The organism is Thalassospira xiamenensis M-5 = DSM 17429 (assembly GCF_000300235.2).
In the GTDB taxonomy this organism is placed as follows: Bacteria; Pseudomonadota; Alphaproteobacteria; order Rhodospirillales; family Thalassospiraceae; genus Thalassospira; species Thalassospira xiamenensis.
Window position 1 is genome coordinate 970341 of record NZ_CP004388.1, and the last position, 113127, is coordinate 1083467.

At 56.4% G+C, this 113127-nt stretch carries 112 protein-coding genes and 3 pseudogenes (2 of these 115 running past the window's edge); 66 read left to right on the forward strand and 49 right to left on the reverse strand.

Annotation, left to right across the window (positions count from 1 at the left end; translation table 11 throughout):
* Together TH3_RS22260 and TH3_RS04455 are read left to right on the forward strand one after the other, a co-directional pair.
* Positions 1-1078, forward strand: partial view of a WecB/TagA/CpsF family glycosyltransferase gene (locus TH3_RS22260; RefSeq protein ID WP_007090485.1) — the 3' portion only. It extends 350 nt beyond the left edge of the window; 1078 of the gene's 1428 nt are visible here — the last part of the coding sequence; its start codon lies off the left edge, out of view; the stop codon is at positions 1076-1078.
* A 38-nt stretch (positions 1079-1116) separates the two neighbouring features.
* On the forward strand, positions 1117-3123 hold the full coding sequence (locus TH3_RS04455; RefSeq protein ID WP_167710549.1) for a GumC family protein: 2007 nt from the start codon (positions 1117-1119) through the stop codon (positions 3121-3123).
* Positions 3124-3411: 288 nt separating this feature from the next.
* Here TH3_RS04455 and TH3_RS04460 read toward each other — a convergent pair whose 3' ends face one another.
* Positions 3412-4776, reverse strand: a complete 1365-nt coding sequence (locus tag TH3_RS04460) for an O-antigen ligase family protein (protein ID WP_007090483.1) — start codon at positions 4774-4776, stop codon at positions 3412-3414.
* 80 nt (positions 4777-4856) lie between these two features.
* On the opposite strand from TH3_RS04460, the gene TH3_RS04465 reads away from it, so the two are divergent.
* The 7 genes and pseudogenes from TH3_RS04465 to TH3_RS04490 all read left to right on the forward strand — a co-directional run bounded on the left by TH3_RS04465 (position 4857) and on the right by TH3_RS04490 (position 11015).
* The gene (locus TH3_RS04465) at positions 4857-5921 is read left to right on the forward strand and encodes an O-antigen ligase family protein (protein WP_007090482.1); all 1065 of its coding nucleotides are present in this window, start codon (positions 4857-4859) and stop codon (positions 5919-5921) included.
* Positions 5908-7239 (forward strand): prenyltransferase/squalene oxidase repeat-containing protein, encoded by a 1332-nt coding sequence (locus tag TH3_RS04470; protein WP_007090481.1) that lies wholly within the window; start codon positions 5908-5910, stop codon positions 7237-7239. The genes TH3_RS04465 and TH3_RS04470 overlap by 14 nt, the downstream gene beginning before the upstream one ends.
* 70 nt (positions 7240-7309) lie before the next feature.
* A pseudogene (locus TH3_RS23535) lies at positions 7310-7414 on the forward strand (type II toxin-antitoxin system Phd/YefM family antitoxin); the annotation flags it as partial.
* 6 nt (positions 7415-7420) lie between these two features.
* A complete protein-coding gene (locus TH3_RS23540; protein WP_420823193.1) occupies positions 7421-7549 on the forward strand; it encodes an antitoxin of toxin-antitoxin stability system in 129 nt (42 codons plus the stop codon).
* Positions 7549-7935, forward strand: a complete 387-nt coding sequence (locus TH3_RS04480) for a type II toxin-antitoxin system VapC family toxin (RefSeq protein WP_007090479.1) — start codon at positions 7549-7551, stop codon at positions 7933-7935. Before TH3_RS23540 ends, TH3_RS04480 begins: the two co-directional genes overlap by 1 nt.
* 67 nt (positions 7936-8002) lie before the next feature.
* A complete protein-coding gene (gene hrpB / locus TH3_RS04485; protein ID WP_007090478.1) occupies positions 8003-10516 on the forward strand; it encodes an ATP-dependent helicase HrpB in 2514 nt (837 codons plus the stop codon).
* A gap of 88 nt (positions 10517-10604) precedes the next feature.
* The gene (locus TH3_RS04490) at positions 10605-11015 is read left to right on the forward strand and encodes a VOC family protein (protein ID WP_007090477.1); all 411 of its coding nucleotides are present in this window, start codon (positions 10605-10607) and stop codon (positions 11013-11015) included.
* Here the strand turns inward: TH3_RS04490 and greB are convergent.
* The 5 genes from greB to TH3_RS04515 form a co-directional block, all read right to left on the reverse strand.
* A complete protein-coding gene (gene greB, locus TH3_RS04495; protein ID WP_082242444.1) occupies positions 11000-11482 on the reverse strand; it encodes a transcription elongation factor GreB in 483 nt (160 codons plus the stop codon). The two genes, TH3_RS04490 and greB, sit on opposite strands and share 16 nt — an antisense overlap.
* Positions 11483-11584: 102 nt before the next feature.
* Positions 11585-12814, reverse strand: a complete 1230-nt coding sequence (locus TH3_RS04500) for an MFS transporter (protein WP_007090475.1) — start codon at positions 12812-12814, stop codon at positions 11585-11587.
* Positions 12815-12890: 76 nt separating this feature from the next.
* Positions 12891-13847 (reverse strand): LysR family transcriptional regulator, encoded by a 957-nt coding sequence (locus TH3_RS04505; protein ID WP_007090474.1) that lies wholly within the window; start codon positions 13845-13847, stop codon positions 12891-12893.
* A 77-nt stretch (positions 13848-13924) separates the two neighbouring features.
* A complete protein-coding gene (locus tag TH3_RS04510) occupies positions 13925-15112 on the reverse strand; it encodes a DUF3095 domain-containing protein (protein ID WP_007090473.1) in 1188 nt (395 codons plus the stop codon).
* 33 nt (positions 15113-15145) lie between these two features.
* Positions 15146-15361, reverse strand: coding sequence for a SlyX family protein (locus TH3_RS04515; RefSeq protein ID WP_007090472.1), 216 nt, complete (start codon positions 15359-15361; stop codon positions 15146-15148).
* Positions 15362-15471: 110 nt separating this feature from the next.
* Here TH3_RS04515 and TH3_RS04520 point away from each other — a divergent pair, with 110 nt between their 5' ends.
* Complete coding sequence (locus tag TH3_RS04520; RefSeq protein ID WP_007090471.1) at positions 15472-16008, forward strand: SAM-dependent methyltransferase; 537 nt, start codon at positions 15472-15474, stop codon at positions 16006-16008.
* A gap of 57 nt (positions 16009-16065) precedes the next feature.
* Here the strand turns inward: TH3_RS04520 and TH3_RS23405 are convergent, their stop codons facing one another.
* From TH3_RS23405 to TH3_RS04530, 3 genes and pseudogenes are all read right to left on the reverse strand, one after another.
* A complete protein-coding gene (locus TH3_RS23405) occupies positions 16066-16479 on the reverse strand; it encodes an NAD(P)-dependent oxidoreductase (protein ID WP_255356857.1) in 414 nt (137 codons plus the stop codon).
* Positions 16462-16971 (reverse strand): annotated as a pseudogene (locus TH3_RS23410) (NAD(P)-dependent oxidoreductase); the annotation flags it as partial. The pseudogene TH3_RS23410 and the gene TH3_RS23405, both read right to left, overlap by 18 nt.
* 252 nt (positions 16972-17223) lie before the next feature.
* Entirely contained in the window at positions 17224-17637 is a 414-nt protein-coding gene (locus TH3_RS04530; protein ID WP_007090469.1) for a tellurite resistance TerB family protein, read from the reverse strand.
* A 367-nt stretch (positions 17638-18004) separates the two neighbouring features.
* On the opposite strand from TH3_RS04530, the gene TH3_RS04535 reads away from it, so the two are divergent.
* Positions 18005-21142 carry a sensor domain-containing protein gene (locus tag TH3_RS04535; protein ID WP_233421839.1) on the forward strand — a complete coding sequence of 1046 codons (3138 nt, stop codon included), beginning with the start codon at positions 18005-18007 and terminating at the stop codon, positions 21140-21142.
* 47 nt (positions 21143-21189) lie between these two features.
* Here TH3_RS04535 and TH3_RS04540 read toward each other — a convergent pair whose 3' ends face one another.
* The 3 genes from TH3_RS04540 to TH3_RS04550 all read right to left on the reverse strand — a co-directional run bounded on the left by TH3_RS04540 (position 21190) and on the right by TH3_RS04550 (position 23927).
* Complete coding sequence (locus tag TH3_RS04540) at positions 21190-21834, reverse strand: Crp/Fnr family transcriptional regulator (protein WP_007090467.1); 645 nt, start codon at positions 21832-21834, stop codon at positions 21190-21192.
* Positions 21835-21941: 107 nt separating this feature from the next.
* A complete protein-coding gene (locus TH3_RS04545; protein ID WP_007090466.1) occupies positions 21942-23327 on the reverse strand; it encodes a PepSY-associated TM helix domain-containing protein in 1386 nt (461 codons plus the stop codon).
* A 153-nt stretch (positions 23328-23480) separates the two neighbouring features.
* Positions 23481-23927 (reverse strand): DUF2946 family protein, encoded by a 447-nt coding sequence (locus TH3_RS04550; protein WP_139192148.1) that lies wholly within the window; start codon positions 23925-23927, stop codon positions 23481-23483.
* 331 nt (positions 23928-24258) lie between these two features.
* Between TH3_RS04550 and TH3_RS04560 the strand changes: the two genes are divergently transcribed.
* Positions 24259-26187, forward strand: coding sequence for a heavy metal translocating P-type ATPase (locus TH3_RS04560; RefSeq protein ID WP_007090463.1), 1929 nt, complete (start codon positions 24259-24261; stop codon positions 26185-26187).
* 98 nt (positions 26188-26285) lie between these two features.
* Positions 26286-26855 carry an HdeD family acid-resistance protein gene (locus TH3_RS04565; protein WP_007090462.1) on the forward strand — a complete coding sequence of 190 codons (570 nt, stop codon included), beginning with the start codon at positions 26286-26288 and terminating at the stop codon, positions 26853-26855.
* Here the strand turns inward: TH3_RS04565 and TH3_RS04570 are convergent.
* From TH3_RS04570 to TH3_RS04580, 3 genes are all read right to left on the reverse strand, one after another.
* Positions 26852-28135, reverse strand: coding sequence for a glycosyltransferase (locus TH3_RS04570; protein WP_007090461.1), 1284 nt, complete (start codon positions 28133-28135; stop codon positions 26852-26854). The two genes, TH3_RS04565 and TH3_RS04570, sit on opposite strands and share 4 nt — an antisense overlap.
* Positions 28136-28214: 79 nt before the next feature.
* The gene (locus tag TH3_RS04575) at positions 28215-31001 is read right to left on the reverse strand and encodes an ATP-dependent DNA helicase (protein ID WP_007090460.1); all 2787 of its coding nucleotides are present in this window, start codon (positions 30999-31001) and stop codon (positions 28215-28217) included.
* A gap of 47 nt (positions 31002-31048) precedes the next feature.
* Complete coding sequence (locus tag TH3_RS04580; protein ID WP_076519620.1) at positions 31049-31825, reverse strand: PH domain-containing protein; 777 nt, start codon at positions 31823-31825, stop codon at positions 31049-31051.
* A gap of 153 nt (positions 31826-31978) precedes the next feature.
* Here TH3_RS04580 and TH3_RS04585 point away from each other — a divergent pair, with 153 nt between their 5' ends.
* Complete coding sequence (locus TH3_RS04585; protein ID WP_007090458.1) at positions 31979-32815, forward strand: AraC family transcriptional regulator; 837 nt, start codon at positions 31979-31981, stop codon at positions 32813-32815.
* Between the two features lie 5 nt (positions 32816-32820).
* On the opposite strand, the gene TH3_RS04590 is transcribed toward TH3_RS04585, so the two are convergent.
* The 6 genes from TH3_RS04590 to TH3_RS04615 form a co-directional block, all read right to left on the reverse strand.
* Positions 32821-33423, reverse strand: coding sequence for a LysE family translocator (locus TH3_RS04590; protein WP_007090457.1), 603 nt, complete (start codon positions 33421-33423; stop codon positions 32821-32823).
* A gap of 172 nt (positions 33424-33595) precedes the next feature.
* Positions 33596-33964, reverse strand: coding sequence for a hypothetical protein (locus TH3_RS04595; protein WP_007090456.1), 369 nt, complete (start codon positions 33962-33964; stop codon positions 33596-33598).
* Positions 33965-34143: 179 nt separating this feature from the next.
* Positions 34144-34584 carry a YqaA family protein gene (locus tag TH3_RS04600; RefSeq protein WP_007090455.1) on the reverse strand — a complete coding sequence of 147 codons (441 nt, stop codon included), beginning with the start codon at positions 34582-34584 and terminating at the stop codon, positions 34144-34146.
* Positions 34585-34648: 64 nt separating this feature from the next.
* The gene (locus TH3_RS04605; RefSeq protein ID WP_040060546.1) at positions 34649-34945 is read right to left on the reverse strand and encodes a putative quinol monooxygenase; all 297 of its coding nucleotides are present in this window, start codon (positions 34943-34945) and stop codon (positions 34649-34651) included.
* Positions 34946-35126: 181 nt separating this feature from the next.
* A complete protein-coding gene (locus TH3_RS04610) occupies positions 35127-35552 on the reverse strand; it encodes an organic hydroperoxide resistance protein (protein ID WP_007090453.1) in 426 nt (141 codons plus the stop codon).
* 149 nt (positions 35553-35701) lie between these two features.
* Positions 35702-36733, reverse strand: coding sequence for an alpha/beta hydrolase (locus TH3_RS04615; protein ID WP_007090452.1), 1032 nt, complete (start codon positions 36731-36733; stop codon positions 35702-35704).
* Positions 36734-36990: 257 nt separating this feature from the next.
* Between TH3_RS04615 and TH3_RS04620 the strand changes: the two genes are divergently transcribed.
* Positions 36991-37446: a MarR family winged helix-turn-helix transcriptional regulator gene (locus TH3_RS04620; protein WP_007090451.1), complete on the forward strand. Its 456-nt coding sequence runs from the start codon at positions 36991-36993 to the stop codon at positions 37444-37446.
* Between the two features lie 27 nt (positions 37447-37473).
* On the opposite strand, the gene TH3_RS04625 is transcribed toward TH3_RS04620, so the two are convergent.
* From TH3_RS04625 to TH3_RS04650, 6 genes are all read right to left on the reverse strand, one after another.
* The gene (locus tag TH3_RS04625) at positions 37474-37941 is read right to left on the reverse strand and encodes a DUF1801 domain-containing protein (RefSeq protein WP_007090450.1); all 468 of its coding nucleotides are present in this window, start codon (positions 37939-37941) and stop codon (positions 37474-37476) included.
* A 309-nt stretch (positions 37942-38250) separates the two neighbouring features.
* Positions 38251-38634: an MAPEG family protein gene (locus TH3_RS04630; RefSeq protein WP_007090449.1), complete on the reverse strand. Its 384-nt coding sequence runs from the start codon at positions 38632-38634 to the stop codon at positions 38251-38253.
* Positions 38635-38763: 129 nt separating this feature from the next.
* Complete coding sequence (locus TH3_RS22265) at positions 38764-40578, reverse strand: methyl-accepting chemotaxis protein (protein WP_007090448.1); 1815 nt, start codon at positions 40576-40578, stop codon at positions 38764-38766.
* Between the two features lie 188 nt (positions 40579-40766).
* A complete protein-coding gene (locus TH3_RS04640) occupies positions 40767-42842 on the reverse strand; it encodes a methyl-accepting chemotaxis protein (protein WP_007090447.1) in 2076 nt (691 codons plus the stop codon).
* Between the two features lie 167 nt (positions 42843-43009).
* Positions 43010-45463, reverse strand: coding sequence for a two-component system response regulator (locus tag TH3_RS04645; RefSeq protein WP_007090446.1), 2454 nt, complete (start codon positions 45461-45463; stop codon positions 43010-43012).
* The gene (locus TH3_RS04650; protein WP_233421840.1) at positions 45463-46554 is read right to left on the reverse strand and encodes a sensor histidine kinase; all 1092 of its coding nucleotides are present in this window, start codon (positions 46552-46554) and stop codon (positions 45463-45465) included. Before TH3_RS04650 ends, TH3_RS04645 begins: the two co-directional genes overlap by 1 nt.
* 441 nt (positions 46555-46995) lie before the next feature.
* On the opposite strand from TH3_RS04650, the gene TH3_RS04655 reads away from it, so the two are divergent.
* The 3 genes from TH3_RS04655 (at position 46996) to TH3_RS04665 (ending at position 50444) form a co-directional block, all read left to right on the forward strand.
* Positions 46996-48588, forward strand: a complete 1593-nt coding sequence (locus TH3_RS04655; protein ID WP_040059583.1) for a lysine--tRNA ligase — start codon at positions 46996-46998, stop codon at positions 48586-48588.
* A 148-nt stretch (positions 48589-48736) separates the two neighbouring features.
* Positions 48737-49705, forward strand: a complete 969-nt coding sequence (locus TH3_RS04660; RefSeq protein WP_233421841.1) for a proline dehydrogenase family protein — start codon at positions 48737-48739, stop codon at positions 49703-49705.
* Positions 49706-49856: 151 nt separating this feature from the next.
* Entirely contained in the window at positions 49857-50444 is a 588-nt protein-coding gene (locus TH3_RS04665) for a DUF4136 domain-containing protein (protein WP_007090442.1), read from the forward strand.
* Positions 50445-50524: 80 nt separating this feature from the next.
* On the opposite strand, the gene TH3_RS04670 is transcribed toward TH3_RS04665, so the two are convergent.
* Entirely contained in the window at positions 50525-51400 is an 876-nt protein-coding gene (locus TH3_RS04670; RefSeq protein ID WP_007090441.1) for a branched-chain amino acid aminotransferase, read from the reverse strand.
* A gap of 285 nt (positions 51401-51685) precedes the next feature.
* Here TH3_RS04670 and TH3_RS04675 point away from each other — a divergent pair, with 285 nt between their 5' ends.
* From TH3_RS04675 to TH3_RS04695, 5 genes are all read left to right on the forward strand, one after another.
* Positions 51686-52750, forward strand: coding sequence for a LacI family DNA-binding transcriptional regulator (locus TH3_RS04675; protein ID WP_007090440.1), 1065 nt, complete (start codon positions 51686-51688; stop codon positions 52748-52750).
* A gap of 342 nt (positions 52751-53092) precedes the next feature.
* Positions 53093-54130 (forward strand): ABC transporter substrate-binding protein, encoded by a 1038-nt coding sequence (locus tag TH3_RS04680; protein WP_007090439.1) that lies wholly within the window; start codon positions 53093-53095, stop codon positions 54128-54130.
* 98 nt (positions 54131-54228) lie between these two features.
* Positions 54229-56445, forward strand: coding sequence for an ABC transporter permease (locus TH3_RS04685; RefSeq protein ID WP_007090438.1), 2217 nt, complete (start codon positions 54229-54231; stop codon positions 56443-56445).
* Positions 56442-57542 (forward strand): ABC transporter ATP-binding protein, encoded by a 1101-nt coding sequence (locus TH3_RS04690; protein WP_007090437.1) that lies wholly within the window; start codon positions 56442-56444, stop codon positions 57540-57542. Before TH3_RS04685 ends, TH3_RS04690 begins: the two co-directional genes overlap by 4 nt.
* A gap of 36 nt (positions 57543-57578) precedes the next feature.
* A complete protein-coding gene (locus TH3_RS04695; protein WP_007090436.1) occupies positions 57579-58397 on the forward strand; it encodes an inositol monophosphatase family protein in 819 nt (272 codons plus the stop codon).
* Positions 58398-58444: 47 nt separating this feature from the next.
* On the opposite strand, the gene TH3_RS04700 is transcribed toward TH3_RS04695, so the two are convergent.
* The 5 genes from TH3_RS04700 to TH3_RS22790 form a co-directional block, all read right to left on the reverse strand.
* Positions 58445-61657, reverse strand: coding sequence for an ATP-binding protein (locus tag TH3_RS04700; protein WP_139328253.1), 3213 nt, complete (start codon positions 61655-61657; stop codon positions 58445-58447).
* Positions 61658-61810: 153 nt separating this feature from the next.
* Positions 61811-62431, reverse strand: coding sequence for a LexA family transcriptional regulator (locus TH3_RS04705; RefSeq protein ID WP_007090434.1), 621 nt, complete (start codon positions 62429-62431; stop codon positions 61811-61813).
* A gap of 168 nt (positions 62432-62599) precedes the next feature.
* Positions 62600-62794, reverse strand: coding sequence for a YegP family protein (locus TH3_RS04710; RefSeq protein ID WP_007090433.1), 195 nt, complete (start codon positions 62792-62794; stop codon positions 62600-62602).
* A 135-nt stretch (positions 62795-62929) separates the two neighbouring features.
* Entirely contained in the window at positions 62930-63217 is a 288-nt protein-coding gene (locus TH3_RS04715; RefSeq protein ID WP_007090432.1) for a hypothetical protein, read from the reverse strand.
* Positions 63218-63245: 28 nt separating this feature from the next.
* A complete protein-coding gene (locus TH3_RS22790; protein WP_139328254.1) occupies positions 63246-63452 on the reverse strand; it encodes a hypothetical protein in 207 nt (68 codons plus the stop codon).
* Between the two features lie 114 nt (positions 63453-63566).
* Between TH3_RS22790 and TH3_RS04720 the strand changes: the two genes are divergently transcribed.
* Together TH3_RS04720 and TH3_RS22270 are read left to right on the forward strand one after the other, a co-directional pair.
* Positions 63567-64007 (forward strand): hypothetical protein, encoded by a 441-nt coding sequence (locus TH3_RS04720; protein WP_007090431.1) that lies wholly within the window; start codon positions 63567-63569, stop codon positions 64005-64007.
* Positions 63995-64507 (forward strand): hypothetical protein, encoded by a 513-nt coding sequence (locus TH3_RS22270; RefSeq protein WP_007090430.1) that lies wholly within the window; start codon positions 63995-63997, stop codon positions 64505-64507. The genes TH3_RS04720 and TH3_RS22270 overlap by 13 nt, the downstream gene beginning before the upstream one ends.
* A gap of 44 nt (positions 64508-64551) precedes the next feature.
* On the opposite strand, the gene TH3_RS04730 is transcribed toward TH3_RS22270, so the two are convergent.
* The 3 genes and pseudogenes from TH3_RS04730 to TH3_RS04740 all read right to left on the reverse strand — a co-directional run bounded on the left by TH3_RS04730 (position 64552) and on the right by TH3_RS04740 (position 66297).
* Entirely contained in the window at positions 64552-64902 is a 351-nt protein-coding gene (locus tag TH3_RS04730; RefSeq protein ID WP_007090429.1) for a type II toxin-antitoxin system HicB family antitoxin, read from the reverse strand.
* Positions 64899-65216: a type II toxin-antitoxin system HicA family toxin gene (locus TH3_RS23510; protein ID WP_082242446.1), complete on the reverse strand. Its 318-nt coding sequence runs from the start codon at positions 65214-65216 to the stop codon at positions 64899-64901. The genes TH3_RS04730 and TH3_RS23510 overlap by 4 nt, the downstream gene beginning before the upstream one ends.
* Positions 65164-66297, reverse strand: a pseudogene (locus TH3_RS04740) (IS3 family transposase). The gene TH3_RS23510 and the pseudogene TH3_RS04740 overlap by 53 nt, the downstream one beginning before the upstream one ends.
* A 483-nt stretch (positions 66298-66780) precedes the next feature.
* On the opposite strand from TH3_RS04740, the gene TH3_RS04755 reads away from it, so the two are divergent.
* From TH3_RS04755 to TH3_RS04770, 4 genes are all read left to right on the forward strand, one after another.
* Positions 66781-67023, forward strand: coding sequence for a hypothetical protein (locus TH3_RS04755; protein WP_007092512.1), 243 nt, complete (start codon positions 66781-66783; stop codon positions 67021-67023).
* A gap of 3 nt (positions 67024-67026) precedes the next feature.
* Positions 67027-68868, forward strand: a complete 1842-nt coding sequence (locus TH3_RS04760; protein WP_007092513.1) for a portal protein — start codon at positions 67027-67029, stop codon at positions 68866-68868.
* Complete coding sequence (locus tag TH3_RS04765; RefSeq protein ID WP_007092514.1) at positions 68865-69128, forward strand: Bbp19 family protein; 264 nt, start codon at positions 68865-68867, stop codon at positions 69126-69128. Before TH3_RS04760 ends, TH3_RS04765 begins: the two co-directional genes overlap by 4 nt.
* 357 nt (positions 69129-69485) lie before the next feature.
* The gene (locus TH3_RS04770) at positions 69486-70196 is read left to right on the forward strand and encodes a capsid assembly protein (RefSeq protein ID WP_007092515.1); all 711 of its coding nucleotides are present in this window, start codon (positions 69486-69488) and stop codon (positions 70194-70196) included.
* Here TH3_RS04770 and TH3_RS04775 read toward each other — a convergent pair.
* Positions 70193-70993, reverse strand: coding sequence for a hypothetical protein (locus TH3_RS04775; protein ID WP_007092516.1), 801 nt, complete (start codon positions 70991-70993; stop codon positions 70193-70195). The genes TH3_RS04770 and TH3_RS04775 overlap by 4 nt on opposite strands.
* A 230-nt stretch (positions 70994-71223) precedes the next feature.
* Here TH3_RS04775 and TH3_RS04780 point away from each other — a divergent pair, with 230 nt between their 5' ends.
* The 4 genes from TH3_RS04780 to TH3_RS04795 all read left to right on the forward strand — a co-directional run bounded on the left by TH3_RS04780 (position 71224) and on the right by TH3_RS04795 (position 74199).
* Complete coding sequence (locus tag TH3_RS04780; RefSeq protein ID WP_007092517.1) at positions 71224-72039, forward strand: phage capsid protein; 816 nt, start codon at positions 71224-71226, stop codon at positions 72037-72039.
* Positions 72040-72083: 44 nt separating this feature from the next.
* The gene (locus TH3_RS04785) at positions 72084-72359 is read left to right on the forward strand and encodes a hypothetical protein (protein WP_007092518.1); all 276 of its coding nucleotides are present in this window, start codon (positions 72084-72086) and stop codon (positions 72357-72359) included.
* 72 nt (positions 72360-72431) lie between these two features.
* Positions 72432-73292 carry a 2Fe-2S iron-sulfur cluster-binding protein gene (locus TH3_RS23025; protein ID WP_007092519.1) on the forward strand — a complete coding sequence of 287 codons (861 nt, stop codon included), beginning with the start codon at positions 72432-72434 and terminating at the stop codon, positions 73290-73292.
* Between the two features lie 175 nt (positions 73293-73467).
* Positions 73468-74199 carry a hypothetical protein gene (locus tag TH3_RS04795; protein ID WP_007092520.1) on the forward strand — a complete coding sequence of 244 codons (732 nt, stop codon included), beginning with the start codon at positions 73468-73470 and terminating at the stop codon, positions 74197-74199.
* 140 nt (positions 74200-74339) lie between these two features.
* Here TH3_RS04795 and TH3_RS04800 read toward each other — a convergent pair.
* Positions 74340-75706, reverse strand: a protein-coding gene (locus tag TH3_RS04800; protein ID WP_040059618.1) for an IS1182 family transposase whose coding sequence is annotated in 2 segments (ribosomal slippage) — positions 74340-74689 and positions 74689-75706 — 1368 coding nt in all. Because the reading frame shifts where the segments join, the coding sequence is not laid out codon by codon here.
* Positions 75707-75815: 109 nt separating this feature from the next.
* On the opposite strand from TH3_RS04800, the gene TH3_RS04805 reads away from it, so the two are divergent.
* Positions 75816-76427: a phage tail protein gene (locus tag TH3_RS04805; protein ID WP_007092288.1), complete on the forward strand. Its 612-nt coding sequence runs from the start codon at positions 75816-75818 to the stop codon at positions 76425-76427.
* 191 nt (positions 76428-76618) lie between these two features.
* On the opposite strand, the gene TH3_RS22275 is transcribed toward TH3_RS04805, so the two are convergent.
* Positions 76619-78184 carry a tetratricopeptide repeat protein gene (locus tag TH3_RS22275; protein WP_007092289.1) on the reverse strand — a complete coding sequence of 522 codons (1566 nt, stop codon included), beginning with the start codon at positions 78182-78184 and terminating at the stop codon, positions 76619-76621.
* A gap of 139 nt (positions 78185-78323) precedes the next feature.
* Between TH3_RS22275 and TH3_RS04815 the strand changes: the two genes are divergently transcribed.
* From TH3_RS04815 to TH3_RS04865, 11 genes are all read left to right on the forward strand, one after another.
* Entirely contained in the window at positions 78324-78896 is a 573-nt protein-coding gene (locus tag TH3_RS04815; protein WP_139328320.1) for a hypothetical protein, read from the forward strand.
* Positions 78880-79374 (forward strand): ImmA/IrrE family metallo-endopeptidase, encoded by a 495-nt coding sequence (locus tag TH3_RS04820; RefSeq protein ID WP_040059598.1) that lies wholly within the window; start codon positions 78880-78882, stop codon positions 79372-79374. Before TH3_RS04815 ends, TH3_RS04820 begins: the two co-directional genes overlap by 17 nt.
* Positions 79375-79448: 74 nt before the next feature.
* Positions 79449-80018, forward strand: coding sequence for a phage connector family protein (locus TH3_RS04825; protein WP_007092292.1), 570 nt, complete (start codon positions 79449-79451; stop codon positions 80016-80018).
* Between the two features lie 30 nt (positions 80019-80048).
* Positions 80049-81980 carry a phage tail protein gene (locus TH3_RS04830; protein ID WP_007092293.1) on the forward strand — a complete coding sequence of 644 codons (1932 nt, stop codon included), beginning with the start codon at positions 80049-80051 and terminating at the stop codon, positions 81978-81980.
* Positions 81980-82423, forward strand: a complete 444-nt coding sequence (locus tag TH3_RS04835) for a hypothetical protein (protein ID WP_007092294.1) — start codon at positions 81980-81982, stop codon at positions 82421-82423. Before TH3_RS04830 ends, TH3_RS04835 begins: the two co-directional genes overlap by 1 nt.
* A gap of 428 nt (positions 82424-82851) precedes the next feature.
* Positions 82852-84255 (forward strand): hypothetical protein, encoded by a 1404-nt coding sequence (locus tag TH3_RS04840; RefSeq protein ID WP_007092295.1) that lies wholly within the window; start codon positions 82852-82854, stop codon positions 84253-84255.
* Positions 84256-84646: 391 nt separating this feature from the next.
* Entirely contained in the window at positions 84647-85759 is a 1113-nt protein-coding gene (locus TH3_RS04845) for a phage head spike fiber domain-containing protein (RefSeq protein WP_007092296.1), read from the forward strand.
* 44 nt (positions 85760-85803) lie between these two features.
* Positions 85804-86106 (forward strand): hypothetical protein, encoded by a 303-nt coding sequence (locus TH3_RS04850; protein ID WP_007092297.1) that lies wholly within the window; start codon positions 85804-85806, stop codon positions 86104-86106.
* A gap of 68 nt (positions 86107-86174) precedes the next feature.
* Positions 86175-87140, forward strand: a complete 966-nt coding sequence (locus TH3_RS04855; protein WP_007092298.1) for a DUF2971 domain-containing protein — start codon at positions 86175-86177, stop codon at positions 87138-87140.
* A gap of 271 nt (positions 87141-87411) precedes the next feature.
* Entirely contained in the window at positions 87412-87825 is a 414-nt protein-coding gene (locus TH3_RS04860; protein ID WP_007092299.1) for an MbcA/ParS/Xre antitoxin family protein, read from the forward strand.
* Positions 87822-88508 carry an RES family NAD+ phosphorylase gene (locus tag TH3_RS04865; RefSeq protein ID WP_233421843.1) on the forward strand — a complete coding sequence of 229 codons (687 nt, stop codon included), beginning with the start codon at positions 87822-87824 and terminating at the stop codon, positions 88506-88508. Before TH3_RS04860 ends, TH3_RS04865 begins: the two co-directional genes overlap by 4 nt.
* Before the next feature lie 183 nt (positions 88509-88691).
* Here the strand turns inward: TH3_RS04865 and TH3_RS04870 are convergent, their stop codons facing one another.
* The gene (locus TH3_RS04870) at positions 88692-89672 is read right to left on the reverse strand and encodes an alpha/beta hydrolase family protein (protein WP_007092301.1); all 981 of its coding nucleotides are present in this window, start codon (positions 89670-89672) and stop codon (positions 88692-88694) included.
* A 185-nt stretch (positions 89673-89857) separates the two neighbouring features.
* Between TH3_RS04870 and TH3_RS04875 the strand changes: the two genes are divergently transcribed.
* Positions 89858-90478: a TetR/AcrR family transcriptional regulator gene (locus TH3_RS04875; RefSeq protein WP_007092302.1), complete on the forward strand. Its 621-nt coding sequence runs from the start codon at positions 89858-89860 to the stop codon at positions 90476-90478.
* Between the two features lie 295 nt (positions 90479-90773).
* Here TH3_RS04875 and TH3_RS04880 read toward each other — a convergent pair whose 3' ends face one another.
* On the reverse strand, positions 90774-91211 hold the full coding sequence (locus TH3_RS04880) for a GIY-YIG nuclease family protein (RefSeq protein WP_007092303.1): 438 nt from the start codon (positions 91209-91211) through the stop codon (positions 90774-90776).
* Positions 91212-91405: 194 nt separating this feature from the next.
* Between TH3_RS04880 and terL the strand changes: the two genes are divergently transcribed.
* The 7 genes from terL (at position 91406) to TH3_RS04915 (ending at position 96631) form a co-directional block, all read left to right on the forward strand.
* On the forward strand, positions 91406-92977 hold the full coding sequence (terL, locus tag TH3_RS04885; RefSeq protein WP_007092304.1) for a phage terminase large subunit: 1572 nt from the start codon (positions 91406-91408) through the stop codon (positions 92975-92977).
* 276 nt (positions 92978-93253) lie between these two features.
* Entirely contained in the window at positions 93254-93565 is a 312-nt protein-coding gene (locus tag TH3_RS04890; RefSeq protein WP_007092305.1) for a hypothetical protein, read from the forward strand.
* Between the two features lie 321 nt (positions 93566-93886).
* On the forward strand, positions 93887-94180 hold the full coding sequence (locus TH3_RS04895; RefSeq protein WP_040060572.1) for a hypothetical protein: 294 nt from the start codon (positions 93887-93889) through the stop codon (positions 94178-94180).
* Between the two features lie 32 nt (positions 94181-94212).
* Positions 94213-94668 (forward strand): cell wall hydrolase, encoded by a 456-nt coding sequence (locus tag TH3_RS04900; RefSeq protein ID WP_007092307.1) that lies wholly within the window; start codon positions 94213-94215, stop codon positions 94666-94668.
* A 20-nt stretch (positions 94669-94688) separates the two neighbouring features.
* Entirely contained in the window at positions 94689-95189 is a 501-nt protein-coding gene (locus tag TH3_RS04905) for a 3TM-type holin (protein ID WP_007092308.1), read from the forward strand.
* A 138-nt stretch (positions 95190-95327) separates the two neighbouring features.
* Positions 95328-95786, forward strand: a complete 459-nt coding sequence (locus TH3_RS04910; RefSeq protein ID WP_040060574.1) for an NUDIX hydrolase — start codon at positions 95328-95330, stop codon at positions 95784-95786.
* Between the two features lie 590 nt (positions 95787-96376).
* Positions 96377-96631 carry a hypothetical protein gene (locus TH3_RS04915; RefSeq protein WP_139328321.1) on the forward strand — a complete coding sequence of 85 codons (255 nt, stop codon included), beginning with the start codon at positions 96377-96379 and terminating at the stop codon, positions 96629-96631.
* Here TH3_RS04915 and TH3_RS04920 read toward each other — a convergent pair.
* Both TH3_RS04920 and TH3_RS04925 read right to left on the reverse strand, forming a co-directional pair.
* A complete protein-coding gene (locus TH3_RS04920; protein ID WP_007092310.1) occupies positions 96628-96996 on the reverse strand; it encodes a type II toxin-antitoxin system RelE/ParE family toxin in 369 nt (122 codons plus the stop codon). The two genes, TH3_RS04915 and TH3_RS04920, sit on opposite strands and share 4 nt — an antisense overlap.
* Entirely contained in the window at positions 96993-97271 is a 279-nt protein-coding gene (locus tag TH3_RS04925) for a type II toxin-antitoxin system Phd/YefM family antitoxin (RefSeq protein WP_007092311.1), read from the reverse strand. The genes TH3_RS04920 and TH3_RS04925 overlap by 4 nt, the downstream gene beginning before the upstream one ends.
* A gap of 171 nt (positions 97272-97442) precedes the next feature.
* On the opposite strand from TH3_RS04925, the gene TH3_RS04930 reads away from it, so the two are divergent.
* On the forward strand, positions 97443-98042 hold the full coding sequence (locus TH3_RS04930) for an exopolysaccharide biosynthesis protein (protein WP_007092312.1): 600 nt from the start codon (positions 97443-97445) through the stop codon (positions 98040-98042).
* 14 nt (positions 98043-98056) lie between these two features.
* Here the strand turns inward: TH3_RS04930 and TH3_RS04935 are convergent, their stop codons facing one another.
* Entirely contained in the window at positions 98057-98371 is a 315-nt protein-coding gene (locus tag TH3_RS04935) for a hypothetical protein (protein ID WP_007092313.1), read from the reverse strand.
* 217 nt (positions 98372-98588) lie between these two features.
* Between TH3_RS04935 and TH3_RS04940 the strand changes: the two genes are divergently transcribed.
* Positions 98589-98969, forward strand: a complete 381-nt coding sequence (locus TH3_RS04940) for a DUF952 domain-containing protein (protein ID WP_076519716.1) — start codon at positions 98589-98591, stop codon at positions 98967-98969.
* Here the strand turns inward: TH3_RS04940 and TH3_RS04945 are convergent, their stop codons facing one another.
* Together TH3_RS04945 and TH3_RS04950 are read right to left on the reverse strand one after the other, a co-directional pair.
* Positions 98970-99206, reverse strand: coding sequence for a DUF1413 domain-containing protein (locus TH3_RS04945; protein ID WP_202965959.1), 237 nt, complete (start codon positions 99204-99206; stop codon positions 98970-98972). It abuts the gene before it with no gap.
* 110 nt (positions 99207-99316) lie between these two features.
* Positions 99317-100429: an NADH:flavin oxidoreductase gene (locus tag TH3_RS04950; protein ID WP_007092316.1), complete on the reverse strand. Its 1113-nt coding sequence runs from the start codon at positions 100427-100429 to the stop codon at positions 99317-99319.
* 156 nt (positions 100430-100585) lie between these two features.
* Here TH3_RS04950 and TH3_RS04955 point away from each other — a divergent pair, with 156 nt between their 5' ends.
* The 6 genes from TH3_RS04955 to TH3_RS04980 all read left to right on the forward strand — a co-directional run bounded on the left by TH3_RS04955 (position 100586) and on the right by TH3_RS04980 (position 104615).
* A complete protein-coding gene (locus TH3_RS04955; protein WP_007092317.1) occupies positions 100586-100969 on the forward strand; it encodes a winged helix-turn-helix transcriptional regulator in 384 nt (127 codons plus the stop codon).
* Between the two features lie 265 nt (positions 100970-101234).
* The gene (locus TH3_RS04960; RefSeq protein ID WP_007092318.1) at positions 101235-102485 is read left to right on the forward strand and encodes a quinone-dependent dihydroorotate dehydrogenase; all 1251 of its coding nucleotides are present in this window, start codon (positions 101235-101237) and stop codon (positions 102483-102485) included.
* A gap of 149 nt (positions 102486-102634) precedes the next feature.
* The gene (locus TH3_RS04965; protein ID WP_007092319.1) at positions 102635-103519 is read left to right on the forward strand and encodes a TIGR01459 family HAD-type hydrolase; all 885 of its coding nucleotides are present in this window, start codon (positions 102635-102637) and stop codon (positions 103517-103519) included.
* A 100-nt stretch (positions 103520-103619) separates the two neighbouring features.
* Positions 103620-104072, forward strand: a complete 453-nt coding sequence (locus TH3_RS04970; protein ID WP_007092320.1) for a Panacea domain-containing protein — start codon at positions 103620-103622, stop codon at positions 104070-104072.
* Positions 104062-104421, forward strand: coding sequence for a hypothetical protein (locus tag TH3_RS04975; RefSeq protein WP_139328322.1), 360 nt, complete (start codon positions 104062-104064; stop codon positions 104419-104421). The genes TH3_RS04970 and TH3_RS04975 overlap by 11 nt, the downstream gene beginning before the upstream one ends.
* A complete protein-coding gene (locus tag TH3_RS04980) occupies positions 104418-104615 on the forward strand; it encodes a hypothetical protein (RefSeq protein WP_233421844.1) in 198 nt (65 codons plus the stop codon). The genes TH3_RS04975 and TH3_RS04980 overlap by 4 nt, the downstream gene beginning before the upstream one ends.
* 84 nt (positions 104616-104699) lie before the next feature.
* Here the strand turns inward: TH3_RS04980 and TH3_RS04985 are convergent, their stop codons facing one another.
* On the reverse strand, positions 104700-105572 hold the full coding sequence (locus TH3_RS04985) for a DMT family transporter (RefSeq protein ID WP_007092452.1): 873 nt from the start codon (positions 105570-105572) through the stop codon (positions 104700-104702).
* Positions 105573-105796: 224 nt separating this feature from the next.
* Here TH3_RS04985 and TH3_RS04990 point away from each other — a divergent pair, with 224 nt between their 5' ends.
* Genes TH3_RS04990 through TH3_RS05005 form a run of 4 tightly spaced genes read left to right on the forward strand, consistent with a single transcriptional unit; the run spans position 105797 to position 110590 of the window.
* The gene (locus tag TH3_RS04990) at positions 105797-107362 is read left to right on the forward strand and encodes an ABC transporter substrate-binding protein (RefSeq protein WP_215905854.1); all 1566 of its coding nucleotides are present in this window, start codon (positions 105797-105799) and stop codon (positions 107360-107362) included.
* Entirely contained in the window at positions 107359-108297 is a 939-nt protein-coding gene (locus tag TH3_RS04995; protein ID WP_007092454.1) for an ABC transporter permease, read from the forward strand. Before TH3_RS04990 ends, TH3_RS04995 begins: the two co-directional genes overlap by 4 nt.
* A complete protein-coding gene (locus tag TH3_RS05000; RefSeq protein ID WP_007092455.1) occupies positions 108294-109139 on the forward strand; it encodes an ABC transporter permease in 846 nt (281 codons plus the stop codon). Before TH3_RS04995 ends, TH3_RS05000 begins: the two co-directional genes overlap by 4 nt.
* A complete protein-coding gene (locus TH3_RS05005) occupies positions 109139-110590 on the forward strand; it encodes an ABC transporter ATP-binding protein (protein WP_007092456.1) in 1452 nt (483 codons plus the stop codon). The genes TH3_RS05000 and TH3_RS05005 overlap by 1 nt, the downstream gene beginning before the upstream one ends.
* A 115-nt stretch (positions 110591-110705) precedes the next feature.
* Here the strand turns inward: TH3_RS05005 and TH3_RS05010 are convergent, their stop codons facing one another.
* On the reverse strand, positions 110706-111560 hold the full coding sequence (locus TH3_RS05010; RefSeq protein ID WP_007092457.1) for a D-amino-acid transaminase: 855 nt from the start codon (positions 111558-111560) through the stop codon (positions 110706-110708).
* A 342-nt stretch (positions 111561-111902) separates the two neighbouring features.
* On the opposite strand from TH3_RS05010, the gene TH3_RS05015 reads away from it, so the two are divergent.
* A complete protein-coding gene (locus TH3_RS05015; protein ID WP_007092458.1) occupies positions 111903-112844 on the forward strand; it encodes an arylamine N-acetyltransferase family protein in 942 nt (313 codons plus the stop codon).
* A gap of 63 nt (positions 112845-112907) precedes the next feature.
* Here the strand turns inward: TH3_RS05015 and TH3_RS05020 are convergent, their stop codons facing one another.
* Positions 112908-113127, reverse strand: partial view of a substrate-binding periplasmic protein gene (locus TH3_RS05020; protein ID WP_007092459.1) — the 3' portion only. Its footprint extends 584 nt past the window's final position; 220 of the gene's 804 nt are visible here — the last part of the coding sequence; its start codon lies off the right edge, out of view; the stop codon is at positions 112908-112910.

Sequence of the window (113127 nt, forward strand, 5' to 3'; positions counted from 1 at the left end):
TCGCGTGCAAGCACGCCTTCGCCGCGATTTTCCCAAACTGATCATTGCCGGGGTCCATCACGGTTACGACCCCGATGATGCCAAACTGGCCGAAAAGGTTCGGGCCAGCGGTGCGGACGTGGTGTTTGTTGCCCTTCCCAGTCCGCGCAAGGATGCGTTTGTGGTGAATTACGGGCCGAAAACCGGATGCCGTTTTATCATGGGGGTTGGGGGGGCTTTTGATGTGCTGGCCGGTGATATCAGGCGGGCACCAGCGATGATGCAGCGATGCGGGCTGGAATTTGCATGGCGCATTGCCATGGCGCCGCGCACGATGGGGCCACGATATGGTCGCGGGCTTTGGCGGTTTGCCGGGGCTGTCATTCCGGCAATCTTGCGGGCATGGGCTGGACGATTTTACCACGCGGCAGGTTGGGTCGTGATTGTCGGATTTGCGATCTGGCTTGTGTTGACACCCGCCGATGCAAGCGGACAGGTAGTTTTACCCCCACCTGAAATCGAAGCGGCCGAGGCAAATGCAAGCCAGATCATGCAATTCCTGACCGATCAGCTATCCGAAAACGACACTGTGGAAATTGACGATACGGTCGATGCCCTGATTGCAAGATTGTTGGGGCGGGATGTGGTGACAAGCGAAGGCAATCTGAGGCCAGAGGATTTCAGGATGGTCTTGCTGGTTCTGGATCGGGTTCTGGCATTGACGCAGATGCTCATGCCCGGCGGAACAGGCAGTTTTCTGATGGAATTGATCGTTATTAAGGCGGTGCTTCGGGTGGTGGCAATGTATCCCGAACCCATGATGCGTGACGCGATGGCAGCAGGAACGATGCCTGAAATCTCAAGGCGGTTTTTTGATGCGGGATATCGCGCGCAAGCCGTTGCGTCAGAGACAACCGACAATACCAGTCCCGGATCAATATCAAAGCCACCCCAGCCCTTTTTGCCAATTCGTTTCAGCACGTATTACAGGCAATGGGACCCGGCGGCGACGCAAAGCTGGAACACGAGCCTCACGGAAGAAAGGGCAGATACCGATCAGTCGTACTGGATTGAACAGCCATCGGTCAGCCCGCGATGAGGCATTCGGATCAACTGCAAACCGACAAGGATACAGACTTGACGTTGATCGATCTGTTCGCGGTGCTGTGGCAGCGCCGCGGGATTGTGATGCTTGTTTTTGTTGCGGTGTTGATGGTGGCCGCGGCTCTTATTCCCCGACTGATGCCAACCTATCGTTCGGTGGCCGAAATTGCCTTTGTGATCGATCGCGAAGATGCCCCGGTAGACGGGGGCGGGGTTGCGCAGCATCTGGAAACCGCAATGGCGGAGCTTCGCGGGAATGAAGTATTGGCAACCGCACTTTCGGTCCTGCGCGGCGAGGGCGTTCAGATCGTGCCCGCGATTGACGGAAGTGAGGGAAATGAAGCAGGCGATAACCGCGTACTTGGTGCCCTGCGATCACGGATCGAGGTGGTGCGCATTGGCAATGCGTCCGTGATCGAGGTTAGTGTGACCGATCATGATTCGGCACAAAGCCAGAAAATCCTGAATGCCGTTATCGACAGTTACCTTTGGCAGCGCGAAAGTACACGTAAACAGGTACTTCGTGCGAGGTTGATGGAAACGTCCGAACAGCTTTTGGCCGCGAACGCAAAGCTGGCGCAGGCCGAAACCGATCTTTCGGTGTGGCAGCAGCAGGCAGGCTTTATCGAACCCGATGAAAGCCGTTTGATGCTGGACCGGATTTATCAATTGAGTGGCGCACTGGAGGTTGCGCGGCGTGATCTGGAACGGGCACGCCTGATGGCAGATGCGCGCAAGAATGCGCAGTCGATTGATGCCCTTCTGGCCCTGCCACCGATTGCCAATAATGAAACGGTTCGACGGCTTTCTGGGCAATATGACGAGGTGCGTCGAAATCATGCGGGATTGGATCAGCGATACGGTCCCAAGCATCCGGCGATGATTGCTGTTCATCGCGAACTTGAAACCGTGCAGCGGCATCTGCGCGACGCCGTGTTGGTGGCAGCAGAGAAGATCGTGCTTGATCTGCGAGATGCGCAAAAACAATATGATGTGATCAGAAGCCAGCGTGATGACTGGCAGGAAAAATTGACTGTCCGCCATGAAAAGGCACAGGGGCAGGCCGCCCTTTTGCGCGCGGTGGAACTGATGCGCAGCGAAGCCGACACGCTTGGCACAACGGAGCAGGAACTTCGTATCGCATTGGCTGCATTTCAAAGTGATGTGACGGTGATGCAGGCCGCAAGCCTGCCTGAAACGGCGGAGTTTCCGACCAAGCGCGATTTGTGGATGGCGGCAGTTCTGGTCGCGCTTTTTGCCGCCGTTGTTGCGGGGATGCTAAGGCACTATTTCGATCAGGCGATCCATGATGACGGGAAGTTGGAAGACCGGTTTGGTATTCCGCTTTATGCCCGGACTCCGCAAGTTGATGACCCCTTTACCAGTGCGGTTTCGATGGAGGAAGCGGTTGGCCATCTGGCGGTTTTGATCAATATCCTTGCCAAAACGCGCGTACATGCGGGCCGCGCCCATGTCAGTTGCATCGGGTCGGCTGTGCCGGGCGAAGGCAAAAGCAGACTGGCGCGTGATCTTGCGACAAGCTTTGCGACTGCGGGGATGAAGACGATTCTGCTTGATGGCGATCTGCGCCACCCAACGGGATTTGCGCGTGTCGGCAACGTGTCGGATTTGACGGCGGTTCTGGCCGGTGACGGGACGTTGGAGGACGCCATTCAAAGCGGGGAAGATCGCGAATCTTTTGACTATATCGGTGCGCGGGCATCCGTACCGGGAAGTTTTGCGACCGGCTTGCTTCAGAATGGATTACGGGATGTTCTGGATCTTCTGCGCGGTCGTTATGACCGGATCGTGATTGATACTCCGCCGGTTTTATCAGTGGCCGATGCGATACTGCTGATGGGGGCGGCGGATGTACGGTTGCTGGTGCTGCGCCGTGGTTACAGCAAACGCCGTGATGTGCGCGATGCCATCAATCAGTTGAACGCCGCCGGGTTGGTGCCCGATGGCCTTGTCCTGGCTGCCACACGGGGCAGACCGGCGTATGGTCGGGACAATGCCGACAGGGCGGAGGACGCCTGATGCGTTTTCGCCGGACCCCTATATTTGCCGGGCTGGTTTTGATCGGGATCGGTTTGGGCCGCCTTGGGGCTGAGATGGCGGCATTGCGGAATGTGCCGGATATCGAGGCTGCTTTGCGTGATGGGGATGGAGTTGCCGATTACGCAAAGCAGCACGCGGTCAAGGCAGCTTTTAAATCAGGCGAATGGATGGCTTTGGAGATATTGACGAGTGCGGAGCTTATAGATGCGCCTTTTGATCCGGTTTTGATGTCGCTTCGGGCTTTGGCACGGGCGCAGCAACAAGACTTTAATCCGCAGGCGATTGGCGAAGAACTGGATCGGGCCGCACGGATTGCCGGGGATCGTTCCGATATTGTGATGCTACGCGGCTTTGTACTTTCGGCCTTGCTTCAAGCGCGGCCAGAAGGGACAGGAAGGGCAGAATGAGTGCAGGCATCGACGCGACCCAGCCGATGCTGGACATGATACCGATCAGAGCCGCAAGGCTGATCAGAAGCGTTCGATCCAGACGGTTTTCGGCTGCTCGGAAAGTGCGTGTCAGCCGATACAGGATAAAGCCAGCCATCGCCAGCGTTGCGGGAATGCCAAAGATGAGGGCGGCATCAAGCCATAAATTATGGCTGCTGAACCATGCGGCTTTGCGGTTAAGGCCAAGGGTTGCGAAATGATCCATCACCAGCGCAATCGCGTTCGGGCCAAAGCCACTAAATGGGCGATGGGATATGGCGATGATGGCAGTGTGCCATGCGTCATCGCGCTGGATCAGATCGGGGCGGGCCAGTTCGGCAAAGCGATTGCCAAGATCGGGAATGAGCATGGCGATGACGATCAGGGCAGTTGTAACGCAGGCTACGACCATAACGGGATAGGTGATGCGCGGCAGCAGGCGGTCTGCTTTTGGGCGAAGCATGATTGCAAAGGTGATGAGGGCAATTGCCAGTGCAAGAACCGCACTTCGCGAATGGCTGGCGAACAGGGCGGATGTGAAAATCAGTGCAAGTGCGATCCAGCCAGCCGCGTGATCAATCCGGCTTCCGATTGTGGCCGTGCCCTTGGCGCAGAAAAGGTAAAGGGCGTAGATCGCCGCAATCGTCATCAGGCCGCCAAAGGCGTTGCGATTGGCAAAGCTTCCAGTCCAGTCACCAAGATGGACCTGCTTGGCAAACCAATAGGTGCTTTCAAACGAGAAGATATCGGCAAGACAGGCAAGTGCGACTTGCAGAATTGCCGTAATTATCACGGCCCATGCGATTATACGGGTGAATTTATCACCTTGCATTTGCGCGCATCCAGCGGCCAGCACATAGATACCGACCAGCCACAAAACACTGCCGATCATCGGCAGGAAGGCGGTTGGGTAAAGGGCAAGGTGCGATCCGTTGAACGGGGCAGGCAGCGTTGGCCAGATCGGTGCGGCCTGCACGACCAGCCATACAGACAGGAGTGCGCCGGCAATGCCAACCTGTTTGATCGGTCGGGTCAGTTTCAAGTGGCCGAACCATCCCGCCGCCAGCAACCCGATGCCGGTCAGGATGGTCAGAACCGCTATCGCCCAAGGTCGTGCGCCGCCCAGCATGATCGGGGCCAGAACGATCTGGGATGTCAGGCAAAATGGCACCAGTCGCTGCATCAGCGTTCCGAAAATATCCATGATTTCAAGCTGATCACGATAGCGGAGTTTTTCGGATTTGTCCCGCAGCGTGGTGTGGCGGGGTGTCGCAGGGGCAATTCATGGCCGAAATGAACGAGAAGCCGGACACGGTCGGGGATGCGGCCGGCTCAAACATGCCGGTTCTTTTGCTGGGCATTGTGGCAATGCTGGCATCGCTTTGGCTGACCGGGTTTGGCGGGATGCTGGCGAAGCTGATCCTGATCGGGTTTTGGGGGATTTGGGTTGGGCCTGCGATTTTGCAGGGGCGATTGACGGGAGATGGATTGGTCGCCGTGCTTTTGCTGGCGGGGTTGGTCGGGGTTGTTGGGCTTGGCGATGGTGGGACGGATGAGAAAGTCCGGCTGATCGGCAATCTTCTGATCCTGCCGCTTGGCCTGATATGCGGCCTATGGCTGGGGCGGGATTGTTTGCGGGTGATGGTGCCGGCATTGATTTTGTATCTGCCGATGGCAAGCGTTTTTCAGATTACCCATGAAGGGTGGCGGCTTAATCATCCGTTTCTGTTTTTGGGGTTGTTTGCATTGACGTGCGCGATGCGGGGGCATGCGCGCGGATGGATTGGCGGGGTTGCGGCGGTTGCCGTGGTCCTGAGCCAGACGCGGATTGCGGTTTTGGCGCTGATGATCACCTTTGTCGGGCGGGTTCGGTTTTCGCGAGCGATGACGTGGCTTTTCGGATTGCCGACTTTGATTGCGGTGGGGGTGATGATGACGATCTGGCTGCCGCGCCTTTTGATGACGCATGGCAGTGGGCGATTGGCATTCTGGCGGATGTTCTGGGATGATTGGCAAACGGCATCCGCCGCGCGTCAATGGCTTGGCTTTGGAGCGGGCAGTGTTGAGGCGATTTTGCAGGATTTGCCGTCTGCGGTGGCGTTCGGCGCGCTGCATAATGATCATTTCCGCATCCTGTTCGAGACGGGATTGATCGGAGCAATACTTTGGTTGATGGGTTGGGGGATGCTGATCTGGTTTGCGCGGGGATCGGGGTTGGCGATCTGTATTCTGGCATCAGTCGCGGTGACGATGGTGACGGACAATACACTGTCATACGGGCATTACCTGATTTGTTGCGGGATGGCGGCGGGGATTGCCATGCGGGAGAATGCCGATGCAGGGCAATGATCTGATTGCGGTGCGTGACCGTGTTCTTGCGGGGATTGTTCACGCCGACTTTGCCGGGGCCGATCCATTTGACGGGCTCGAAAGCGGGGTGTTCCGTTTAAGCGGCTTGGGGCGGTTTCGGATGGCGCGGCTGGCTTGGTTGCACGCGATTAAGCGTGGGCCAAGGGCATTACGCCATATTGCGATCATCCCGGCATTGCAAAACCCGAAAACGTTGGCGTTGCTTTTGGGGGCGGCTGATGGGGTACGGCTTTGTGATGTAGCGGGCAGGCTTTGCCGGATGCAAAACGAGGACGGTGGTTGGGGATATCCGTTTGCGTGGCAGGCGCGCGCCTTTTATGTGCCGCGCGGTGCGTCCAATGCGATTGTCACGAGCTTTGCGGTTGATGCGTTGATGACTGGCGGTATAGCACCAAGCGACCCGGTATTACATCGGGCGGCGGGATTTTTGCGTGGGCTTTGGCGGGATGGATATTTTGCCTATGTCGGGCAGGGGGATGGCGAAATCCATAATGCCAGCCTTTGGGCCGCCTGGGCATTGCATCGCATTGATCCGGGTAATGAAATAAGCCGGAAGGCGGTTGCGCGGGTTCTGGCCGCGCAGCGTTCCGATGGAGAGTGGGAATATGGCACGCGGTTGCATCATCGCTTTGTTGATGGCTTTCATACCGGTTACATCCTTGATGTGTTGGATCGGTTCCGGGCATCGGGGATGGTCGGGTTGGATGACGCGATCATGCGTGGCTATGCGTTTTACCGTGCGGAATGTTTTGACACTACTGGCCGCCCGCGCAGCTTTGCCAGGCGGGACGGGTATGTTGATTGTCATGCGGTGGCACAAGCCATCGGGACACTTTGCCGGTTTGGTGAGCTTCCCGCGGCAAAGAAGATTGCGGATTGGGCGTGTGAAGCATTGTTTGATGCAAAGCGCGGTGTTTTCTTCGCCGGGCGGGGACGATTTGGCGTGGATCGGCGCAATTATATGCGCTGGACACAGGCATGGATGGTCTGGGCCCTATCGATTGTGATAGAAAAGACCACGATGACAGAAGCACTCAACCCTGCCCAACCCTTGGTTTTCGAACATCTCGATCCGGCCCGGCCGGAGAAGGAAGAAGCCCTTCGTGCGCTTTCCGAGGGTGCATTTCGCGACCTGTTTAAAGTGACCCGGATTGAAGCGCAGAAAATGCGGGTAAGCGGCGATATGGATGAGCTTTATGGGCTGACGCGCGGGCTTAAAACCCTGCAACGGATTGGTGGGGAGCGGGGGATTGTTTTGAGGACAGGGCCGGTGCAATTCTTGCACGAGCAGGAGTAATTCGCTTTTTGCTGCGAATTCGATAAATCTAAGATAGACTAAGTTAACTTAGTCATATTTGAGGTGCGCGATGGGAACAGTTAACATTCATGAGGCCAAAACACACCTGTCCCGGTTGATTGCAAGGGTAATGAACGGCGAGGATCTTGTAATTGCTAAGGCAGGAAAACCGGTCGTTCAGATGTCTGCGTTTGATCCCGAGAAGTCCCTTGCCAAACGGACGGGATTCCTTCGCGGTGAAATTCTGGTTCCGGACGATTTCGACAGAATGGGATCGGACGAGATCGAAGAAATGTTTGGTCTGCGCTGATGAAGCTTTTACTCGATACGCACTTGATCCTTTGGGCAGCAGGAGAACCGGAAAAGCTTCCATCTGGCGCAGTTGATCTGATCGAAAACGCTGAGAGCGAATTGCTTTTCAGCGCGGCCAGTCTTTGGGAAATCGCAATCAAGTCCGGGCTGGGGCGAGATGATTTTCGGGTGAATGCGCGGCTATTGCGTCGAGGGTTAATTGATAATGGATACTCCGAATTGCCTATCACTGGCGAACATACGCTTATGATCGATACTTTACCGTCTATTCACAAGGATCCGTTTGATCGGCTTCTGGTTGCTCAGGCGATATCGGAAGGGATAGTGCTTCTGACATCGGATGATCTGGTCGCGAAATATGCAGGGCTGGTACGTTTGGTCTGATTTTGTTGCGCTTTTGATGAAATCCTTCAGTAATGTCCGGCCCTTGCCGTAGTTGTTAGTTCAGTTCATGCCCAAAGCCTTCCCCATCCTTCCGATTGATGCGGTTCTGCCCGACCTTTGTGCCGTGCTGGAAACTGGCGCCAACGCGGTTTTGCAGGCTCCGCCGGGGGCCGGGAAAACGACCAAGGTGCCCTTGGCTTTACTGGACAGGGCATGGCGCAATGATCAGAAGATCGTGATGCTGGAACCCCGGCGGCTGGCCGCGCGGGCGGCGGCGAGGCGGATGGCGCAGTTATTGGGCGAAAGCGTGGGCGAGACGGTCGGTTATCGTGTACGGTTTGACAGCAAGGTTTCCACCAGAACCCGGATCGAGGTCGTGACCGAAGGTATTCTGGTGCGCATGATTCAGGATGACCCGGAACTGTCAGGCATTGGTTGCGTGATTTTTGATGAATTTCACGAAAGGTCGCTTGATGCCGATCTGGGTTTGGCCTTGGCGCGGGAAACGCAGACCGCCCTTCGCGATGATTTGCGTATTGTTGTGATGTCGGCCACCCTTGATGGCGGTCCTATTGCGGCCCTGATGGGCGACTGCCCGGTGATCACCAGCGAAGGCCGAGCCTTTCCGGTCGAGACAAAATATGTTCCAATCCGCCCCGATGCATGGATTGATCGGGAAATGACGGCGGCGATCAGGCAGGCACTTCGCGAGGAAAGCGGGTCGATCTTGGCCTTTCTGCCGGGACAGAGCGAAATCACGCGGGTTGAGGCGGCATTGAAAGATGGGCTTGACCCATCGGTGATCATTGCGCCGCTTTATGGCGCGATGGAAACCAGGGTACAGGATATTGCAATTGAGCCAGCACCCGATGGCATGCGCAAGGTGGTGCTGGCGACTGCGATTGCCGAAACGTCATTAACGATTGATGGCATTCGGGTGGTGGTCGATTGCGGATTGCAGCGTTTGCCAAGATTTGACCCGGCATCGGGCATGACGCGGCTGGTGACGGTCAAATCATCGCAGGCCAGTGCCGAACAACGTCGCGGTCGTGCCGGACGATTGGAGCCAGGCGTATGTTATCGCCTGTGGGCAGAAGCCGAACATCGCGCCCGTCCGCCTTTTACCACGCCGGAAATTGCTGATGCCGATCTGGCGCCGCTGACGCTGGAGCTCGCCCGCTGGGGCGTGTCTGATCCGGCAAGCCTGCCGTGGCTTGATCAGCCCGACGGGGCAAAGATCGAACAGGCACGTGATGTGTTACGGCGGCTTGAGGCGATTGACGATGCTAACCGGATCACGCCAATGGGAACTGCGATGGCCGGATTGCCAGTGCATCCGCGGTTGGCACATATGATGTTGCGTGGCGCGCGCCTTGGACTGGGCGAGGTTGCCTGTGCGCTGGCGGCATTGTTATCGGATCGCGATTTCATGCGCGGTCGCGGCGCGGATTTACGGCTTAGGGTCGAGGCGATTTTGGCCCGAAAGGCCCCGAAAATGATCACCGAGGCCGCAAGGCAGCTTTCGCGGCGATTGGGTGATGCCGTGAAGAAAGAGGCCAGCAAAGCGGGCAATCATGACCCCGCTGGCCCCGATGATCCTGTTGATCATGCCGATCAGGTCGGGTTGCTTCTGGCCTTTGCCTATCCCGACCGGATTGGCGAACGGCGCAAGGGGACTGATGCGCGTTATCGTCTGTCGGGCGGGCGTGGCGGGATACTGGCCAATGACGATGCATTGGCGAACGAACCCTATATCGCGGTGGCGGAGCTTGACGGGCAGGCGCGCGAAGCACGGATTTACCTTGCCGCACCGTTATCGCGCGCGAGCCTTGAAACCCATTTCGCCGATCAGATTTCCGAAGGGACAGAGGTCTTCTGGGATGCGCAAAGCGATGCGGTTCAGGCGCGCTGGCAAAGGCGGATCGGCGCGCTGGTGCTTGATGAAAAAAACACCCGTGACGAAGCCGGACCGGATGCGATTGCAACTGCGATGATCGAGGGCATTCGTCGCCTTGGCCTGCATTGCCTGCCGTGGGACAAAGCAGCCGAAGGACTGCGCGAACGGATCGCGTTCCTGCACCGGGTCGATCCGGAAAACTGGCCTGATATGGGCGACGATGCGCTTTTGGGCAGGCTTGAGGATTGGCTGATGCCATATCTTGGCGGGATCAATAAACGCAGCCAGCTTAAACAGGTCAATCTGGCCGAGGCATTGGTATCGGGCATTGACTGGAACAGGCGCCAAGAGCTTGATCGTCTGGCACCGACCCACTGGACCGTGCCGACCGGATCACACATCCGCATTGATTATAGTGCTGAAACACCGGCACTTCCGGTCCGGTTGCAGGAAATGTTTGGCGCGACCGAAACCCCCAAAATCGCCGGGGGCAAGGTGGCGGTGACGTTGCATCTGCTGTCGCCAGCACAAAGGCCGCTTCAGGTAACGTCTGATCTGGTCGGGTTCTGGAACGGCTCCTATGCGCAGGTCAAGGCCGAGATGAAGGGACGTTATCCCAAACATTACTGGCCCGACGACCCGTTGCAAGCCGAACCGACTAGACGGGTTAAAAGCCGGATGTGAGAAGACGGCCTTATCGGGCGCGGCAGGGGCTATACGCGTGTGGCGCAGGCGGGCATAATCGTGCCGCGATTTTGCGTTTAACAGGATCATGATGATCACAGCCGCCACACCGCTTTTAAACGTTGCCGAGATTCACCGCAGCATCGATTTTTACCGTTTGCTGGGTTTTGAGGTGGTGGCGCGTACCTTGTCCGACCTGGATGAGCAACCGGTCTGGGCGATGCTGGAGGCAGGTGACGGGGATACCAGAATACGTTTGATGCTGGCCGCGCATGGCGGTGTTTCACATGAAGAACGCCGGATGCGGCCATCCTTTGCCGGGCTGGTCTGGTATCTGGAATGCAATGATGTTTACGGCATGTTTGACGCGCTAAACGATGCCGGGTTCAAGCCAGAGCCGGTGACGGAGCTTGAGGACGGCACGCATCAGTTCTTTGTCCGTGATCCGGACGGATATGAAATTGCGGTGACAGAACCCAATGGTTACACGGTCGGGTAGCTGATTTTCAGGACTTCAAGCTCGTCCTCGCCTGCTGGCGTGCGTAGCGTCACCACATCACCGACACCGGCTTTCATCAGGGCGCGTGCGACGGGTGAAATCCAGCTTATTTTGCCTTTGAGGCTTTCGGCCTCGTCCTCGCCAACGATGCGGATGGTGACTTCTTCGTCCCGCGCATTCACATATGTAACCGTGGCGCCAAAGAAAACCCGGCTGTGGTCGGGTTGTTCGTGCGGGTCGACAACAACCGCGTCCTCGATCCGTTTGCGCAGATAGCGCACCCGGCGATCAATTTCGCGCAGGCGCTTCTTGCCATAGATGTAATCGCCATTTTCCGACCGGTCGCCATTACCTGCCGCCCATGAAACCACTGCAACGGTTTCGGGCCGTTCCTTTTTCCACAGGTGATCAAGTTCGGCGCGAAGGGCGGCAAGCCCTTCGGGGGTCATGTAAATCGGTCTGTCCATCAGCGGGTTTTAACCCAAATGAACGAGAGGGAAAAGAGGGATCAAGCGCCGCAGCATGCGGGATGCGGCGGCGCTCTGTTAAAGGCAGAAGATGACAACGATTTACGCGGTTGCTTCCGAACGCAGGGCCTTGTCGTCAATCGGCATATGGACAAGGGCTGCAAAGATGCCCAGCGCAATCGACGTGATCCAGACGCCATCGAAACTGCCGGTCATATCAAAGATGATCCCGCCCATCCATGCGCCAAAGAATGCGCCGATCTGATGGGACAGCATCACAATGCCAAACAGGGTCGCCATATAGCGCGGGCCGAAAACCTGTACGATGAGGCCACTGGTTAGCGGCACGGTCGACAGCCAAAGCGCTCCCATCAGGGCAGAAAACAGCCAGATGGTTTCGGCGGTTTTGGGGGCAAGCATGAACAGTAGAATGACCAGTGCTCGCATGCCGTAAATAAACGACAGGCTCCATTTTTTTCGCCATTTGCCGCCCGCCCAACCGGCCGTCAGGGTGCCAACAATGTTAAACAGGCCAACAATCGCAAGCCCCTGTGCCGCGACCGAACCGGGTAACCCGCAAAGCTGGGTAAAGGTTGGCAGGTGGGTTGCGATCACCGCGATATGGAAGCCGCAAACAAAGAAACCGGCATTGAGCAGCAGGAAACCGCGATGTTTGCGCGCCTCGTGGAAGGCCGCGACCAGCCCGGTCGGTCCAAGATCGGCACCACCTGAATTGGGGCCATGGGCCTCGGCCTTGCCGGTAAGCGCAAAGGCAAAGGGCACGATGATCATCGACATGACGGCAAGAATTGCAAGGGCGGTGACATAGCCATAACCGTCATTAAGAAACTGGGTTGTCGGGGCCATGACAAACTGGCCGACCGATCCCCCGGCGGATGCCAGACCAAGGGCGAAGCTGCGTTTGTTCGGCGGAAAGGCGCGGCTGATAGCGGCCAGAATGACCGGGAAACTGGTCGCACCGACACCCGCCCCGATCAGGAAGCCTGATGTCAGATGCAGTTCAAGTGGGGAGGTCGAAGTCCCCATGAGATACAGACCCAGCGCATAAAACAGCGCCCCGCCGATCAGGGTGCGGGTTGTGCCATAGCGATCGGCAAGGGCACCGGCAATCGGGGCGGCAACACCCCACATCAGGTTCTGAATGGCAAAGGCCAGACCAAAGGTCGAGGCACTCCAGCCCGTGGCGGTCAGCATATCGGGGATGAACAGGCCAAGCGACGGGCGGATGCCAAGATTGACTGCCAGGACAAGACAGCCAGCGACAAGAACAAGCCAGGGAAACCACTTGGCGGTGCGAAGAGTGGGGCTCATCGGGCTACTCCGGAGCGGATTTCAATAATTGTTCCGATTTTGAACGCGATGGTGTAATGCGTCCAATTCATTCGGGTTATTGTACTGATAACATTTGCGCATTATTATCTGGCAGCGGATCGGATATCGCTCCGGCTTCGACGACAATTTTGCCAACGGTATCAATGATATCATCAAGATCGGTATTGGCCTGACGGCGGATCAGCATGATCCCCATATTCCAGTTCATGCCTGGAATATCAAGGATGCGAATGCGGTTTGCCGCCGGACTGTGCATGCAGAACCGCCGTGCCATGATGCCGTATCCCGCACCGGCGGCAACCATTTCGATCTGCAATTCAAGGGCGGAAACTTCGAGCACGGACTTGAACTGTACCCCGTTCTGACGCGCCCACGCATTTCCAAGTGCCCGGAAAGTACAGCCATCCGGCATCAGAACCATTGGATGTTCGGCCAGTTCGGCAATGTTTTTCGGGTGGTGTTTGGCCGATCGTGGTCCGATGGCAACGATTTGGTCATCAAGAAGCTTTTGCGCGCGCAGACTTGCCGGAATATCTCGGACATCGGTCCCACCGATTGTGCCATGTGGACCATCCAGCGACAGCATGGCATCAATTTCACCCCGCCGCATCAGCGGCAACAGCTCGCTTGACCAGCCGCTTTTGATCGTAAGCGACATGTCAGGAAAACGTGTGTGCAGGTCGCGCAGTTCACGTGCTGCCAGCAGAGGCGCTGCCCCGTGGCTGACGCCAAGGCGGAAGGGGCCCGTCACGGCATTGTTGCCGGTGATGCTTTCGGTGAAACCGTTAAGGCGGCGCAAAAGATCACGGGCTTCGGCCAATGCACGATGCCCGGCAGGGGTTGGTTGCAATGGTTTCAATGACCGGTCAAAAAGCTGTGTGCCAATGCGTTCTTCAAGGCGCTGGATGCGGCGCGTGATAGCGGGCTGCGTCAGGCCAAGGTGGGCCGCCGCCCCATGAAAGGATTTTTCATCGGCCACGGCAATCAATGCCTGAAGTTCGCGGGTATCCATGACGGTCACCTGTTGTCACAAAAGATGGTTCAGGATCGCGCAAATCGGCTATTGATGCAAGAAAAGCATCGGTATCGTTAAGTTGATGCGAGTTCTGCATGAGCTGGTTGTGTCGGAAGCTTTTTCATCTTTGCTTTGCAGATGCTGGCCGCCGCGGTGTAACCGCCATCGGCTCCATCTAGGAAATGCAGGTGGGAGTCCGTTGCAATATCGGGAACGATGCAGGTCATCAGTGCTTCGTCCTGCTGTTTTATCCCAAACCAGATATCACCATTGTTTTCGGCATCCGACAGCAACGTTTCGATTTGTTCTGTTTGTGGTGCTGTGCAATTGACAGTCAGCCATATACCATCGCCAAAGCGTCGGAAATCAGTATTGAGTTTGGTTTGTTCGCGATAATGCACCGGATCGAAATCGCCAAGATTCCGGCCAGTTTTGAACAGAAACAGGGCAACGCAGGAGACGAAAAGCGCCTTGCACCATGCGCGCAGTTTTGATCCTTCGGTTCCCTGTGTTGCCAGTGCTTCGAGGCGCAGGCTTTGCCAGCCAATCCGGAAATCGGGACCGGATTCCGGGACCGGATTGCTGTCGCGACGGTCCTGTTCAAGGATGCCAAACAGGGCGGTTGCGCAACGGTCAAAACGGGCACGATCATCGCGGGGCAGCATGATTAGTGACAGGATTTTACATCCATCCTCGGCCCGGATCGGCGACCATCGGCACGAAAGTCCGGTCAGATCGGGCTGCGTGCCAGACGGTGCCGGGGTAATCAGGTTATGGCCCTGTTTCATCTGTTCTTCGGCCCAGGAAATGCCGCGCCCGGAAAATACCGCATAGGCCAGCTTTTTTGATGCGAGAAAACGGGCAACCCGGACACTGTGACCACTTTTTCGGATTTCGTCGATGCGGACCAAGGCAACCCGCAAATCAAAACGCAGTTCTTCGCTTGCCCAGATGGCGGTCGCGGCAAGGGCATCGCGGACGGCGGGAACCTTGTCGGGTGGGCAGGCAATCGCTGCACCGTCCCCGCTAAAGATGAATGGAAAATCCGAATGTCCGATGGCATTGGTGGCTGCGGCAATGACCGACGCGCCGACCATATTGACTTCCTTGTAACGGCCTGCTTCGACCGCCTTGGTCGATCCGACGATATCGGATGTGCCAACCCACCAGTCATCGGGCAGTTCGCGATAAATTGACGGGTCAAGAACCTTGGCGAAATCGTCGAACACCGGGATGTCGAGATAGGGATTGATCAAGGGCATCTCTGGGGTTGGCGGGGCCAGTTCATGGCACCATTAATAATGAGGCGGAGGTGCATCATCTTCTGGTGATGTACGCAGAAAATCGACAAGCCGTTTTATATCTTCGGCCATTAATTTGTTGCGCCGTTCCAGCAGGTCGATCCGGTCCCACTGTGATTTGATCATGTCGGACATGTCATGTATCGAGCTTTCGAGATGGGCGATGTGGATTTCGAGTTCGTCGATACGGTTGCTTGCGTCTTGGCTCATGGCGCGATGGTTGTCCCGCTTGGATGGGTGAAAACTTGCCGGGGACAATGCCCTGTGGCAGGAGTAAGACACCAACCTAGCACAGATCAGAAAGATTGGTTAGCAGGCCCATGAGCGAATTATCCATCCTCGTCATTCTTGGCGTCGTTACAGCACTGATCGTGGTCTATGCCATCCGGTTGCGTGCGGTGCCGATGCCAAGTGGTCGCAAGGCACGCAACGAAATCATATCCTATCTTCCCAAGGAACCCTGCCGGGTGACGGATTTCGGATCGGGATGGGGCGATCTGGCGATCAATATCGCGCGTGCCCGACCCGATATAACGGTGACCGGGATTGAGTTATCGCCGCTACCCTATGCGGTCAGCCGCATTCGCGCGCGGCTGGCACAGCTTGAAAACCTGTCGCTGGTGCGCGCGGACTTCAGAAAGCACGATCAGAATCCGGGGGATGTTGTGGTGTGCTTTCTTGACCCGCGGGTGATGGCCGATGTCGGCGATGTGTTAAACCAGCGCATGGCACCGGGCGGGATTGTGATTTCACGCGCTTTTGCCATTCCAGGCTGGCAGGCCTTTGGCGAAGTCCCGATGCAGTCGGGATCGGATATGCTTTACCTGTACCGAATGGGATCGCATCTGCCAGGATGAGGCGCTGTCTGGTTTGCAAAAAGCAGGGTCGCCCAAGGACACCCTGCTTTTTGCGTGTCATTCTTCTTCGTAAATCTTGATCAGGGCGGAATGGTCAAGATCGCCGCCGCCCATTTCGATCAGTTCTTCGTAAAGTTCAAGGGCGAGCCGCGAGAAGGGCAGTTCAAGGCCCAGTTCGCCTTCTGAAAATTCAAGCGCCTGATACAGGTCCTTGCGCTGGGTCACGACCTTGCCACCTGGTTCGAAATTGCGTTCGATCATGCGTTCGCCGTGCTTTTGCAGGATCGCGGAATCCGCAAATCCGCCGGTCAGTGCGGAGCGCAATTTGCCAAGATCGACCCCGGCTTCGTCGGCCATGGAAAAGGCTTCGGCAATCGCACCGATAGTGATGCCAACGATCATCTGGTTGGCGGCCTTGGCGATCTGGCCGGATCCGATTTCACCGACATGGGTGACGCGTGATCCAAGCACGCCAAAGACTCGCTGGACACGTTGAAAATCTTCTTCTTCGGCACCGACCATGATGGTGAGCGTACCGTTTTCAGCCCCGTGTGTTCCGCCTGATACCGGGGCATCGATCCAGTGACCGCCGGCTTCTTCGACGGCATCGGCAAAGCGCCGGGTGGCGTCGATGGCGGTCGTGCCCATGTCGACAACGATGGTGCCTTCTTCCATGCCGTCAATCACGCCATCCTCGCCAAGCAGCACGTTTTCAAGGGCTTCGGTATTGGCGACACAGATGATGACGATATCTGCATTCGCCGCCGCATCGGCCGGGGTGGGCGCGGTGGCAACGCCCAGATCGTCAAAGGCATTGAGCGTTTCGGGATTGCGCGTATTGACGGTCAGGATCGCCCCTGCTTTTTCGAGATTGAGGGCCATAGGACGGCCCATCAGTCCCAAACCGATGAATGCGATGTTTTCCCCGGCAAGTGCGGTCATAACGGTGTTCCTTCGTTTTGGCCAACGCGTGGGCCTTCGATGTGACGATCAAAAAGCGATCAGACGATCAAAATCATCCCGGCTGGTTGAACCGGGTGGGCGGCAGTCAAATCGCAAGTGCGGCCATAACATGGCGGTCTGACAAAGAAAGCAGCAATTCAGGGCGTTGCCCGGTTTTATGCGCGTTTCGTTCGGTTTCCGTCGTTATCGGCCGACGCTATGTCGTCGGAATGGAAATTATGTGGTCGTTCTGTGCCGTCTTTGCGCGATTGACTAAAACTCGCCGGGGCGGACATATCGCGCGGCCATGGCGCGTTCAATCGCGGCACTCACAAGGCGGTCAATATCGAGCCGATGACGTATCAGTTCGAGAATACGAAGTTCTTCCTGACTGATTTCGCTGTCAGACAGGACAATTTCGCAGGCAAAGACATAAGCGGTTTCGCGCAATTTGCGCGGCAGGGCTTCGCGGATCATGTCCAGCGTGCTGTCCAAGCCGTCTTCTTCGGCAAGCAGTTTGGCGCAATCGCGCGCAACCGCGGTGACACCGTCATTGTCAAAGCCGGCAAAAATCGGAAGATAGCGAACCCGACGCCCCATTGCGGACAGTTCCGCATCGGTGATGTCGTTATCCGAGGCCGAAACCATAACCATTGTGTAAATCAAGGCGTCCTGATGTGAGATCACGATGATTACTCCTTTTCCGGGTGACTGACCGTTAACGGGTATTCCCGCGAAACGTCGACGCACCGGTTGATGGCGTGTGACAACTCCGATGGACATAGAACCTAAGACGGTATTTGATCCCCGGCAACAGTTAACCGGTTAAATATTCACGATTTTAATGATTGCGTAGTGAAATGTGGCGCATCCTTTGGGCGTCGGAACACAGGGGGGCTTGCTGCGCGTGCATGTGCAGGGGCTGTGAACCGAAGGGGATGCTTAAAAAATTACAACATGTTAGCGTCAAGAACGCATCGCATTCTCTCTTGGGAATAAAATAGGCCTTTGCAGCGCATGGGGTAAAAGTTATGGTCTCGCAGCGATAACAAAAATGACGAATAAGCTGGGTATGGGAGTTATCATTTCAAGCAATGCTGCGGGGACTCTTGCGGCGTTGATTGGGCATCTTCGTGTCCCGTCGGGGGTTTATGATCCCATCGGCGAGAGCCTTCTTGTCAATGCGCCATGGGCGCAGACGATTTCACCCGACCTTGCCGATGATACCTGGCACAAGATTGATACCCATCCCCAAATCGCCCAAAATATCCGTGAAATCAGTGCCGAGGCCCTAAATGCCGTCGGATATTTTTCGCGTGTCGATAAAATTGATGGCCGCGATGTCCAATTCTTTGCCTGGCAGCTTTCATTCTCCGGACAGGTTTTCATCCGGATCATCGCCCTTCAGGACGCAGATGCGACGACTGGTACCGGGGTTCTGATTTCGCCGCAGCCTGTTCTGGTGGTGGAGCGTGACGGCGGTTTGCGATTCTCCAACAAGGCAGCCGAGCAGGCCGCCCTTGAAATGGGGCTGCCTGGAGCATTGTCGCTGACTAAACCATCTGGCCAGCGTGCTCTGATCGAAGACGGCGAAAACATTGCCGACTGGGATGACATCCGAACCGTGCATTACGGGCAGCGGATTTATCAGTGGCAACGCATGCCGTTGCCGACACAGGATGCGATTGCACTTTTCGGGCAGGAACGCACCCGCGAGGAAAGCTATCGCCGTGCCCTTGAACATGCTGTGCACGGTATTATCGATCTGGCCGCCGATGGCACATTGACCAGTGTGAACGAAGAAGCCGCGACATTGTTTGGCTATGACAATGTTCGCGAATTGCGCCAGGCCTATATTGCCAATAGTGAAAAGTTTTATGCCCGGGCCGAGGATTTGCGGGATTTGCGTCGCGACCTCGTATCCGGGGCAGGGATTCAGGCGCGCGATATCGAAATGCGCCGTCAGGATGGCAGCCAGCTTTGGGTGCGGATCAATGCTACCGAAATTCGTGGCGAAGGCGGATCGCTTCTGGGTTATAGCGTCACGGTTACCGACATCACCAAAAGCCGTCAGGCGGAATATGATCTGCGCCGCCGTCAGGAACGTTATCGCGCGCTGGTCCAGACCGCAGGCAGCGTGATCCTGTTCCTTGATAGCGAAGGTCGCATTCTGGAATATAACCGTGAATGCGAATGGACATTCGGCTTTTCCTGGATGGAAGCCGCCGGGCAGAATTTCTTTGATTTCCTGTTGCTTGACGGTGAACGCGATCAGGTGCGTCAGGGGATCAAACGCCTGATTTCCGGCGAGATCATCAAGGACGAAGTCATTTCATTCCGGCGCCGCGATGGCGAGGTTCGCCTGTTGCAATGGAATGCGCGTGCGCATTTCGGTGAGGATGGCGACGTATCGGGCGTGATCTGCATCGGGCAGGATGTGACCGAAAAGCTGTCGGTCGAACGTGCCCTTCGCCGGGCCGAAGAAAAATATCGCGGCATTTTCGAAAATTCCGCCGAAGGTCTTTATCAGAGCCGCCCGCTTGGCGATATCCTGTCTGCCAATCCGGCCTTCGTATCGATCCTTGGCTATGACAGTGCCGATGAATTGCTGGTGTCCCAAGCCGGGTTTTCGCAATGTTACCTGAACCCGACCAATCGTCTGCGCCTGACGGGAAAGCTTATGCGCGATGGCGTGGTTCAGGGGTTTGAGGCCGAGATGCGCCGACGCGATGGCAAGATCATCTGGGTCGAGGAAAATGCAAGACTGGTACGCGATGACAAAGGTGTTCCGGTTCTGATCGAAGGATCGATCACCGACATCACAGATCGCAAACGCAGCGAAGCACGTATCCAGTTTCTGGCCCATCATGACGGATTGACCGGACTTCCGAACCGCACCCTGTTTCAGGAGCGCCTTGCAGCCGCGGTCAAGCGTGGCAAGCATGAAAAGCGCAGTTTCGTGCTGATGCTGTTTGATCTGGATAACTTCAAAGACATCAATGATACGCTTGGGCATCCCATCGGCGATCTGCTCTTACAGGGGGTTGGCGAACGCATGCGGGTTTGTCTGCGCAACGAGGATGTGGTCGCGCGCCTTGGCGGGGATGAATTTGCCGTCCTGATCCATGATCCGGGCACGGTCGAGGAAGTGACCCTTGTTGCACAGCGCCTGATTGAACGGGTTTCGGAACGCTTCATGCTGGATGGGAACGAGGTGCAGGCATCGACATCGGTCGGTATCTGCATGTTCCCCCAGGACGGGCGCGATGAAAAGGACCTGTTCCGCAATGTCGATCTGGCGCTTTATTGTTCCAAGGCCGAAGGACGTAACCGGTATCATTTCTTCGAACCGCGTTTGCAGGTCGAAGTGCAGGAACGCAAGGCGCTTGAACGCGACCTTAGTCATGCGATTGAAAATGACGAGCTGGAGCTGTTCTATCAGCCGATTATTGATATCGCGAACCACAAGATCATCGGAATGGAGGCGCTGGTGCGCTGGTTCCATCCGTCCCGCGGGCAGGTCAGCCCGGTCGATTTCATTCCTGTGGCCGAACGCATGGGCATCATTGCCGATGTTGGCCATTGGGTGCTTAATCAGGCTTGCAAACAGACCCGGCAATGGCTCGATGCAGGATATGGCGAACTGACGATTTCGGTCAATCTGTCGCCGCTGGAGCTTGCCCGGCACGAAGACCTGATTGAAAGTGTCGGCGATGTTCTGGAACGGTCGCGTTTGAACCCGACCCAGCTGCAGTTTGAAGTCACTGAAAGTGCGGTGATGGATAACCCGCGCGAAGCGGCGATCACGCTTGGCATTCTGCGAAATCAGGGCATCCGGATTGCAATTGATGATTTCGGCACAGGTTATTCATCGCTGGCCTATCTGAAACGATTCCCGGTCGACAAGATCAAGATAGACCGGTCGTTTATCATCGACCTCGACAGCCGCGATGGCAATGCCGCGATTGTGCGCGCGGTGGTGTTCCTGGCGCGGTCGTTTGGCATGGCGGTCAATGTCGAAGGGATCGAAACCGAAATGCAACTGGAACGCATCGTCTCTGAAGGCGTTGATGAGGTACAGGGCTTCTATTTCAGCAAGCCGATCCCTGCCAGCGATTTTGAAATGCTGTTGAAATCGAATGTAACCATGCCGTTCGATGTGTCCTTTGGCGGGAACACGCGGCCGCACTGATCATGCAGGCGACCGCATTCCCGGTTTTCAACAGGTTTCGTCCGTTATCACGCGGCGCGGTGATCCCAGAAATCTCCGGCCTTCTGGCGCACGCGATCCCGGTCGATCACGACCGTTGACGGGCGAGACCGGCTTTTGCGCAAAACACCCTGACGGCGAAGATCAGCAATCATGCGGCTTGCGGTTTCGGTGGTTGTGGCAATGATGCTGCCCAGCTTGTCGCGTGTCGGCAGCGGGCAGTGATCATCCTTGGCACTCCAGAGCAGGAAACGGCAAATCCGGCGCATCGCCGATCCGGTCCCCAGATTGACCTTCCAGTTATAGCCATCGACAACCTCGCGTGCGAGCAGCCGCAGGATCGCCTGTTGCAGTTCGGGATTGGTCGCCTGTGCCATTCGGATGCGCGCAACCGGAATGCGCATCAGGACCGTTGGCGTCAGGGTTTCGCTGATCAGTGAAAGACCCGGTTCGACAACCGTCTCAAGCCCGATCAGATCACCGGGGCGGAACACGCGGCAGACTTGACGTTCGCCATCTTCGGCATAATGACATTGCATCACAAGGCCCGACAGGATGCGATAGATATATTCGCCTTCCTCTTCGTGGTGCCCGATGGCGGCATTGGCCCCCATATCAAGGGCCGGGTTTTCAGCAAGTTTCTCAAGATGTTTCAAGGCGTCTTCGTTGTTCATGGGGAACTCCCGATGGCACAAGGGAGATACGCGGCACGTTGCGGGGTGCCGCGTATCGACACCAGATCTTTTATCCAGCCGGATGGCCGGGTTGCATTGTCGAACCTTCAGGCCACGCGCAATGACCGGGCGGGGCGGGCCACAAACAGCCAGTCCAGGAACCAGATCACCAGCATGGATACACCGACGACCGGGTAAATGATTCCGCCAATCCCAAGGATCACCGTCACCCCGATCAGGCTTTTTGTCCGGCGCGGCAAGGGCGGTATGCCCAGCGATCCGGCCGGGCGGCGTTTCCACCACATCATCCCGCCAGATACAGCCATAAAGACAATCGCGGTACAGACAATCATCAGCACAATCTGGTTGATCACCCCGTATTCCTGACCCATATGGACATTGATCGCCCATTCCATGATGCGGCCAAAGATGCCGTAGTCCTGATATCCCATATCAATCAACGGTCGACCTGAATATTGGTCCAGATGAATGACGCGCTGCTGGGACAGGTCATCGGGATAAATTGATGCGCTGTAAACACCGGTTTCACTGCTTGGCAATGAAATCGCATAGCCGGGTGCAATGCCAAGTTCCGCGAACTTTGCCACGGCGGCATCTATGCCAAACGGAGTTGGTGTGCCACCATTGGCAGTTGATGTGCCATCAATCGATAACGGGATCTGGGCGTTTTCGGTAGTCCAGCCGGTTTCACCAAAAGCCTTGATCATCGGGACGGACGAAAGGGGCACATCGACGCGAACACCCGATGGATAGCCGCTCGGCGTACCATTGGCGAATTCGTTGGCATATTTGCCCCAGAATACTGACCAGAACATGCCGGTCGCGGCCAGAAACACGATAAAGAAGCCAACGAAAATGCCGGTAACCGCATGGGCATCGCGCCACCAGCGCCGACGCGCCGGGGTATCGCGCACGGTTAGAACGCCGCCGCTTTGATTGTCACGCGGCCACCAAAGATAGGTGCCTGTCACGACCAGAAGGATGCTCCATCCCGCGGCGATTTCGATCAGGTAATTGGTAACGGTACCAAATTCGGCCAGACTGTGAATGCGGCGGATCAGCCACATGATCGTGCCGCGATCTGGCATCGATCCCAGCACCAGCCCGGTATAGGGATCGACATAAACCGACCGGCGATCACCAGCCGATGTGGCAATGACGATTTCGGTGCTACGGTCCGGCGAGGTCGGCGTGATGATTTTGACCGGTTTGTCCCCGACGAAATAGCGCACGGCATCAACCTGTGTGCTGATCGGAAGTGGCGGTACATCCAGAACATTGACGAATTTCAGGTCGGAATAGACCCAGTCATCGATTTCGTCACGGAAAAGATAGGCTGCACCAGTGACGGCCAGAAGAATCATAAAAGGCAGAACAAAAAGTCCGGCATAGAAATGCCAGCGCCAGACAGCGCGATAGAGGCTGCTTGTCCCTTTTGGCGCATTTTTGGCATGAGCCGATGCGTTTGGCATCACGATATCCCCAATTCGGTCGCGGGTCTGTCGGGATACGGGCGCATTGGCCCGATGATCCCTACCCGGAACTCAAACAATCTGAAGTTGACCATGCTGGGTGGTCCGGGGCCAGTAAGGGCAACGGACATCATCCATCAGGCCGGGAGACACTCAGACGGGAAAGGGCGGGGCGCGGGGCGATGCCGCAATCGGACAGAAATCATGCAGGCGTGCCGTGATATGAAGGGCGGTGACCGCATTGGACATTCGCACGCGATGGATCAATGGCAATTCCGGTTCGACGGGCAGGCCGACCGCATGATTGCCAAGGCCGCAAATCGCGCATTGGAATCCTTCATAGGCACTGGAATGAGGGGAAGAACCGCCTTCTTCTGTTGCACCAGCCGGGACAGATATCGTCTTGATGCCATTGGCGGTACAGATGATAAGCGGGATAAAGTTCTGATCGGCGTTGCCACCGACAGCGGCCGGGGTATTGGCAAGCGCGACCGGCGCATGCATAAAGCCGAACATCAGGGCGTTTGCCAGCAAAAAGCACGCGACAGCAACCGACAGGCTGCGTCTGAGTGCCGAATATATCTGGCGGGTTCTGATCACGGCTTTCAATCCATTCCGGAAAGATACCTGCCTTCAATAATCCCTTGAAGGCAGGGTGTCAAAACCTCTTGGTGTGAACCACTTATCAGCAATTTTTTATAATCGTTCCTATAACAATTGAAATTCGCTGATTTGACTTGGTTGCGACGAATTGCACCAACAGTGTTTTGGCATTCTGAAAGCCAAAAAATTTTGTCTCAGATTTCGAAACGCCGGTTGTGACGAAGGCTGTCAAAGCTTCCAGCATGCGGTTTGCAAATAGTTTTCGGTAAAACTCCTGTTTGGGGCTAGGCTTCATTACCTGCTTTGGTCATTTGCGGAGAACCCCCCTATGCATGCCTATCAGCACGGTGGTGTGCCAGAACAGAAAACGCCCATATGGTCTGCGGTTCGTCTTAACCGGGCGGTTCTGATTTTGACCGTTGTCGGCATTGTCACCCATTTTGCCTTGATACCGGTTTCGATCTCTGTACCGGTTTTCGGGCATGCCGCGATGGATTGGCCGCTTTTTGCAGTGATTGCACTGGGCGGCGGGGTTCTGATTTTTGAAATCGTGCAAAAGGCGCTTGCCCGGGATTTCGGTGCGGATTTTCTGGCGGTGATTGCCTTTGTCACCGGTGTGGTGTTGGGCGAATATCTGGCGGCGGCGCTGATTATCCTGATGCTGAGCGGTGGGCAGGTTCTTGAAGCATTTGCCATGCGCAAGGCATCTTCGGCGTTAAATGCGCTTGCCGATCGGATGCCGCGTGTGGCGCATCGCAAAGACGGCGAAAACATTACCGACATCAGCCTTGATGACATCGTGGTCGGTGATCTGATTGCGATTTTCCCGCATGATACTGCCCCGGTCGATGGGGTGGTCGTCGATGGTCATGGCGCCATGGATGAAAGTTACCTGACCGGGGAGCCGTTTGTTGTGGCCAAGGCACCAGGGGCATCGGTGCTTTCAGGTGCGATCAACGGAGATGCGGTTCTGGTCATTCGGGCGGAGAGGCTTTCAAGTGAGTCACGCTATGCCCAAATCATGCAGGTCATGCAGGAAGCCGAACAGAAACGCCCGAAAATTCGCCGGATCGGGGATCAGATCGGGGCGTGGTTCGCCCCGTTTGCTTTGTTGGTTGCTTTTATCGCTTGGTATCTGAGCGGTGATTCCGTGCGGTTTCTGGCAGTCCTGGTCGTGGCAACGCCTTGTCCGCTTTTGATTGCCATTCCGATCACGATTATGAGCGCGATTTCCATGGCCGCCAGACGGGGCATCGTGATCAGCGATCCGACGGTTCTGGAACGGTTACCGACATGTAAAACGGCAATTTTTGATAAAACCGGAACACTGACATATGGCCGACCTGAACTGGTCGAAGTTCTGCCCGCCAGCGGTCATGGCGCGAACGAGGTTTTGCGCCTGGCCGCCAGTCTTGAACGGTATTCAAAACATCCGCTGGCAACCGCGGTGCTGGCAGCGGCAGAAAGCCGCAAACTGGCGCTTGGCGATGTGGCTCGAGTATCAGAAAAGCCCGGGCAGGGGCTGGTCGGGGCGGTGGATGGTCAGGAGATTGCGGTGACCCACCGCAAAAAGCTGATCGCAAGTGACCCGGCCATGGCCGAAATCCTGCCGCCAGATGTCAGCGGACTTGAATGCGTGATCATGATTGATGGTGCCTATGGTGCGACATTGCGTTTCCACGATAGCCCGCGTGCCGATGGCAGGAATTTCGTCGGGCATCTCGGGCCGGTTCATAATTTCAACAAGGTCATGCTGCTGTCGGGGGATCGCGCAAGCGAGGTCAGTCATCTTTCAAAGCTGCTTGGCATTGATGAGAGTCTTGCCTCACAAAGTCCGGAGCAAAAGGTTGAAATCGTGCGACGCGAAACGGCGCTTGCGCCCACGCTTTTCATGGGGGATGGCATTAATGATGCGCCCGCGCTGGCGGTGGCAACCGTTGGTATCGCCTTTGGTAAACACAGTTCTGTAACGGCCGAGGCCGCCGGTGCCGTGATCCCCGAAAGTTCGCTTCAGGCGGTTGACGAACTGTTTCACATCAGCATGACCATGCGGCGCATTCTGCTGCAAAGTGTGATCGGTGGCATGGTGTTATCGATCTTTGCCATGGGCTTTGCCGCCTTTGGCTACATCAGTCCGGTTGCTGGTGCCGTGCTGCAGGAGGGGATTGATGTCATTGCGATCGTCAATGCCTTGCGCCTTGCCCTGGCGGGCAATATCCGCGCCGATCTTGTTGGGGATGAAAAGCAGATATCCTGAACATATCATCGACCGGAACCAAGCTTTGATGGCGGCGTTTATACAAACGACGGATCACATTTAAAGAAATCGGTAAATGAAACCAAAGGGACAGATCCATGACACTCGTTGTAAATGACGGCACGCCGGAAATGCGCGCACTTCTGGAAAAGGGACGCAAACGGCTTCGGACTGTCGGGATCGTTCTGCTTTTGCTGGGTATTCTTGCCGTCGCCTTCCCGTTTGCCACGACGATTGCGTTTAAAACCGTGATCGGCTGGTTGTTTATCATCGGGGCTGTCGGGCATTTTTACGGCGCGTGGAATGCCGATACACCAACGCGCCGCTGGATCGATGTGGTGCAAGGCGTTCTGTTCGCGCTTGTCGGCGGGTGGCTGGCCTTTTTCCCGCTGACCGGGATTGTGACCCTGACCGTGTTACTGGCAATTGCCTTTATCCTGCAAGGATTGCTTGAACTTGCCATGGCGTTCCGCCTCAGCCAGTTTCCCGGCTGGAAATGGATGCTGTTTTCCGGCGGTATCGCAGTGCTTGCCGGTGTTTTAATATTCGTGGAATTGCCAAGTGCTGCCACTTGGGCGATTGGATTGTTGCTTGGGATTAATCTGATTTCGTCAGGTTTGAGCTATCTGATGGTGTCAATGGCAATGCGAACGGTTACCAAGAGCTAAGCTGCGATTTCTGTGCCGTTCAGGATCAGATCAACCGCCGTAGCAACACCGTTTTCATGCGAAATTTGTTTGGCAATTCGTTTTGCTGTTTCGTGAACCTGTGGTGTTGCCAGAATGTCGCTTATGGCGCTGGCAAGACATTTTGCATCAAGCTTCGATGAGGGGATCAACTGGTGGGCAACGCCGATCGTGTAAAGCCGTTTGGCCCAGAATGGTTGATCGCCAAAGAACGGTACAATAATGGATGGACATCCCGCCCGTAATGTTGCTGCACACGTTCCGGCCCCCCCATGATGTATGGCGGTCTTTACATGTTTGAACATCCATTCGTGTGGTACTTCCCGAACGGCATAAATGTTGGATGGCCAATCAACACCGGAAGCAATGCCGCCCCAACCGGTTGCAATGATTGCCTGGACATTTGCCTGTTTGACCGCATCAATCAACATTTGGGCGGTCTTTTGCGGATTGGTGGCGGGCATGGAGCCAAACCCGATATAGATCAGTTTTTGACTGTTTTTGATAAAGCTCGTCATTTCGGTGCTTGGCTCGTACAAAGCATCATTTACAAACCAATAGCCCGTGACAGCAGCTTTTTTCGGCCAGTCATTTGGGCGCGCTATGATGGCGTTGCTATAGGCGTTTAGAACCGTGATGGCTCCGAACTTTTGTGATTTTAGGATATCAAATTTCTGATACGGGATGGCTTTATGCCGTTTTGATGCCCAATCGCGGAGGCTGTTGCGCAACGACAGATTAACCAACCCCTTCACAAGCTTCCCTGTCAGAAGGTTATATTTCTGGCAATCCGCCATATTGGGAAAGCCGATATGCGGATAGGCACGAGTTGGAATAAGTGCTGGTATCAACTGGGCCAGAATGGCTGGGATTGCAAAATGATCAGCAATTGCCAAGGCGCCAAAGGCTTTTGGATGAAATACTATTTTGTCTGGCCTGAGCCTATTAATGGTTTCAAAAATATCATCAAGAAGCGCACCTTGAAGGTCTCTTCCTTGCGCACGCAATTTTACGATACTGCTTATTTTCTTTAGGAATCCGGTGCCCGGATTTGACGCATTCGCAAATTGTGGTTTGTTGGTCAGATTTATTAACGCATCTGTTAAGGGCGCAAATGCGAGGCCGTGTTGTTGTACTAACGATTGGAAGCGCCCGGGGGCGGCAAGTGTAACCATATGGCCGGTTTGTTGTAACCCGTACGCCAAAGCAATGAAGGGCTGGATGTCGCCGCGTGTGCCATAGGTCATCAACAAGATATGCATATCGCGTCCTTCGGCGGAAAATGGGCGTATTGCAAAATCGATTTGTTGTCAGATGTCAGGTGAAGTTGACCCGCACAGATTACTTTAGCAGATTTCCATTGTCGGCGTTTGGCCTTAAAAACGCCCGTGTCTGTTCAATCGCTTCGCGCATGCCGACCCGTTGGACATTGACATCGTCGGGGAATGCACCCAGCAATCGCGACGGCATCCGGTTATCAAGCAGCACAAATACCCCACGGTCTTCCGCGCGGCGAACAAGGCGACCAAAGGCCTGCTTCATCCGAAGGCGCGTCAGCATGTCGTCGTATCTCGCACCATGAAATGCGGCCTTGCGCGCCCGGTGCAGGATATCGGGGCGGGGCCATGGCACGCGATCAAACACGATCAGGCGAAGGCTGTCACCCGGCACATCAACCCCGTCGCGCACCGCATCGGTTCCAAGCAGACAGGCATCGCGTTCCACCCGGAAAATATCGATCAGGGTTGACACATCCATACCGTCAATATGCTGTGCCAGAAGCTGCAACCCGGCATCGTCAAGCGGCCCGGTCAGGCGTTCGTAAACCGCACGCAAACGGTTGATTGCGGTAAACAGGCCAAGTGCACCGCCGCCGGACGCCAGAAACAATTCGCGATAGGCCGCCGCCACATGATCGGGGTTATCACGGCCAAGGTCATTGATGATGAAAACCTTGGTCTGTTTGGCATAGTCATAGGGGCTTTTCATCGCCGCCCGGATCGCAGGCATCGGCATATGCGATGCCCCGGTGCGATCTTCGGCAACACCCCAGTCAAACATCTCATCGCCTGTGCCATCGCGGAGCGTGGCCGACGTGATCACCAATCCATGGGCGGAGGGTGCCAGGGCCGCGGTCAGGGGCAATGTGGGGTCGATATGATGGCGGTGCATGCCGACATCGAAATCGCGGCCAAACTGCCGTTCGATGGCAAACCAGTCGACAAATTCCGGCGGGGTGGCATCGACAAGGCTTTCAAGCATCCCGCGCCATGCGGCAACCTGCATGATCGCACGCCGTTCAAGCGACCGGATTGCGGCATCAAGGCGTTGGCGTTCGGCACTTTCAAGCTCGTCGGCTTTTTCATCCAGCATATGGGCGATGATCTTGATCAGGGCCTTGGCCGGTTTTTCAAGGGCGGCCAAGGCGCGGTCAAGATCGGCGGCACTGGCCAGAACCGGGTCAATCGCCGGTTTGCAGTCGGTTTCAATCGAATAACCCCGGTCGCCTTCAGCGGCACGCGCCATCACCTGTGCCCGGACATGGGCAAGGAACAATTCCGCCGGGCCCTTGGCATGTTCGGCCCCGTCATGAATGCGCATCAGCCAGCCCTGTTCGGGCAGGCATTGGGCGGCGACAATCACGGCATTGACCGCATCACGAAGTTCGTCCCGATCCATGATCAGGGTTTCAAGCCGTTGTTTAAGCCCACGTGCGCGCGACTGGCCCTTGTTTTCCGCACCCAATAACCAGCGGCGTAATTCTGCCCCTTCCTGCCCGGTCAGATGGGCGGAAAAGGCTTTGTCGGCGGCATCAAAAAGATGATGTCCCTCGTCAAAGACATAACGTGTGGGCATCGATGCGTCGTCAAGCCCGCCAAGGGCGGCCTGCACCATCACCAGCGCATGATTGGCGACCACGATTTCGGCCGACCGCGCCCGGCGCACGGTTTTTTCAACAAAGCAGCGCGAATAATGCGGGCAGGCGGCATAAATGCATTCGCCGCGCTGATCGGCAAGCGCACTGGTAAACCGGCTACCGATCAGTTCGGTCAGCCATGCCGGGAAATCACCGCCGACCATATCGCCATCGCGCGTTTGCGATGCCCAGCGCGCCATAAGACCCAGCGGGATCGCCTGATGGGGCTGTTGCGCCAGCGGTCTTTGGGCTTCTTCGAAATTCAGAAGGCAAAGGTAATTTTCGCGGCCCTTGCGCACGACCGCCTTCAGGCGTTTGTCCTTGGGATCGTCATAAAGACGGTTTAGTTCCTGATCAATCTGACGTTGCAGGTTGCGGGTATAGGTTGAAATCCAAACCGCCCCGTCATTCTTTTGTGCCCAGATCGAGGCCGGGGCAACATAGCCCAGCGTCTTGCCCGTCCCGGTCCCTGCCTCGGCCAGGACGATATTGGGTGTGCCTTCGGCAGTGCGTGGCGCGAAGGCCGAACAGACGGCGGATGCATAATCGGCCTGTTGCGGGCGTTCTTCTGCCCCTTCGCCCAGAAGCTTTTTCAGCCGTTCACGGGCATCCTTTGGATCGACCGGATTGTTGCCGGGCGGCGGCGGCGGGGCATGTTCCGCCCATTCGCCCATTTTCTTCCAGACCTTAAGACCTTCATAGACGGCAAATTTATGCGGGCCGTCGCCATCGGCACCAAGGGCGGCCAGAACCGGCACGCCCCACATCCAATGCCCGCGTGCCATCGGCCATGCAATGGAAAGCGCACGTGCGCGCTTTTCACGCGGCAGGGTGGCAAGTTCCTGCAACAATCGTTTCATCGCCTCGGCCAACGCTTCGGCCTGTCCGATCAGATCATCGCAAGCCCGTTGCCCTGTCGCCATGGCAAGCCCGCGCGGGGTGGGGACGCAAAACTGCGCCGGGCGGACAAAGGCAAACAGTTCCAACAGGTCATGGGCCGGAAACGGATCGCATTTCATCCGCCGTGCCGATGCCGGGGTATGCACAAGGATCGGGCGTTGGGACCGTGCGCGTTTGGCGGCTGCGCCATGCGGCAGTTCTTCTATTTCCCCGTCGGGCGATAGAAAGACAGCATGCCGCAATCCGACGACCATGACGGGTGCGTCGGGTGGCATGAATTTGGGCGTGGGATCAGAACGATCATCGAACATTTGGGGGACTATAATGGCGTGTGTGCCGGGGCGCTACCGAGGAAATTTCAGTTCTTGAGAGAGGCGATCCAGTCAATAATATTCTGTAGATTAACACCAAGCCCACTAACAGTGGAGGTGGACAATGCATCTTGTAGGCTTTGCCGTTTGCTGAAATCCCAATAACTCTTATCAGAGTGCTGGAATATCTCATGGCACATTGCGATGATCTGTAAAGACACCTTTATGGTTTCTTCTATTTCTGAGTGTTTTACTTGGTTTTGGGAAATGTATCTCGTTAGTCGAGCTCTTTGAAACTGAAGTGCTCTGATTGTGTTGGCTAGAACCTCCTGAATATACTTAGATTGTTCGTGTTCAGTTGCGTTTGCAAAACGTGAAATTGCTTTATTTGGTACGTCGGGAAAGGTGTGAGATTGCACTTTTGTGTATCTTGTATTTGGAGCGTGTGGAAGCACGTGCGCTCCCATGCTTTCCATCTCTGTTATCAAGGCATTCGAGTAGTCGATTATTTCTGTTGCGGCTAGAGGTAAAAATGCCCGTGCCTTTCTTGCAGCGCCTTCAACGCTCCTTTCAAAATTGTCCCTTGTGGACCGAGTTTGTATGTTTATAACAACAACAGTAGCTGTAGCGGCTAGTAGAGCTAAAAATGCGCCTGCAAGAGTTTGCCAGCCATACAGTGTTTCAATCTTTGTGTCCCATTCTTCGATTTTCAGGTCAAGTTGAGGCAATATGTTCATGGTGAGAATAAAAAATAGAGTAATAAGTCCGCCAATGAAGGCGGACATCGCTGTGTGAAGTACAGAAGCAGATTGACGTTTATCCATTATCATAACTCTTTTTTCTAATGGCAGGTTCTTGGCTTCGCAGAGATAATTCGAACTTTAATCGATTTTCGCGGTGAGGTTGAAGTTTTTGCGTATATTGACTGTAAATATAAGTGCAAAATGCGCTGCATCGATTAATTCAAAAACTTGAGTATGATCAAATCCACTCAATATTTCTGGCGCGACGACGCCTTGCCGTTTGTTGAATTGCGGCGTGTGGTGGACGGGCGGGCGGTTTGTTCCGAGCGTCACAGCCACGATACCTTTTCCATTGGCACGGTGAATGGCGGGTACAGTACCTATTGGAACCGGGGCAGAACCCATGAAACGCAGGCCGGTGCCGTGGTGATCCTGAACCCCGAGGATGTGCATGGCTGCAATCCGGTCAAGGGGGCGGACTGGCGCTATGACATGCTGTTTGTTGATCCCGAATGGATTCTGGATTTGCAGATCGAAATTGATGCCGATGCGGCGGGAAAGTTCGCGGGGTTTTCCGATACGCTCAGTCACAATCCGCGTCTTTATGACGGTCTTTCCGATCTGGCCGATATCCTGATCAATCAGGACATTGATGTGTTGGGCAAGGAAACGGCAATGGTGTCGTTCTTTGGTGATCTGCATGTGCAGCTTGACCGGCGTGGCGTGCTGGATGGCGGGATCGGGTCGGTCAATGACCGCAAGATGATCCGGGTGGGCGAGTATATTCGTGCCCATTTTGACGAGACTATCAGTCTGGATGAGCTGGCCCGGCAGGCGGGCTATTCGCGATCCTATCTGGTGCGGGCGTTCAAAAAGGCACATGGCATGACGCCCTATGCCTATCTGATCAATTGCCGGGTGCAGAAAGCACGCCATGCGCTTAAACGTGGGGAGCGGATTGTTGACGTTGCCCTTGATTGCGGCTTTGCCGATCAGGCGCATTTTCAACGGGTTTTCAAGCGCCTGATGGCGACCACGCCGCGCCATTATGCGATGGCGCATGTCGCCTGAGCCAATCAGGTGATGATCAGATAGGCCGCACTTGCGACCAGTAGCAATGCCATGATCCGGTTAAACAGACGGATATGGGCGGCATCGTTTAAAAATCGGCCGAGAAACGCCCCGGCATAGGCCCAGCAGGCGACCGAGGCAAAACAGACCGCGAAATAAAGCACTGTGAATTCCCAGACCAGTGCCGGCGCACCATTGGCGGCATAGGCCCCCATGCCTGCAACCGCGGCAAGCCAAGCCTTGGGGTTAACCCATTGCAGCAATGCGCCGGTGATCATCGATGGTCCCTTGTCCGCGCGCGTTTTGCCCAATTCGCCCGATGTGGTGGCAAGCTTGAAGGCCATGAACAGCAAAAACGCCACCCCGGCCCATTGAATGACTGTCGTCAGGTTGGGAAAAATCACCAGCAATTCATGCAGGCCCAACCCGATCAGAAGCAATATCAGGCAAAAGCCGCTGGTCGCGCCGAAAACAAGTCGCAGGCTGGGCCGAAAACCGTAATGGACCCCGGAGCTGAGGATCAGGATATTGACCGGGCCGGGCGTGATCGAGGCGGCAAGCGCGAAGGTAGCCATCGACAGATAAAGGCTTGGGGCGGCGGCAAGCATGGGTTGGCGATCCTTTTAGTGGCTTTGCTGGATGCAACAATGCGCCGCAGGTCTTGGGGTTTATTGAACGATATTGCCCTGCCGGTTGTGATCGCCCATAAAAAAACGGCATCCGGGAGTTGGCCCGGATGCCGTCTTCGACGGATCAATTACCTCGGGGGAGGGGATCCGCTTAGTTTTCTGTCAGTTTCATCAACTGACTTGCACAGGCGTCGGCGATTTCCGGGGTCGGGGCATCATTGCCAGGCATGGTGGCCCAGCCTTGAGCTGCGACGAAATCATCACGCTTGTAGGAGCTTTCCTCTTTAAGGGCGGCAAGCTGCATGGTCTGATTGGTGGGGGTCTGGGTTTTGAACTGCGCAACACAAATCGGGGCGAGGGCGGTAATGACCGCATCCTTGCTTTGCGTGTTGGCCATTTCGGCTGCGGTGCTGCCCGAAACGACCCAGCTTGCGCTAAAGCCGATGATCGTGATGGCAACGGCACCGATAACACCGCCCCAGATTGCGGGTTTTACCCAGACTGGAATTTCCATATTCATAATATATTCCCATTGATTTTGTGAAATTTATAAACAATTGCTCGTTTTTATTTCACTCAATGAAATCATTTTGGCACCATTTTAGCAAATGAACTATATTTTTATATAATTGATGTGGCTATTGTGTTTTCGACAATTTGCGCGTTTCGATTTTATTGTGTATTTTGTTTTGACGAATATTATGAAGATCCAAGTAGGTTGGCGATCCAGCCCGCGCCACCGGCAATCATTGCATATCGTGCCGCCTTGCCAATCGTCACCAGCACGATAAAGTGCAAAAAGCGCACCCGCATGACACCGGCAAAGAGTGTTAGCGGATCCCCGATTATCGGCAGCCACGCCAGCAAAAGCGACCAAAGCCCGTATTTGCCAAACCAGTCTGAAGCACGATCAAGGGCATCTGGCGATACCGGGAACCATCGCCGATCCTTGAAATGATCGATATACAGCCCAAGCCCCCAGTTGACGCACGAGCCCAGAACATTCCCCGCCGTCGCGACGACAACCAGCCACCACGGCGCATGATCACCCGACGCGACAAGAGCTGCCAAGGCCACCTCGGACGTGCCGGGCAGGATGGTGGCGGATGTCAATGCCGACAGGAACAAGGCGAAAAGCACGGATAAAGGTCCCGTTCAGGTCAAATGAGCTGGATCAGGCGAAGGCAGGAATTAAGTTCAGGCTTCAGGATTTAACGGTGAATTTCTGAATGCTGACCGGTTCTGCCAGTAATTCATCGCCAAGGGCGCCAAAGGCGCGCAGGTATGGTGTTTCAAAATGAAGGGCGAGGTCTTCGTCAGAGCGCCAGTTTTCATACGCCATCCAGATCGCCGGATCTTCGTTGGACTGATGAATATCGTAACTGATGCAACCTTCTTCGTCGCGCGACGGTTCGACAAGTGCCAGAAGCTGTTTGCCAAGTTCGGCTTCCTTGCCCGGTTTGGCGCGTGCGATGGCAAGAACGGTAAGCTTGGTGGTCATCAATGTTTCCCATGAAATTTTTGTGGTATTTTTGCTGCCAAGGATCATCAGGGCAGAGGCCGCATCGGGCAACTGTTAAATGCCGACAAATAAAAGCCCGGTGCAGGGGAGATGCACCGGGCTTGGCTTCGGCATATACGGATCAGGGGAGGTTCCGTGCCGAAGAAGGGCCGTTTTTCGATCAGGCGATGTGCGAGGTTACATCGACATTGCCGCGGACCGAGTTGGAATACGGGCAGATTTTGTGGGCTTCTTCGACCAGCTTTTCAGCTTCGGCCTTATCAAGGCCCGGCAGCGAGATATGTAGGTCAACCGCAAGGCCGAAACCGCCAGCCGCACGCGGGCCGATGCCGACAACAGCCTTGACCGAAGCATCAGACGGAACTTTCGGGCCTCCCTGGGAGGAGACGAATTTCATCGCGCCGATGAAACAGGCCGAGTAACCCATTGCGAAAAGCTGTTCAGGGTTGTTGCCTTCGCCGCCAGCACCACCGAGTTCCTTGGGCGTGGTCAGTTTGACATCGAGGCTGCCGTCTTCGGTTTTCGCACGGCCGTCACGGCCACCGGTTGCACTTGCTGTTGCGCGGTATTTGACATCTACAGACATGGTTTTCTTCCTTTGTTTGAACGTGATGGTTCGAAGGTTTCGATAACCCGGCTGATCAGGGCGTTGGTTCGGTTGGTGCCCCAAATGATATGTCGCCGGGTGGGTGGGGACGCAACCGCGCCCCCGAAAGAAGTTGCAGAAAGTTCAGGTCATTCGCCGTAGAAGGCGTTCTTCAAAAACTGGCTGGCCTGGGCGGTTGCGGCCTTGGCAGCCGGGGTGTCGGCGATGGCATTGAGCATGACGAAATCATGGATCGTGCCGTTGTAGCGAACCGTGGTGACATCCACCCCGGCCTGGCTGAGTTTGCGGGCATAGGCTTCGCCCTCGTCACGCAGCACGTCGTTTTCATCGGTGATGATCAGGGCAGGTGCCTGTCCAGCCAGCAATTCCTGCGGGGCATGGATCGGCGTTACTTTCGGATCGGTGCGGTCCGTACCTTCGGGCAGGTACTGGTTCCAGAACCATTCCATTGCCGCCTTGGTCAACCACGGGCCATTGGCAAACTCGGTATAAGAGCCATTTTCAAAATTCGCATCGGTCACCGGATAGAACAGGACCTGGGCGATGATTTCAGGGCCTTTGCGCTGCTCGGCCAACAAGGAAACAACCGCGGTCATGTTGCCACCGACACTGTCCCCGGCAATCGCCAAACGGGTCGGATCAACGTTAAGCTGTTCACTGTGTTCGGCAACATATTTGGTCACCGCATAATCCTGTTCAATCGCGATCGGATATTTGGCTTCGGGTGAACGTTCATAATCAACGAAGACGACGGCAGCATTTGCCTGTACGGCGATTTCGCGGATCAGACGATCATGGGTTTCCTTATCCCCCAGAACCCAGCCGCCACCGTGGAAGTAGACGACAACCGGCAGGCGGTCGGTGTTGCCTTCGGGGCGGACGATCCGGACCCGGGTTTCGCCGGTCGGACCGACAGGGAAGACGGTATCGGTAACATCGGCGGCGCGTTTTGCAATCGGGCCTGCCTGCGCACCGGCCAGAACATTGCGGGCATCAGTCGGGCTGAGCGTGTAGATCGGTGCACCGCCCGAAGCGGTCAGAGCATTGATGAAGTTCTGGGTGTTATTTTCGAGAACCGGATTTGCCAGTGCGGTCGTGGTGGCCAAGGTTGCTGCCAGAGCAAATGCAGCGGAGGCAACAGTCGTTTTGAATGTATTCATGATCTTGTTCCTTTTGGCTGTCTGGATGGTGCCGCTGTGCGGCGTTTTCCGTTTCGATGATTATGAGATAGCATGCGATTTAATCGTGTGCGATATAAATTTGAGAATATGAGCTATGCAATTAAATCGCTTGTAATTAAATCGTGCGCGATATATTAATGTGGGTTTGATTTGAAATCAGCCGTGTTACGAGCCACAGAAGCAGCACCAGTGACTGCCAGTCGGCCCGGCCCGATAGGACAAAGGAGAACGCCACTATGGACAATCATGATAACAATCCGCTCAGGCTTGAAAACTTCCTGTGCTTTTCTGTCTATGCGGCCAGTCATGCGTTTAACCGTATCTATAAACCGCTTCTTGACGCGCTTGAGCTCACCTATCCGCAATATCTGGTGATGGTGACCCTGTGGGAGGAGGATGATCAGCCGGTTCGCAGCATTGGTGAAAAGCTGTTTCTGGAATCCAGCACCTTGACGCCTTTGCTTAAACGGCTTGAGGCGGCGGGACTGGTTAAACGTACCCGTGATCCAAAGGATGAACGTTCCGTACGTATTACCCTGACAGCAGCGGGCAGGGAATTGCGGCAAAAGGCACTTGATGTACCGCGTTGTGTTGGCGAGGTGGCGGAACTTGATCTTTCGACAATCAAACGCCTGATCGATGATCTGGGCCAGTTGCGTGACAATCTTGAGGCAAATGCATCGCGGAAATAGCGATGAAAACGTTCAAGCAAGCGGCGACTAACGCTTGGATGTCGGTTTGCGCCGGTCCTGATGATAAGTCAGCGCCCAGCCAAGCACGGTTTTAATTGCTTCTTCGGGAAACGGGCGATCCAGCGCAAGCAGGATCGCCCGATTTCCTTCGCATTCCAGAACCCCGTCAAAATGGCTACGGACCCGATCAATCAGGTCGGTCTGGCAGTTGACGTAAATGGCGATCCGGTCGAGTGCCTTTGGTTTCCAGTCGGCCCGGATGGTCGTCCCCGACCCGGAGGGCGTTACCCATGCCGGTTCCCCCCATTTCAGGGTTTCCGTAATCATCCCAATAGGGATATTTGCCGCCAGTTCGAAAATCCATCCGCGAATTGTCATTAACGCCGAGCGGGCATCGTCGGGATAGCATGCGAATTTGGTAGAAAGGTCAGCGGCCAGTTTGGGAACCGTGCCGGGGTCAGATCGGCCTATTCCGAAGGATTGCGTCTGGTTCATATTCCTGCCCGGCATTGAATGCATCAGCCAGACATCATAGCGCAGAAAAAGAAAGGGCGCGATGTCCTGGTGGAAATCGCGCCAAGTTTGCTGTCAGGGACAGCAGGGAGGCATACATCAAGGTTCAGATTGTCTGCGAGAACAGAAAACCACGTAATGCAGCCACCGGCATATCCCCATATGAGGAGGTTAAAAGCATATCGCCTATTCCGTCGAAGATAGCGGGATGCGATTCGGGCATGGAAAAGGCTGCAAGCCGGAACTTGCAGCCTTGTAGGGGGCTGGTCCCAGAGCAGGGCCAGTTTTTATCTAGATGCTTTGGATCAGAGGCCAGATGGCAGCGCAGAACATGACGGCATGCTGTATCAGCATGGAGGGGGCGACCAAGGCAATTGATGCGGTCAGGGTGCCCCAGGCGTGAAGAATCCGTGCGACAATGAAGGCCGCGGCAACCAGCCAGATGATGTCAGACGTTGCCAGAACAGCCTCGAGTGCGAGCACGACAAGAATACAGAAAGGCGCATTTTCGATGAAATTGCCATGCGCGCGTATCCGGCGTTGCAGGGCTTCGTCACCACCGTCGCCACGGGCCAGTTTAAGGTCGCGCCGCCGCAAGGAAACATTCAGGCTAAGAGCGATCAGCATTAGGGCAAAAATGCCAGTCAGGCAGACGGTAACGGTGATCGGCAGCATGTGCATGGTCCTTTGACGCGTTGCGATGAAACAGCTTTGCCTGATTGGCGGGGCGATGCAAGAGGCAGCATGCAAACAGGCCGGAAATATCCGGCCTGTGCTTGGATCGGTTTGTCTGACTCTGCTGTGTTATTCGGCGGCGCGAAGCATGGTGGTCTGATATTGCCCCGATTTGCTTGTGGCTTCCGGGCTATCGCCTTGCACGCGCTTCATCGCGGTGATGAAATCGCTGATCTTGCTGTTCAGGAAACCCGCCTGATGGGCGGTATGATCGGCATTTTCGTGCACCGTGATCGCGCTGTTGCCGACATCGGTAACACTGGATTGAATCGTGGTGACATTTTCCGAAACCCGTTTGGCACTTTCAGAAACGAAATCAACATTGCGGGCAATTTCGCGTGTTGTGGCGTTCTGTTCTTCGACGGCACCGACAATGGCGGTGACATAACTATCGATGCTGTTAATCACGGTGCCGATATTAGTGATGGCATCGGTTGAATTGCGCGACACGCTTTGAATGCGTTCGATCTTGCGGGTGATTTCATCCGTGGCCTTGGCCGTCTGATTGGCAAGGTTTTTGACTTCTCCCGCAACCACGGCAAATCCTTTGCCTGCTTCACCGGCGCGCGCGGCTTCGATCGTGGCGTTCAGGGCCAGAAGATTGGTCTGATCTGCAATCTGGGTAATCAGTTGCACGACTTGGCCCACTTCTTCTGCGACTTCCTGCAGGTTGCGCATTTCGGTCTGGGAGGTATTGGAATGTTCAACAGCGTTATGCGCAATCCCAGAAAACTGTGTGATCTGGGATGAGATTTCGTCAATCGCTGCAACCATTTGTTCGGTTGCAGCACTAAGCGACTGAGCACTTGCTGATGATTCTTCTGCCTCGGTGGCAACAGCACCGGCGAGCGATCCTGCCTGTGTACTTTGGCTTTGCATGGTTTCGGCACGTGAGAGAACTTCATTGGCGCCTTTGACGATATCGGCAAACGTATTTACAAGAGTTTCGCAAAATTCTTTTACCAGTCGATCCGTCTCTGCCCGGCGTTTCTCATCAAGTGCGCGTTGTTGTTCTTGCATGGCTTCAAGTTCACGGGCCTTGATCATATCTGCCTGAAATACCCGCATCGCATCGGCCATCTCGCCGACTTCATCGCGGAAGGCGGAAACCGGCACCGGTGTATCAAGTTTACCTTTTGCCAGATCGCCCAGAGCTTCTGTCAGGCGATGCAACGGACGGGTAATCGACCGTCCCAAAAGCCACGCCAAAAGTATGCCTGATACGAGCGCAAAGCCCGACAAAGCGGTGATCAGAGTTTTGCCCATGCGTTCGTCTTCCAACGCCTTGTTCATTGACAGCTGGGTGTAGTTCGCGACTTCGGCAAGAAGGGCTTCAATGGCGGTATTAAGGTCTTTTTGCAATTTCTCTGTCGCGATGACAGCATCCGCGACGTCGGATGTGCTTGCCCCATTGTCAAGAGCTTTGAAAATGTTGGCGACGTTGGACTCGTAAGTGCGATGATCCGCTTCTATGCGCAAAAGGGCCGCTTCGACAGCGGCAAATTCTGTTCGGTCTGCATTATTTGAAAGCTCGGTGAGATAGGCTTTTACCATTCTGGTTGCTTCACGGAGCTCCACATCGGACTGTTTTGAAATTTCATCGAAATTAGCCCGAACACTGGTTTCGCTCTCGCTATGGGAGTCCACATTGCGGAAACGCAGCGACTTTTCCATCAGGATGGCTTGTTCAAGCTGATGCTGCGTGATTTTTTCAAGCATCAGTGTCAGAGGCAGGTCGCGCGCGGTAACCTGTTCCAGTTCATTGCCGATCACGGTCATTTTGTATACGGCGATGCTGCCAAGCAAACCTGAAGTTAACAACAGCCAGCCCGCAAGACTATATAGGCGCTGCGCAATATTTGACTTCCACACCCATCCAAACATTTAGTTTCCCTCGCGAAAAAGCAGACGACAATTCCACTTGGGGTCGATGTTTGGTTGTTCAAGCTATCCAAAAGGGTGGCGTTTGCTATTTCCGGGTGTGGCGTGTTTTTTCGAACGAAGCGGTTCAACCGATTAAAATGGGCGGCATCCGAAGGTGCCGCCCATGCTGTTCTTCGTGCCCCGAAAGACTAGATGTTACGCAACCGCTCAAGGAAGTTTTTGACCTGTGTATCAAGGTTGCGGGCCTGTTCGGCCAGTTCGGTTGCCCCGGCCTGCACGTTGGACGCGGCGTCGCCCGTTTGCTGGGACGTATTGCGTACGATCCCGATTGAGGAGGATACTTCGTTGGTGCCTGCCGCGGCCTGCTGGACATTGCCCGAAATTTCGGCCGTGGCAGCGCCCTGTTGTTCGACCGCGGCGGCAATTGCGCCGGTGATTTCATTGATGTTGGAAATTGTTTCAGTGATCTTTTCAATCGCGCCGACGGTATTGTGGGTCTCGGACTGGATCGATCCGATCTGTTGGGCGATTTCCTCTGTCGCCTTGGCGGTCTGATTGGCAAGGTTTTTGACCTCGCTTGCGACGACCGCAAAGCCTTTACCCGCTTCACCCGCGCGGGCGGCCTCGATGGTGGCGTTCAGGGCCAGAAGGTTGGTCTGGGACGCGATATCATTGATCAGGCTGACGACCTGACCGATGCGATCAGCGGCTTCGGCAAGGCCGGTGACCATGGCGTTGGCGCGTGATGCTTCGTCGACCGCATTGTTGGCGATTTCAGAAGAACGTGCGACCTGCGAGCTGATTTCCTGAATGGAGGCAGAAAGTTCCTCACTTGCCGAAGCGACGGTCTGGACATTTGCACTGGCCTCGTCGGCAGCCGCAGCAACCACGGTTGCCTGTTCCGAGCTTTCGTTCGCGGCACAGCGCATCTGACGCGAGACTTTTTCCATATCGCCAGCACTGTCAGTGACATGAACAACGATGGAGCCGACCGACTTTTCGAATTCGTCGGCCATCTGCAGGCGGGTGCGGTTGCGTTCTTCGCTGGCGCGATGTTCGGCTTCGCGTTTGTCGCGCTCGGCCTGCTGCATGCCCGCGGATGCTTCTTTGAAAGCTTCGAGCGCCTTGGCAATCGCACCAATTTCGTCGGACCGGTCATGATAGGGGACAGTGACGTTGAAATTGCCCTTTTCCAGGTCGGCAATCACCCCGGCAACACGGGTCATCGGGCGGGCGACCATGGCGTTGGTCGACAGCAGGATCACCGCGATCACAACGATCAAAAGTACCACACCACCGATCAGGGTTGCATTGCGCAGGTCATCGGCCGGGGCATAAACGGTGGCAAGCGGCACGTTGACGACTACGCCCCACTGGTTGGCATAACCTTCAATGGCGACCGGAACGATCAGGTGCATGACTTCGCCATCGTCAATCTGACCGGACTGGCCCGACTTCATCGCTTCAAGAATGGCCGCGTCGGTTGGATTGGCGGCATCAAGTTTGGTGCCGCGGATATCGGGGTTTTCATGGGCAACCCATGTGCCCTGTGCGGAAACAAGATTGACGGTGCCGGTGCCAAACGGGGCCAGTTCGGCAAACCGTTCCGACAGCGCATTCAGTTCAAGATCGACACCCATAACACCAAGAAACTTTCCGCCACTGTCCTGCACCGGATAGACAAACGATGTCAGAACCACATCGCGGCCCTGAATGTCATAGGTAATCGCATCGGTCAGGTAGGGCTTATTGGTGCGTTTGGGTTCAGTGTAATATTCATTGACCTCCGGGTTATCGAGCCCGGTCAGGTGATAGGGGGTAATGCCGCCACCGAAGTTATAATAATAGGTGACATATTTTCCGCTGCCGTCGCCAAACGGTTCGCCTTCGCCCTTGTAATCGGCATCCTTGCCGTCAAGGGCGTTGGTTTCAAATCCGGACCACGCCCCGGCAAGGGACGGGTTATCCATCAGGGTGCGATTGAGGATTTCGTTATAGGCCTTGCGGTCTGCTCCGCCCTGTTCACGAAGTGCGCGAAAGGCACCTGCAAGGTTTTTGGCAACCAGCATCCCGCCATTCAGCACCCGGCTGGCCTGTTCGGCATGGAACTGGCCAACGGCACGGGCTTCGCCCACGGTCAGCTCTTCGGTTGTTTTGCCGGTCTGGACAGTTTGAAGGAAGATGCCGACGATCAGGCAGAAGGCAATTGCGAGTGCACTGACGCAGGTCAGCTTGGCACCAAGAGACATATTCGAAAATCGCATTAAAGGTCCCCTCAGACAATACCTATACTTATGTAGTATTCTTGGTAGTCCTTCCACGTTCTGCCTAACTCAGTGGGTTGGCAGATCCGAAAGGCAAATTATACCATCCACCCTATACTTTAGGTAGTTCATAAATATCTGATTTGCAGAGGGGCAACGCGATTTTTTTATGAAATTTTCGTGCTTGAGTGGCTGGACTTGAAAAGCTGTTCGGCGGGGACCGGTTTGCTGAACAGGAAACCCTGCAATTCGTTACAGCCCTGCCTATGCAGGAAATCACGTTGGGCGGTTGTTTCGACCCCTTCGGCAGTGACTTTGAGGCCAAGGGTCCGTGCCATGGCAATCATGGCTTCGGCAAGGGCGGCATCATCGGTATTTTGCGGAATGCCTTTGATAAAGGCGCGATCAATTTTGATGCGTTCAATCGGCAGGCTTTTGATGGACCGCAAACACGAATAACCCGTGCCGAAATCATCAATCGCGACTGATACGCCAACCGCGCGCAATTCATGCAGGGTATCGATCATGATATCTTCGTCCTGGATCATGCTTTCGGTGACTTCAATCTCCAACCATTTCGGATCAAGTCCGGTATTGGCCAGAACAGTTTGCACCGTTTTGGCAAAGCCCGGTGTGCGCATCTGGCGGACCGAAACATTGACCGCGATGCGGATTGGATCAAAACCTTCATCTTGCCAGCGGCGCGCCTGTGCGCAGGATTCTTCAAGAACCCATTGGCCGATTTCGACAATCAACCCGCTTTGTTCCGCAATCGGGATGATTTCCGCCGGACCAAGAATGCCATTTTGGGGATGGTTCCACCGAATCAGGGTTTCGGTCCCGGTCATTTCACCGGTTTTTGCATCGACTTGCGGCTGATAATAAAGGGTCAGCTCACCCTTTTCCAGACCGCGACGCAATTCCAGGCTGCGCGTCATATAGTGCGTGGCACTTTCGGTCATTTCCGATTTATAAAACGCATAGGTGCGCCGCCCCTGATCCTTGGCGGCATACATTGCCGTGTCGGCCAGCCGGATCAGATCCTGTGGTGAATGGGCATTTTCGGGATAAAGGGCAATACCGATGCTGGCCGATAATGTCAGTTCATGGCCGACAATATAGAACGGCTTTTGCAGTTCATGAATGATGTGGCTGGCAAGGTTGCCTGCGGCGGCCTCGCTATGCATGTTTTCGCGGATAATCAGGAATTCGTCCCCGCCAAGGCGCGCGATGGTATCGGTTCGATCGGTCAGTGCCTTGATACGGGTCGCAACAATCAGCAAAACCTGATCACCGGCGGCATGGCCAAGTGTATCGTTAATATTCTTGAAGTCATCAAGATCAAGGAACAGGCAGGCGACCACCGATCCGGTACGTTCGCAGCGTTCAATCGCACGGTTCAGCCGGTCGGTCGCCAGAAGCCGGTTGGGCAGGCCGGTGAGGCCGTCATACTGGGCCAGGTAATGCAGTTCCTGTTCGGCCTGTCGGATGGCGGTGAGATCCGAAATCATCGCAACGAAATGGGTCAGGACGCCATCGTCGTCCTCGACCGCGATGATCTGCATCATGATGGAAATCGGATTGCCCGACATGTCGCGGGTTTCGATTTCGCGGTGCCAGTGGCGGCGTGTGCGCAGCGTATGGAACAGTTCCTGATAAAAGGCGGGCGGGAAGGCTTCTGGCACGATCATATAGGGCGGGCTGCCGACAACGTTCATCGGGTCTGCGCCTGTAATCTGGCAATAGGCACGGTTGGCGCTGGTGATGTTCAGGTCCGGGTCAAGTATCAGAATACCATCCTGGGTGGTTTCAAATACTGTCATCGCCTGACGGAGCTTGTCATTGGTCAGACGTTGATCGGTAATGTCCTGCATCACGCCTATGATGCGCTGGGTGCCCTTGCGGTCATTGATATAGGACTTGCCGCGTGCGCGGAACCAGCTTTGGGTGCCTTCGCATTGCTCGCCGCGGAAAACGACGTCGTAGAATTCGCCATGCAGAACGGCATATTCGAATGCCTTGCGGACCATGTCGCGATCACCGGATGCAACACGATGCAGAAAATCTTCCCAGCTTTCGGTGATTGTTTCTGCACTTTGATTTTCGTCGGGTAAAAACTGCGCCAGACCGGTACTGTGCATTTTGCGGGTACTGACATCCACCTCCCAGCAGCTCATGCGGGCAGCATGCATGGCAAGCGACAACCGTTCCTGACTTTCACGAAGGGCGAGTTCTACCTCGCGGCGTTCCAGTGCCATCTGGATTGTCGCGTGTAGTTCACGTTCTGAAAACGGTTTTAACAAAAAGCCATAGGGCCGGGTTTGGCGCGCCCGTTCAAGGGTTGTATCCTCGGAATAAGCCGATAGATAGATGATCGGGATCATCAGATGTTCGGGGATGCCCGCCGCGGTTTCAATGCCGTCAATATCGCCGTCGATGCGGATATCCATCAGAATGATGTCAGGCGCATCGGTTTCAATCGCTTTCAAGGCATTGATACCGGCACTATGGACCGATGTCCGGTCATAGCCGAGCCGGGCAAGCTGTTGACGCAAATGCAGTGCGACGATCCGTTCATCTTCGACAATCATCACATGGATCGGCTTGCGCATGGCGATCATCAATCCTTTATCGTGAAGCGAATAGTGATGCGGGTTGGGTTGCGGGTGTGCATATCAAGGGTCCCGCCAAGCTGATCGGTCAGCAATTCAACCAGTTGCAGGCCAAGCCCGCTGCTGCTGTCGATATAGAAACTTTCCGGGAATCCGACCCCGTCATCGGTCAGGCTGAGTTCGATCTGGTTCGGGGCGATTTCGGTGGCGGAAAGGTTTATTGTGCCCTGTCTGTTACCGGGAAATGCGTGTTTGAGCGCATTGGTGATCAGTTCGTTGGTAATCAGGCCGCACGGCACGGCCGTTCCGATCGGAAGCGACACCGAACCCAGATCGCGTTCAAACCTGATGAGGTCGGGGTTGGTGTTAAAGGTCACCAGCAGCGAATTGATCAACGCATCACAGAAATAGTTGAAATCGACGCGCGAAACATCTTCGCTTTGATAAAGGGTCTGGTGGATTTGCGCCATGGACCGGACACGGTTGCAACTGTCGCGCAGAATTTCACGCGCCAGATCGTCCTTCACATTGGCGGTTTGCATATCAAGCAGACTGTGAACGATTTGCAGATTGTTTTTGACCCGGTGATGGACTTCCGACAGCAGGATTTCCTTTTCCTGCAAGGATTTTTCCAGACTTTCCTGACGGCTTTTGCGGTCTGAAATATCGACAATGGCGGCCAGGACCTGTACACGGTCGCCTTCGGCAATCGGGTTAAGGCCGATTTCCACCGGAAACTCGCTGCCATCCTTGCGCAGGGCATAAAGATCTCTCCCCGGTCCCATCGGGCGTGGTCCGGGGGCGGCGATGAAACTGTTGCGAAGCCCGGCATGATGATGGCGGAACCGATCTGGCACCAGCACATCGACCGGCTGGCCGAGTAATTCATCACGGGTATAACCGAACACCTTTTCGGTTTCGGCATTGACCATTTCAATAAGACCCTTGGCATCGACAAGAATCATCGCGTTCGGCGCATATTCAACAACGCGCCGGAATCGATGATCTTCCTCGAATGCGACATGCGGTGCGGTCATCGTACTGCCCGATCCATCGGTGTGCGACGCCGACAAGTCTTTCATGTCTGACGTTTCGTTCAATCATTTCTCTCCCGTGCAAGGCGGTCTCCCGCCTTAAAAAGGACAGGGACCCCCTGATCGTCGCCCGTTTTCTTCGCCCACTCCCGGCGGCTTTTTTGTTCCTGACTGCACGGACAAGTAACAGTTACGACATATCAGCGCTCGGCAAGCTGGTTTCAACCACCCGTCGGTGTAGGTTTGGTTTTTTTCTTATATTTGCTGTATCCTGCTGATCCGATGCGCGAATTTTGCGTGTTACTATGCCCGCCCTCTCTGTCAGGGTGGGAGAAGTGACGGGGTGCGCCGGTTAAATCGCGCGTTGCAGTTCGGCCATGTCCGATCCGGACTTGATCTTGCAGGCCGGCGGGGATAGCTTCGCGCACGCACGGAATCCGGGTGATTTCAGGTGTGGCCGGATTTCCAGATAATTCAACGATACAACTGACAAACAAGGTTTCAAAAATGACAGCCGATCTTCGTGATGCCGCCTTTAACAGCAACGTCTGGGCCTTCCAGGAAGCCCGCAAGCTGGTTGAGCGGTACAAACAGAAGAAGCCTGAAAAGGGTTATGTGCTGTTTGAAACTGGTTATGGCCCGTCCGGCCTGCCCCATATCGGGACGTTTGGCGAAGTTGCGCGCACAACCTATGTCCGCCGCGCGTTCGAACAGATGTCCGATATTCCGACCAAACTTTTCTGCTTCTCGGATGATATGGACGGTCTTCGCAAGGTGCCCGACAATATCCCGAACAAGGATATGGTCGCCCAGCATCTTGGCAAGGCATTGACCAGCGTGCCGGACCCGTTTGGCACCCATGAAAGCTTTGCGCATCACAACAATGCGCGTCTTTGCGATTTCCTTGATAGCTTCGGCTTTGATTATGAATTCAAATCTTCGACCGAATGCTATCGTTCGGGCATGTTTGATGCAGCGCTTCTGCGTCTTCTGGAACGGTATGACGCGATCCAGAAAATTATGCTGCCGACCCTTGGTGAAGAACGCCGCGCGACATACAGCCCGTTCATGCCGGTCGAAGAAGGTACCAACAAGGTCCTGATGGCCAAAGTGACCGAGGTTAACGTTGAAGCCGGGACCATCGTTTACGAACATCCCGAAACCGGCAAGCTGGTTGAAACCCCGGTCACGGGGGGCCGTTGCAAATTGCAGTGGAAGCCGGACTGGGCGATGCGTTGGTTTGCGCTGGGCGTTGATTACGAAATGGCGGGCAAGGACCTTATTCCGTCGGTCGAACTTGGCAACAAGATCGTCAAGGCGCTTGGCGGCACCCCGCCAGAAGGCTTCAATTACGAGCTGTTTTTGGACGAGAACGCACAGAAAATCTCGAAATCCAAGGGCAATGGCATTTCGATGGAAGACTGGCTGAAATATGCGCCGGAAGATAGTCTTTCGCTGTTCATGTTCCAGAAGCCGAAAACCGCAAAGCGCCTGTATTTCGATGTCATCCCGAAAACGGTTGATGAATATCTGACCTTTGCCGACAAGCTGAAAACCGAAACCGACCCGGAAAAGCTTTTGCAGAACCCGGCATGGCACATCCATGAAGGCAAGGCACCGGAACGCGATATTCCGTTGTCGTTCGGTATCTTGCTGAATCTTGTTTCGGTCTGCAATACCAGCGACCCGGAACTTCTTTGGGCGTTCATTTCGCGCTATGCCAAGGGCGCAACGCCGGAAAATCAGCCTTATCTCGACAAGCTGGTCGGCTATGCGATCAACTATTACAACGACTTCGTCAAACCGACGAAAAAATACCGCGCCGCGACGGATGCGGAAAAAGCAGCCCTGACCGAACTGCGCGATATGCTCAAAACCCTTGATGCCGGCACTGATGGTGGCGATATCCAGACCCAGGTTTTCGAAGTGGGTAAAAACCACAATTACGAAAACCTGCGCGACTGGTTCAAGGCACTTTATGAAATCCTGCTGGGACAGGAACAGGGCCCGCGTATGGGATCGTTCATTGCGCTTTACGGTATTGATGAAAGCATCCAGCTGATCGACCGTGCGATTGCCGGTGAAGAACTCGGCGCGTAAGCAGTCGCTTTTTTCAGGCTGCTGTAAAATATCAAGCGACCCGTCGTCCGGCGGGTCGCTTTTTGTTTGATCGGGTGTCATTTCCTTCAATAAGTTTACCACCTTATCGCCGATGGTTGCTCTTTTGCGTTTGACCAAAACGGAGTTGATGATGGGTTTCTGGCAAAAGGCGATGATCGCAGTGGCGTGCAGCAAACCATTGCGCCGCGCGGGCGAGGCGGTCGGGCGGAAAACCGGGCTGGCTGCACAGTTCGTTAGCGGCGCGGATGGTGCCGGGCACGTGAAACGCACGCAGGAATTGGCAAAGCAGGGTATTCGGGTTTCGAGCTTTTATCTGGGCGAATATGTGACCGATCCGGCACAGGTGGCGGAAACGGTTGATGCAGTTACAGCCGTGATCCCCAAGCTTGATCGTGTTGGTTTGGATGTTCATGTTTCCATTGATCCATCGCAGCTTGGCTATATGCAGGATCCGGCGATGTTGGATGACAATGCCCACAAAATTGCCGGTTTGATCCGCGACGTCGGTGTTGAGAAAGCAGGTCGGCGCTGCTGCCGGATGATGATCGACATGGAAGATTTCGACATGGTCGATGATACGCTGGCCCTTCATGATCGGCTGCTTGAGGCAGGGTATCCGGTAGCCCAGACATTGCAGGCGCGATTATTGCGAACCGAAGCCGACATGGCGCGCAAGATCGCACAGGGGGCCATGATACGTCTGGTTAAAGGGGCGATGGCCCCGCCTGATCATGTTGCTTTTACCCGGCGTCGCGACATCGACGAAAATTACCTGAAACTGGCGTCAATGATGTTGTCCGACGAGGCGCGCCTTACCGGATTTATGCCGGTTTTCGGATCGCATCATCGTGAGTTGGTTGAATATATTGCAAAGGTCGCAGACGAACGTGGATGGGAGCGTGAGGCGTTCGAGTTTGAAATGCTTTATGGCGTCAATCAGCCACTTCAGCGGGATCTTGTGTCGCTCGGTTATCGGCTTCGGCTTTATGCGCCGTTTGGGGCGGATTGGTGGGCTTATGCGTGGCGTCGTGTTGGTGAAAACCCCCGCAATCTTGGTCTTTTGCTGCGTTCGCGGCTGAATGCTACGGGTCTGTAAATGCGAGCGGGTTGTGTTCGTTGCGTTCTGCCATGCATCTGCCCAAATGATAAGATGTAATGTAAAACAAAATCAGTCATTTCCGGTGTTTTGGTTAGGGCCATGCATCGGAAATGATCATTTAAACGGCGAGCACCGAAAGGAAGGCCGGATGAAGATGGTCAAGATCATGATGGCGGGCGCAATGGCGGTGCTGCTGGCGGCCTGTTCGACCGGGCCGCGTGTCTATACCGATGCCGATCCGGCGGCCGATTTTTCGCGTTATCGGACCTTTGCCTTTTATGAGTCCGCGGGAAAGTCGGATGAAAAATACGCCACCCTGCACGGTCAGCGGATCGAGGATGCAGTCAGTGCCGCCCTTGAAGCGCGCGGTTATCGCGTTGACATCAACACCCCTGATATCCTGATCAACTATCACCTCAAGACCGAGGAAAAGACCCGGACATCACCGCCGGTCTATTACGGCGGGTATTACGGTTATCGCAGCGGGATGTATGTCGGTTGGCCCGGGTATGTCGAGCCGGGATATGTTGACAATTATACCGAAGGCACGATTTCGGTCGATATGGTAGACCGCCGCACCGATCAGATGATCTGGGAAGGCACGGCGGTTGGCCGTATCGACAGCGAGTTTCGCAACAATCCCGATCAGGGGGTGCGCAAAGCGGTTGGCGCGATATTTGGCAAATATCCCTATGTCGCGGGAAGCAGTGTTCCGGTGGTGCCTGCGACGCAGTAGGGCGGGTTTGGTGGATTTGGTAAGCGGAACGGGCCGGGGGGGGATGCCGGCCCGTTCTGTTTTCGGCTGTTCGCGAGGCTTTAGCTCTGCTCGGCAAACGCCCAGTAAAGTTCCTGTGCGCGTTTGGTTATCGGGCCGGGTTGCAGGTTGCGGTCGTCGAGTTTGACGCAAGGTGCGACCTTGTAATAATTGCCGGTGCCAAAGATTTCGTCGGCATTTTCAAGTTCGCTGTAGGTCACGGTTTTTTCGATGACGTCTATGCCGTCTTCGCGGAGCAGTTTGATCACGCGCTGCCGGGTCAGGCCGTTTAAGAACGTGCCGTTGATCACGGGCGTAAACACCTTGCCATCCTTGGCATAGAACAGGTTGGCATAGGAAAATTCTGCGACATTGCCGAGCGGATCGAGCATTACGCCAGTATCAAAACCGTCTTTGGTGGCCTCTGCCACGGCGCGGCCGACATTGGGATACAGGCAGGATGCCTTGGCCTCGGTCGGGGCACTTTCGGGCGAGGGGCGGCGGAAGCTTGATTTCCGGGCGGTAAAGCCGGTTTTGATGGCATCGGGCAGGTCGGATACCGAAATGCACAGCACGAATTGCGCGCTTTCTGGTGTCGGGGCAAGGAAGCCTTCGCCGCCATAGACAATCGGTTTGATATAAAGTGCCAGCGCCGGATCGAATTTCTGAACGCCTTCGCGGACGAGGGCGACGATCTCATCGGTGGTGATCTGCGGGGCAAGACCCATCAGTTCGGCCGAACGCAGCACACGGGCGCAATGAGGCACAAGATCGGGCATTTTGCCATTGATGCGGCGCGCGCCGTCAAAGACCGTGGAGGCCATCCACATGCCATGGGTTTGCGGCCCGATAATATGCGGGTTGCCTTCGTGCCATTCGCCCTTGTACCAGGTCCATGTGGTGACGGCTTTGGTGTCTGCGGTAGTGGCGTGACCCATTCTTCTTGCTCCTGATCGAATTTCGGGTGGCGTTTGCATGTCGCGGGGCGATGCAAGGCATCCAGAATAGGGGCTTTGCGCGATCATGGTCAAAGAAAACTGACAGGGTAAATGCCGGTTCGGTGCCGTTTTTAAGGAAGTTGCGATAAATGACGGTTCTGTGAAATATCCCGCATCATGCACACGTGTGCGTTGGCGGGCCGGAAGGCCTGTGATATGTGTGTGACCGTGCTGCAAGACTGAAAACAGGCACGGCCAGACGGCGTAAAGAGGGAAATTGCGCGCATGACCGAGGGGAAACACACGCCTGCAAATGGTGACGGGGCCGAACCAGGCCGCGATTTGCAGCATATCGTGACCTCGGCCGATGTTGCGCGCGAAGCCGGTGTTTCGCGGTCCACCGTTTCGCGGTGTTTATCAGGCGACCGGCGGATATCGGATGCGACCCGCCTGCGGGTACAGGAAACCGCCAACCGGCTTGGTTATCACGTCAATAAAATCGCCCGGTCGATGAATACGCGCAAAAGCGATCTGATCGGATTGGTGACATCGGGGCTTTCCGATCCGTTCCGCGTTGAATTCCTTGATAAACTGATCCTTGCCATTCAGCAGTCCGGTTATCGTCCGTTGGTGATTGATGTATCCGATCCCGCCCAGATGGGCACATCGATGATGCATTTGTTGCAATATCAGGTGGCCGGGGTGGTCGTGACATCGGGAAGCCCGCCGCCCGAAGTCGGTGTACATTTCCTGAAACGCAGTGTGCCGGTCGTTCTGGTCAATCGCGCCGGGCGGCTGGAGGGGGCCGACGTTATCAATTGCGATAATGTGCGCGGCGGTGAAATGGCCGCCGACCTGTTGCTTGAAACCGGTAAAACCCGGTTCGGGTTCCTCAATGTCAAGGGTGGTACATTCAGCGGCAATGTGCGGGGCGAAACATTCGTTTCGCGCCTTGCACCGCGCCTTGCGAGCGGGGATATCAGCTTTACCCCGCTGGTCTGCGACAGTGCCGATTATGATGGTGGCTTTAATGCCGCGCTTAAATTTCTGGCAACGCCGGAAACCGCGCCAAACGCGATTTTCTGTGCCAAGGACCATATTGCGTTGGGTCTTCTGGACGCGGCCCGGTTTGAACTGGGCCTGCGCATCCCCCAAGATATTGCCGTGGTCGGGTTTGACGATATTGCCGCCGCCCGGCAGGGGGCGTATCAATTGACCACTGTGTGCCAAAGTGCGACGAAGCTGGCCGAAATGACGGTGGATCGGCTGCGCCAGCGCATCCGTGGCGATGCCCTGACGGATCAGCGGCTGATCCTGCCGGTAGAAATGACGCGTCGCCGGACCGCCTGAACCGGTCTTTTTTACGGATTTCAGGCCGATTTTTCTTCGATTTCTGATGCAAAACGGCTGACTCACGATGTTTCTGCGGGTTGTGCGCACACGTGTGCGTTAAGTTTTAAGGCGGATGCCTTGCTGAGGGCAGCGTATGGTTTTGCGATGGCGGTTTGTGGGCATGAAATTTTTATATTTAAAAACAGATGGTTATTCGTGGATGGCGAGAGTTTTTGGGCTCTAAATAGAATTTTTCTGTCATTTCATGGAATTTATGATTAAATCATTCCAGCACGTGATTTGCGCAATGGTAATGCACACGTGTGCATTCAACGAAATGCGAACCGGGAGGAAACCCAAATGACGATCAGAAATTCTCTTTTTGCGACTGTCGCGATTTCAGGCCTTTTGGCTGTTGCGACCGCCGGTTCGGCCAATGCGGCCGGTCGGCTTAATGTCATCTGCTCGGCCGATAATGAATGGTGCGAGATGATGGAAACCGCGTTCGAGCTGGAACATGACATCGATGTATCGATGGTTCGCAAAAGTTCGGGCGAGGCTTATGCGCAGGTTCGCGCCGAAGCTGCCAATCCGAAACTGGATGTATGGTGGGCCGGGACCGGCGACCCCCATCTTCAGGCTGCCGCCGAAGGCCTGACGGAAGAATATGAATCCCCGCAACTTGGCAACCTGAATGACTGGGCCGTGCGGCAGGCGAAAAATTCCGGCAATCGGACGGTCGGGGTTTATGCCGGTGCACTCGGCATTGGTTACAACAATGATCTTCTGACGAAAAAGGGCCTTCCGGCGCCGAAATGCTGGGAAGATCTGAAAGACCCGGCCTATAAGGGCGAAATCCAGATGGCGAACCCGAATTCATCGGGCACGTCCTATACCGCACTTGCGACGCTTGTGCAGATTTTTGGCGAAGAAAAAGCCTTCGATCTGCTTAAAGAAATGCACAAGAACGTCAACCAGTACACCAAATCGGGTTCCGCCCCGATCAAGGCCGCAGCCGTTGGTGAAACCACCATCGGCATCACCTTCATGCATGACATGGTCGCCCAGATCAAACAGGGGGCGAACCTGACCGTGGTGTCGCCGTGCGAGGGGACCGGTTACGAAGTGGGTTCCATGAGCATTATCAAAGGTGCGCGTAACCTTGAAAATGCGAAAATCTGGTATGAATTCGCACTTAGCCCGCGGACCCAGTCAATTGCCGAAGACGCGCACAGCTATCAGGTGCCGTCCAACAAAGAGTCAAAAATTCCCGATGGCGCACCGCGTCTGAGTGAATTGAAACTGATCGATTATGACTTCGCGAAATACGGGGATGCGGAAACCCGCCGTCATCTTCTGTCGCGTTGGGATGACGAAGTCAAAACCGCGCCGCAATAAGCGCGATCTGCCTTAACGGTTCTGTCCGTTCGGTGTGATCATCGGACGGGCAGAACCAGACTTCCCAATTCGGCGTGCAGGAGAGTTTCGTGAACCGGATGCTTTGGTTCTGGCTGGTGATCGGCTGGATCGGTTTTGCAATTTTACCCTGGTATCAGCAGGAATACGGGTTCTGGACCCTGGAATGGCTGTATGACGGCTATCCGATGTATGGCGATTATTCGCCTGCAATCCTGCAAACGACCCTTCATCAAAAATTCTGGCTGCTGCCGATTGCGGCATTTTTGCTGGCACCGCTCGCCCTAGTGAGGGCCGGGCGTGATCATCCGCATTATGCCCGTATCCTGATTTCATGCGGGCTTGGCGGTTTGATCTATCTGGTGGGGCAGGGCTTTTTTGTCGGCATTTCCGGCTGGGGATTTGGCTGGCTTGAGGCGATGTTTGGCCCGCTTGACGTCCGGCAATACGGGCTTGGCTATGGCGCGATGTTTGTTGCGGCCAGCCTGCTTGTGATGCTTTGCACCGGTCTTGCCGCGGCGGGGGCGATGCGCGGTGATGTGTTTGTCACATCCGCCATCGGGACGGTTATTGCGCTTGTCGGGTTGTTTGTCTTCTTTCCGGTGGCGCGCATTTTCATCGGATCGTTTGTTGATATTGATGGCAATCTTTCGGGCGTGGCCTTTATCCGCAATTTCCTTGATGACAGCATCTGGGGGCTGGGCTGCTTTGCCGGGGGTGTCTGCGGGGTTGCCTGGAATACGGCGTTTCTGGCGGTTCTGACCGCTATTTCGACCACGCTGCTTGGGCTTTCATTTGCGCTTGTGGTGACGCGGACCGGGTTCCGGTTCAAAAAGCCGCTGCGGGTTTTGACGGTGTTGCCGATCATTACCCCGCCTTTCGTGATCGGTTTGGCATTGATCCTTCTTTTTGGCAGATCGGGGGCTGTAACGCAGTTCTTTGCTGATCTGCTCGGGGTGGAGGCAGGGCGCTGGCTTTATGGCCTCCCTGGAATCTGGCTGGCACAGACCCTGTCCTTCACCCCGATTTCTTTTCTGGTGCTGATCGGTGTGGTCGAGGGTGTCAGCCCGTCGATGGAAGAAGCATCGCAAACCTTGCGGGCCGGACGGTGGAAGACGTTTGTCAATGTGTCGCTGCCTTTGATGCGCCCCGGTTTGGCCAATGCCTTTCTGCTGGCCTTCATCGAAAGCATGGCCGATTTCGGTAACCCGATGGTTCTGGGTGGCAATTACGAAGTGCTGTCGACCGAGATATTCTTTGCCATTGTCGGCGCACAAAACGATGCCGGACGGGCCGCCGTCCTTGCGATGATTCTTTTGTTCTTCACACTTTCGGCCTTTGCCGCACAGCGGTTCTGGCTGGGCAAAAAATCCTATGCCACGGTATCGGGCAAGGCCGATAACGGGGCGCATGTCGGGCTTAATCCCGGGATGCGATTGGCGTGTTATTTCACCGCTATTCCGTGGGCGATCTTTACGGTCGTGCTGTATGGCATGATTTTCTATGGCAGCTTTGTCAAACGCTGGGGCTTTGATAACAGCCTGACGCTGGATAATTACGGCGATGCGTTCGGTGTCGGCTGGAGCGAGCATGGCATCGTCTGGGCCGGGGCGGCATGGGACAGTTTCTGGACCACGTTGAACATCTCGGCGATTGCCGCACCCTTGACCGCAGCGGTTGGTCTGACGACGGCCTATCTGCTGGTGCGGCAAAACTTCCGGGGCAAAAGTGCCTTTGAATTTGGTACGATGTTAAGCTTTGCCATTCCCGGTACGGTGATCGGTGTCAGTTATATTCTGGCGTTCAACGTGCCGCCATTCGAATTGACCGGGACGGGTGTGATCCTTGTGATCTGCTTTATCTTCCGCAATATGCCGGTGGGTGTTCGCGGCGGGATTGCCGCCATGAGCCAGTTGGACAAAAGCCTTGATGAAGCATCCCTGACCCTTGGTGCCAACAGCTTTACCACGTTCCGGCGCGTGATCCTGCCGCTGTTGCGCCCGGCGATTGTTGCCGCACTGGTTTACAGCTTTGTGCGTGCCATTACCTCGGTCAGTGCGGTGATCTTTCTGGTCAGTGCGGATCACAATATGGCGACATCCTATATTATCGGGCTTGTGGAAAACGGGCGATACGGCGTTGCGATTGCCTATTGCAGTGTTCTGATCCTTGTCATGCTGACCGCGATCCTTGTTGTGAACGGCCTGATCGGGCAACGGCGTCTGCGCCGCGAGGACCGGGTTGAGGCAACACCGGACAAGACATCGACAGGAAATCTGAGAGAGAAGCATTCATGAAACTGAAAACGCGTGCGGGTTCGGTCGTATTCGACAATGTCACCAAGACTTATGGTCACGGGGCGGTTACCGCGATCGACAATGTATCTTTCACCATCAATCCGGGCGAGCTTGTCACCCTTCTGGGGCCAAGCGGCTGTGGCAAGACCACGACATTGCGCATGATTGCCGGGCTGGAACATGCGACAACGGGCAAGATCCTGATCGGGGGCAAGGATGTCACACAGCTTCCGGCGACGGATCGCGATGTCAGTATGGTGTTTCAATCCTATGCGCTGTTTCCGCATATGACGGTGGCCGAAAACGTTGCCTATGGGCTGAGTGTCACCGGCGTTGCCAAGGCCGAAGCCAGGGACAAGGCCGAGGAAGGGCTTAACCTTGTGGGCTTGGGCGGATATGGCAGTCGCCTGCCGTCCGAGCTTTCGGGCGGGCAGCAGCAAAGGGTGGCGGTGGCGCGTGCGCTGGTGCTGGAGCCTGAAGTTCTGTTGCTGGACGAGCCGTTATCGAACCTTGATGCCAAGCTTCGCCGTCATGTGCGGACCGAAATCCGCGATTTGCAGCAAAAACTTGGCCTGACGGCGGTTTATGTGACCCATGATCAGGAAGAAGCATTGGCGGTGTCGGACCGGATCATCGTGATGAACCGGGCGGTGATCGCGCAGCAGGGCACGCCACGCGAATTGTATGAACAGCCGCAATCGGAATTTATCGCCGACTTTATCGGTGATGCCAATCTGGTTGACGGGGAAATCATCAGCATCGATGGCAACCATGCCCGTGTCGATATCGGTGGCGCGCACTGCAATCTGCGTCATCGCGGGCAGGCAAAGGGACCGGTCCGGGTGGCGGTGCGACCCGATGCGGTGCAACTGACCGGATTGGCGGCGATTGCGGGCGATGCACATGTCATTGAAACGTCGCTAAAAGGTCACATTACGCATGCAGCCTATCTTGGTAGTCAGATGCAGTATTCTGTGGCAACCCCGATTGGCGAGCTGTTTGTGATCGATCATCGGATCGATACACCGATCATCGCGGGTGAACAGGTTGCCATCGGCTTTTCCGAACGCGGCATGGCCGTGGTTTCGGGGCAATAACGGATCAATCGCAAAACTGTTTCAGGCAGGGACAAAGTGGAAAAGACATTTTCGGGAATTGATATCGAAGCACGGTTTGAACATGCGCGCGACGTGATCCGCGAAGCGGGCAAACGCGCCATGGAATATTACGAAGGCGACGCCGCCGACCTTGCGATTGAAACCAAAACCAACGCGCTTGATATGGTCAGCATTGCGGACAAAAACGTCGAGGCGATTATCCGCGACCGGATCGGCGATGCCTTTCCCGAGGACGGGTTCCTGGGCGAAGAAATGGGCATCGAGAAGGGCGATAATGACTGCCTTTGGGTGATTGATCCGATTGATGGCACGGCCTGTTTTGTCAATCAGATGCCGACCTGGTGCATTTCGGTTGCCCTTATGATCGGCAAAGAAGCGGTCATCGGCCTGATTTACCATCCGTGCAATGGCGAGCTTTTCAGTGCGGTGATCGGGGATGGCGCACGCGTGAATGGCGAGCCGGTCAAGGCCAGCGATGCCAAACTTGTCAGTGATGGTGTCATGGGGATCGGCATGTCGCATCGTCTGCCAAGCAGTTCGATCGTGCCGGTGATCGGCCAGTTGCTTGACGAGGAAGGCATGTTCATCCGCAACGGGTCGTGTGCGTTGATGATGGCCTATGCCAGTGCCGGGCGTTTGATCGGCTATTACGAGCCGCATATCAATCCGTGGGATTGCATGGCGGGGATTGTCCTGATGCGTGAGGCGGGGGGCTGGTGCAATGATTTTCTTGATCTGCCCAACGTGCTTGAAGATGGTGGGCCGATATTGGCCGCGGGGCCCAATGTCGCCAAACATCTGGCGGATATGATCGGGCTTTCGTATCGGGGCTGATCACACCTGATGGCGCGATATTGAATGCATGCTGACCGGTGCCGGGTTTAGTCCCCGGTGCCGGTCAGTTGCTGTTTGCGTTCTGTGAGCATGCGGTAATCAAGGCGGGAAAGTTCGTGATTAATGGCCTTGATATCGAGCGGCTTGGTGCAGTGCGCATCCATGCCGGCCGCGCGAAATTCTGCCAGATTGTCGCTTGATGTATCTGCGGTCAGGGCCAGAACCGGGATGGTTGCCTTGATCGGGTCGGCAAATTCGCGGATCTGGCGGGTGGCTTCGATCCCGTCCATGACGGGCATATGCACATCCATCAAGACCGCGTCAAAATCATGTTCAAGCAGTTGGTCAAGGGCTTCCTGCCCGTTGGCGGCGGTGACGATTTCATGGCCCTGCTGTTCAAGCAGTTTCTGGGCGAGAATACGGTTGATCTGGATATCCTCGACCAGAAGAAGTTTGCGCCCCAATACGCGCGGTTTGTCCGGATCGGCGAGGCCGAGCTGACGGTCGTCTTCGGCTTCGCTGCCACGTTTTGGCGCGTCTGTCAGCGGCAGGTTGAGGTCAAACCAGAAGGTGCTGCCCTTGCCCTCGATGCTTTCGACATCAATCGTGCCGCCCATCGCAAGGATCATTTTCTGACAGATGGCCAGGCCAAGGCCGGTTCCGCCAAAACGGCGGGTTGTTGATGTATCGACCTGTGTGAAGGCTTCGAAGATCGAGCGGACCTTATCGACCGGGATGCCGATCCCCTCGTCACGGACAGAGATGCGGAACGCCATGCGACCGTTGGTGGTTTCCTGCCGGGTTACGACAACATGGATAGTGCCGGATCTGGTGAATTTGATCGCGTTGGAAACCAAATTGGTCAGGACCTGCTTGATGCGGACCGGATCGCCGATCACCCAGCGCGGCATGTCGGCCGGGATATCAAGATGCAGGCGGTTATCCTGATTGCGTGCCGGGACCATCATCATGGAAACGACTTCTTCGCAAATCGCGTGGATGTCGGTTGGCACTTCTTCAAGGACCAGTTTGCCGGCCTCGATCTTTGAGAGATCAAGAACATCGCCGATCAGGGACAAGACATGACGCCCGGCACCATTGATGGTCGAAAGATAGCTTCGGATGGTTTCGGACGGTTCGTTTTTGTCGATGGCATCGCGTGCCAGCTGGGCGTAGCCGAGGATCGAGGTCATTGGAGACCTGAATTCGTGGCTCATATGGGCGATGAATTCGGATTTTGCGCGGTCGGCCTGCTGCGCCTGATTCATGGCGTTTTCGGCTTCCTGACGGGCGTTATCAAGTTCGCTGGTGCGCTGATAGACCAGATCGACAATCCGTTTTTCGGTGCGGGTCAGGGACCGCAGATAGACCATCAGAAGGATGCTGATGGTGGCACCAAATACAAAGATCGCCCATGGCTGCCAGTATAAAAGCCCGTTCAGGCGGGCTTCGGGCCCGTGCAGGACAATCGTCCAGTCGCGGAAGCCAAAGGTAAAGGTCGATACCTTGGGGTTATAGCCGGAGGTGATTTCCTTGACGATATGGGTGATCGCATATTCCGGGCGTCGATTGGAATAGATCAGTTGATGGCCTTCGGGGGCATCCATATCCGCCAGATGGATTTCAAAATCCGATGGCAGGCGGGCAATGCGGGCGGCACGCGTGATCATATTGGTCAGACGCAGCACGCCAACCGCAAGGCCAAGCGGCGCCTTGCCGGGATTGCGCCGGTTCGGGACATTTAAAAAGGCCAGTGCCGTGATTTCGGCGGTGGCGGACTGCCGCATCCGGATCGGTTCGGTCAGGGTAATGTTTCCGGTGCGGATGGCGGTTTGCAGGGCCTGGTTGCGGATTTCATCGCTTGCCAGATCGAACCCGACGACATTTTCATTGCCGGACTGCGGAAAAACGTAAAAAACCGGGAAATATTCATCGCGTTCCGGGGAGCGTCGCATGTCGCCATCGATCAGATTGCGAATTTCAAAATTTTCAACACCCCGGAGGGAGGCATTTTCCTCGATCAGACCGCGCGCGCGGCGTTCGATATAGGGGACCCATTCCAGTGCTGCGACACCCGGTCTGCGTTCGACCCACGGGCCGATCATGGCGTTGAAGGTATGAAACGACACATCGCCATGGACATCAAACAGGGTGCGCACGGCAATCAGGCTGTCGGTGGCGCGGCCCAGTTCTTCGCGAAGGGATGCTTCGAAGGCGCGGCGGTACTGTTCCGTCTGGACGTCAACGGCGTGATCAATCTGACCGAATGTGTACCATGCCGCCAGCCCCGATATCGAAAAACCGGTCAGGCCGACAATCAGGGCCAGGTTGCGACGCAGACGGTGGATATCGCTTGAAATCCGGCCATCGCGGGTGCGCATGGTGATGACATTGATTTTTTCGATGCCCGCACCGAGCAACAATGTCCCGACCGAAACCGCAATCACGTAGCTGTAAAGATTTTCAAGGCCGATATTCATGTTGGATGTGTGGATAAAGGTGCTTTCGCCCAAGGCGGCAAAAACAACGATATCAACGACGATAAAGGCATTGACCAATGCCGCGCCCAGCAACCCGAACCGCACCGCCCCCCACAGAACAAAGGGCAGGGAGACAAAGATGAACAGATATTCCGGTTTGGCAATCAGCGGGGTTGTCTGGACGACCGAGGACACGATGATGGTGGCGACACAGACAAAGGCCAGTTCGCCGTAATATGCAAAGCCGTGTGATCGCCATTTCTGATGGATCAGGCGCAAAACCAGCGGCCCGATCACCATTACACCGACCAGATCACCAAGCCACCAGCCCCGCCAGATGGTGGCGAACTGGTCAAAATTGCCAATTGCCGTCAGGCTGAGGCTTGTCGTACCGCAAAGTGCGGCAAGCGCCGGGCCGCCAAGCCCGCCGATCATGATCAGGCTGAAAATCCCGCGCGCGGTCAAAAGCGTGGAGCGGCCAGATATCCGGGCGATCAGTATCGCGGAAAGCGTCGCGGCCAGGGTGTTGCCGATTGCAATCAGAATGGCGGTTTCAACCGGTGCCGCCGTCGTCAGGTTCACCAGAAGCGCACCTGCAAACACGGCGGGAAAATAACGCCATCCCCATGCAATCAAAGACCCCAGCGCAATCCCGGAAGGCGCCCAGATCAGGGTGACGCTGCTGCCATAGAAAGGGAATTGCAACCCGGCATAGCCAAAAACGAAATAGGTTAGCGCAATCGCCACAAAGCGGATGATGTGCACAGGGGCCAAACGCAAATTCGTTCCTTCCCGGGGTTGGGCGCTTCTGATCAGATGGGAAGTCGGGCGCAAAAATGAAGACCCCGATCCCAATGTTTCGGGACGATTATCACGCAAAATTCTTAACGCACTATCCCCATTTGAGGAGAATGCAAAAAGGTGATGGTTGTTCTATTGGCTGACCCAAAGGACGCGCGCGATCCAGTCAATGTCGCGGGCTTCGACATAGCGGTCCTCATAGGCCGGGTTCAGCGATTTCAGTTCCACCCCCATCGCCCCGCGGCGCACCAGTTCCTTGGCCATGACTTCGCCCGATGTGGTTTTGACAACCACGCGGTCCTGCGGGCGGATGTTTGATGCCGGGGAGACGACGATCAGATCACCATCGCGAAAGACCGGGGCCATGGAATCCCCCGAAATCCGAAGCCCGTAGGCGGTCGGATCATGCAGGGCGGGAAAGGTGATGTCTTCCCACGCGCCGCCGACCGGATAACCGGCATCATCAAAAAAGCCGCGATTCCCGGCCTGGGCAAAGCCGATGACCGGCACGCGCCCGGCCCCGTTGCCATCGACAAGCTGGGCGAATTCCTGAAAGGTGACATTGGCCACCGACAGCACCTTTGAAATGCTTTCGGTCGAGGGCCAGCGGGGTTTGCCCTGATTTGTCGTGCGTTTGGACCGGTTGAATGTGGTGGGGTCAAGCTGCGCCAGGCGGGCCAGCCCGGAGGGGGTCAGCCCGTTATCTTCGGCGATCTTGTCGAGTGCGCCCCATATCTGTTCTTGCCGGATCATACGGTATCCTAGCAGGATGACGGGGCGGCGGAAAAGGAACAAATTCCTTGCATATCCGAAAGTTGAACCGATATCGCCATATGATTGAAAAGGTTATCAACCCCGGCAATGCATGCCGGGGTTTTGGGGGCAGGCGGTGGCGTCATGCGCAGTTTTCATGCATCGGCTTCATGCACTGGCTTCGTGCACCGGGACATCCTTGGATGATTTCAGCAGATCGATGCTGTGGATGCAGTCGGATTTGGCTTTGTAGCCCTCGCTGCTCATGGCGATTTTAAGGCCGTTGCGCGCGATATAGGTCCAGCGCCATTCGCCTTTCTTGTCCTTGTAAAGCTCGTAACGCGGGGCGGGTGCATTTGCCATGGGAGACTCCTGACTGTCAGTGGATCGGCATGCAATGGATTGCATCGACCGGTGATGGAAAATTGCCCGATGGGGCGTCCATGAAGACAGTTCAGAAGCGGCTTTGTGATGAAACGGAGCCGGAAGAGCGCGGGATTAGCGCAGAAGCGCAATCCCGTCATCGTGGCCTGCCAGCAGGATCACATCCTTTTTCGATGGGGCCTTGCATTTTGTGGCCGGGCGGAGTGCGAGCAGGGACGTGGCAATTTTCTGCGCGCCGGGGGAGAGGAAAAACGCATCATCGGGCCCCAGTTCGCGGGAGCAGAAAAGGGCGGCATCACGTGGTTTTTTGGCGGCAATGAAAAGCTTTTCAAACGCATCGACAAAATCGGTCGATGTTCCCATTGCTTCCTGTTGCGTCATTTTGATGCTGGCCCAGCTCATGGGAGTCTCTCGTCTGGTTGCGGATATTTCACAGGCCATTATTCATCCGGTGGCCGTCAAGTCGAGCATTTTCGCGGCTGTTTGAATAATAGGAAATTAATCCTTTACAATGAGAACAAAAAGGGATTATAGCTTGTGGATCAACACCGGAAGTGCATCCGGAAATAGCTTTGATGCGGTCAGAATGGCGGAAAGCGGCATATAAGCCGGGTTTTGCACGTATCACGTTGGCCATCTTTACATATCCGGCAGGCAATTGGCTTTGGGCTTCTTTGAGGCGCGAAAGGGGATAATTGCACGCGTTTTCGGAGGTGTTGATGCGAGACAGGCAGTTCAGCAGGAGGGCGAAATGAGTGAACAGAGACTTTTTCCCAAGCCGATCGCGGACCGCGTGGCGACCCCGTTTTCCAGCGCAATGCAGGCGTGGTTCTGGTTTGTGCGGTGCCAGGCGTCACGGATCGAAGGGGCGCGTGTGGTGGCGGATGCCAGTGACGTTGTGCGCCCGTGCGACCCGGATGATATTTATAACGCGGTCATGCGGCTCCGGCGTGAAAATGTGCTGGGTGACCGGCATTTGCAGGTGATCGAATATTACGGGCTGGTGGAACGCACACCCGATCCGCGTGATGGCCGTGAAAAACCGAAATATGATCTTTGGTGTGATGCGATGGCGGCCTTGCAGGATGCGTTGATTGCGCGCGATATCGTCCTGCCGGGGGCCGAGGATGCCTTTCACCATCCCGAAAGGATGATTAAAATGACGGGAGAATTGCCGCCATGCAGACTTTGATTCGCGAGGCGATCCGGCCCGATATCCAAGCGGGTGCTCAGGCGGATTCTGTGCCGAAACAGCCGGTAAATTCGCCAACTGAACCGGTGATGCGCGATGTGCTTGTCGTGTTTGCCGATGCGCCCGAAAAGCGGCTTTTGCGATGGTTGAAACCCGGTTTCCGGCATTGTTTCGTGCTGATGTCGGGCGGACGTGCCGGGGAGTGGATCTGCCTTGATCCGCAAAGCCACCGGGTGGCGTGCGATGTCTGGCAATATTCGGTTCTGTTCGATCCCGAAGCCCATTACCGGGCGCGCGGGTTTGACTGCATCTGGGTCAGCTATCCGGCGGAAGTGCCAAGACGGGTGCGGTTGGGCGCGTTTACCTGTGTCGAGTTCGTCAAGCGGTTGCTGGGCATTTCCGGGTTCTGGATCGTGACGCCGCATCAACTTTTTTGCGCGATAAAACGTGCGGAAACAAAGGAGATGCTGCAAGCGGAGAAATGGCCGCTATATGGCTGAGGCTGTGCCGCCTGAGCCTTTGAAAAACCAGCATTTTTCGAGGTTCAGGCGGGGATGTCTTCGCGGTCAAGATGCCTGCGAAGCGCATCAATAACCACGTTGTTAAGGTTCATGTGATGGCGCAGGGCAAACAGCATTGCCCGACGATGAAGTTCGGGACCGGGCCGCACATTAAAACTGCCCTTTAACGGGGTGTCAGGGGCACGGTTTTCTGACTGGCAAAGTTCAAGATAGTCTTCCACGGCTTCGTGAAAGGCGTCCTTGAGGCTTTTGGCATCCGTTCCCTCATAGGTGACAAGGTCGCGAATGAATTCGAGCTTCCCGTGGAATACTTCATCCTCGTCGCTGAATTCCACCGATCCAAGATAACCTTTGTATTCGAGCATGTTGGTCATATCAGTTTCTCTTCGGTCAACAATCGCAACACTTCGTTGATGACATAAAGCTTCACGATGTTGCTTGGATGTGGTTTGTGCAGGCTGATCGTGGGTGCCGTTGCATGGGTGAATTTGCGCCGTGAACCGCCGGTTTTTCCGCTATTGTTTTCGGTATAACCCAAGGCCGTCAGAAGGCGGACCAGTTCATCCCAGCTAAAATCTTTTGGTCTGCTTTTAAGCCGTTTGAATAGCCCCTGGAATTGTAGACACCCGGTTTGATCAGATTTTTCGTCTTTCGAATTCGACGGGTGACAACATCCCGTTGGTACTATGTTTGCGCTTCGGGTTGTAGAACATTTCTATGTAATCGAAGACATCCTGACGTGCCTCATCCCGTGATTTATAGACCCTGCGGCGGATGCGTTCGCGTTTAAGCAAGTTGAAGAAACTTTCGGCAACAGCATTGTCATAACAGTTCCCACGGCGGCTCATACTATGTTCAAGATTGTGCTGACGAAGGAAAGCTGGCCCAGTCGATGCTGGTATATTGGGAACCCTGATCAGAATGGATCAGCACCCTGTTCTTTGGCTTTCGCCGCCAGACGGCCATCAGCAAGGCTTGCAGAACAACCTCTGTATCTTGTCGCTGCTTCAATGCCCAGCCAACCACCATGCGGGAATAAAGGTCAATTACGACGGCAAGATACGCAAATCCTTCCTGTGTCTTGATATAGGTGATATCGGTCACCCAAACGGTATTTGGTCTGGCGGTATCAAACTGCCGATCCAGTTTGTTGTCAGCGACGACAGCCGGTTTGCGGCCATATTTGCCGGGACGCTTCTTGTAACCGATCCGGGCGCGTATGCCTGCATTGCGGGCCAGTCGGGCAACACGGTTCGGACTGCAACTCTCTCCCATATCCAGCAGATCATCATGGATTTTGCGGTAGCCATATACCTGACCGCTGTCTTCCCATATCTGGCGAACAAGCGCGGTCTGCCTTTGATCTTCCAGAAACCGGGCGCTGTGTGGTTTCTTCTGCCAAGCATAAAAGCCACTGGGATGAACCTGCAAACACCGGCACATGGTGCGCACCGAGTAGACCCGGCGATGCTGGTCAATAAACGCGTACCTCATTTTGCATCCCTGGCGAAGTACGCGGTTGCCTTTTTTAGAATATCGCGCTCCTCGGTGATCCGGGCGAGTTCTTGCTTCAGGCGGCGTATCTCGGATGATTGTTGATCAGCTTCAGCAATCGTATCAGGGGACTTGCTGAACTTCTTCTTCCACACATACAGGGAATGTGTGCTGACACCGAGACGAGCAGAAACTTCCGCTACTGAGTAGCCTCGTTCTGTAATCTGGCGAACGGCATTGATTTTGAACTCATCGGTAAAATGACTCTTGGGCATCGTAAACTCCTTGCCTCACTTTATAAGTGATGGGGTGTCTACAATTCCAGGGGCTATTCAGTTCAATCAGTTTGTCTTTCCTGCCCATGGCAATTTGCGACGCCCTGATTTGTTGCGGGTGAAATGGAATATAACAAATGCCGGGATTTTATGCAACTAAAACTAGTTGCATCTTGATGTTGGCGAGATTCAGGACGTTTTTGGTGAAATTAAACATGCAAAAACAAATTTTTATGAAGAAAATAGCATTTTTCTGAAAAATGTTCTTGATTTGTTCTTTTTCTTGTGCCATAAGGGAGAAGTCAACACCACAATTGCGCCCGCATCGCTTTATCGCGTTGCGGGCGTTTTTGTTTCCAAGCCCGTTTAAGGGCGTTTGTTTTTTTTAGCCCCGGTTTGGGGCTGTTTGTTTTTTGGGCCCCGGTTTGGGGTGTTTTGTTTTGCCCCGTTCGGGGCGGGGGCAGAAGGAGGTAAAGGGGCATCATGGGCAGTCTGTTTTCGACACCAAAACCATCCGCGCCACCACCAATTGCCACCAGTCCGTCCGCAAACCCGGCGTCCGTCGATGACGGGGAAAGTGCGGCAGAAGCGGCACGACGGGCGCGGTCCGAGGCGCTGGAGCGGCGACGCTATGGCCGGGCCGGTCTGATCGGTACGGGGTTTCGTGGCCTGTTGTCAGACCGGATCGACCGTGCGGCGGGTGGCAAAAATCTTTTGGGGGATTAGGCGATGACAGAACGGCAGAACCGCAAAGCGCGCCCGGTCCGTCCGGCCCGGAAGGTGGGTTTGGCGGCAAAGCGTGCGACGTCTGATCGGGGGCTTCCCGATGGAGCGCAGCGTGCTGCCGGTCGGAATGCGACCGGGCCGGGTGATGCCAATCCGGGGGATGCCAGGCCGGGTGATGCCAGGCCGTCGGGAGCAGACCAGACGGCGGCGAGATTTGGCCGGATGGCGAAGGAGCCGGTCGGCCGTCTTGGAGCAGGTGCTGGTGCTGGTGCGGGGACAGGCAGCAATGCCGGGACCGGAACCAAAGCCGGCGGGATTGCGATTGCCGATTTGCGGGCCCGGTTCCGCGCGGCGGTCGGGCAGAAGCAGGGCTGGGTCCGGCATTGGCAGGAATGTTACGAATTTGCCCTGCCGCAGCGCAATGGGGCAAGCGAGCAACCGGGAGCATCCGGCGGGGTATCTGGTGGGGAAAAGAAGTTTGATCGGGTGTTTGATGCCACGGCCCCCGATGCGGTCGAGCAGCTTGCGGCAAGCCTGATGGCGGAAATCACCCCGCCGAGTGGTGGCTGGTTCGCGTTTGAGCCGGGCGGCAATGTGGCGGATGCGGATCGGGACATTCTGACCGCGCGGCTGGCGCGCGCCGCAAGCATTTTGCAGGGGCATTTTGACCGGTCCAATTTCGCGGTCGAGATGCATCAGGCGTTTCTCGATCTGGTGACGGCGGGGACGGCGTGCCTTCGGCTTGAAGCGGATGATTTTTTAAGCCCGTCGGCGTTTCGGTTTGGCGCGGTGCCGCTGCGTGAACTGGCGTTCGAGGAACGCAGTGACGGCAGAATGGATGCGGTGTTTCGCAAGCTGTCGTTGACCCGTGACGAGATTGCAAGGCAATGGCCAGAGGCGCGGTTGCCCGATAGGGATCGGGATGAGGGGCAGAGCCCGAAACGATACGCGGTGGTCGAGGCGGTTCTGCCCGATCCGGGGGCGTTTGGCGGTTATCAGCTTTGCGTGTTTTTTGAGGATGGCGGGCAGGTTTCGGGTGGTCTGGCCGGCGAAGATGGGGTGATCCATCGGGACCGTTTTGAGGTGTCGCCCTATATCGCGTTTCGGTGGATGAAGGCACCGGGCGAGGTTTATGGCAGGTCGCCGGTGATGAAGGCGCTGCCCGATATCAAGACGGCGAACAAGGTGGTCGAGCTGGTGCTTAAAAACGCATCCATCGCGGTGACTGGCATCTGGCAGGCCGATGATGACGGGGTTTTGAACCCGGCGGCGATCCGGCTGGTGCCCGGAAGTATCATCCCGAAGGCGGTCGGGTCGGCGGGTTTGACGCCGCTTGATGCGCCGGGGCGGTTTGATGTTTCTGATCTGGTGCTGTCCGATCTGCGTGATCGCATCCGGCGGTGCCTGTTGGCCGACCGGCTGGGGCAAAGTGACCAGCCGGGCATGACCGCGACCGAGGTTCTGGAACGGGCATCGGAAAATGCCCGGTTGCTGGGGGCGACCTATGGGCGGTTGCAGGCGGAACTGCTTTATCCGCTTATTCGCCGGGCGGTCCATATTCTGGTGCGGCGTGGGGAGCTGCCCGATATGCCGCTTGATGGCGATGTCGTGCAGTTGCGCCATAGCGCGCCATTGGCCCAGTTGCCCAAACGCGTACAGGCCGGGCAGGCGATGGATTGGCTGTCACGGATTGCGACGCTGGGGCCGGAGGCGCTGGGCGAGGTCGATATGCCGCACATGGTCCGCTGGCTTGCCGATCAGTTTGGCGTGCCGGACCATTTGCTCAGGCCGGTTTTGCCGGTTGAGGCAATGGTTGAGGCGGCGATGATGGAGGATGCACCATGAGTGGTTGGGACTGGTTTGAGGGGGTGGCAGCCGTCGACGAAACGGATGAAGCAGATCGGGTGCATTGGCAGCAATGCTTTGGCACGCACGCGGGGCAGAAGGTTCTGGCGGAGCTTGAACGCAGCATCATCAAAACCGCGCTTGGCCCGCAAAGCCCGGATCGGGCGATCTGGATGCGGGAAGGGCAGCGGGCGCTGGTTTTGCAGATGGCGCGGCTTGCAAGGGGCAGCGTAGATGGGGGCGCGGCGGATAAAGGGTGAGGTTGCCCGTTTTTGTTGGAGCACCTTTGCCTGTGAAGTCGGGAGGATGGTGTGCTTGATGCCAGTTTGGTGCATCCGGCACGATGGACTCCCGCCTGCGCGGGAGTGACGGAGAGGGTGGAGAGACGGGAGCGGTTGGGGCGGGACCTTTGCCTCCCCCGTCATGCCCGCGAACGCGGGCATCCAGACTTGGTGCCGCATCGACGATTAGGAGTTGTGCGGCGCGAGGGAGTGACTGCGTCCTTTGCCGGACCGTCCAGACCCTGCTGCCCCGCGCAGTGTTAATCAGGAAAAACCGTTATTTTATGAACAGTAATCCGGCAGCGAAGCGGCTGCGCGGAGAGGGGAGAGTGTATCATGACCATTGATCAGAACCCGGCGCGGCCAGAAGCCGGGCAGGGGGCGGAGGATAATCTGTTGCGTCCGGCCGATGTGGCGGGCGGCGTGACTGAGGCGTTAGGCGTCGAGGCGGATGTGGTTTTCGATGCTGGCGTCTTGCCGGAAGGTGAATTTGACGCCGGTGAAGCCAGCGCGGCCCTTGACCCGGCCAGCATTCCCGAAACGCCGGACGGATACGAGATTGCGGTTGATGAGGTGTTGGGCGCGGTTGATCCAGCGGTAAATGCGCGCTTGCATGAAGCGGGATTTACCGGCGCACAGGCGCAGCTTGTTTATGATCTGGCGGCCGAGGTGATCGGGCCGTTAATTGGCGAGGTTGAGGGCGCAGGCAAACGTGCCACGGATCGGGCGGCACTGGCGGCGGAATTTGGCGGGGCGGAAAACTGGAAACGGTTGGCACCGCGGATTGAGAAATGGGGGCGCGAGAACCTGCCCGAGGCGGCGTTTGAGGTTCTGTGCCAAACGGCAGACGGGGTGCGCAGCATTCATCGGTTGATGAGCGGCCGGGCGGAGCAGGGACTGGCGTCGGGGTCAGGCGCGGACGGGACAGGCGATTTGCGCCAAGATATCCGGGCCAAAATGAATGATCCGCGATACTGGCGCGACCGTGATCCGGGGATTGTCGCCGAGGTGCAGGCAGGTTTTGACCGCCTGCATGGCATTTCCTAGTTCACCTGATAGCGGCCATCGGTTTTGTGGACTTCGGGGGGAATGCGGGTGCGCTCGAACGCGGCATACACGTCATAAAGCCCCGGTGCCGGGACGCTGGCAAAGGCGTCTTCGGTGAGGGTCACGGCATCATCCATGTTCTGGCGTTTTTCAAAGACGTGGACGGGCACCTGTGCCTGCCCGGCGCGAAGGGCCGTATCGATCAGCATATAGACCGGTTCGATATCGCTGTTTTCAAGGGCAATACCGCCCGTGCCCTCGCAATTGCCGCGAAGGGCGGGGCGGGCGGTTTGGGCCTGTTCTGCCATTTCTTCGGGGCTGCCTGATGTGAGCGGGGTCAGGGCGATTTCGAGGTGATGGGGGCTGCTCGGCGAAAGGTCGTCGCGCGTGACATGGTAAACGCCAAGATTGGCGGTGCTGCCGATGGTCTGTGCGGTGCCGTCGGTTTCGCCGTTATTGCCGTCGCTGGCGCGCGTGATGGCATCGGCGTCGCAGAAATTATAGCGGGTAAACAGGCGGTAACGGTTGTTTGCCTTTAACCAGACTTCGACATCGCGATCCGCATAGAAGACGCGTACGAAAACCGGCGCGCCAATCGCAAGATCGGCGTTGGACAGTTCGGCTTCGAGATCGGGCAGAACCCGGTCGCGGATATTTTCCGCGCCAAACCCGGCAAGGGACGAAACCCGGCTGGTGAAGTCGTTGAAATAGCCGGGAACGGGGGTATAGGGCAGCAGGGTATAACCCGCTGCCCCAATCCCGATCAGGGCGATGGTGGCAAACAGTTTTGCGCGCAACGCAAACTCCAGATCATCAATTTTGCAACAGGTCCGGCCAAACCGGACAGATGTTCGATCCCCCGTGGCGATGGGGGTTCGAGCCGAAACACAAGACCACTCAACCATGACCGCAAGATGACCGGTTCGGGGTGCAAATAAGGCGGAATTGCCTGATTTGCTGCCGCTTCGGGATGCTGCATCGCGCGTTGCGGTCTTAAAATTGTTTATGGGCAGAAGGATATAAACCGATGAGTGTCACGATTGATAAAAGCTTTGTGGATCATTTCCAGGCCGATGTGCATCAGGCCTATCAGCGGATGGGATCAAAGCTTCGTAATACGGTGCGGGTCAAAAACAGCGTCAAGGGGGCCAGCACGGTTTTCCAGAAAGTCGGCAAGGGCACGGCCACCACCAAGGCACGCCACGGCAAGGTGCCGGTGATGAATGCCGAACATGAGGCGGTGCGCTGTGACCTTCGCGATTATTATGCCGGTGACTGGGTCGATGCGCTTGATGAGCTCAAGACCAATCACGATGAAAAGATGGTTCTGGCCAATGCCGGGGCCTATGCCCTTGGCCGCAAGACCGATGATCTGATCATCAATGCGCTGGCAAGCGGCGAGGAGCTTATTGATCACAATGATACGGGGCTGACCCTTGGCAAGGTGATGGTGGCGTTTGAGGGCATGGGCAACCGCGATGTGCCCGATGACGGGCAGCGTTATGCGATTGTCGGCTGGAAACAATGGTCGCAGCTTTTGCAGATCAACGAATTTTCCAATGCTGACTATGTCGGCGATGATGATCTTCCGTGGAAGGGCACACAGGCCAAACGGTGGCTTGGCACGCTGTGGATGCCGCATTCGGGGCTTCCGGTGGCGGACGGCATCCGGTCGTGCTTCTGGTATCACAGAACGGCGATTGGCCATGCGATCGGGGCCGATGTGCAGTCCGACATTACCTGGCACGGCGATCATGCGGCGCATTTCGTCAACAATTCCATGAGCCAGGGTGCGGTGCTTGTTGATGATGCCGGGGTGAGCTGCATCCGGGCCAAGGAATAGGCCGCGGCTTCTGAAGATTTTTCATACAGATAACGGAGATCAAAATGGCAGAAGGTTTTAAAGCCAGAAACCTGAGTGTTCTGGCCTATGCCAACGGCTTTACGCTTTGGCATTACATCACCCCGGATTTCGCCGCCGATGTCGATACGGCGGGCTATTTCACCGATGCGCGCGACATGCTGCGGGTTGGTGACATCATCATCGCCAATACCAACCGCGATGCCACCATGTCCGGCGGGCTGTTCGTCGTGGCGAGTTCGGGGGCTTTGGGCGTTGATGTCCGCGATATGACGGCGATTGGCAGTTCGAATACGGACTGATCGTCATAACTGTTCAGACGAAGTCTAATTTCCTCATATTCCAAGATATCCTCCCGAAAGGAAGAAGTATAAATGAGCGAAAATGGTGTAAGCGGATATCGTGTAAGAGTTAATTATGGAGGGACAAGTTACGAATTTCACTGCCCCGAAGATGCCTACATCCTTGATACGGCTGAGGAAGTTGGTTTGATTCTGCCTTATTCATGTCGGGCAGGGGCTTGCAGCACGTGTGCTTGCGGCGTGATATCCGGTTCGATTGATGACAGCGATCAGTCTTATCTTGACGACGAGCAGAGGCAGGCAGGTTTTTTCCTGTCTTGTGTGGCTTATCCCGGCTCTCATGTTGAGATCGTGGCTGGACAGGAAGATGCCGTAAATAACGGGGAAAATCCTCGATTGACAGGTGGCGGAGCCCCAGTCTGGTTAGGCCCTAATCCTTACAGTGCCGATATTGAACTTGATGCCGTTGTTGTTTCCGAAGCCGGGGAAGAGTTTATCAAGGACCTAGAGGGCTATGTCAGCGAACCTTACAAGGTCGATGATGTCGGCAACTGGACTGTTGGTTATGGTCATGAATTGACCCAAGAAGAGTATGACAGCGGTGTTTACTCTTTTGTTTCAAGAGAGTTTGCCGAAACCTTGTTCGCTGACGATATTCTGATCGCTAAAGAGACGGTTGATCGATTCATCGCTAACAACAATCCGAACATATCGCTCTCGCAAAGCCAGTATGATGCTTTGGCAAGCCTGGCTTTTAACTCTGGATATCCGGGGCGTTTTCCGAAGCTGAGTGAGGCTTTCGCTCAAGGAAATCACATTGGCGTCGCAAACGAATTCGGAGATATTACCAATAATGGGGACCAAGGGTTGATTAACCGACGAAATGCTGAGCAGGCCCTTTATCTCTCGGAGGATTATTCAGGGATACCGTAGGCATAAAATATGCATATGTTATCGCTCTGATGATGTCCTGATTTTGGATCATTTTCCTGCTTTGGTGTTTCAAAATCGAGGAGATCATTTGGGCTATTTGGTGTAGATTTTTCTTCTATAAGTTGTATCCTTGCGTGTTGTTATGTTTGCATAAAATGCTGCGAGGCTGTTTACGATGTCTTTCACCAGAGTTTTCCTGATTGTGTCATTTTTCGTCTCTTGCGCAGCTTCCAGTTTGCAGGCGCAAACGGTATGTGACTCAGATATTCTGTCAAAAGTTGAAAGATATCGAGGGCAGATCCTGAACGGAAACTTGCCCGAACTGACAAAAAACATCCGGTTCCCGGTCCCCTTGATTTTTGCAGGGAGCATTCAGGAATGGGATCCGGTACGGCTTGAAAAGTATTCAAGGAGTATTTTTCATGCAGAATTCCTCCAAGAACTTACAAAAGCAGATACTTGTGATCTGGCGCAACAGATGAAGATTGATCCTGATAGTGGTCGTATCCAATCGCTCGTGCTGTTTTATGACGCAGAGGATGCGAAATACGCTCGAAGTGCAATTGGTTCAGTGCGGCAACTGAACCGCTTCATGGGGCTTGCAATAGAACGGATGAAAGCAAGAGACTATGTTGCTCTTTCGGAAATGTTTTCCTATCCGATCCGCGTGTGGGTGCACGAAGTCGAGACAGTTGTCGAAAATAAGAGGGACTTTGCTGCATTCGGGGATGCCATTATTGACGACCAATTTTTAAACATTGTGACCCATGCCTATCAAACCGGAGACTATGGGCAACATCCGCGCGGATTGATGCTCAATAGTCGCGGCGACATTTGGGTGCGTTCTTACAGCGGGATGGCCCTTAAATTTTCCGACTTTACAGGGAAGCCGGTGACGGTTCCCTAAACACCTTCAAACAACAATACTCTTTCGTCCGAACCCGGCAGTTCTTACTGCCGGGTCAGACCGCTGACAAACCCCGTCATATTTTGGCGGGGTTTTTCTTTTAGAGGTGTTTGAAAGCTGGCTTGAGTGTGCCGAGGGGATTATCCCTCAGCGATTGGCCCCTTGGGGCCCAAAGCCAGGGCTATTTTCTTGATGTTTTGGGCGGCGGCGGCCAGCAGACATTGGCATTTGACATTGATCAGTCCCCGGAACCTTGCATATCGATGACCGTGAAGCTGTTTGGCATCTGCAAAAGAGCGTTCGACCGTCTCTTTTCGGCGCTTGTAAACCCGCTTACCCCACTCTGTCAGACGATAGGCGTCAGCCCGGTCTCTGGCGTCTTGCCAGACATGGCGCGTGACAGTTTTTCGGTGGTGGGCATTGGCGGTACAGGAAGCCAGCACAGGACAGGTGCGGCATTTTTCCGGGTCGCTGTGATAATGGCGGTACCATTTCGGTCGGTTGTCGCATAAGACAGAAGCTGACCTTCGGGGCAGCGATAAGCATCACGTTCAGGGTCATAAACGTATTTGCGTTTGGGGATGTAGCCTTCCCGAAGGTTCGGGCGGCGATAGCCCGTCACGCCAAGGATGTCACGATCTTCAAGGCCTTTGGCAATCGCGGCGGTCGCATAGCCCGCATCCAGTCCGACGGCGATAACATCAAGGTCAAAACGCTGCCTTTGTCGGTCAAGACGGTCGAGATAGGGAATGCTGTCATGCAGATTGGCCGGGGTGGCGTAACTGTCGGTAATGATCCCAAGCTTGCCATCGACCGTGCGGTGATCGAGATAGAAAAAGCCCTTGGGCTTGCCGTCGCGTACCATATATCCGCTGTCGGGATCGGTTCGGCTGATCTTGGTTTCTTTCTCAACCGGCTGGCGTTCCTTGGCTTTGAGCGGCTTTTTCGCATGAGCCGCCCGGTCTTCCTCAATCGCCAGATCCAGATCATCCCAATAGGCCGCGCGCGATTTGGCAACCACTTCGCGGTCCCATTTGTTCTTGTTGGCATCGGCCTTCAAATGCGTGCTGTCGGTATAGAGAACCTTACCATCCACCAGCCCGTGCCTGATCGCCTGCTCGACGATCTCGTCAAAAATATCCTGCGCAACACTGGCATCATGATATCGACGCCGCCGGTTCTGCGACAGGGTCGAGGCATCAAAGACCTTGTCGGTCAGCTTGAGTTGCAAAAACCAGCGATAGGCGACATTGACCTCAATCTCGCGCACAAGCTGGCGCTCCGAGCGCACGCCAAACAGATAGCCAATGAACAGCGCCTTAAACATCATCACCGGATCAAGGGCGGGACGGCCATTGTTCGCGCAGTACAAATCGGCCACGCGCGCATGGATAAAACTGAAATCGATCACGGCATCGATCTTACGAAGCAAATGATCGCTGGGGACCAAACTGTCGAGTGTCACCATCTCAAGTTCGGTTTGATGTGGGCTGGGTTTCTTAAGCATTCCCCATTGAATCAAAAATCCCCGCCAATGGCGAGGACTTTGTCAGCAGTCTGGACCCGGCAGTTCTTACTGCCGGGTTTTTTTTATGTCCAAACCAAGGAGAATGTCCATGCAGTGTAATACACCGGTTGCCAGTGAAGTTCTGAACGTTGTTCTGGCGGCCAATATCGCGCCGGATCGGCAGGATGACACCCAGCTTTTGCAGGCGATCAATGCCCTGATTGCCAATGGTGGTTCGGGTGGTAATGGTGGTAATGGCGGTAATGGCGGCGGTTTCGGTGCCGAAATCGGCTCTGTCACCGCCTTTGCCATGCCGACCCCGCCGGAAGGCTGGCTGGTTTGTGACGGTTCGGCGGTTTCGCGGACCGACTATGCCGATCTTTATGCCGCGATTGGGACCGTCTGGGGCGATGGTGACCAGATTGCCACCTTTAACCTGCCGGACCTTCGCGGTGAGTTTGTGCGTGGTTTTGATGCCGGGCGTGGTGTGGATGCGGATCGCGTGTTTGCGTCTGGTCAGCTTGACGAATTCAAAACACATTCTCACGGTATTGAGACTTGGGGCGTTAACACGGCGATTGCTGGGCAGGTACATATGGGGAATGGATCGCCGTTCCAAAATGTGCCCACCAGTGAGACGGGTGGAGATGAAACCCGCCCGCGCAACGTCGCGATGACCTATGCGATCAAGGCGTTTTATTCGGTGGCGGCTTCGGCCTGATATCTGACGGATGAATGATGGGCGGGGTCCGGGGTTCCGGGCCCCGCTTTTACCTGCGGCACGAAGGACTGGATTCCCGCCTGCGCGGGAATGACGGCAGGGAAAAGCTCCTTTCACCGTCACTCCCGCGAAAGCGGGAGTCCATCGTGCCGCATCCTTAAAACCGGCCATGAGCCTGCAGTCCGATGGTTTTACTGCGCCCCTTTTTCCGCCAGATATTTGGTGACCTGAGCGGCGGCGCGGGCGCGTTGTTCGTAGGTGACGGAGGGGGCGGCGACTTCGATCCAGGTTTTGGCTTCGACATGATCGCGCGCGGCGGCGATGGACAGATAATACCAGGCAAGTTCGAGGTCTTCGGTGGTGTATTCGCCGTAATAATGCATCCGGCCCATGGCGGCAAAACCGTTGGTATCGTCAAGTTCGACGGCCTTCTGATACCAGACAATTGCGCCTGCCGGGTCTTCGGGGCCGCCGATGCCGTATTCGAGGAAATGGCCGTAATAGTAAGGGGCATCGGGATCGCCGTTTTCAGCGGCAAGCTTCATCCACTTCCGGGCCAGCACCGGATCGGGTTCGATGCCCTCGGCACCGGACTGGTAGATGGCGGAAAGGTTGTATTGGGCGTAGGCGTCGCCGTCGGCGGCGGCCTTTTCATACCATTCGCGTGCGCGGGGAAGGCTGACATCGACCCCGATGCCGTGCAGATAGCAATCGGCCAGATTGACCATGGCAGACACATCGCCCAGATCGGCGGCGCGCCGATAGTGATAGGCGGCTTCGGTGGCGTCGGGTGCGACGCCTGACCCGTTGAGATACATGACACCGATCAGGTTGATCGCCCCGGCATGGTTATGATCCGCCGCCTTGCGGGCCAGTTCCATCGCGCGGGGGAAATCCTGCGGCATGCCATCGCCATAATAGGCGGCCAGCGCATCGGCAAAGAGCGGTTCGGTATCGGTTGCCGGGGCGGTCGCCGTCGGTTCGGGGGCGGGTTTGGGTACCGGTTCGGGTGCGGGAGCTGGTTCGATCTCGACGAGCCGGAAGGATGTAAAGCGTTCGGTTATCGTGCCGTTGGCATCCATGGTCCGGTTGGTGAAGGGGCAGGGTTCGGATTCCGGGTAGGTCGTAATCGCGTCGCCGTCGGCCAGAACCGCGATGGCCGGGGCGTAACCCTGTTTGGCGGCGCAATTGTACCAGCCTTCGGCTTCTTCGAAGGCGTCAAAGAAGAGGAATTGTCCTTCGAGATATTCGGCCAGAGCGAACTGTGCGGCGGGATCGCCATTCATGGCGCGGGCGCGCAGGGCGTCTTCATCGCCATCGTAGCTGTTTGCGGTGTCGGAAATGTCTGGTGCGTTTTGCTTCTGGTCGGCGGTGTAACCGGCCCCGGTGTAATAGCATTCGCCGGTTTCGCTGATGTCGAAATTGGCGTTGATGTTTTGCAGTTGATCAATGGCGGGCTGGTCACCCTGCAGGGCTGCGCATTCAAGCAGGCGGGTGATGGTGAAATGTTCATCATCGTCAATGTCGCCGTCCTCGGCATAGTCGTAGGACAGCAAGATCGCCAGCAGGCGCTGGGCCTCGGCATTGCCTGCGTAGGACTTGCGCCAGTATTCCCGGATCAGGGGATCGTCATCGGTGTTCTGGGCGATTTCGATGACCAAGGTCGGCACTTTAGCGATGGTTCTCGCAGATGCCGTGGCCATTGCACCGAGGCTTCCGATCAGGACAAGCGACGTGAAGAACAGTGACCGCGACATTGATGCTCCATTCCTGCGGATTATTCGGGAAGCTATTGATTTATACTAGGAGTAAAAATATTTGACGTTTCGTTTAAACGTTAAGGTTGTACACGAGGCTCGTTTACGGCTAAATAACTTTGACGGGGGGATGAAATATATGAAATCTATTATTTTCAAGGCCTTAGTTTGCGCCAACGTAGTTCAGCTTTTGGCGCTTTCCTATTTCATATACATTTTTTCTGATCCTCTTCTGAATGGTGCGTTTATTGTTATCGATAATGAATTTGTTAATGGCAAGGACTCTGTGGCATATGCGGCTGAGATAGGTCGCTTGGATACAATATCGCTTTTAGTGGCGTACTTGGGACTGTTTTTGATTGTCTTTACGATTGGCAGTATATGGTATTCTCACCATGATGCTCGTAGTGCGGCACAGTCTACAGCTTCTGAGCAGGCTGCCGTTGTTGCGACAAGGCAGGTGCAAGACTATATAGACAACAGCTTAAGTGATGAATTGTCAGAGTTGTTGCTCGAAGACCCTCAGATATTAGAAAGTGCTGTCCGGAGTGGTCTCAGGAACGAGAGTGTTTTTTTAGAACAAATAGTGAAAGACATTCTTGAAGAAAGCGGGCATATTCCCGCAGCGCAGTCTGATGACAGTATTATGAAAGCTTTTACTAATATAGATGCCGACGAGATGGAGGAAGGAGGAGATGATGACGACCGTTAAATCAGTGATTGAACAGCATGGCTCATCTGCTCCGGTCAATATTGAGCAGATGATACGTGATCTGGGCATTGAGCTTGATAAAGAGGCCAAGCTTTCGCCAGAAATTTCTGGACAGATTGAAATGCTTGAGAACGATACGTACAAGATTTCTGCCAATGGTGATCATCACTATTATCGTCGCAGATTTACTATGGCGCATGAACTGGCTCACTATATTCTGCATCGCGACCTAATCGGACGTGGTTTGGATGACAACCAGATGTATCGTAGTACCGTTGCTGGTAATTTCTATAACCCCCGTGTTCAGCCATCGCACGAGATTGAAGCAAATCAGTTGGCTGCGGATTTGTTGGTGCCGGGTAAGGTGCTTCGCAAGCTTTGGGAGAGCGGCGAGAGAAATCTAGAGAAACTCGCCAAACAGTTTCAGGTGTCTAAGAGTGCGATGGAAATTCGACTGAAGACTCTGAATCTTAAATAAAACCGTATACAGAATTCTTGATTGAAAGCCCGGCTTCATAGAGCCGGGCTTTTTGCATTTAAGGGTGAGGTTTCATGGCGTTAAGCGACATCGCACTTTGTGCGCGCGCATTGGTGATGATCGGGGCGGCACCGATTGTTTCGTTCGAGGATGACACGGCCGAGGCGGAGGTGGCGGGAATGCTGTATCCGGCCATTCGGGACGGGATGCTGGCGGCTTATCCGTGGCGGTTTGCCGCGCGTGGGGCGTGGCTGGCGCGGAGGGATAGTGAGGACGTTTTGGGCGCTGGCGAGGGCATGTTTGTCCTGCCCGGTGATTTTATCCGGTTGCTGTCGCTTGAGACGGATGGCGGGGCGGTGCCGGAGTTTGAGCTGGTGCAGGGGGCGGTGAGGTGCGCGGCGGATCGGGCGTATCTGCGCTATGTCGGGCGGATGGCGGAGGGGGCGTTTCCGGCGTTTTTTGATCTGGCGCTGATCACACGCCTTGCGGCGGAATTTTGTGTGCCGCTGACCGAAAGTACGTCGCGGGCGGAGTATCTGTTTAAACGTGCCGAGGAACAGTTTCGGAGTGCCCGACTGGCCGATGCGCAGCAATCAACCCCGCGGGCGATTGGGGATTTTACCCTGATCGGGGCGCGGGGGTAAGGGGTTTGACCAACGGGGAGGGGACGGGATATGGCGCGCAGGGTTTTGGAAAAGACGACATTTTCGACCGGTGAACTGGCCCCGGAATTGTGGGGGCGCTCAGACCTTAATGCCTATGGCAATGGGGCGGCGCGGTTGCGCAATGTGTTTATTGAACCGAGCGGCGGGGTGCGCAGGCGGCCCGGTATTGCGTTGATTGATGCGTTATCCGGCCCGGTGCGGTTGATCGCGTTCGAGTTCAATACCGAGCAGACCTATCTGCTGGTGTTTGGGGATTATCAGGGCACGGTTTATCGCGATGGGGTGGCGATTGTCGGGTTTGAAACGCCGTTTGGGGTGGCGCACCATGCGCTTCTGAACTGGACGCAAAGTGCCGATACGCTGCTTGTCACCCACCCGGAGGTCGAACCGATGCGCCTGACGCGAAAGGCATCGGTTGATGGAGTTGGTGTTTGGGAAATGACCAACTGGGCGTGGCGGGAAACGGCGGTGAAGCGGTTTCAGCCATACTATAAATTCGGTGATCCTGCGGTCAGCATCACACCATCGGGCACAGGTGGCGCTGGCGGCACGATCAGCATCACGGCCAGTTCGGCCCTTTTTGAGGCCGGGCATGTCGGGACGCGCTGGCGCATTCAGGGGATCGAGGGGGAGATTGCCGGGGTTTCGAGTGCGACACTGGCAACGATTGCGTTGCAAGAGGCCCTGCCCGATGCCAGCACGACACAGGATTTTGAGGAACAGGTGTTTTCGCCGGTTCGTGGTTGGCCACGCAGCGTGACGTTTCATCAGGATCGGATGGTGATTGGTGGATCGCGCGATTTGCCCAACCGGTTGTGGATGTCGAAATCGGGGGATCTGTTCAATTTCGATCTGGGCGAGGGGCTGGATGACGAGGCGATTGAATTTGCCCTGCTGGCCGATCAGGTCAATGCGATTACCGGCATTTTCGCCGGACGCCATTTGCAGGTTTTCACCAGCGGATCGGAATGGATGGTGACGGGCGACCCGTTAACACCGGCCAATATCCAGGTCACGCGACAGACGCGGATTGGCAGCCGGGCGGATCGGACGGTGCCGCTGGTCAATGTCGATGGCGCGACGATCTTTGCCGCGCGAAGCGGCCGGGAATTGCGTGAATTCCTGTTCACCGATGTCGAGCAGGCTTATGGGGCGGCGGATTTGGCATTGTTGTCGCGCCATCTGGTGCAAAGCCCGGTTGATCAGGCGTTTGATGCCGATCATCGGCTTTTGCATGTGGTGATGGGCGATGGCAGCCTTGGCACATTGACACTTTATCGCAGCGAGGCGATCACCGCCTGGTCGGCGCAAAGTGTTGAGGGTGCGGCATTTCGCGCTGTCGCGGTGGCGGGCGGGCAGGTTTACCTTTGCCTTGAGAGGGCTGGGCAATTTTACCTTGGCCGGTTTGATGACGCCTGCGGGCTTGATCTTTCGATCACCGCAGAATTGGCCGAGGGCGAAAAACCGCGCCGTCATTGGGGCGCGCTGGATGATCTGGAGGGGGGGACCTTGGCCGTATGGGCCGATGGTGTGCTTTACCGCGATATCATGGTTTCGGGGGGGACGATCAGCCTGCCCGACGCGGTGTCAAAGGTCGTGGCCGGATTGCCCTTTACCCATGAAATTGCCGCTTTGCCACCGGCCGGATCGGATGGCACGCGGGCGCATGAGGGCAATGCGTTGCGGCTTGTGTCGGTGACATTCCGGGTGCAGCAGACCGCGCAGTTGCGTGTTGATACCGGGCGGGGATTTCGCGATGTGGCGCTTGGTAGAGGACGGAGCGAAGACGCGGCTTATAGCGGTGATGTGAGCTTGCGTGCCCTTGGCTGGCGGCGCGGCAGTGCCGGGCGGGACAATGATGGATTATGGCGGATCGCCGGGGATTTTCCCCGGCCTTTTTTATTGCTGGGGGTCGCCAGCGAATTGGGGGTGAATGACTGATGGGCGCGTTTGCATCCTATGCACCAATGGCACTTTCTGCCCTGCAAACCGGGCAGCAGATTTCATCAAACCGGGCGGATCAGAAAAGCCGCGCGGCAGAGACCGAGGCCAACCGGCAGGTCGATATTGCGCAAATCAATGCCAGCGAGGCCGAACGCGCACGCGAACGGGCCGAGGAATTGCGCATCCGACAGGCACGGTTACGCGCACGCCAAGGGGCGGCGGGCCTGCAAAGCGGGGGCACCGGATCGGCCAGTGCGGTTCTGGCCGGGCTTGAAAAACAGGCATTGTCAGAAACGCATGCCGATGCGGATGCGGCGGCACGCAAGCGGGCAGAGGTTAACCGGCAGGCAAGTTGGCGTGAAACATCGCTTTTGCGATCCTCGCAGGATGACACGGTGGCACGGTTGAATGCGTGGTTTGCCCGGCGGGATGGGTGGTGAGGGTTTAAGGGTTGGTGGTGAATATTGAGTGTGCGGCACTGTTTACTGGATTCCCGCGTGCGCGGGAATGACGGGGGTGGGGTAGGGCCTTTCCGCCCGTTCGTCACTCCCGCATAGGCGGGAGTCCACCGGGCTTGCGGGTTCGGTGGCTGGTTTTGAGGATGCGGCGCGGCTGACTGGATTCCCGCGTGCGCGGGAATGACGGGGTTTGAGGTAGGGCCTTTCCGCCCGTTCGTCACTCCCGCGAAAGCGGGAGTCCATGGTGCTGCGAGCTCGGTGGTTGGGTTTGAGGCTGTGGCACCGCTGACTGGATTCCCGCGTGCGCGGGAATGACGAGGTTTTGGGGTAGGGCCTTGCCACCTGTTCGTCACTCCCGCATAGGCGGGAGTCCAGGGCGGCGGGTTCGGGTTAGTTTTTGGGGGGATGAGATGGGCGTGGTATTTAAGGTTGATGGCGCGACGGGTGTCGGGTTTACCGGCGACGGCAAACGTACGGTTTTTCCGTTTCAGTTCGCGGTTTTTGGCAGTGATGATGTGGCGGTGCGCGTTGATGGAAAGCCGGTCACGACCGGGTTTCATGTGGCGTTAAATGACGCCGAAGAAGCGCCCGGTGGCGCGGTGATTTTTGAGGTCGCGCCATGGGTGGGGGCGGCGATTTCGATCCGGCGGTATTTGCGGTTACGGCGGCTCAGTGCCTATGGCAGTTCGGCGTCGCCACGCGGGGATGCGGTGGATCGGGATCTGGATTATCTGACCGCGGCCCTTGGCGATGTGGATCAGGCGATGCGGGGCAGTTTGCGGCTTGATCCCGCCGATCAGGGCAAGGGTGATCTGGCGTTACCGCGGATGGTGCCCGGTCGCGCCTTGGTTTGGAATGCGCAAGGTGACGGGCTGGCGAACGGGCCGGATGCGGGCGAGATTGCATTGGCCGGGCAGCATGGCGCGATGGCGCGGGATGCGGCCAGCCGGGCCGAGGCCGCCGGAACGCGGGCCGAAACCGCGCTTGCAGGGTTTCAGAAGCAATTGGCGGGGGCAGCGTTTGACCTTGATCTGCGTGCGCAAAACGTCACGCTTTGGCAGGATGAACGGCGCATGCCGGTGATGGATGCGCCGGGCGACCGGATCATGGATATCCGCGAGACCGGGGCGCTGGTGCGGTTATCGAATGGCGGGCGGTTGAGCCTTCCGGGGGTGAGCACCGCGCGCAACGGGGTGCGATACCGGGTGGTCAATGGCGATGGCACGATGGTCGATGTCCGTGCGGCCAGCGGGGACCAGATCGTGCCGTTGGATGGGGCGGCGGTGCGCAGTGTTTATGCCCTGCCGTTGCGGGGGGATTGTGTTGATCTGATCTGTGATGGTGGGCGGTGGTTTGCGGCACCGATCCGGCAAACCGGGCCGGTGGTGAAGCTTTTGCGCACCAGTTCGCAGGATATTCCGGCGGGTGGTTATTTCATTGTTGAATGGGATCAGGTGGCGGAGGACAGCCACGGGCTTTATGACGCCGCCGTGCATGGGATCGGGAACCTTCCGCCCGGTTTTTACCATGTCGATGCCGGGGTGAATTTTGCCATCAGCGATACGGCGGTGGCGGTCAGTGCCTATGTCGAGCGGCAGGGGGCGGCGGGATGGAGCACGCATTTGCAGGCGTCCGACATTGTCGGGTCGGGCAGCAATGCGACGCAGAGTGTCCGGGTCAGCGGCATCGCCCGGATCGGGATTGGGAGCGATAATGCGCTTCGGCTGCGGGTGCGCCATTCGGACAGTGTGACGCGCCAGATTGCGGCGGGTTCGGTGATGAGCTGGTTTCATCTGCATCGGATTGGCGGGTAGGTTTTGAGGCTTTGGCACGGCTGACTGGATTCCCGCGTGCGCGGGAATGACGGCTTAAGGGGGTCAGGCTTTTCCGCCTGTTCGTCACTCCCGCGCAGGCGGGAGTCCATCGGGCGGCGGGTGCCGTGGCCGGTTTTGAGTATGCGGCACGGCTGACTGGATTCCCCCGTGTGCGGGAATGACGAAAGGAAGTTAAGGCACCTCTACATCGTCACTCCGGCGAAAGCGGGAGTCCATGGGGCTGCGGGCTCGGTCGTCGGCTTTGAGGATACGGCACTGTTAACTGGATTCCCGCGTTCGCGGGAATGACGGGTGGGGCTGGGCCTTTCCATCTGGCGACAGGCTCGTTGATCCTGACGACATTTCATCATTTGAAGACGGAGAATGCAAAATGGGCATGCGATATGCGCCATTGGAAAGCTGTCTGCGCGTGGGGCGCGCCAGCCCCAAGATTGTACGCGGATCAGACGGGATTTTGGCCGAGATTGGCGTGGATATGCCGGGCCATGATCATGATGGGCTGGGCCGGGCGCGGGGGCTTTTGATCGAGGGGGCGGCGAGCAATCTGCTGCGCTATTCCACAACGTTTGCCAATCCGCTTTGGGAGAAGGATGCGGGGGTGAGTGTGGCGACGTCCGGGGTTGCGGCCCCGGATGGGAGTATGAGTGCCACACGCCTTGACCTTCCGGGTGGGGCGGGTGGGCTTTTTCAGAGGGTCGATGACCTGATCGCGGGGGCGATATACAGCTTTGGTATCTGGGCGCGGGCGGTTTCGGGCACGGCGGAGATTACGCTGGGCGGGGTGGATGGGGCGTCAAACCATGCGGTGAGCCTTGATGAAAGCTGGCAACGGGTGGGCTTTGCCGAGGTCGCATCGGGCACCAGCCGATACCCAAAAATCAGCACCGCGATTTCGGGCAATCCGGCATCGATCCTGATCTGGAATGCGCAGCTTGAGGCCGGGCCGGTTTTGACCAGCGATCTGATCAGCAAGGGTATTCCCGCCGCACGCGCGATGGATGATGTGATGCTGGATCCGGGCGACTGGTTCCGGGGCGCAACCGGGCGGGGCACGTTTGTTTTTGATCTGGAATTGCCAGCGGCCTGGGATGGGATTTGGCGGATCGTGCAGATGCATTCGGGGAACCTTAACGATGATCATCTTGATCTGGGCTATGACAGTGCGGCGGATCAGTTGCGGGTTTCATTGCGCAAGGGTGGCGCGCCGATCATCACGCAGTCGCTTTATGGCGGGCTTGTTCCCGGAAGCCGCACGCGGATCGTGCTGGCGTGGGCGGATGATGGGGTGGCGGTGGCGAAGGCGGGCGCGATTTTGAAATCACCCGGCGGCTTTGCCATGCCACGCAGTTTCAACACGATCCGGGTGGGGAGTTATGCCGGGCAAAGCGGGGCGTTGAACGGGCATTTGCGCGGGGTTTCCTACTGGCCGGAACGGTTGGCGGATGATCGCCTGATCGCCCTTTCGGCAAATCCCGAAAATTAACCCCATGGAAGCCCCCAAACGAAACAGAGGAAACGGAGGACAGGATGGAGGAACTTGATACGGTGCGGGCAGAGCTTTTGCAAAGCCTGCCCGGCGATATCAGCCGTGCGCGCAATGCCTATCGCCGGATGGCGCAGGCCGCAGCCCTTAAAATGGACGCCAAAAGTTTTGCCGCCCATCAAACGGCGTGCAAGGCGGGGCTTTCGCATCTGGAAGGATTGATCAAGCTGCTGCGCTGGGCGTCCGGCCCCGATGCGGCGGAGAATGACAAGGCAAAGTCGCCCGCGATGGAGGAGGCGGAGATCAGGAAGCTGATTGCGGAGGCAAGGGGGGCGTTGGCGGGGTAAAAAGATTGATATTCAAGTAAATCAGAATTCCCTACTTTTAGAGGGCGAATTGTAGCGGGAGATTGGTTTTGAAGCCGAATATCGAAATACCGGACCGCCTTTACAAATACCGAGCATTCAGTGATTTGACAGTTCAGGCGCTTGTGTCGGATGAGTTGTTTTTTGCTGACCCGTCAACGTTTAACGACCCTTTGGATGCCAAGCCTTGCTTGACAGCAGATTTGCCTGCTTCTCATCTTAAAGATTTGTTGGGGCAACTTGTAAATCAGCGTCGAGAAGGTGAAATGGCGGCGGCGGCAAAAGCCTTGAAATATAAAGGGCCAAAAACCATTAGCCATATATTCAAGCAAAGTACTAGTGCTGCAAATCGCGCAATCTCAGACGTTTTATATCATGCGAGCAATCCGGATTTTGACGACCCAAATGCCCTTAGTACTCTGCTAGCCACAGAAATCGAGAGTGAACTACTGAAAAGATATGAAGCGGGAATCTTTTGTTTAGCTGAGCGTTCAGACTGTCCATTAATGTGGAGCCATTACGGGGGCCAACACACTGGAATTTGCCTTGGTTATTCAGTTCCTGTGGATGTCTCCGGGGGTATTCGAAAAGTTGAATACGATAAGAATCGATTAGTTAAAGCGAGCGACGTTGCTGCAATGCTGGCAGGAGACAACGCTGCAAAACAGCGGGTCGATGGTGCGGTTCTTCTGCGGAAGGCACCTGATTGGAAGTATGAAAATGAATGGCGGTTAATTGGAGAGCGCGGTTTGGCCCGAAATCCACTTGAGCTGGAAGAAGTAATTTTTGGATTGCGGTGCAGCGCTGAAGTTAAGTTTTCACTCGCAACGGCTATGGCAAAGCGTTCCCGGAAGGTCATGTTCTATGAAATGAGGGAAAGCCGCCCGTCATTTGAGCTTAAGAAACGTGAACTAGATTTTGATGAAATGAACGTATATTTCCCGAGACGTTCTCGCGATGTTGAAGATGCGTTTGGTCCAGCTTCTGATCACGAGGCGCTTGATAACTTCGAATGAGTTGATTGCATCGACACATCCAAAGAACGTGTCGAAATTTTCCGGTTTTATCGACATGACATGACGTGCGGCGTGTAGCGGCACGGCTGACTGGATTCCCGCGTTCGCGGGAATGACGGTTTTTTTTGGGGTAGGTAAGGTCTTTCCATCCGTTCGTCACTCCCGCGCAGGCGGGAGTCCATGGGGCTGCGGGTGCGGTGCTTGGTTTTGTTATCCGGTTGTTTGCCATTTGGCATAAAAATGCTATATTGATGCCAAATGGAGGTGTGCGATGGAATTCGCGATTGTGGAGCCGACCGGGGCGCGGCCGGATCGGGCGGCGATTACCGAGGATGAGGCGGCGGCGCTGGCGCGCGCCACGGTTAATCTGTTTGGTGTCTGGGATCTGAGCGATCAGGAAGCGCGCGTTTTGCTGGGCGATATGCCCGCGCGCACATGGGCGCGGTGGAAGAAGAAGGATATCGGGCGGATTGATCGTGATTTGCGTACGCGCATGGCGATGCTGATCGGGATTCACAAAGGATTGCGGTACCTGTTTCGTGAACCGGCGCGCGGTTATGCCTGGATCCGCAAGCCCAATGCGGCGTTTGGCGGGCAATCTGCGCTTGAGATCATGTTGCGCGGCGAGATCATGGATATTGCCGATATTCGAAGTTACCTTGATGCGGAGCGCGGCGGCTGGTGAGCAGGAGCAGGCATGTTGCGTGGCCGCAATGCGTGCGGATCATCCGGTCGATCTATCCGCCGATTGACCTGTTTGAAGACATCGCCGATCCCGCCGATTGGGAGGCCCTGGCATCGGCGGAGGCCAAGATGAACCCGCGCATTCGTGACAGTATCGGCAATCTGGCCAAGGTGCCGGTCGAACGCCGGGTATCGGGGCCGGGAGCGAGTTATGTGATGGCACCGTTTGTTCATTGTTCGCCCTATCGCCCCGGCCGGTTTTCCGATGGCACATACGGGCTTTATTACGCGGGGGATCGCCGGTCTGTGGCGATTGCCGAAACCGTGCATCACCATGCACGGATGATGCGGGCGACCGATGAGGAACCCGGCTGGACATCGCAGTTTCGCGAGCTGGTCGGGCGGATCGATCATGTGTTTGATGATGTCAGCGATCGGGCGGATTTGCTGGACCCCGATGATTATAGCGCATCGCAGAAATTTGGCGCGGAACGGCGGGCGGCGGGATCGGACGGGATTTACTGGCCGAGTGTGCGGTTTGACGGCGGGCATTGCATTGCGGCGTTCTGGCCCGATGTGGTGCCGATCCCCGTGCAGGGCGATCATTTTTCCTATCACTGGAACGGGGAGGCGGTCGATTATGTTCGCAACCTTGCCAGTGGGGAGACTTGGCGGGTGATTTAGGGCGGGTTTTGTAAAGCCGGGTGGTTGTGAGGTTGCTGCGCGGAGGACTGGATTCCCGCGTGCGCGGGAATGACGGAGGAGGCAGAGTGCTACAACATCGTCACTCCCGCGCAGGCGGGAGTCCATGGGGCGGTTGGCGCGGTGGCTGCACCGTTTCGTGGTGCAGCCAGCCGGTTTCAGGCGTTATTTGAGCGTGACATGGGCATGTGACGGGGCGTGATCGGCAAGGGCTTTGGCGGCGTCCGCCCATGACGTATCAGCCGGATCAAGGGCTGATTTGAGGTAGGCCAGCGTCATGCGTTGGGTGATGGCAAGGCGGTCGGGGTCTTCGTCGTCGGTTTCCTTTGCATCATATCCGGCAATGCCGCCAAGGCCATGTTTGCCGCCAATCAGGGTCAGCAGGGCATCGGCACCGGGGCTGTAGTGGAACGGGTCGGTGTGCCAGGCGGGGCCACGCGTCGTCAGGTGCGGGTTGTCATCGGCATCGCCGGCAACGACGAGGGTTTTTGTCGTCAGGTGGCTGAAATCGGGGTTGAGCGATGTGTAGTTTGCACGTGCAAAGTCGCTGAGGCTATCCCCGCCCTTGCCGGGGGCGGCCAGCAGAACACCGGCCCTGATGCGCGGTTCGATCAGATCGACATTCTGTGCGGCCGGGTCGTTGATATCGGTCAGACGGGCACCAAGCAGCATACCGACGGTCTGCCCGCCCAGCGAATGGCCGATGGCAGCGATTTTGTTGCGATCCAGCCGTCCGGAGATGGCGGGGAACTGGTCCTCTATTGCGTCAAGCTGATCCAGAATGAGTTTCATATCAAGCACGCGCGAGCGCCAGAAAAACGGCGCGCCCGGTGCATCGGCCGGAAGGCCGGCGACCTTGGAATTGCCATGGGTCGGCTGGATCACGACAAAGCCGTGTGCGGCATAGAAATTCGCAAGCGGCGCGTAACCATCCTTCGACGGGATATAAAGCGACGGCCCATGCCCGTGCGACAGCAGAAGGATCGGAAGGTCCCGATCATTCGAGGGCGGGGTGAGCGGCGCGGTGATGCGCAGGTCAAGCGGCAACCCGCGATCCGGGGCCGGAAGGGTGACGGGATTGAGGCACAGGGTCGAAAAGGACGGGCCGGTCGGGATATGGCGGGTATCGGTAAGCAGATTGTTCATGACTTGGTGCCTTGTTTTGCTTGGCGAAGGTCGGGGGCTTCGCCTATATAGAAAAACGGAACGTTGATCCGATGATAAACGGAACTTTGTTCCACTTGATGAACTGTATATACGGAACGTTGTTCCGCGTATCAAGGGTAATTGCGTGCGGGGTCTTTGGGCCTGCTACAACAGGGAAGATTTGAGTGACAGACGACCCGACAAAACATGACCTTGAAGGCAAGGCAACGAAACGGCGGGTGCGGGCCGATGCCCAGCGTAACGAGGACGCGGTGCTGGAGGCGGCCAAGGCGGTTTTTGCGACCGCGGGCGTGGATGCGCCGGTGCGCGAAATTGCCACGAAGGCCGGGGTTGGGGTGGGGACGTTGTATCGCCGTTTTCCAACCCGGTCGGACCTTGTGGCGGCGGTTTTCAGGCGGGAGGTGGATGCCTGTGCGGCAACCGCAGAAACGCTTGCGGCGGACTATCCGCCCGGCGAGGCGCTGGTGCGCTGGCTTAACCGCTATACCGATTTTATCGCGACCAAAAAGGGGCTGGCGGCGGCATTGCATTCCGGCGATCCGGCGTTTGATGCGCTGCCCGATTATTTTCGCGCGAAGTTCGAGCCGGTTCTGACATCGCTTCTGGAAGCTGCTGCGGCAGCGGGCGAGGTACGGCGCGATATTGCCGCCTATGACCTTTTGCGCGCGATCGGCAACCTTTCGGTCGCCGGGGTTGGCGACGAAGCGGGGGCGGCGCATACGCGCAGCATGGTGGAGCTTCTGGTGGATGGCTTGCGGTTTGGGGCGGTGAAGGCGGGGCAGTAGGGCGGAGGCCTTCGGTTTTGCGCGAAGGTTTTTTCCACTCTGTCGTCACTCCCGCGCAGGCGGGAGTCCATGGGGCTTGCAGGTTCGGTGGATGGTTTTGAGGCTGTGGCACGAAGGACTGGAGTCCCGCCTTCGCGGGAATGACGGTTTATTGAGATACGATTTCCACCCGTTTGTCACTCCCGCGCAGGCGGGAGTCCATCGGGCAGCGGGTCCGGTGGAAGGTTTTGAGGCTGCGGCGCGAAGGGCTGGATTCCCGCGTTCGCAAGAATGACGGAAGAGAGTTTATCGACGCTTATGCGTTCAGGCTATCGAACAGGTCGTTCCAGTCGGGATTGTGTTTTTCGATCAGGTCGAGCTTCCAGGCGCGGCGCCATTTTTTAAGGCGCTTTTCGCGCAAAATGGCGTTTTCCATGCTGTCATACAGTTCAAAATGCACGAGTTGCCCGACATTGTAACGTTGGGTGAAGCCCTTATCCGTGCCAGTGCGATGTTGCCAGATGCGGGCGCGCAGATCGGCGGTGACGCCGATGTAAAGCGTGCCGTTGCGGTTGCTGGCAAGGATATAGACGCAGGGCTGTTTCATCGCCGGAGGATAGCAGGATTTGGCCAGATGACGGAGCTTTTGGTGATGCCGATGGGTGGTTTTGGTTGCGGGGGTGGAGGTCTCGGCACGAAAGACTGGATTCCCGCGTTCGCGGGAATGACGGCTTTGGGGATGGGCTTTCGACACATTCGTCACTCCCGCGAAGGCGGGAGTCCATCGTGCTGAGGGTTCGGTGGTTGGGGTAGAGGACGTGGCCCGCAAGGACTGGATTCCCGCGTGCGCGGGAATGACGGTTTTGGGGATGGGCTTTCGACACATTCGTCACTCCCGCGAAAGCGGGAGTCCAGGGTGCAGCGGGTTGGATGGTGAGGGGATCGGGCATGGCGCAGGTGATTGATCGGGGGCGGGCGAGATGTGCCGGGTTTGGCGAATTTGTCTGGATCTGGAATGCGATGATGGGGCTTGGGATGCCGGGGCATCATCGCGATATGGCGGCGTGGCTTGAGGCGTGCTGGACGGCGGGGAAGGGGCAGCTTTTGCTGATGGCGTTTCGCAATTCGGGCAAATCAACACTGGTCGGGCTGTTTTGCGCGTGGCTTTTGTATCGCGATGCGGATTTGCGCATTCTGGTGCTGGCGGCCGATCTGGGACTGGCGAAAAAGATGGTTCGCAATGTCAAGCGCGTGATCGAACGCCATCCGTTGCTGGCGGGGCTTCTGCCCGAAAAGCGGGTCGATTGGGGCACGCAGCGTTTTACGGTCGAGCGACCGGGCGTATTGCGGGATCCGTCGATGCAGGCGGCGGGAATTGGCGGCAATATCACCGGGTCGCGCGCCGATGTGGTGATTTGCGATGATGTCGAGGTGCCCAAAAACAGCGATAGCGCCCATAAACGCGCCGAATTGCGCGAGAAACTGGGCGAGATTGCCTATGTGCTGTCGCCCGATGGCACGCAGATTTATGTCGGAACCCCACATAGCTATTATTCGATCTATGCCGATGAAATCCGGGCCGAAACCGGGGAGGCTGCACCGTTTCTGGCGGGGTTTGAGCGGTTCTGCCTGCCGATCCTGGATGAACAGGGGCAATCGAACTGGCCAGACCGGTTTCCGATCACCAAGATCGAGGAAATCCGCACCCATACCGGGGAGCGGAAATTTGCCAGCCAGATGATGCTGGAGATGCTGGCCCCCAGTGACGGCATCCTCGACCCGGCCCGGTTGCACCGTTATGGCGATGATGCGGTGATCGAGCAGGCCAACGGGGTGCTTCGGCTGTCGATTGCGGGGCGGCGGATGGTGGCGGGCGCATGCCATTTTGATCCGAGTTTTGGGGCCGGTGGGGGCTTACCTGGTGGCGCATATGGGAGCGCAAAGGGGGGTGATGGCGCGGTGATTGCGTGCGTTTATGTCTGCGAGCGGGGGGAATACTGGCTGCATGATATGGCGTGGCTGACATTTGATCCGGCACGCCTGCATGAGGCCGATGAAGCCAGCCAGATTTGTGCCAAGGCCGCAGCATTCATCCGGCAGAACCATTTGCCGTCGGTGCGGGTCGAGACCAATGGCGTCGGGCGGTTTTTGCCCAATATCCTGCGTCGCGCCTTAAAGCAGGCCGACTGGGCGGCAAGTGTGGTGGAGCATCACGAGGCGAAAAACAAGGACGCGCGGATCGAGGATGCATTTGGGGCGGTGTTGAGTGCGGGGTTGCTGCATGCGCATGCGCGTATCTGGCAAACGCCGTTCATCCGTGAAATGCGCGAATGGCGACCCGGCGAGGGACGGGGGCGCGGGAAGGGCAAAGCAGGCCAGCATGATGACGGGCTTGATGCGGTGGCGGGCTGCCTGATCCATGAGCCGGTGCGCCTGCCGCGGGTGGAAAAAGCCCGGTCCGGGGGCGACTGGCGGCCTGCCGGGGCGGCTTTTTCGGCGCGAAACGGGTTTCAGCCCTAAAAAGTTTCGTGAATTCACAAATGCTTATGCAATCCGTCGATCACAAAATCGAGAAATTCATGGAAAATTCAATATTCGTGATTACCTTAACTATATGATTGAATAGTAATTGCGAAAATTAACTATACAAAGGAATAATTTGCATCCTTTGAGCCGATACGGGTTTGTTGCCGCAAGGCGCGGCGTTGGTCAATTTAGCAGTGCCGGAACACAAGACGCCCCTGCCGTTCATCCCGGGCGCACCGCACTGCCTGTCCCTTAAAGGAGGGCCTGACCATGTGGAAAACTGTAAGCCTGATTGCCGTAATGACCGGTGGCATCACCCTTGCCAGTCCGGTTACGGCGCAGACCGTATCGCCGGTTTGCGGCGACCGCACCAAGGTGATCAACAGCCTGAGCGCGAAATATTCCGAGGAACCGGTTGCGGTTGGCGTGACCGCCAATGGCGGCGTGATCGAGGTGCTGAAAGCCCCCGATGGCAAGACATGGACCATCCTGTTTACCTCGCCCAACGGGGCAAGCTGCCTTGTGGCATCGGGCGAGGCGTGGCAGGAGCTTGAGGTAAAGTTTAACGGGCCGCACGCCTGAATTTTCGGCGCGCCCCGGACCGAGACACCAGCCCCGCAACCGACCCTATCCTCCCGGTGGGTGCTTGCGGACCCGGCTGGTGACCATTGACGGATGACTGAGACGAAGACAATCGGGACGATTGAGACGACGGCTGATCCTATCTTATCTGGTTTTGATGAGTGACCTCCTTGACTGACCCGCAAGCCTTTCGGTTTGCGGGTCTTTTTTGTGCCGGGGCGGGAGAGGGGGCGGGCGGCTTGGTAAAATTTCATGTGGGTCCGCATTTCCGATGCGGGCCCTTTTTCATGGGCGATTCATGCAAAGGGGCAGGAGGATGTGATGAGCGGACCGGTTGATCTGATCTGGTGGATTACGGCGGTGGAAATTCCCGCCGTGGCGGGGCTTTTCTGGCTGAACTGGCGGATGCGGGGCGAGCTTTCGGCGCGGCTGGAAAGCCAGCGCGAGGGTCATGACGCGGAGATGATCGCGCTTCGCGATGGCTTGGCGGACTTCAAGCTCGATGTGGCGCGAAACTACGTTTCGATCCCGTACCTCAAGGATATTGAAAAACGCCTGACCGCGCATCTGCTGCGGATCGAGGCGAAGCTTGATCACAATGTACCGGCAGCGTGAGGCCGGTTTTGAACCCTAGAAAGGAAACAGCGATGAATGATGTTCTGATGATGGAAGCCGTTGCCGACCCGCAGGAATTGCCGGTCGCCGAGGTGCTGGCAAGGACGCTTTATGGTGAGGCGCGCGGCGAGGGTTTGCCGGGGATCGAGGCGGTGGCCTGCGTGATCCTGAACCGGGTGGCATTTGCCAAAGCGCGCGGGCGCTATTGGTGGGGCAATACGGTGTCGCAGGTGTGCCTGAAACCGGGGCAGTTTTCCTGCTGGAACGCGGGCGATCCGAACCGGGTGAAGTTGCTTAAGCTCAGTGCGCGCGACCCGGCATACCGGCTGTGCAAACGGGTGGCGACACGGGCATTGGCCGGGGAGATTGCCGACATGACCCAGGGGGCGACGCATTATCACACCCATGCGGTTGATCCCTATTGGGCGCGCGGACAGGTGCCGGTGGCCGAGATTGGCGGGCATCTGTTTTTCAAAAACATCGGTTAATTCAAACGGGGAGGTATCACATGATACCAGCATTACTGGCGCAGATCGGCCTGCCGCTTTTGATGAAGGCGGTCGGGGCGGGGCTTGAAACCATTGATCATCCGGTCGCGAAAACCGCGGCCGAGGGGCTTAAACAGGTGGGGGATGCGGTGACCAAGGGCGATGTCACGCCCGCCCAGATCATCGAGGCCAACCGCCATTCCGAACGCATGGCGGAAATCGAGCTTTCGCGGGACCGGAGCGTTCTGGCAACCGTCAACCGCACCATCCGGGCCGAGGTACAAAGCGAGGATGCGTTTGTGCGCCGCTGGCGACCGAGCTTTGGCTATGCGGTGGCACTCACCTGGATCATGACCATGGGATCAATTGCGGCCGCCATCATCTTAACGCCGCTTCAGGCCCCGGCGATTATCGCGGCATTGGTCAATACCAGCCCGATCTGGGGCATTGCGCTGGGCGTTTTGGGGGTCAGTGTGGTGAAGCGGAGTGCGGATAAGAAGATCGGGGAGGGTGGCGCGTGACGGGGTGACGGGGTGGTGGCCTGTTTGCGGCGGTGATTGCGGGTTGTTTCGGGTGGTGTGGCTGATATGATCGAAAACACCACCCAGGGGGCTAACAGGGGGCTTGAGATTTTGCTGGCCTCCGCAGACGAGGCCGCCATGTCTGATCAAACGTCGTCATTGCATTTACCATCACGGCCGATTGCGGCGACAATTGCCGTTGTCGTGCGCGATCAGCAGGTTTTGCTGGTGCGCCGCGCCAATCCGCCCGATCAGGGCATGTGGGGATATCCCGGCGGCAAGATCGAGGCGGGCGAAACCCTTGCACAGGCCGCGTTACGCGAACTTCACGAGGAAACCGGTATTTCGGCGGAAGCCATCGGTGTTTTGACGGCCCTTGATGCCTTTGATCGTGATGCGGACGGGCAGGTTAAACGCCATTTCATCCTGATTGCGATGCTGTGCCGCTGGAATGGTGGGGAGCCGGTTGCGGGGGATGATGCGCTGGATGCGGGCTGGTTCCCGGTTGCCGGGCTTGAGGAAGGCGGGCTTGAGCTGAGTCAGGATGTGGCGTGGGTGGCGCGGAAGGCGGCGGGTGTTATGGAGGAGGGGGCATGATTACCAATATCCTCACGCCGCGTCAGGCTTTGGTGGTTATTGCACCCTAGGCCAATACCATTCTGATCTGGGCGTTGTGTGTGTGGGGGGGGTCGTGATGAAGCGGAGTGCGACAAGAAGAGTGGGCAAATCAAAAGAAGGGAGTGCTCTCAAAGCACTCCCTTCAATAGAGTAGTTATTTTTTCTCAACTACGGTCGTCTTAGGATGTCTCTTTGCGTACTCTTTAGTCACGTAACGCCCACTCTCGGCGCTACGTGCCTTACCGGTTGATGAGGAACTTTTCGAGCTTGGTTTTTTAGCCATTTTCAATCTCCGTTGTTGGCTGTTGCTCGATCTGCCTTGAACCGTTGCTCCACAATTGATAACTTTGTGGTCTTCAAAAAGCGCAACCTCGAGGCAAATCTGACTTGAGGAAGCAATTTTCAGGCGATCTCTGTTCCAGCAGAGGTCGCCTTTATTTTGTCTGCCTCAATTAAGATGCTATCCGAAGGTATGCCACTCGTCAAAGTTTTTCATTCTGTTTAAGTTGTTGATTTTAAATGTTTTAAAGGTTTGTTCTTGATCTGTTTCTTTTTCTGATGAGGGTGCAATGGAACCTGTGACTCTTCGTAATCACGTTGGATCAATGACAGCTACTTTGAACCTAGCGTTAGAACGAGTTCTGGAAACTGAAGCTCTGTGCATTGTTTCACGACTGAAATCAGGGGAGCAGATGATCTGTGTCCTGGGAGAGAATGTCGAAGCCACCTCAAGATTAGTTGCAGATGTTGAGCTTGCGAAAGTTCGAATACTTGAAGGGTTGGATAGTGTGTCGACATTAATTGTGGCGGGTGAAACCATCTAAATGATATGGCCCGTTTCAGAAGATAAAGCAGGCTTTTCCGATATTTTTTTTTGATTCTCGGTTTGCCAATAATCCTGCCGCCCATGCCGAACATGCAGGATTGAAACCTGTTCTTCCTCGACACAATAAAACACCCGCCAAGGCGTTCCGCGCCCATAGAGCAATTGCCGGATTTCACTATCGAAGGCGTTACTTTCCGGGGCAATTGCGTGGGCAAATGGGAAGGTTTTCAGGTTCATTACAGCTTCTTGCAAGCCATCCCGCCACCGATAGGCATAGAGCGGGTTTTCTTCATGCAGCCAGTCATAGGCCGCAATGATATCCGCGACGGCCTTGGGCGATATGACGACCCGATAATGCTTCATTTATGCCGGGTGGAGAGGTCGTTAAAGAAGCTTTCCGCGTCCTGTCCCTGACCGTCGGCAATCTGATTCAGGCCTGTGCGGATGCCCGCGACCGTCTCGTTATATTCCAGACGATTTTGCATGTCCTGCCATGCCTTGGCATCCATGACCACCACAGACGCCTTGCCATTGACGGTCAGGATCGCGGGTTGCTGCGTTTCACGCAGGCGTTTGGTGAAGGTCGCCGTATCGCGTTTGAATTCGGTCAGCGGGCGAATATCCTTGGTGATATCCATATTTGCACCTTTAAAGCATCGAATTGAATGCGAATTTAGCATGTTTTTCGTGGTGGTGCGATGGAAATTCCCGGTGAAACGTCAATGCGGGCTTAGCCCACCCTGAAACAAACCCGCCCGCCCCGCGTTGCAAAGGCAACATCATTTGGCACACAGGCAAAAGGATTTGGCATGACGGACGCAGAACCGGTTTCCGTGGGCGAGATTGTCGCGCGGATACGGGATCGGGCGGCGGCGGGGCAGCGGACGGTTTCGGTTGATGATATGGTCTCCGTGCTGGGGCGGCGAAGTTACGGGCCGTTTTTGTTCGTGCCCGGATTGATCGGGGTCACACCCCTATCGGGGATTCCGATGGTGCCCGCGATCCTTGCGGTGATTGTGGCCGTGTTTGCCATTCAGATCGTTCTGGGGCGGTCGCATTTATGGTTGCCCGATATCCTTGGCCGCCGGTCGTTTGACGGGGCGAAGGTCGCCGATGCGATGGCGCGGATCGAACCGGTTGCCGAGAAGCTTGATCGCTGGTTTTACGGGCGGTTGCCGGGATTGACCGGGCGGCATGGGGTGCGGGTGGCGGCCCTTGTCTGTGTGCTGCTGGCGGCATTGGTGCCGTTTTTTGAAATGGTGCCGTTTGCCGGGATGGCGCCGATGAGTGCGATTGCCGCCTTCGGGCTTGCGATCCTTGTGCGCGACGGGGCGCTGATGCTGGCCGCGATATTTATTTCGCTGACATCAATGGCGGGACTGGTGTGGGTGCTGCTGGCGGCGGTGTGAGGTGATGAGGTGGATCAGGATGCGATCCGGGCCAGTTCGCTATAAAGATAAAACAGGACGCAGGCGGTGCCGATTGCCGCAATCAGGCGGGCGACAAGCCGGGGCAGGTGAGCGTTGGGCCAGATGTTGGGCACATTCGGACCGCCGAAAGCGCGGAAATCCTTGTGAATGTCGATGATCTCTGTCGCCGGGCGGCGCTGGTTCTGTGTAACGTGGCCCAGCGAGCCGCGACGGAAGGCGGCCGGTTTCGGGGCCTGATCATTTGAAACCCATTGGCGGGTGGTGTCGGGAAGGTCTACAGGGGCGCGTCGGGCCTGTCTGGTCGTCATGTTCTGCGTGCTCGTGTCCGGTTTGGTGGTCTGGTCTTCTGATTTTGCCGGATGATTTTAGTTGGTATAATTTAACTATACATAAGTATCTTGTATTTCCTCATCGGTATAGGTTTTTCGCGCGAGAGGCAAGAGAGAAAAAGCACAAAACCGGTTTTTTTGTGCTTTGGCATTTCGCCTGCTTGCCGAACGGGCCAGGCGACCTTATTTTCCCCGGATGACAAATTCATCACACACCATGATTTACCGCGTATTGGGCTCGGACGAGTGGGCGGAAGCGCTTGCGACCGGGCATTATGCCGGTGCGCCGCATGATATTGCGGACGGTTTTATCCATTTTTCGACGATTGATACGCTGGCAGAAACCCTTGCGCTGCATTACCCGAAACGCGGGGGATTGCGGCTTTTGCATGTGCCGGTCGCGGCGGTCGATGACAAGCTGAAATGGGAACCGGCGCGCGGTGGCACGCTGTTCCCGCATCTTTATGACCAGCTTTCGGTCGAGCATGTCGCACGCGTTGATGACCTTAAGCTTGATGATAACGAGGTTCATATCCTGCCCGAGGATCTGCGCCCCGACTATATGCGCAGAGGGTAATCATACCCGGCGATAGACGCGCCCGCCGCCCCGCTTTTGGCCGGTATCCTCGACCGTGGGGAATTTACCGGCCCGGACCGCATTGAGAAATTCCCGCCCGATCCTGACCTTGTCGCCGATATAAAGCGTATCCCAGCCGGGGCCGTAGATTTCCGGAAAGTGAAATGTGCCGGGGTCGCGGGCGGCGATGCGGCTTTGCAGGCGGGTGATTTCGTTGGCATCCATGAGGGGAGCCATGATGGCCTCCTTTTTTTGCGGGCGGCTTTCCTTCAGGTAGTTTTCAGGCGGGCATAAAGAAAGGGCGATGCCGGGATGGCACCGCCCTTTTGCCTTTGAGATCGGCAGGATCAGACCAGTTCGCCCAGCGTTGCCGGATCAAAGCCGAGCAGGGCATCGGTTTGATTGTCGCGGACCTTGGCCGTCCAGGCCGCATCGGTGATCAGCGCACGGCCAACCGCGATCAGATCGAATTCGCCGCGTTCCATGCGGTCCACCAGGGCATCAAGGCTGGCATTCTGGGATGTTTCACCCGAAAACGCGCCGATGAAATCCGATGACAGCCCGACAGAACCGACCGAAATCGTCGGGGCCCCGGTAAGCTTTTTCACCCAGCCAGCAAAGTTCAGGCCGTTCTCACCATCCAGTTCGGGGAATTCCGGCTCCCAGAAACGGCGTTGCGAGCAATGGACAATGTCCACCCCGGCATCGACCAGTGGGCCCAGCCAATCAGTCATTTCATCAGGGGTTGTTGCCAGACGGGCGGCGAAGTCCTGCTGTTTCCATTGGCTGACGCGCAGGATGATCGGGAAAACCGGGCCGACGGCAGCACGCATCGCACTGACCACTTCGCGCGCGAAGGTGGCGCGTTCCCGGATGGTTTTGCCGCCAAAGCGATCGGTGCGCAGATTGGTGCCCGACCAGAAGAACTGATCAATCAGGTAGCCATGCGCGCCGTGAATTTCAAAGGTATCGAAGCCTGCATTTTTGGCATCCAGCGCGGCCTGGGCGAAGGCGGCGATGGTGTCGGCAATGTCGGCATCGGTCATGGTGTTGCCGCGCGGCTCGTTGGGGGCAAGCAGGCCAGACGGGCTTTCGACCGGGTTTTCAGGCTCCCATCCGGTGAAGGAACGGGTTGAACCGGTATGCCAAAGCTGCGGACCCATTTTGCCGCCCGCTTCATGAACCGCATCCACCACGGCCTTCCAGCCCTTTAGCGCAGCGGCCCCGTGGAAGAACGGAATGCCCGGTTCATTGCGTGATGACGGGCGGTTGATCACCGTACCCTCCGACAGGATCAGGCCGACACCGCCTTCGGCGCGCTTGCGGTAATATTGCGCATTGGCGGCACCCGGAATGCCGTCTGGTGCCTTGGAACGGGTCATGGGGGCCATGACGATGCGGTTGGGAAGCTCAAGGGTTTTCAGCTTGAAGGGCTGAAACAGAATGTCGGTCTTTGACATCGGCTATTCTCCGATTGGAATTGGGTGTATGGTGGATACTAGATATATGGAAGATACCTGCTGTCAATCGGGCACCCGGAATATACCAGGTATACTTGAGGAAACCTGCGTGACGTCGGGCCGGATGAAATGAGATGGAAATGAGATGGAAATGCCATGGAAATGAAAGAATGTTCGGTCGAGATGTTCCGCTCGAACTGTCCGAGCCGGGAGCTTTTTGACCAGATTGCCGATAAATGGTCGATGATGATTCTGGCGGTGCTGGCCCATGGGCCATTGCGGTTTAACGCGATCAGGCGCGGGCTTGAAGGCATCACGCAAAAGGCATTGACGCAGACGCTGCGCAAGCTTGAGCGCAACGGCATTGTCGCGCGCCACGTGATCGCGACATCGCCGGTCGCGGTGGAATATGAAATCACCGATCTTGGCCGGTCGCTCGTTGGGCCGTTCAAGGCGCTTTATCTGTGGACGCGCGATAACTATGACGCAGTCGAAAAGGCGCGGGCGGCGTTTGATGCGCGGATGGAGGAGCGGGTTTAGGAACCCATGCCCCAACCGCCGCCTTGGGGGACAAGCTGTCGCGGGTTTTCTTGCCTGACAGGAAAACCGCAAATGTCAGAAATAACTGACAAATCCGTTGTCTTTGGCATTTCCCCCATAAATGTAAGATATATATGACATATGGCATTGACTGCGGATCATGTCGGGGTGTCTGTCGCGCGGGCCTTCAGGGCATTGATCCTTGCCCCGTTCCCTTACACAGCGTAAGAACAGGGCAGGTATTTACAAGCACGGAGCAGGTCGCGTGGGGTGGTACAAGTCACTGGTTTTGCCGGTTGTGCGCTGGATCGATGCGGAGACCGCGCATGGTCTTGCGATTTGCGCACTGAAAAACAATCTGGTGCCGCGCGACGATGATGCGCTGGATGCCACACCGATCCTTGAGACAGAGGTGTTCGGGCGCAAATTTGCCAATCCGGTCGGGCTTGCCGCCGGGTTCGATAAAAATGCCGAGGTCCCCAATCAGGCGCTTTCCCACGGGTTCGGCTTTGTTGAAATCGGATCGGTCACCCCCGAACCGCAACCGGGCAACCCCAAGCCCCGGCTCTTCCGGCTTTATTCCGACCGGGCGGTGATCAACCGCATGGGCTTTAACAATGAGGGTGCTGCCGTGGTGGCCGAACGCCTGCGCAAGCGTGCGCGCAAGGGCATTCTGGGTGCCAATCTTGGCAAAAACAAATATTCCGAGGACGCGGCGGCCGATTATGTGAAGGGTGTTGCCGCCCTTGGCCCTTATGCCGATTATCTGGTGGTCAATGTATCCTCGCCCAATACGCCCGGTTTGCGCGCACTTCAGGGGCGGGGGCCGCTTGAGGCGCTTCTGACGTCGGTTTTAAAAGCACGCGATAGCCATGCCAAGGGTGTGCCGGTGCTGCTTAAGGTCGCACCCGACCTGACCGAGGAAGACAAGGCCGATATTGCTGCGGTCGCGTTAAAACTCCGGCTTGATGGCATGATTGTTTCAAACACCACGATTGACCGGCCGGTCGGGCTTAATTCCTATGATCAGGATGAAAAGGGCGGTCTTTCCGGCCCGCCGCTTATGGAGCCCTCGACCAAGGTTCTTGCCGATTTTTACCGCCTGACCGGGGGTAAAATCCCGTTGATCGGGGTCGGCGGGATTGCATCGGGCAAGGATGCCTATGAGAAGATCCTTAATGGGGCGTCGCTGGTGCAGCTTTATTCCGCCCTTGTCTATCACGGGCTGGAGCTTGTGACCGAGATCAAGGAAGACCTTGCACGGCGGTTGCGCAAGGATGGGTTTGCCAGTGTTGCCGATGCGGTTGGGGCGGCGTTCCCGGAAATTTCCGGGCGGAAGGCTCCGGTTGATGAGGCGCGCGCGGCCAAGGCGGCGGTGACGGCGAAGGCGGAACCTGCCAAGGCAGATGAGGCCAAACCGGCGACCGCAGCGAAAGCGACCGCCAAGAAGCCAGCTACCAAGAAACCGACGGCGAAAAGTAAGGCTGCGCCGAAGGGCGGTTCGGCGACAGATTGATTTGTGGCACCATGGACTCCCGCGTTCGCGGGAGTGACGGTTTTGGGGTTGAGCGTTCGTTTCCCGCTCCCCGTCATTCCCGCAAGCACGGGAATCCATCTTGCCGCATGTGCGATGACGACGATTTTAACATGAAGTGGAATGGGTGAATGACGGTTGGCAACAGCTATCAGATGATCAACGGCCTGTCGGAAGTGATCGAACAGTATGATGCGGTGATCCTTGATCTTTGGGGCGTGGTGCATGACGGGGTCACACCGTATCCAAGCTCCATCCCGGCGATGGAGGCGCTTAAAAAGGCCGGTGTGCCGGTCGCCCTTCTGTCGAACGCGCCGCGCCGGTCAAGCGTCGTGGTGGCACGCATGGAAGATATGGGTATCGCGCGCGACCTTTATGGCCCGGCGGTCGCATCGGGCGAGATCGCCTATAGCCAGCTTCTCGCACGGACCGACCCGTGGTACGCCAAGCTGGGGCGCCGCGTGATGAGTGTCGGCCCGGTGCGCGACATGTCGATGTTTGAAGGGCAGGATATCGAGATCGTCAAGGATGTCGCCGATGCCGACTGGCTTCTGGTGACCGGGCCGAATGACGATTATGACGCGGTGTCGGTTTATGAGGATCTGCTGCATGCCGCCAAGGCGCGGGATTTGCCGATGCTGTGCCCGAACCCGGACCGCGAAGTGATCCGCGGCGGGGATCGCATCATCTGTGCCGGTGCGATTGCCGCACGTTACGAGGTGCTGGGCGGCAATGTCCGCTGGGAAGGCAAGCCGCTGGCGAGTGCCTATGATTTCTGCCTGCAACTGTTTGACAAGGGGCCGGATGCGAAGCTTCTGGTGGTGGGCGACAGCCTTTCGACCGATGTGGCCGGGTCAAACAATGCCGGGCTTGATGTGGCGCTGGTGACCGGTGGCATCCATGCCGAGGAACTTGGCGCGCCGCGCGGGACATTGCCCGAGAAGGGCAGGCTTGACGCGCTGCTGAACGCGACCGGGCGCAGCATTACCTATGCGGTTGGGGATTTTTGTTGGTGAGTTCTTATTTTGTTCTTTATTTTGTTGACATTAACATCCGCGATCAATATGGTAAATAATACATAGTCTGTCTTTTTAGGGCAGTTCTGAGAGGGAAGTTATGCATTCATCGAGTGCGGTCGCAAATCAGCTTTTGGAGCTCGCAAGGAGCTCAGGCAAACAGTTGACACCTATGCAGGTGCTCAAGCTTGTGTACCTTTGTCATGGTTGGATGCTTGGTCTGCATGGGCAGGAGCTTATCAGCGATGATGTTGAGGCTTGGCAATACGGGCCGGTTATTCCGTCTCTTTACCATGCGATGAAGCATTACCGGGCAAGTCCGGTGACCAGCACCCTCGAACAGCCAGTTGACGAGCCTGAATTCTCTGCGGAAGAAGTTGACCTTATCCGTCAAGTTTTTGAACAGTATGGTGATTATACTGGCCCACAGCTCTCAACAATTACCCATAAATCTGGTTCGCCGTGGCACCAGATATGGAACTCTTCTGATGACGAAATTCCGAATCCTATCATTCGAGCTCATTATGAAGAGTTAGCTAGTGGTGACAAATAAGAAAGTTCCGGGAATCTCTGCTCCTGTGCCTGAAGATGAGGCTGCGAAAGAAGAGCAGGCATTGATTCAAGACGGCAATCTTGAGAGTGCAAAAAAGAAAAATGAAGAAAATGAACTAGGTCGTGCAGATCGACTGAGGCACCACATTTATTGTGCCTCGGTCATTGCGATTTGGGCTCTTTTTGCAATTGTGTTTGCTTCTTTGTTGTCTCTTACGTGGTATTATATTGGCCCCAAATCTTGGCAGTGGTTGACCGAGGATCAGGTTGGTTTCATAAAAGGTGCATTGCTGAGTGGTGGGGGCGGTGCCTTGCTATCTTCTACAATGAACCATTATTTGAAGAAATGATGCGCGACATCACGATTGAAGAATTGGCAGCACGCATTAGACAGAAACGGGCCGAATTGGGCCTGTCTGGCAAGGGTGACGTGCAACCAAATTCCGGTCGTCGGCGCACTCAAAGCAAGCGTAATCTGTTGCGCAATATTGCCGAGCTTGCCGCAAGGGACGGTCGAGAGCCGCCTTTTAAAGCCAATTACTGATCTGCTTTGATCCTGTTTTCAGCCCGCCCCCGCTTTCGCGGGGGCGGGCTTTGCGGGCATGAAGGCTTTGGGTTCGGGGGACGGTCAGCTCTCTGCCACGCGCTTTTCGCGGAAGATGATGAAGATGCCGCTTCCGGTGATGATGGCGGCACCGACAAAGGTCAGAAGATCGGGCGTTTCGCCCCAGAAAAACCAGCCAAGCCCGGTGGCCCAGACGAGGGCGGTGTAATCAAACGGGGCGACGGTTGGGGCGTCGGCAACCCGGAAGGCCTGGGTGATCAGGGTCATGCCGCTGGTCCCGACAAAGGCGATGGCGATGAAAAGCCCGATATCCTCTGCCCGGATCGGGGTCCAGAAATACCAGACAGCACAGGCACTGAGCAGGGTGCTGGTGAAGCTGAGGTAAAACAGAAGCGTCCACATGCTTTCGCGGGGATCAAGAAGCCGCGCACTTAGCATCAGAAGCGCATAGGCAAAGGCGGTCGCCACCGGCAAGAGCGAGACGGGCTCAAAGGTTGCCGCACCGGGGCGCACGATCACCAGAACACCCAAAAAACCGACCATCACGGCCACCCAGCGCCGCCAGCCGACCCGCGCAATCAGCACCGATGAAATCGCGGTGATGAAAAGCGGGGCGACAAAGGCAAGGGCGGTGGCCTCCGCCAGTCCCATCAGATGGATACTGGTAAAGAACATGATGGTTGCGGCGATCCAGATGACGGTGCGCATGAAATGCACGCCGATGCGATTGGACCGCAGGCCGCCAAGCCCGACCATTTTTATCGCCAGCAGGGCGGCAAAGGGCAGGGCAATCGAATTGCGCAGAAAGATGATCTGGATTGGTGAATAATGATCCATCAATCCCTTGGCCAGGGCATCATTGACACACAGCAGGGCGACACCGGCACACATCAGAATGATGCCGGTCAGGTTGTGCTGGGGCTGTTGTGCATTCATGGTTCGTGGCGCTTTCCCTGTGTGATGGTGGGTTATCGCAATCACCATCTGTTTTCCGAGCTTTAGGGCAAAGTGCCGATTGAGGCCAGCAAAGAAAACGCCCGGTCGGGATTTCGGGAAGAGGGATGAATTTTGCGAGACGTTCGCAAAAACGGTTGACTTTCTGCCTTGGAACAGATTTTAAGTGTTATGTTATATCATAACAAATTTGTTTCATGGAGAAGATGATGACGCGAGCACTGCTTGCCCGTTTTTATACCCTTGCCGGTATTCTGGCGGTTGCCGGGGCGGTTGAAACCACCGGAGGGATTGCCGGTGTGGCGATGGCCGGGGCGAATGACGATGTGCTTGATATTGCAAGCCCGCTTGAGATTTCCGGGCTTGATCCGGCCAAGTCGGGCTATCTTTTCAGCCGCATGCAGGCCGCCGAAACGCTGTTTACGGTCAATCGCGAAAGCCAGATCGTGCCGATGCTGGCCAAGGACAGCCGGGCAAGCGATGACGGGTTGCGGTGGGAAATCAGCCTGCGCGATGATGTGACATTCCATGATGGCACGCCGTTGACGGCCGAAATTGTGACCGCTGATCTTAACCGCGCGTTCGAGCGCCCGGGTGTGTTGCGCCAGGCACCGATTACCGGCATTTCCGCATCGGGCAATGACATCGTGATCACGCTGTCCGAGCCGTTTGCGATGTTGCCAGCGTTTCTGGCGCATTACAGCACCATCATCCTTGCACCCGGATCGTTTGACGATGCCGGGGAAGTCCAGACGATTATCGGCACCGGCGCATACCGGGTTGATGCGGTTGTGCCGCCGCTTCGGATCGAGCTTTCGGCGTTTGACAAATGGTGGAACGGCCGCGCCCAGATTGAGAAGGTCAGCTATCTTGCGGTCAGCCGCGGTGAAACACGCGCGATGATGGCGCAAAGTGGTGATGCCGATCTGGTTCTGTCGCTGTTGCCGGTTGCGGTCACACAGCTTAAGGGTAATCCGGACGTCAATGTGACGGTGGCGACCGTCCCGCGGACCCGGCTTTTGAAATTGAATCTGGCACAGCCGTTCTTTGACGAAACGGTGGAGCGGCAGGCGCTGAGCCTTGCGATCAATCGAAAGGCGATTGCCGGGGTTGTGATGCGCAATACCGCTCTGGCGGCAAGCCAGATGTTCCCGCCCGAAATTCGCGACTGGTACGATGCGAATATGCCGGTTCTTGATTTCGATCCGCAAAAGGCGCGCGAATTGCTGGCGGATGCGGGCTGGGTCGCCGGTTCGGACGGCATCCTTGAAAAGGATGGCAAACGGTTTGATGTGACCGTGCGGACCTATGCAAGCTGGCCGGATTTGCCGCTGATAGCCACGGCATTGCAGTCGCAGTTGCGCGATGTTGGTATCGGGCTTGAGATTTCGGTGGGCAGCTATACCGAAATTCCGGCCGGTCATGCCGATGGCACGCTTGAGGCAGCCCTTGTGACACGCAGTTTTTCGATGGTGCCCGATCCGCTGGCGACAGTGATGGAAGATTATGGTCCCGGCGGGGCTGATTGGGGGGCGATGAACTGGCACAATGCCGAGGCCGAAGACCTGATTGCCGATTTGCGCAAGACGACGGACGGGGATGCGCGCGCGCAGATGCAAAAGAAGCTTGCCGATATCCTGCAAGCCGAATTGCCGACCATTCCGCTGGTCTGGAGCGAGCTTGCCATGGCATCGAGTGCGCGGTTGGAAAATGTCCGCATCGATCCGTATGAGCAGAATTATTACCTTGCCGATCTGCGGTGGGCGCAATGAAGGGATTGATTGCGACCCGCCTGATGCAGCTTGTGGCGGTTATTCTGATCGTCGGCACGCTGAGTTTTGCGTTGATGTATTTCCTGCCGGGTGATCCGGCATTAAGGATTGCCGCAGGCCGGTATGGCCCGGACATGATGGATAACGCGATTTCGGATATGGTCCGGGCCGAACTTGGTCTGGATCAGCCGATCCTTGTCCGGTTCCTGTCATGGATGGGCGATCTGGTCCGGTTTGATCTGGGCCATTCGCTGGTGACCGGGGCGCCGGTGATCCACGAGATCGGTTTGCAGCTTGGCTATACCCTTTGGCTGGCGGTGACGGCCTTTGTGCTGTCGCTTGTCATCGGGCCGGTGGCCGGGGCGATTGCCGGGCTCTTTCCCGGATCGGTCTATGACCGGGTGATGCTGCTTGTCGCGGTTGGTTTGCGTGCCGTGCCGCCCTTTGTTCTGGCGATCCTGTTCATGATGGTGTTCGGGGTGACGTTGCGCTGGCTGCCGACCGCAGGGTTTGGTGGCTGGGAGAACCTTGTTCTGCCGTCGGTTACACTCGCACTTGGTCTTGCGGCGATGTCGTCGCGTGTGATGCGCGATGCCATGATGGGGGTGGCATCCGCCCCCTATTTCATTCATGCCCGGTACAAGGGATTGTCTGACCGGGCGGTGGTGATGCGCCACGGGGTCCGCAATGCCTCCCTGCCGGTTGTCACCTATCTGGGTTTGCAGATGGTGTATCTGGTCGAAGGGGTGGTTGTGGTTGAATCGATCTTTGCCTTTCCGGGGATCGGTCATGCGCTTGTCCATGCGATCATCGCGCGCGATGTGCCGATGGTGCAGGGCACGGCCCTTGCCATGGGGGGATTGTTCGTGCTGCTGAACAGTGTGGTCGATCTTATGTGTCTGCGGCTTGATCCGCGTTTGCGGAGGGCAGCATGATGAAAACCGGTTCACTTGCTCATCTTCCGGCTGGTCTTGCCGAACAGCAGGCTGGCGGATTCTGGACAACCGCACGCATGGCGGGGGTGGCGATCATTGTGCCGCTTCTGGCGTTTGCGTTTATCGGGCCGATGCTGATTGATACTGATCCGCTGGCACAGGATTACGAGGCGGTTCTGATTTCGCCGGGCGATGCGGCGCATATCTTGGGGACCGATCATTTCGGTCGTTCGATGCTCGCACGTCTTGCATTCGGTGCGCAGCTTTCGTTTGTCATGGCCTTTGTGACGGCATTGACGGCGGCGGTGCCGGGGATTTTGCTGGGCATTCTGGCGGCTGCACGCGGGGGATTAATCGAACGCGGGCTTGTCGCGCTTTCGGATATTGTTCTGGCCCTGCCGGGATTGTTGCTGGTTCTGCTGTTGCTGGCGTTTGCGCCGGGGCAGTTCGGGCCGCTTTATCTTGGCCTGGCGCTTTATCTTTGGGTCGAGTTTTTCCGGGTGGCGCGCATTGAAACGGCGCGTGTCATGACATCGCCCAGTGTTGAAGCCACACGGCTTTTGGGGTTCGGGCGGTTTTACATCGTGACACGGATCATTTTCCCGGCGCTGGCCGGGCCGATGATCACGCTTTTTGCCTTTGCCACCGGATCGGCGATCATTGCGGTCAGTACGCTAAGTGCGATCCATGTCGGCCTGCGCCCGCCAACACCCGAACTTGGCGCGATGATTGTTGAACTGATGCCCTATTACAGCGAGGCCCCGTTGCAGATCATGATGCCGGCAGCGGCGATTTTCCTGCTGGTTCTGGCGTTGCAGCTTCTGGCCGGAAGGAAAAGCTGATGCATGATATCCGTATCGAAAATCTGACGGTGCGCACACAGGGTGGCACGGTTCTGGTTGATGATGTGTCGCTGGCTTTTGGCCCGAACAGGCCGGTTTGCCTGATCGGGGAGACCGGATCGGGCAAAAGCCTGATCATGCATGCGGTGATGGGCAGCCTGCCTGACAGTCTGGTGTGCGAGGGGAAAATCCTGTTTGACGGGGTGGATCTTCTGACACAGACAGCCGATGCCAGACGTGCCTTATGGGGGCGCAAGATTGCCCTTTTGCCACAGGAGCCGTGGCTTGCGCTTGACCCCACCATGCGGGTGCAGGGGCAGGTGGCGGAAGTTTACACCGCCCTGCATGGCATTCCGGCGCGGGAAGCCGGGCAGAAGGCGGATGGTGAACTTTCGGCGGTGGGGCTTGCCCATGCGGGAAATGCCTATCCGTTTGAATTGTCGGGCGGCATGGCGCAGCGCGTTTCGATTGCCATGGCCCATGCGGGCGGCAGTCCGGTGATGCTGGCCGACGAGCCGACCAAGGGCCTTGACCGGGCATTGTGCAAGGTAGTGGGCGAATTGTTGTGCTTCGAGGTTGCACTTGGCCGGGCGATGATGGTGATCACCCATGATCTTGAACTGGCCGAACAGGTTGGCGGGACGGTCGGCGTGATGCGGCGTGGCCGGTTGCTTGAGGCCGGGGCGGCGGCGGATATTTTGTCTGCGCCGTCCGATCCCTATACCCGGCATCTGGTGGCGAGCTTGCCACGCAACTGGCCGGTGCGCGACCATCCGCATCCCCGTAACGATGCGACGTCATCGGGTGATAAAGCGGTGGTCACCGGGCGCGGTATCGGCAAGTCATTTGGCGAAAGGCAGCTTTTTTCCGGGCTTGATATCACGCTTAACCGGGGCGAGATCACCGTGGTCCTGGGGCCAAGCGGCAGCGGCAAAAGCACGCTTGGCAATATTTTGCTGGGATTGATGCCGTTTCAGGAGGGGGCGGTGGCGCGACCGGGAAATCTTCCGGCGATGCGATACCAGAAAATCTATCAGGACCCGCCATCGGCCTTTATTGCCCATCAGACGCTTGGTCAGGGATTTGACGACCTTCGGCGGTTACACGGGATCGACATGGCACGCCAGACCGCGATGATGGAAAGCCTTGGCCTTGATCGCGGGCTTCTGGCAAGGCCGCCCTCGGCGATTTCGGGTGGGGAATTGCAACGTTTTGCGATTGCGCGGTCGCTTCTTCTGGATCCGGTGATGCTGTTTGCCGACGAGGCGACATCGCGGCTTGACCCGGTCAGTCAGAAACGGGTGATCGACCTTCTGGTGGCACAGGTTCGCGAACGCGATCTTGCGTTGCTGCTGGTGACGCATGACGAGGTATTGGCCGAACGCATTGCCGACCGGATCATCCGAATTGACAATGCGCGGACCGCGACCACACAGGCCAAAGCGGCGTAACGGCTTCTTTGGCTTATGACCGCTGGTCCGGTCGCGAGGCCCCGATTATTTCAGACAAAAAAACGCCGCCCGGTGAAGGCGGCGTTTTGCGTTTGGGACGCGAGATGCTGAGGGGTCAGATCGCGGTGGCGCGGTTGGCTTCGATATAGATTTCGCGCAGCCGCTTGGCGATCGGGCCCGGGGTGCCGTCGCCGATTTTTTTGCCATCGACTTCGGCGACCGGGCAGACAAAGGCCGAGGCCGAGGTTGAGAAGGCTTCCTTGGCGGCATAGACTTCATCGACGGTGAACAGGCGTTCTTCGACCTTGAGCTGCAATTCCTCGGCACATTTCAGGACGGCCTTACGCGTGATGCCGTGCAGGATGTCGTTGGAAAGCTGCCGGGTGACGATGACGTTATCCTGGGTCACGATATAGGCGTTGTTTGACGAGCCTTCGGTGACGTAACCATCGAGCACCATCCACGCATCATCAGCCCCCTTGGCGGCGGCTTCGGTTTTCAGAAGCGACGCATAAAGAAGCTGTACGGTTTTGATGTCGGACCGGCGCCAGCGGACATCCGGGTAGGTCAGGATTTTCTGGCCGCGTTCGGCCAGCGGCGATTTGATCAGGGATTTGGATTGGGTGAACAGAACAACCGTGGCCGGGGTGTCATCCTTGATCGCGAAATCACGATCACCGGCCGATCCGCGCGAGATTTGCAGGTAAACCAGCCCCTCGGTGATGTCGTTGCGTTTGACCAGTTCGCGATGGATTTCAAGCAGTTCGTCGATATCGGCCTTGTAGGTGAAGCCCAGTTCCGAGAGCGAGCGGGCCAGACGGGTCATGTGACCGTTAAAATCGATCAGCTTGCCATCAAGTACCGAGGTGACTTCATACACGCCATCGGCAAACAGGAAGGAACGGTCAAAGATCGAAATCTTGGCTTCATTTTCCGGCAGATAATCGCCGTTCACATAAACAGTACGCATGTCATCTTCCTGTCTGTTCGGGAGCCGTCGGAATGGTGCGGGCATTCGCGAGCGTTACATCATATACCATTTCGATAGCACAGAGCAGGCGGGTTTGTCGCGCCACGCTTTGGTTGTTGCGTATAAAAGGTGGAAAATTGCCTTTGTGGCCTTTGGGATGCCGCAATGTTGCACATATATGCGTTTATTGGCGTGCAGGGCCGCAGAACATTCGATGATAATTTTTTGAAATTAGTGTTTGACCTGAACTTAACTTGAGGTCCTATGGTCCTGCTCCTGAGATAGAGGTTCTTCGATATACCGCCCCATACCGCCCCGAACGGACAAGACACGGAGCCCCCGATGAATACGCATCTGCCGACGAATGCCGCCAAATTCGATGATGCCACGATCCATTCCAGCGTGCAGAACGCGATTGACGCCAGCTGGGCGAAGCCCTTTAACCTGCCGGAGCCGCAGGTCGATCTGGATGCCTATTTTGCCCGGATCGGCTATGACGGCCCGCGCGAGGCAACACTTGAGGTTTTGCGCGATCTGCATGCGCTCCATCCCGCGCATATCCCGTTCGAGGCGATCAATGTGCTGTGCCGCAAGGGCGTGAGCCTTAACCCCGATGATGTGGACCGCAAGATCATTTTTGACGGGCGCGGTGGATATTGCTTTGAGCAGAATGGCCTGTTCCGGCGTGTGTTGCGCAGCCTTGGTTTCGAGGTCGAAAGCCTTGCCGGGCGGGTATTGTGGGGCTATTCCGAGAGTGACGGCCCGCGGCCGCGTTGCCATATGGCGATGCGGGTCACACTGGATGGCGAGGCGTGGCTGGTTGATGTCGGGCTGGGCGGATGTGTGCCGACCGCGCCGCTTTTGCTGGGCGTTTCGGTGCCGCAGGTGACCCCGCATGATACCTTCCGGGTGCGGGAGCGCAATGGCCGTTACCTGACGGAGCTTGAACGCGACGGGGTGTGGAAGCCGGTGCATGAGGTCGATATCATCCCGGTCGAGGATATCGATTACGAGGTGATGAACTTTTATGCCAGCACCCATCCCGAAAGCGGCTTTGCCAAGGTTCTGATGGTGGCGCGCAGTGCGCCGCATGCAAGGTTCACGCTGCTGAATAATCGCCTGACCATCCGGTTGCGGACGGGCGAGGAAGAGGTGCATCACCTGTCGGTCGGCGATGTCGAGCAGACATTGACCGATATTTTCGGCATCAGCGTTGATCCGTCGTGGCGGACCTACCTTGAAGATGTGGTTGCCAGTGCCGAGGCCGTGCGCAGGCAGGGGTAAGACCGCGAAATTCAGATAATAAAGGGCCGTGGCGTTGATGCTGCGGCCCTTTTGCATGCGGGGTCAATAATTGACCGTCAATTCATGCCGGTTCATCAGGCTTTCAAACGTGCCGTTCTGTTTGACGGTGGCGAGGGCCGTGTTGAAGCGTTCGAGCAATTCATTGCCGTTCGGGTAATCCTTTGAGGTCATCAGGAAAAGCCCCGATCCTTCAAGCAGCGGTTTTTCAATCGTATAGAATTTTTCGACTTCTTTTGGCGGGAAAAGGTTTCGGATGGTGTAC

Excerpts from the sequence above, each read along its gene's own strand:
- TH3_RS04460 (WP_007090483.1), bottom strand. The coding sequence starts at position 4,776 with ATGGATATTTTCGGAACGCTGATGCAGCGACTGGTGCCATTTTGCCTG.
- TH3_RS04465 (WP_007090482.1), top strand. The coding sequence starts at position 4,857 with ATGGCCGAAATGAACGAGAAGCCGGACACGGTCGGGGATGCGGCCGGC.
- TH3_RS04470 (WP_007090481.1), top strand. The coding sequence starts at position 5,908 with ATGCAGGGCAATGATCTGATTGCGGTGCGTGACCGTGTTCTTGCGGGG.
- TH3_RS23540 (WP_420823193.1), top strand. The coding sequence starts at position 7,421 with ATGTCTGCGTTTGATCCCGAGAAGTCCCTTGCCAAACGGACGGGATTC.
- TH3_RS04480 (WP_007090479.1), top strand. The coding sequence starts at position 7,549 with ATGAAGCTTTTACTCGATACGCACTTGATCCTTTGGGCAGCAGGAGAA.
- hrpB (WP_007090478.1), top strand. The coding sequence starts at position 8,003 with ATGCCCAAAGCCTTCCCCATCCTTCCGATTGATGCGGTTCTGCCCGAC.
- TH3_RS04490 (WP_007090477.1), top strand. The coding sequence starts at position 10,605 with ATGATGATCACAGCCGCCACACCGCTTTTAAACGTTGCCGAGATTCAC.
- greB (WP_082242444.1), bottom strand. The coding sequence starts at position 11,482 with ATGGACAGACCGATTTACATGACCCCCGAAGGGCTTGCCGCCCTTCGC.
- TH3_RS04500 (WP_007090475.1), bottom strand. The coding sequence starts at position 12,814 with ATGAGCCCCACTCTTCGCACCGCCAAGTGGTTTCCCTGGCTTGTTCTT.
- TH3_RS04505 (WP_007090474.1), bottom strand. The coding sequence starts at position 13,847 with ATGGATACCCGCGAACTTCAGGCATTGATTGCCGTGGCCGATGAAAAA.
- TH3_RS04510 (WP_007090473.1), bottom strand. The coding sequence starts at position 15,112 with ATGCCCTTGATCAATCCCTATCTCGACATCCCGGTGTTCGACGATTTC.
- TH3_RS04515 (WP_007090472.1), bottom strand. The coding sequence starts at position 15,361 with ATGAGCCAAGACGCAAGCAACCGTATCGACGAACTCGAAATCCACATC.
- TH3_RS04520 (WP_007090471.1), top strand. The coding sequence starts at position 15,472 with ATGAGCGAATTATCCATCCTCGTCATTCTTGGCGTCGTTACAGCACTG.
- TH3_RS04535 (WP_233421839.1), top strand. The coding sequence starts at position 18,005 with ATGACGAATAAGCTGGGTATGGGAGTTATCATTTCAAGCAATGCTGCG.
- TH3_RS04540 (WP_007090467.1), bottom strand. The coding sequence starts at position 21,834 with ATGAACAACGAAGACGCCTTGAAACATCTTGAGAAACTTGCTGAAAAC.
- TH3_RS04545 (WP_007090466.1), bottom strand. The coding sequence starts at position 23,327 with ATGCCAAACGCATCGGCTCATGCCAAAAATGCGCCAAAAGGGACAAGC.
- TH3_RS04560 (WP_007090463.1), top strand. The coding sequence starts at position 24,259 with ATGCATGCCTATCAGCACGGTGGTGTGCCAGAACAGAAAACGCCCATA.
- TH3_RS04565 (WP_007090462.1), top strand. The coding sequence starts at position 26,286 with ATGACACTCGTTGTAAATGACGGCACGCCGGAAATGCGCGCACTTCTG.
- TH3_RS04570 (WP_007090461.1), bottom strand. The coding sequence starts at position 28,135 with ATGCATATCTTGTTGATGACCTATGGCACACGCGGCGACATCCAGCCC.
- TH3_RS04575 (WP_007090460.1), bottom strand. The coding sequence starts at position 31,001 with ATGTTCGATGATCGTTCTGATCCCACGCCCAAATTCATGCCACCCGAC.
- TH3_RS04580 (WP_076519620.1), bottom strand. The coding sequence starts at position 31,825 with ATGGATAAACGTCAATCTGCTTCTGTACTTCACACAGCGATGTCCGCC.
- TH3_RS04585 (WP_007090458.1), top strand. The coding sequence starts at position 31,979 with ATGATCAAATCCACTCAATATTTCTGGCGCGACGACGCCTTGCCGTTT.
- TH3_RS04590 (WP_007090457.1), bottom strand. The coding sequence starts at position 33,423 with ATGCTTGCCGCCGCCCCAAGCCTTTATCTGTCGATGGCTACCTTCGCG.
- TH3_RS04595 (WP_007090456.1), bottom strand. The coding sequence starts at position 33,964 with ATGAATATGGAAATTCCAGTCTGGGTAAAACCCGCAATCTGGGGCGGT.
- TH3_RS04605 (WP_040060546.1), bottom strand. The coding sequence starts at position 34,945 with ATGACCACCAAGCTTACCGTTCTTGCCATCGCACGCGCCAAACCGGGC.
- TH3_RS04610 (WP_007090453.1), bottom strand. The coding sequence starts at position 35,552 with ATGTCTGTAGATGTCAAATACCGCGCAACAGCAAGTGCAACCGGTGGC.
- TH3_RS04615 (WP_007090452.1), bottom strand. The coding sequence starts at position 36,733 with ATGAATACATTCAAAACGACTGTTGCCTCCGCTGCATTTGCTCTGGCA.
- TH3_RS04620 (WP_007090451.1), top strand. The coding sequence starts at position 36,991 with ATGGACAATCATGATAACAATCCGCTCAGGCTTGAAAACTTCCTGTGC.
- TH3_RS04625 (WP_007090450.1), bottom strand. The coding sequence starts at position 37,941 with ATGAACCAGACGCAATCCTTCGGAATAGGCCGATCTGACCCCGGCACG.
- TH3_RS04630 (WP_007090449.1), bottom strand. The coding sequence starts at position 38,634 with ATGCTGCCGATCACCGTTACCGTCTGCCTGACTGGCATTTTTGCCCTA.
- TH3_RS22265 (WP_007090448.1), bottom strand. The coding sequence starts at position 40,578 with ATGTTTGGATGGGTGTGGAAGTCAAATATTGCGCAGCGCCTATATAGT.
- TH3_RS04640 (WP_007090447.1), bottom strand. The coding sequence starts at position 42,842 with ATGCGATTTTCGAATATGTCTCTTGGTGCCAAGCTGACCTGCGTCAGT.
- TH3_RS04645 (WP_007090446.1), bottom strand. The coding sequence starts at position 45,463 with ATGATCGCCATGCGCAAGCCGATCCATGTGATGATTGTCGAAGATGAA.
- TH3_RS04655 (WP_040059583.1), top strand. The coding sequence starts at position 46,996 with ATGACAGCCGATCTTCGTGATGCCGCCTTTAACAGCAACGTCTGGGCC.
- TH3_RS04660 (WP_233421841.1), top strand. The coding sequence starts at position 48,737 with ATGATGGGTTTCTGGCAAAAGGCGATGATCGCAGTGGCGTGCAGCAAA.
- TH3_RS04665 (WP_007090442.1), top strand. The coding sequence starts at position 49,857 with ATGAAGATGGTCAAGATCATGATGGCGGGCGCAATGGCGGTGCTGCTG.
- TH3_RS04670 (WP_007090441.1), bottom strand. The coding sequence starts at position 51,400 with ATGGGTCACGCCACTACCGCAGACACCAAAGCCGTCACCACATGGACC.
- TH3_RS04675 (WP_007090440.1), top strand. The coding sequence starts at position 51,686 with ATGACCGAGGGGAAACACACGCCTGCAAATGGTGACGGGGCCGAACCA.
- TH3_RS04680 (WP_007090439.1), top strand. The coding sequence starts at position 53,093 with ATGACGATCAGAAATTCTCTTTTTGCGACTGTCGCGATTTCAGGCCTT.
- TH3_RS04685 (WP_007090438.1), top strand. The coding sequence starts at position 54,229 with ATGCTTTGGTTCTGGCTGGTGATCGGCTGGATCGGTTTTGCAATTTTA.
- TH3_RS04690 (WP_007090437.1), top strand. The coding sequence starts at position 56,442 with ATGAAACTGAAAACGCGTGCGGGTTCGGTCGTATTCGACAATGTCACC.
- TH3_RS04705 (WP_007090434.1), bottom strand. The coding sequence starts at position 62,431 with ATGATCCGGCAAGAACAGATATGGGGCGCACTCGACAAGATCGCCGAA.
- TH3_RS04710 (WP_007090433.1), bottom strand. The coding sequence starts at position 62,794 with ATGGCAAATGCACCCGCCCCGCGTTACGAGCTTTACAAGGACAAGAAA.
- TH3_RS04715 (WP_007090432.1), bottom strand. The coding sequence starts at position 63,217 with ATGAGCTGGGCCAGCATCAAAATGACGCAACAGGAAGCAATGGGAACA.
- TH3_RS22790 (WP_139328254.1), bottom strand. The coding sequence starts at position 63,452 with ATGGCCAACGTGATACGTGCAAAACCCGGCTTATATGCCGCTTTCCGC.
- TH3_RS04720 (WP_007090431.1), top strand. The coding sequence starts at position 63,567 with ATGAGTGAACAGAGACTTTTTCCCAAGCCGATCGCGGACCGCGTGGCG.
- TH3_RS22270 (WP_007090430.1), top strand. The coding sequence starts at position 63,995 with ATGCAGACTTTGATTCGCGAGGCGATCCGGCCCGATATCCAAGCGGGT.
- TH3_RS04730 (WP_007090429.1), bottom strand. The coding sequence starts at position 64,902 with ATGACCAACATGCTCGAATACAAAGGTTATCTTGGATCGGTGGAATTC.
- TH3_RS04755 (WP_007092512.1), top strand. The coding sequence starts at position 66,781 with ATGGGCAGTCTGTTTTCGACACCAAAACCATCCGCGCCACCACCAATT.
- TH3_RS04760 (WP_007092513.1), top strand. The coding sequence starts at position 67,027 with ATGACAGAACGGCAGAACCGCAAAGCGCGCCCGGTCCGTCCGGCCCGG.
- TH3_RS04765 (WP_007092514.1), top strand. The coding sequence starts at position 68,865 with ATGAGTGGTTGGGACTGGTTTGAGGGGGTGGCAGCCGTCGACGAAACG.
- TH3_RS04770 (WP_007092515.1), top strand. The coding sequence starts at position 69,486 with ATGACCATTGATCAGAACCCGGCGCGGCCAGAAGCCGGGCAGGGGGCG.
- TH3_RS04780 (WP_007092517.1), top strand. The coding sequence starts at position 71,224 with ATGAGTGTCACGATTGATAAAAGCTTTGTGGATCATTTCCAGGCCGAT.
- TH3_RS04785 (WP_007092518.1), top strand. The coding sequence starts at position 72,084 with ATGGCAGAAGGTTTTAAAGCCAGAAACCTGAGTGTTCTGGCCTATGCC.
- TH3_RS23025 (WP_007092519.1), top strand. The coding sequence starts at position 72,432 with ATGAGCGAAAATGGTGTAAGCGGATATCGTGTAAGAGTTAATTATGGA.
- TH3_RS04795 (WP_007092520.1), top strand. The coding sequence starts at position 73,468 with ATGTCTTTCACCAGAGTTTTCCTGATTGTGTCATTTTTCGTCTCTTGC.
- TH3_RS04805 (WP_007092288.1), top strand. The coding sequence starts at position 75,816 with ATGCAGTGTAATACACCGGTTGCCAGTGAAGTTCTGAACGTTGTTCTG.
- TH3_RS22275 (WP_007092289.1), bottom strand. The coding sequence starts at position 78,184 with ATGTCGCGGTCACTGTTCTTCACGTCGCTTGTCCTGATCGGAAGCCTC.
- TH3_RS04815 (WP_139328320.1), top strand. The coding sequence starts at position 78,324 with ATGAAATCTATTATTTTCAAGGCCTTAGTTTGCGCCAACGTAGTTCAG.
- TH3_RS04820 (WP_040059598.1), top strand. The coding sequence starts at position 78,880 with ATGATGACGACCGTTAAATCAGTGATTGAACAGCATGGCTCATCTGCT.
- TH3_RS04825 (WP_007092292.1), top strand. The coding sequence starts at position 79,449 with ATGGCGTTAAGCGACATCGCACTTTGTGCGCGCGCATTGGTGATGATC.
- TH3_RS04830 (WP_007092293.1), top strand. The coding sequence starts at position 80,049 with ATGGCGCGCAGGGTTTTGGAAAAGACGACATTTTCGACCGGTGAACTG.
- TH3_RS04835 (WP_007092294.1), top strand. The coding sequence starts at position 81,980 with ATGGGCGCGTTTGCATCCTATGCACCAATGGCACTTTCTGCCCTGCAA.
- TH3_RS04840 (WP_007092295.1), top strand. The coding sequence starts at position 82,852 with ATGGGCGTGGTATTTAAGGTTGATGGCGCGACGGGTGTCGGGTTTACC.
- TH3_RS04845 (WP_007092296.1), top strand. The coding sequence starts at position 84,647 with ATGGGCATGCGATATGCGCCATTGGAAAGCTGTCTGCGCGTGGGGCGC.
- TH3_RS04850 (WP_007092297.1), top strand. The coding sequence starts at position 85,804 with ATGGAGGAACTTGATACGGTGCGGGCAGAGCTTTTGCAAAGCCTGCCC.
- TH3_RS04860 (WP_007092299.1), top strand. The coding sequence starts at position 87,412 with ATGGAATTCGCGATTGTGGAGCCGACCGGGGCGCGGCCGGATCGGGCG.
- TH3_RS04870 (WP_007092301.1), bottom strand. The coding sequence starts at position 89,672 with ATGAACAATCTGCTTACCGATACCCGCCATATCCCGACCGGCCCGTCC.
- terL (WP_007092304.1), top strand. The coding sequence starts at position 91,406 with ATGGCGCAGGTGATTGATCGGGGGCGGGCGAGATGTGCCGGGTTTGGC.
- TH3_RS04890 (WP_007092305.1), top strand. The coding sequence starts at position 93,254 with ATGTGGAAAACTGTAAGCCTGATTGCCGTAATGACCGGTGGCATCACC.
- TH3_RS04895 (WP_040060572.1), top strand. The coding sequence starts at position 93,887 with ATGAGCGGACCGGTTGATCTGATCTGGTGGATTACGGCGGTGGAAATT.
- TH3_RS04900 (WP_007092307.1), top strand. The coding sequence starts at position 94,213 with ATGAATGATGTTCTGATGATGGAAGCCGTTGCCGACCCGCAGGAATTG.
- TH3_RS04905 (WP_007092308.1), top strand. The coding sequence starts at position 94,689 with ATGATACCAGCATTACTGGCGCAGATCGGCCTGCCGCTTTTGATGAAG.
- TH3_RS04910 (WP_040060574.1), top strand. The coding sequence starts at position 95,328 with ATGTCTGATCAAACGTCGTCATTGCATTTACCATCACGGCCGATTGCG.
- TH3_RS04915 (WP_139328321.1), top strand. The coding sequence starts at position 96,377 with ATGGAACCTGTGACTCTTCGTAATCACGTTGGATCAATGACAGCTACT.
- TH3_RS04920 (WP_007092310.1), bottom strand. The coding sequence starts at position 96,996 with ATGAAGCATTATCGGGTCGTCATATCGCCCAAGGCCGTCGCGGATATC.
- TH3_RS04925 (WP_007092311.1), bottom strand. The coding sequence starts at position 97,271 with ATGGATATCACCAAGGATATTCGCCCGCTGACCGAATTCAAACGCGAT.
- TH3_RS04930 (WP_007092312.1), top strand. The coding sequence starts at position 97,443 with ATGACGGACGCAGAACCGGTTTCCGTGGGCGAGATTGTCGCGCGGATA.
- TH3_RS04935 (WP_007092313.1), bottom strand. The coding sequence starts at position 98,371 with ATGACGACCAGACAGGCCCGACGCGCCCCTGTAGACCTTCCCGACACC.
- TH3_RS04940 (WP_076519716.1), top strand. The coding sequence starts at position 98,589 with ATGACAAATTCATCACACACCATGATTTACCGCGTATTGGGCTCGGAC.
- TH3_RS04945 (WP_202965959.1), bottom strand. The coding sequence starts at position 99,206 with ATGGCTCCCCTCATGGATGCCAACGAAATCACCCGCCTGCAAAGCCGC.
- TH3_RS04950 (WP_007092316.1), bottom strand. The coding sequence starts at position 100,429 with ATGTCAAAGACCGACATTCTGTTTCAGCCCTTCAAGCTGAAAACCCTT.
- TH3_RS04955 (WP_007092317.1), top strand. The coding sequence starts at position 100,586 with ATGGAAATGAAAGAATGTTCGGTCGAGATGTTCCGCTCGAACTGTCCG.
- TH3_RS04965 (WP_007092319.1), top strand. The coding sequence starts at position 102,635 with ATGACGGTTGGCAACAGCTATCAGATGATCAACGGCCTGTCGGAAGTG.
- TH3_RS04970 (WP_007092320.1), top strand. The coding sequence starts at position 103,620 with ATGCATTCATCGAGTGCGGTCGCAAATCAGCTTTTGGAGCTCGCAAGG.
- TH3_RS04980 (WP_233421844.1), top strand. The coding sequence starts at position 104,418 with ATGATGCGCGACATCACGATTGAAGAATTGGCAGCACGCATTAGACAG.
- TH3_RS04985 (WP_007092452.1), bottom strand. The coding sequence starts at position 105,572 with ATGAATGCACAACAGCCCCAGCACAACCTGACCGGCATCATTCTGATG.
- TH3_RS04990 (WP_215905854.1), top strand. The coding sequence starts at position 105,797 with ATGATGACGCGAGCACTGCTTGCCCGTTTTTATACCCTTGCCGGTATT.
- TH3_RS04995 (WP_007092454.1), top strand. The coding sequence starts at position 107,359 with ATGAAGGGATTGATTGCGACCCGCCTGATGCAGCTTGTGGCGGTTATT.
- TH3_RS05000 (WP_007092455.1), top strand. The coding sequence starts at position 108,294 with ATGATGAAAACCGGTTCACTTGCTCATCTTCCGGCTGGTCTTGCCGAA.
- TH3_RS05005 (WP_007092456.1), top strand. The coding sequence starts at position 109,139 with ATGCATGATATCCGTATCGAAAATCTGACGGTGCGCACACAGGGTGGC.
- TH3_RS05010 (WP_007092457.1), bottom strand. The coding sequence starts at position 111,560 with ATGCGTACTGTTTATGTGAACGGCGATTATCTGCCGGAAAATGAAGCC.
- TH3_RS05015 (WP_007092458.1), top strand. The coding sequence starts at position 111,903 with ATGAATACGCATCTGCCGACGAATGCCGCCAAATTCGATGATGCCACG.